A 115,343-nucleotide genomic window follows, 5' to 3' on the forward strand; every position below is an offset into this window, starting at 1 on the left:
TAGGCTGATTTTTTAGGGTATACGGATTTAATGGTTGATGGGGCACCTTCACCCCATCAATCTGATACCACCCTCAGATGGTTGATAGATCGACTCCGTAGTTGAGTTCCTCTGCGAAGTCCGGCAGTCCGTAACCGATGGTTTTCTTGTAGAAAGGAGAGACCTTCGCAGTCGGTGCCTTCTTCTTGTGCTTCGTGGTGTAGAGCATTCGTGCCCGCATCACCTCGAAGGAGTAACCGCGCCCTTCACGGTTCTTGTCCTTGGCCAGTCGATTGATGGACTCCGTGTAAGCGTTGGTGACGGGCATGTCCGTCTCGAAGTAGGTCATGGTCTCTTCGCGCCAGTTTCCCACTGCCCTGACCAGATCGCTCCAGACTTCCTTTTGGCCCTTCGGGATGGTGGCTATCCACTCGTCCAGGGCGGCTTCTGCCTGGAGCCGTGTGGTGGCGTCCCAGATGCCGTAGAAGCGCTCCTTGTGCTCGTAGGCGGCCAGCAGTTGCGGGAACGCGCCTGTCCAGGTCTCCATGATGAGGCGCTCCCGGTCTGAGACTTCGTGAGCGCGTTTCAGCAGGATTTTCCGGTCTCCCTTGAGAGTCCGGCTCTGGGACGGTTTCAGCTCCTTTCTGAGGCCCTTGCGCACTCTCTCTAGGGCATCGTTGGCCATGCGCACCACATGGAACTTATCGACCACGATACGGGCCTGGGGCAGCACAGCCTTGACCGCTGCCCGGTAGGGGTTCCACATGTCCATGCTGACGATCTCGACCTTCTGCCGGTCTTTCAGCTTCATCAGGGGGTCGTCTCAGAAAACGGAAAATAAAGCACGCTAAGCCGTTGCAAGGCCGCATCGTCGAACACGCCGTAGCCGCCCGTGGTGCAGGCCACCGGCCGTAACAAGCCGCGCACCAGGTAGTCGCGCACGATATGTACGCTCACCCCAGCGTTATGGGCCAGTTGCGATACCGTGTAGGCGCTCATCGCACACCTCCTTGTCCTCACCCGGCGCAGCAGGAAAGCTGCTTCACATCCTTGTTGAAGGTCTGCGCCGCGAGCTTCAACCCTTCGACCATCGTCAGGTAGGGGAACAACTGGTCGGCCAGTTCCTGCACCGTCATCCGGTTGCGAATCGCCAGTGCGGCCGTCTGGATCAGTTCGCCCGCTTCCGGGGCCACTGCCTGCACGCCGATCAGTCGTCCGCTGCCTTCTTCAACCACCAGTTTGATGAAGCCGCGCGTGTCGAAGTTGGCGAGCGCGCGCGGCACGTTGTCCAGCGTTAGCGTGCGACTATCAGTTTTGATGCCGTCATGGTGCGCTTCCGCCTCGCTGTAGCCTACGGTCGCCACTTGCGGGTCGGTGAACACCACGGCCGGCATCGCGGTCAGGTTCAGGGCCGCGTCACCGCCGGTCATGTTGATCGCGGCGCGAGTGCCGGCCGCTGCCGCCACATAGACGAACTGCGGCTGGTCGGTGCAGTCGCCTGCGGCGTAGATGTGTTCCACGCTTGTACGCATGCCGGGGTCGATGACGATAGCGCCTTGCGGGGTGAGCGTGACGCCCGTCGCATCCAGTGCCAGCTTGCGTGTGTTGGGCGCGCGGCCGGTGGCGACCAGCAGCTTGTCGGCGCGCAGTTCGCCGTGCGCCGTGGTGAGCACGAATTCGCCGTCCCCTTCACCATTGATATACGCGACCTGGCTGGCCTGGGTGTGTTCCCTCACCTCGATGCCCTCCATGCGGAATGCGGCCGTGACGGCTTCGCCTATAGCTGGGTCTTCGCGGAAGAACAGCGTGCTGCGAGCCAGGATCGTCACCTTCGCTCCGAGTCGGGCGAACGCCTGCGCCAGCTCCAGCGCCACCACTGATGAGCCAATCACGGCCAGGCGCTTAGGAATCGTCTCGCTGACCAGCGCTTCAGTGGAAGTCCAGTACGGAGTGTCTTTCAGGCCGGGAATCGGCGGCACGGCCGGGCTCGCGCCGGTGGCGATCAGGCAGCGGTCGAATGCCACCACGCGCTCGCCGCCGTCGTTGAGTTGCACGATCAGGTTGCGATTGTCCTTAAAGCGGGCGGAGCCGTGCAGCACAGTGATCGCCGGATTGCCCTCCAAGATGCCTTCGTACTTGGCGTGGCGCAGTTCATCGACGCGGGCCTGCTGCTGGGCCAGCAGCGCCGTGCGCTGGATGGTCGGCGTGGTAGCGGCGATGCCGCCATCGAACGGGCTTTCCCGGCGCAGATGGGCGATATGGGCGGCGCGGATCATGATCTTGGACGGCACACAACCGACATTGACGCAGGTGCCGCCGATGGTGCCGCGCTCGATCAGCGTGACACGTGCGCCTTGCTCGACGGCCTTCAGCGCCGCTGCCATCGCGGCCCCGCCGCTGCCGATGACGGCGATATGCAATGCGCCGCTGCTACCCGTCTTGTCGTTTCTGCCCAGCAGATCGCGCATCTTGTCGAGCAATCCGCCCGGCGTCGAAACTGAGGGGGCATCGGCCAGCGTGGCCCGATAACCGAGTCCAGCTACAGCGGCCGTCAGCGCGTCGGGTGACGTGCCGACCTCAATGGCGAGCTTGGCGCTGCCCTTGGCGTAGGAGACATCCGCTGATTGCACGCCGGGCACTTTCTCCAGGGCGTCCTTGACATGCACTGCGCACGAGTCGCAAGTCATGCCGGTGATTTTGAGAGTGCTCATACCATCGTTCCTTATTCGTGTGGGCCGCCGTGTCGCACGGTCAGCCGTCTTTCACAAGCGCTTGGCGGGGAGTTCGCAGCCGTCCGGTCCGCAACGGCGATGCGCCGGCGACACGAAGTCCCAGATCGACACCCCAATCATCAAGGCCAGGCCGACGTACATCAGGTTCGCCGTCCACCAGTTGCCGAGCAGCCAGACCGTGGCCGCAAACACGATGGCCGGGCCGATCATGCCGAGCAGACTGCGCAGCCATTGCCGATGACTGAACCAACCCAGCGCGTTCGCCAGGAAGGCCAGCGCGGCAAACAGCGGCAGCAGGCGGCTGATGAACAGTCCCTCTTACTGGCTCAAGAAGCCCAGCCCGATGGCCGCGCCGAAGCTGGCGAGGGCTGGAAAGCAGGCGGCGCAGCCCATCGCGGAAACGACGCTGCCGAGCGCGCCGGTTTTATCGGCAATGCGTGTCATCAGTCCCATGAAGCGGCTCTCGCTGTTGTCGTTGGCTTGCTGGCTCACTGCTTGACGCTGGACGGATAGCCGGCGTCTGCGGTGGCCTTGGTCAGCTTCTGTACGCTGGCCTTGGTGTCGTCAAAAGTGACGACGGCCTCGCGCTTCTCGAAGCCCACATCGACCTTGCTCACGCCTTCGACCTTGGAGAGCGCTTTCTTGACTGTGATCGGGCAGGCGGCGCAAGTCATGCCGGGAACCGCTAGCGTGACGGTCTGGGTAGCGGCCCACACCGGGGCAACAGCGGCGGCGAGGGCAAGGGAGGCAAACAGTTTCTTCATGATGAACTCCTGGTTAATAGAAAAATGGAACGACATAGGGAAATCCAAGCGCGACCAGGACCAGCACGGCCACGATCCAGAAAATCAGCTTGTAGGTGGCGCGCACCTGCGGAATCGCGCAGACCTCACCTGGCTTGCATGCCTGCACGGGCCGGTAAATCCGCTTCCAGGCGAAGAACAGCGCCACTAGCGCCGCGCCGATGAACAACGGTCGATAGGGTTCCAGCACCGTCAGGTTGCCGATCCAAGCACCGGAGAAGCCCAGGGCGACCAGTACTAGCGGCCCCAGGCAGCAGGTCGATGCAAGAATGGCGGCCAGCCCGCCGGCGAAGAGCGCACCGCGCCCGTTTTGTGGTTCAGACATACGTTGGCCCTTTTGAATTTGGATTGGATAGCGTAACCTTACTTCCGTACTCATGTACGGAGTCAAGCGATATGGAAAATAATTTGGAAAACCTGACCATTGGCGTTTTTGCCAAGGCGGCCGGGGTCAACGTGGAGACAATCCGCTTCTATCAGCGCAAGGGCCTGTTGCCGGAACCGGACAAGCCTTACGGCAGCATCCGCCGCTATGGGGAGGCGGACGTGGTTCGGGTGAAATTCGTGAAATCGGCACAGCGGCTGGGGTTCAGTCTGGACGAGATTGCCGAGCTGTTGCGGCTCGACGTTGGCACCCACTGCGAGGAGGCCAGCAGCCTGGCCGAACACAAGCTCAAGGACGTGCGCGAGAAGATGGCCGACTTGGCGCGCATGGAAACCGTGCTGTCTGAACTCGTGTGCGCCTGCCATGCACGAAAGGGGAATGTTTCCTGCCCGTTGATCGCGTCACTACAGGGCGAAGCAGGCCTGGCAAGGTCAGCTATGCCTTAGCGTGCTTTATTTTCCGTTTTCTGAGGTGCCCCCATCAGGTAGTTGGTCACCACGTCCTGGCGGCGGGTGGCCAGCAGGTCGAGCAGGGTTCGCTCCTCAATGTTGGTCAGAATGCAGCGGTAGCGCTTGTTCAGGTATAGCTCGTCAATGCCCAGGATGCGGGGCGTCTCGAAGCGGCGCCAGCGCCCCAGGAACTCGGCGCGGGCGTTGAAGATGTCGCGCACCGTCTTCTCGTCCAGGCCGGTCTGTGCCGCCACAAAGGTGTAGGGGTGGTTGAAGGATTCCTTCTCCACGTACTCATGCAGCCGCAGTGTCATACGGAATCCGTCCACCATCTCCGGTAGCTGGGGCCTGAATGTTGTCTTGCAGGCCCGGCAGGTGTATCGGCGGCGGACCACCCAGAGAGTGACCCGCTTGCCGTGGATGGGCAGATCACGATAGGGAACGTCACGCTTGCCGAACCGTACGAACTCACCCTGCACGCCGCATTCCTCGCAGGCGATGGGATCGGGCACGTCCACCTGGAAGTGCATTTCGTCGTCGGTTGATTTGCAGCCCAGTACTTGGTATTGCGGCAGGTGAAGGATGTTGTCGGGAAGTTCGGTCATGGTGTTGTATAGGCGTAGGTGTCAGTCAGATCCATCCGACTCGGCATTGGTGTTTGCTTTTTTACCCAACAAGCTGCTGGAAACGAAAAGTAAGGCACCGAGGACAATTGCAATATCAGCCAGGTTGAAGGCCGGCCAATGCCAGTCTCGCCAATAGAAATCAAAGGAATCCACAACATAGCCGCGAAAGACCCGGTCAATCAGGTTGCCCATGGCGCCACCGAGGATAAGACTGTAAGCGATGGCTTCTCCTTTATGACGATTTTCAAGGATCAGCTTGATCAGAAGAATCGAGACCACTACCGCGATTCCGATAAAAAAGTAGCGCTGCCAGCCTCCACCATTCGCAAAAAGACTGAATGCGGCACCGGTGTTCCATAGGTGCACCCAGTTAAAGAACGGGGTCACCGAAACATACTCGCCATAGGCCATTGATTGCTGCACCAGCCACTTTACAGCCTGATCAGACGCTGCCAGCAGGCCCGATATGGACAATAGGGCATACGGCGAGAGCTTATTGCCAATAATGAGCATTATTTAACCCTTCAACGCCAAAATGCGTCTGGCACCGTTAAGTACAATGCCCCCCGCGATGGTGCCGATAATCAGATCCGGATAATTGGAACCGGTCCACGCGACCAGGGCGCCGGCGGTGATGACCCCCAGGTTGATCACCACGTCGTTGGCCGAGAATATCCAGCTTGCCTTCATGTGCGCCCCGCCTTCCCGATGTTTGGATATGAGCAGCAGACAACTGGTATTGGCAATCAATGCGACGAATGCGATAGCCATCATCACCAGCGATTCAGGCTCACTACCGAATACAAAGCGTCTCACCACCTCTACGAGCACGCCCACAGCCAAGATCAGTTGCAGTACACCAGCAAGATGCGCGGCACGTACCTGCATTTTCACGCTATGTCCAACCGCATAAAGGGCAAGCCCGTACACCGCCGCATCGGCAAAATTGTCCAGGGATTCTCCAATCAGGCCGGTGGACTGGGCGATCAGACCGGCAGTCATTTCCACCACGAACAGAAGTGCATTGATGCCGAGCAACCAGCGCAGGGTCCCGGATTCTTGCTTAGCAGAAGCTGCCGAAAACTCGGCGGCCTTGATGGTCTCCGGATTTGCAGCGACGGTTTCCTGAAGCGAGGCGCCTAGCCCCAAGGTCTTCAGTTTCGAGGTGACGGGCTCGACCTCGCCGTCATGCACGACCTTCAGCCGGCGGTTCGACAAGTCGAAGGACAGCGCCCGAATCTCCTCAAAGCCGTTCAGGGCTAGGCGAATCATTCGTTCTTCTGATGGACAGTCCATCTTCGGCACGGCATAAACACTGACCCATCTCCCTGGCGCCTCGGAGGAGGCCTGTATATCGGTATCCGCTGCGGACGTTGCATCACCGCCACAGGCGCCACTACAGGATTTGCTCATGATACGACTCCACTTGAACAATGTTGTGGTACCATTTTAAACTATAAAGCTACTATAAGGTCAATAGAGTAAAGAATCCGTTGGGGAGGAGGCTGATGCGCATTGGTCAGTTGGCGCAGTTGGTAGGGGTCGAAACACAGACGATCCGCTTCTATGAACAGCAGGGCTTGTTGCCGCCGCCTGATCGGCAGGACAACGGTTACCGTGTCTATACCGAGAAGCATGGTGAGGGGCTGGCCTTCATCCGTCGCTGCAGAATCCTGGGCCTGTCACTGGCTGAGATTCACGAACTACAGAGCTATCAGGACGACCCTCATCAGCCTTGTACCGCCGTCAACGCCTTGCTCGATGATCACATCTCTCATGTGCGGTCGCAGATAACCGCTCTGCAAGCGCTTGAGAAACAACTCGTTTCACTGAGAGCGAGTTGCAACGATGACCGGGAAGTTGAGGCGTGTGGGGTTCTTGCTGGAATTAGCGAAGGAAACATGCACCAGCAGTAGGTGAAGCATCAACCAGATAATCCGATGAGATGCCGGTCTGTCTCACTCTCATGCAAAGGTAAGATCAACCATTTAATCCGCTTACCCTTTTTTTCATGGTTCTGCGCATAGCTAACATTGGCGAAAGCCAACGAAAAACAAAGCAGTAATAGACTTACTATGCGCATTTTTTTCAATAATACTTTTATATGTTTATGTTCAAACTAGACCTTAAGCACTTAATTTAAGTTTCGAGCAATCGCTGGTCATAAAACTAATCTGAACTATTCCTTATAATTTAACAAGCCGCAACCTAAGTGCATTCATGATTACGCTCACAGATGAAAGTGACATGGCTGCGGCTGCAAAGATTGGGGAAAGCAGTATGCCGAAAAATGGATACAGAACACCAGCGGCAATCGGCACCCCGGCAATGTTGTAAATGAAAGCAAAAAACAGGTTTTGTCTAATATTTCTCATGGTCGCTAATGACAACCGGCGTGCTTCGACAATACCCATCAGGTCACCTCGCAACAACGTAATACCGGCACTTTCAATAGCTACGTCTGTGCCGGTTCCCATGGCAATACCTACATCTGCCGTTGCCAGGGCAGGTGCATCATTGACCCCGTCGCCTGCCATTACCACAATCCGGCCTTCATCTTTAAGGCGCTGAATAATCTTGCCCTTGTCTTCCGGCAGGACTTCCGCTTCTACTTCATCAATATTCAGCTTGTGGGCAACTGCTTCAGCCGAGGTACGATTATCACCGGTCAGCATGACCACGCGGATACCCTCTTTTTGAAGTGCCAAAATAGCCGCTTTGGAAGTTTCTTTAACCGGATCAGCAATAGCAAGTAAGCCAGCAACGGTGCCATCCACAGCAGCAAAAATCACTGTAGCCCCATCCCTGCGAAGCGCCTCAGCTTCATTTTCAAAGTCTGTAATATCAACTGCTTCTGCTTCCATAAGCAGACGATTACCTAATAACACCCGCTTGCCATCAATCGAACCTGTGACCCCTTTACCGTTAGGAGAATCGAAGTCTTCAGCATCGGGCAACTTGAGGTCCATTGTCTTGGCTTTTTCTAAAATAGCGTGGGCTAACGGATGTTCACTGCCTTTTTCAATACCACCCGCAAAACGCATCAGGTCTTCTTCGCTTAGTCCATTCGCTGTAACAAGCTTGGTGACCTGAGGCTTTCCTTCAGTCAGTGTGCCGGTTTTATCTACCACCACCGTATCCACTTTTTCCATGCGCTCCAAAGCTTCTGCATCCCGAATGAGAACACCGCTTTGAGCACCCCGACCGACACCAACCATGATGGACATAGGGGTTGCCAGACCTAACGCACAGGGACAGGCAATAATTAACACGCTAACAGCTGCAATCAGCCCAAAAGCCATAGGTGGTACTGGACCCAAAAATGACCAAGCGATAAAAGCGATAACTGCTATGACGATGACGACCGGGACAAACCATCCCGCCACCTTGTCTGCTAATCCCTGGATTGGTGCACGGCTGCGCTGGGCGTTAGCCACCATCTGTACTATTTGGGAGAGCATCGTATCTCGGCCGACCTTGTCGGCTCGCATTACAAAGCTGCCTTGCTGATTAATACTGCCACCGATCACTTGATCGCCAGTTGTCTTCGTGACCGCCAACGGCTCACCGGTCACCATGGATTCATCTACATTAGATTTGCCCTCAAGCACCTCGCCATCCAGCGGCACCTTGTCTCCCGGGCGAACCCGAAGCCGGTCACCTACTTTAACCTTATCCAACGACACATCAGAATCAGTCCCGTCATCGTTCAGCTTTCTAGCGGTCGCTGGCGCGAGATCAAGTAAAGCCTTAATAGCACCTGAAGTCTTCTCTCGCGCTCTCAATTCCAGTACCTGTCCCAACAGTACCAAAACAACGATGACTGCAGCTGCCTCGAAATATACAGCAACAGAACCATCTGCCTGACGAAAGGCATCTGGAAAAATCTGCGGCATCAGGGTTGCCACCAGACTGTAGATCAGCGCTACGCCCGTACCAATGGCAATCAAAGTAAACATATTCAGATTGCGACTAATGACGGATTTCCAGCCTCTGACAAAAAATGGCCAGCCACACCAGAGAACTACAGGCGTTGCCAGTATCAGCTGAATCCAGTTAGATAACTGCGGCGCTACAATATGATCTAGTCCGGTCAGATGTCCGCCCATTTCAAGCACCAGCACTGGTAACGCCAGAACTAGGCCGATCCAGAACCGGCGAGTCATATCCGTGAGCTCTTCAGATGGTCCATCATTCAAATTGACTTGCTCAGGTTCAAGGGCCATACCACAAATAGGGCAATCCCCCGGCCCCTGCTGCCGGATTTCTGGATGCATGGGACAGGTGTACATCGTGCCCGGTGTTGCCGGCTGTTCTGGCTGTTGCTGGTCATTGAGATATTGCTGCGGATTTTGGTCAAACTTGGACTTGCAGTGTGACGAGCAGAAAAACCAGCTTTGAGAGTCATACTGGCTTTGGTGCTTTGCCGTGTCAGGCACCACGGTCATGCCACAAACCGGATCTTTTACAGTATGAACGTCATGTACCGGATGGTCTTGATGATGAGCATGCTGGTATTCAGACATAGTCATTGTATCCTTTTCGAGAATTTCAGATTTCAGTCACTGTGCTCATGCGATTTATTCTGGCTAAATGATCCAGACTTAACTGTATGTTTAAGAAAAACCTGCTCAACAACTGCGATAACAATCATCGTAGCAACTGCCACCCCAATCACAAACGGATCTGTATTCAGTTTTACCCAGACAAAGCCCCCTAACGCGAGCAAATCTAAAATAATCGCTGTCGTTGGCACCCATCTATTGGATTTTATATCATCACGCAAATAACGTAGCACGCCCCAATGAATGGCAATGTCCATAATGAGGTAAAACACAATACCCAGTGCAGCAATTCGTGACAGATCAAAAAATGCCGTCAGGATAAGTCCCAAAGCGACAGTGTAGACCAACGTATGCTTTTGAATACTACCCGGCATACCGAAATGTCGATGCGGAACCAGTTTCATTTCCGTCAACATTGCCAGCATTCTTGAAACGGCAAAAATGCTGGCCAGAATACCGCCAGCAGTCGCCATCATGGCAATAGCAACCGTAAACCACACACCATATTCACCCAATGCCGGGCGCGCAGCCGCAGCAAGGGAATAGTCTTGTGTTTTGATGATTTCTGCCAACGATAAATTACTCGCCACAGCAAAACCGACCAAGCCATAAATGACCACACAGGCCGCGATAGAAATAACAATTGCGCGACCTACGTTACGTTTAGGATCTTTTACCTCAGAACCGCTGTTGGTAATGGTGGTGAACCCCTTAAAGGCCAGTATTCCCAGTGCCGTTGCACCAAGAAAGTTACCCATGGTTCCCGCTTCTCCCGGACTTGAAAAGTCAACTGAGATACTGTCTGCGATCCACACACCCACCAGCCCGAAAATAAGGATGCCGACAATTTTTAAAACACCAATGAAAGAGGCCGCACTTTGAATCAGGCGATTGCCTGAAAGATTAATGACAAAGGCAGCTAATATCAGTGAAACGCCGAGAATAGGCACCATGATACCGCTATCATCACCACCAAAAAGTTGCATGGTATAGGAACCAAAAGTACGTGCTAAAAAGCTCTGTGCGATCACCATTGAGAAGTACATCAGTAATGCATTGAAAGCTGTTGGCAACCTGTCGCCATAAGCTTTGTACAGATACATACCAATGCCACCTGCAGAGGGATAAGCGTTGGAGATCTTGATGTAGGAATAAGCGCTAAAGCTGACAATGACTGCAGCAGCAAGAAATGCCAGCGGGAACAACGTACCGGTCATCTCAGCCATTTGCCCAGTCAATGCAAATATACCAGCACCAATCATAACACCTGTTCCCAGCATAACCGTTCCAGCCAAAGTTAAACTACCTTCCTTATACTGGGGTGTTCTGTCTTCCTGATTATCCATGAATCCTCCGTTTTTATTGCCAACTAAAGGTCTGCGAATAAACTTAAAACTCAATTTGGAGCTATTATTTTAGGCAGCATTAATAATTTATTACTTTGATTCAGGCCAACCTTACATCTTAGCTTAACAAAAGACTCATTCTCATTATGAGCCTAAATATCCTGCAGGTTATCGAACAAAAAACATGATTCATATTTAAAGCTATCGATCCGCGAATTTTAAGGAGAGCATTACTAATTGACGATATGCGTAATTACTCAGTAAGGTTTGCTGTCAATATTTGATATTGTGCAGGTGTCAGTTCAGGTAATCGTTTTAGGAAAGCAACCAGATTCCATATTTGTTCATCAGTATGCCCTGGGCCCCAGGCAGGCATACCCGACCCTTTAATACCGTGTTTAATGATCCAAAAATATTGCCTGTCTTGGCCTTTTGATTCACCATGCCCTGAATGTTTCATTGTTAAGTTAGGAGGCTTCGGATAAAGGCCTTTGGTAAAATCTGTCTCGTTTTTGTCTGGCGCAAGATGGCAACTCGCACACATTGCGGCATAATCTGAACCGCCTCGCAGTAAACGTGCTGGCGTATCCAGATCTAAGGGTACTTCAATGTCTTGAGCCGCCCGACTAATTGAACGCTCGCGTAAAGTTTCCAGCACCCAAAAAGTAAGCTTGGTATGCTGATTATCTGCACCCATCGGGTAGAGACCTGAGTAGATAAACGCTATCCCTGTCAGCACCATCAACCCAGCTGCAACAGAAAGACACTTGATACATCGCACAAAACCAAAAGACACCATGTTTATTCCTTAATTTTAGTCATCCATTACTACTTGTGTTTGTGTTTAGCTGGCTCTTTTACCTCTGCCTCATCATGTCCGTCTGATGACATTTTCGTATCTTTACCCATACATTTTTGCATCATGGCCTGCATAACGGGATCATTCATATTCATTTTTGAATGATCCATCTCTTTCATCGCAGCACAGTCCGGTGTCTGCTTCTCATTCATATGCTCTTTTGGATCATGTGCCTGCGCAGTCAAAGTCAGCACCAGAGCTGGTAAAGCAATTAAATATAACAATAAATGACGTTTCATACGGCGACTCCTTAGTCGAGGTAAAACTATATAGAGAGATTAAAACCAGAACCTAATACCAGCAACATAGATAGTGTCGCTGTCATCATTACCATTTAGTTGGGCCAAATCTGCAGTTTCTCCAAACTTCTCGGTCCACTCAATACCGATGTAGGGTGCGAATTGACGTGAGAATTCGTAACGAAGTCTCATACCGATCGCAACATCAGACAGGCCACTGCCTATACCATTAACTTCATCTTTTTTACCATAGGCAGTCAGCTCTGCACGGGGCTGTAAAATCAGGCGTTGCGTAAGCAGCAGTTCATATTCAGCTTCTACTGATATTGCAGATCGACCACTCTCTCCAAGATAGGCAGTCATATCTAATTCAAACCAGTAGGGGGCGAGTCCTTGAACACCAAAAGCCAGCCATTGACGATTGTCGCCTTCATCGTACTGATCAAATCTCACGCCCAACTGAGTATCAAAAAAAGCACTGATAGCATGCGTCCACAATAAATCCGATTGGCTTTCATCTAACTTGCCATCGACCACGTCACCTTCAAGCTTGGCCGTAAATCGATTGTAGGTGCTGCCATACCAGCCCTGAAGGTCAAATATGACAGCATCATTATCTGCATCATATTCCAGTCGATCAGCTAAAAAAGATCCGAAATAATGTTCATCCATTAATTTCAGAACGCGTTTCTCTGAGAATGCATAAGGACCCTTAGTCAGTGTAAAACCATCTGAATAGGCATGTGGATCCCTTGCGTCTGATGGTAGTTGATTACTCCCCATATTCATCTCTGAATGATCCATGCCTTCCATATCATCTTTCTGCATTTGAGAGTGATCCATGCCTTCCATGTCATCTTTCTGCGTTAATGTTCTCTGTTCTGTCATAACCTCATGCTTTTTGATGACATCATCAGTCTGCGCCCACAGGGGGAAATGATTAGAGACATTGAACAAGCAATAATGATCTGCCCAATTGCAGGAGCGATAGAATAATTTTTCATGACACCACCACTTCACGAAACATGCCTGCATCCATATGGAAAAGTAAGTGACAATGCCATGCCCATCGCCCCAGGTCATGAGGTGTTGTCAAAAAACTGATTCGTTGGGCAGGTTGTACAGGTATCGTGTGGCGACGAACTAGCACATTGCCCTGATCATCTTCTAAATCACTCCACATGCCATGTAAATGCATAGGATGGGTCATCATAGTGTCGTTTTGCAAAATGACACGTATACGTTGATTGTGCGGCAGATTCACTGGTGTACTTTTACCAAATTCAAGTCCATCGAAAGACCAACTGTACCGTTCCATATTTCCGGTAAGATGTAGTTCGATTTCCTGATCTGGTGGTCGTTTATCGTTTAATACCCCATCTACAGATCGAAGATCTGATAAGGTCAGCACTCTTCGTCCATTATCTCTTAAGCCAATACCAGGATCGTCTAAGTTTGTGCGAGGCATATCGACACGAGCGTCGACTGAAGGTCCGTACTCTGTACTGGCATGTCTAACCTGCTGAGATGGTATGGCAAGTGAATCATTTTGCTTGCCATGTTGGCTGTGATCCATCGCCATTTCACCATGATTCATTTCTGAATAGTTCATATTGCCGTTTGCCGAACCATGCTCCATTTCGCCCATCATATCGGTCATAGTGAGCCATTGAACCGGATCAAGTTCAGGTATGTCGCCGGTAAGGCCTTCCTTAATAGCGAGCGTTCCCAGCGCATAACCAGTGCGTTCCATACTCTGAGCAAAAACGGTATGTACATCATGTTGTGGTTCAACAATGACATCATAGGTTTCACCGGGACCAAAGCGAAACTCATCCACGCTTACGGGTTGTACATTCTGACCATCAACCTGAATTACTGTCATTTTCAGTTCGGGAATACGAATATCATAGAATGTATTACCAGCGCCGTTAATGAACCTTAACCTTATCGTCTCCCCCGGCTGAAAAAGCCCTGTCCAGTTACCAACAGGTGTTGTCCCATTCATAAGATAAGTTAATGTTGCCGAGGATAAATCGGCCAGATCAGTCGGGTTCATCCGCATCTGGTTCCACATTTGTCGTTTTTCAAATGCGCCTTTGAATCCCAGTTTTGAGACATCATTGAAAAATGATGATACGGTCGGCTGATTATAGTTGTATACATCCCCCTGAACTTTCAGCTTAGAGAACACGGACATAGGATCTTCATCAGTCCAATCAGAAAGCAACATTACGTAGTCACGATCTGCTGATATATGGTCCTTTGCCGAATCAGATTGCATTTCACGGGGCTCAATAATCAGTGCACCGTACATACCGGTCATTTCCTGAAAACCACTGTGAGAGTGATACCAGTACGTGCCGCTTTGCTTAAGTTTGAATTGGTAGACGAAAGTCTCGCCGGGTTCTATGCCACCAAAGCTGATGCCGGGTACTCCATCCATCTGGTATGGCAAGATAATGCCATGCCAGTGAATGGATGTTGGCACTTTCAGCCTGTTGGTTACCCGAATAGTAACGTCATCTCCCTCTCGTAAACGAAGTGTTGGCGCAGGAATGGAGCCATTTATGGTTGTCGCTACTCGTGTCACACCTGTGAAATTAACAAGTGATTCAGCAACAGTTAAATCAATAACCTGCCCTGTCAAAACGGGAGCCGTGCCTCGGGTCGCTTGTTTGTTGGGATAACTTTCGGCGTTTAGCAGCATTGGAAAGGAAGCCAGCACACCGCCAGCTGCGATACCCTGCACAAATCGACGACGATTGGGATTAAAATTAAGGACAGGTTGAATTGGTAACTTCAATGTGGGTGCTCCAATTAAAACTTTCTATAAATGTTAATCCGCTGACTCTGTCATCTGGATGACCCGAACATTACAAAAATGTAATCCTTATGTAATTCTATGGTGCTTGTTGGTCTTTTAACCTTAGAAATGAATTAATTAACGGAGAACCTGCATGCGATTACTGCTGGTTGAGGATGAGATCAAAACAGGCAACTACTTACAGAAGGGGTTAACTGAAGCAGGATTTCAGGTCAATCTTGTTCGAAATGGCCTAGATGGTCATCATTTGGCAATGACAGAAGCATTTGATTTAATCGTTCTGGATGTTATGTTGCCGGATGTTGACGGTTGGCGCATTTTGCAGTCGTTACGTGAGGCCGAGCGCCACACACCAGTGTTGTTCCTAACGGCACGTGATTCTGTGGATGATCGTGTAAAAGGACTGGAATTAGGCGCCGATGATTATTTGGTTAAACCTTTTGCTTTTGCCGAACTGCTAGCCCGGATCCGAACATTATTGCGTCGTGGCGCTGTTCCAACCTTTTCTGAGCTACTCAAAGTTGCAGATCTCACGCTGGATTTGCCAAAACATCGTGTTGCGCGATCAGGTAAAAAAATCACCCTGAGTCACAAAGAGTTCTGCCTATTGGAGTTGCTGATTCGCCGCCAAGGAGAAGTACTCCCGCGCTCTTTTATCGCCTCTCAAGTATGGGACATGAATTTTGATTCTGATACCAACGTTATAGATGTGGCTATACGTCGTCTACGTGCCAAAATTGATGACGATTTTGAACCAAAACTTATCCACACGATTCGTGGCATGGGTTACAAACTTGACGTTGAGCCCATTGATGAACCCTTTTAATCATAAATCTCTTTCGCTTGCTGCAAGGGTAATGCTTTTCGTTGGCGCATCAATAGGTTTGAGCCTATTTATAATCGGCAACCTTGTGCTTGACGCTGTGGAACATCACTTTGTGGAACAAGATGCAGGTGAGCTTGCTGAAGTGAACAAGGCAGTGGTGAACGTGTTGCGAGCGCATTACAACAATCCATCACAGCTACGTAAAGCCCTATCCAGTGCTGTTTCTGGACATCATGGCGTCTATTATCAAGTACACGATCAGCAAGGTAGTATGGTTTTTGAAAGTGCTGGCGCAAACCTATCAGTACTAAAAAATAGCCTTCATCAGGTTTCAGAAATCAATGCCAGTGACCTTCGAGTCTGGCATGAGGACAACAAGAACTTTCGGGGTGTTCTCACGCACAATTCGATAGCGGGTCAAAACTACTTGGTTCTTACCGCCATTGATATTGATTTTCACCTTCAATTTTTGCATGAATTTCGTCTAGACTTATGGTCAATGATGATCCTTGCTTGGCTTATGACCCTATTGGCTGCTTGGTATGGCGTCCATAAAGCACATGAGCCAATAAGAAGGCTTTCGAACAAAATGGGTGATATACAAGCAGATCGTCTAGATATGCGAATTGCCCCCTCCGTTGTCCCTTCGGAATTAAAAGACTTGGTGTCTTCATTCAACCACATGATAAGTCGACTTGAAGAAAGCTTTAATCAGCTTTCACATTTTTCAGCTGATATTGCGCATGAGCTACGGACACCACTCACAAACCTCATCACCCAGACGCAAGTTGGCTTAGGCAAATCCAGAACGCTCGAAGAATACCGTGAATTACTTTACTCAAACTTAGAAGAACAAGAACGTTTAGCAAAGATGATTAATGACATGTTGTGGTTAGCAAAAAGGGACCATGGTTTAATCAAACTTGAACAAACACCGCTGGATTTATCCGATGAAGTCAGTAAATTATTTGGCTTTTTTGAAGCTTTAGCAGAGGACAAAAATATAGTACTAAGCTTGGAAGGCCAGGTTCAGCAAATTCAAGGCGATAAAGCCATGTTACGCAGAGCAATTTCTAATCTACTTTCCAACGCCATTCGTTATACGAAATCTGGGGGATCAGTACTAGTTCGACTGAAAAATTTCTCAGACAACGAGGTTTCCCTGACAGTTGAGAATCCTGGGCCTGAAATTCCAGTTGAACATTTGCCATATCTCTTTGACCGTTTTTATCGAGCAAATCCTTCTAGGTCAAGACAAGGTGAAGGTGCCGGTCTTGGTCTCGCCATTGCTCGTTCGATTATTGATGCCCATGGTGGGCGGGTAGAAGTCACATCTAAAAGTGATAAGACTGCATTCATCATCTATTTACCCACGACGATTAAAGCTATTCAATGATGGTTGGGATATGTCGGTGGTTATTCCTATCAGCGACATTAAATATAATGTGATTAACAATTTCAGATACTAGATAAAGCTTCACGCAGCTTCAACACTTTTACTTATTGGAGTGGCATTTTTTTACCGTTTGTAGAGCATACGAACTATATTCTGCCCTACCTGCCTTTGTTAATTATTCTTTTGTGTTCACGATTTCCTTTGCTTATTACAAGGATTATGGAAGCCTCAGGCAGAATGTTCATCCTGTTTAACTATAGAGGACGTCCAACAAAGGGGCTTTAAGCAGGCTGGTAAAGATTGCAATAACGGTCACTAATCAAACTAAACACCTATGATTTAAAGTTAACCGTTGGACATTAATATAACGTTTTCCGACAGAGGAGAATCAATGAAAAAAATCGATAGTTCTCAAGAGCAGACAAGATCACAACGGCTAAACCATCACTGTACCTGCGTTACTCTAGATTGGTCAGCGATTATTCGCGATCTCAACAACCAATTGGGTGATAACGCTGAAGGCATCCTGTCTACTTCGGGCATGCGCCAATTCTTCTCAAATGCCGCGATTTTTGTTCCAAGTTCTGATCTTGAACAAATGCAGGCGATTGTTAAGGCAATCGAATCCGCTGCTTCACTTGCAGAATATCAGCAACAGATCATGTCTTGGGCACCTGAGAGTGCACGGCATAATCCCGGTCCAGTAGGCGCTTTTATGGGCTATGATTTCCACCTCAGTGAGGATGGTCCTCGTCTTATCGAAATCAATACCAATGCCGGTGGCGCTTTTCTTAATGCCATCCTGACTCGCGGCCAACTAAAATGTTGTAGCGGCAATACACAGGCGTCTTGGGCAAAAGATTTCGATGAAGCAGTCATTGCGCAATTTATAAGTGAATGGCGGGCCCAGAGAGGTAGCGGACAACCTGAGCGAATTGCAATCATCGACGATGCACCGGAAGAACAACATCTCTATCCGGAGTTCAAACTCGCGCAACAGCTATTCATCCAACATGGCATTGATGCCGTCATACTTTCACCAACGGATCTCAAATACGAATCAGGAGTCTTGTATGGTGATAACCAGAAAATCGATTTGGTTTACAACCGTCTGGTCGACTTTGGACTAGATGCACCTGAACATGCTGCTTTGCGTTTTGCTTGGTTAGAATGTGGAGCAGTTATCACCCCGAATCCTTATACACACGCCCTATTTGCTGATAAGCGAAACTTGGCCTTAATGTCAGATCAGCAGACTCTACTAGATTGGGGGTTAAGTACTGAAAATGCTGAACTTTTAAAAAAGGGTATTCCCCACACCATTCAGGTTACCGCCCATGATGAGCAATCACTCTGGCAACAACGGCGGCAGTGGTTTTTAAACCGGTGGCAGGTCATGGCAGCAAGGGTGTCTATCGCGGCAGCAAGCTGACCAAAAGCACATTTGCACGTATTCTTGAAAGTGATTATGTTGCACAGGCCTATGTGCCACCCTCAGAACGTGTTGTGATGGTTGATAACGAACGTGAAATGCTTAAGGTTGATGTGCGATTGTATACTTACCGAGGGGAATTATTACTTGCTGCAGCAAGACTTTATCGAGGTCAAGCTACCAACTTACGTACACCGGGTGGTGGATTTGCACCTCTACTTTTGCAGCAAAGTTAGAAGAATGTGAATCAACATCTCGGCGTAATTGTTTATCGAGCCGCATCACCAGCCGGAAGAGTTTATCGCCCTCATAAATCAGCCCCAGATCCTGACCGCCAATGACCATTTGCTAGGCATTTTGTAAGGTTGCAATGTCCAGTCCCAGCAGGGTCAGATGTTCTCGCTGCGGATTAATTGATAACATCGGCAAACTGGTCACTTGTTCCATGCGCACATCTTTAGCGCCACTAATCTGCGCAACTGCTGCGGATGAAACGTACTCAGAGTCAGAACTATCTAGGAGGCAGACTCCGCCAGACAAAATATTTACGTTAATAGTCGTTTTTATATGTGGTTTTTTTATTAGGATATACAGGCGGTATTTGTGTATTCCCCAACACAGAAGTACTAGTCCTCACACATTAAATTTTTATTAAATTTATGACTGTGTCTGTTGAGCTAAGCGACGGAGCTTTCATGCAAGATATAATTTATTTCTCGGGACTGTGTTAATTCAGATATTGCTATGCTTGTGGAGAAACAACAATCAATTTGAGATTAATCTCACCAAGGAAGAACATCTGAATTAATGCATCATAATAAATTTTTTTAAGTGAAGGAGTTGTGCATGTCAACAATTTATTCCAATAAGACGAATAAAGATAAGTCATTGGATGTAATTTCAAAATATCTTTAACTTTAATATGAATGGGGCCATCCTCAAAATCGAGTATAAATGTAGCTAACAGGGGGGCTGAAGTATCCATATAAAGCTTAAGACTGGTTAAATTTGTATTTTCGTTCGCCAAAATTTCAATCACTGGTAAAGGGGCAGCTGACAAAAATTGGTCTAAAAATTGAAATTCTTTCTCACCGGCCTCATTAATACATTGTTCCTTCAGTTTTTCTAGCTCAACTAACTCTGTAAGGCAAGAGTTATTTAAGAACTGAGAGAGTAGCCTTGTTTTATCCTTACCTAAATAGTCATCAAGTATTTCTTCAGTAAGAATATCTCTAATCTTTTTGGTATCCGTATGTAGTTGGTCTTCTAGAGAAAGATCGTAGCGTATGAATTTATAATGACATAACTCATGGCTTTTTAAGGTATGTGATAACGCTACTTCAGAATTCATAGAGGGAGTTATTTTGTAAACAGCATTCGGATCTTTGGTATGTTTAACTAATAAGTAGAATGAAGTCAGATTAGAATGCTCTTCATCGTTCGTTGCCATATCAGTAAAATAGTCGAACAACAGTAAAGAAAATGAAGAATTTTTATTCTCAACGCCTTCTTTAAACCTACTTAGCACCTCCTCCCAGATTAAACTCAAATCTTCATGAGTAAATCCTGTGAAACCACTTACTGAAATATCTTGCCGATGAGTTTTCAAGGTTTCAGATTCATAATATATTTCTAAAATCTGATCATTGATTTCAGGTATGTTTTGAGCATTATGCATGTACCTGAAAATATCTTTTATAATATTGTTAATAGTGTTTTTATCATCATCATTCATATATTCAACCGTATTATTTGGCAATTAATCCACCATAAACTGGTCATGGTATAAGTAGTATGTTCAATCTCATACAGCGCTTATCATAGTTATATTGTTAAATATTCAATCCGCTCTTATGTCATATATACCTTTTTATGACTTAACTTGTATCTACTTGGTCCAGTTTTAACATGAAATCATAATCTTCATTTTAGTCTTGACGAATGGACAAGCCTGGTATATGATACACAAATGGATATTAATGAGAAAACCCTACCTCAAATAACTGCAAAAGCCGTCAGTCAGTTAGATGATAGACTGTGGGGGCCATTTGCTGCTGTAATTGATAAAGTTCAACGCGATCAACTCTGGCGTTATGGATTTGCAAATTTTTCTGAATGGATGTCCTTTATATCAACTACTTACAATATCTCTAGAGCAAGATGTTGGCGTTACAAAAAAGCTGGAAGCTATTACAATAAACTCAGATCACATAATCAAACTTTATGTGAATTAGAAGAACTTCCGGATTTTATCTCAGCTGAGGCATTAGAGATTCTTGAACGTTTGGAACGTGTGGCTCCTACTGACATTACAACTAAATTATCGGAACAAATTCTTACAGGTAAAGCATCCATACGTTCAGTCAAGCAAACTTGGGAAGCTTATCGTCCGGCCCTTCAAGGAGCAACTAACCGGGGACGAGGTGATGATCTACTCGTAGCTAGCTTAAATGAAGCTGATCGCTTTGAGGCTGAAAGCATTCTCGTGCTATCGCAAAATCATTCTTGGACTAAGGTCAATAGCCCTGCTCGTTGTTATGTCTATCCTAAAATTTATGATAAACAAAAAAATCGAACTTATGACGTAATAGCACTAGTTCAATTGAAGCTGGACTCACCAGTCCAGATACATACTTTTGAAATACATTACGAATTTGATGCTGCAACTAACATTGAAACTAGTTTACCTGAAGCATATGTGGACTATTGCTGGATTATACTTCAAGAAAAAGACGCTGTATCTTCAGAATTATTAGTTGATCCCAAGTTCGGTATTATAGGTGTTAGAGCAGGTGAGCTTTATATTCATCGTAGCGCATCAGCAATTAATCCCTCACCAGGAGCGGAACCTTTTATGAAAGAACTATTGAAATTGGCTTTGAGGAAATAACTTTTTATTTGTCTATATTTGTCCATACGTATAGACATATGGTTGATTAAAAATGAATGAAACGAAAAAGAAAATCTTAGGTTATTCAGAAATCCCTCCAGATGTGCCACGTCTCGAAACGTTTGATGCGCTATTTGTGGATGATCCGTCGTGTGAGTTCCTCATTCCAACTAAGCTAACCAAGCAGGCTGTATCAAGGGAAGTATTTCGTTCGGGTTTCAGAACACATTTTATTGGCTATTTCGCAAGTAGAGTTAATCAAGCGTTGGTGACTTTTGAAAGTGCACTTGAAAAACACGCCTGCAGATATTTTGAGTCTTACTCTGAAATTCTTTCCTATAAGACTCAGCCTTATCCTGTGAACGTGTATTTTTTTGATAAGTTCAGAACTGTTTATCCGGATTTTGAGTTGACTTTAAAAAGTGGGCACGCACTGATCGATATTCGCTATATCGATAACACTAAATCTCCAAAATTTAAGGCACGTTGCGCGGCATTGAAGCAATACGCAGCGCAGCGTGGATATAGCTATACACTTTTGACAGAGCAGGAGCTCATCACGACCAGAACTGATAATTCAAAACTGTTACTCAGCTTTTGTAAGGGTTCTCCCCATACAAGACTGATTGATGATGTAAAGACTTGGTTAAACAGCTCATTGCCGATGGATTTCAATGAACTAGTGAGATTAACCTCAGCCTACCCTTCAGTGCGAGCAGTGCTGGCGGGCATGATTTTAGATGGCGCCTTGTTGATTGATTGGGATCTGCCAATTCAAAGCCAATCCGTCCATTTCGGAAATGACTCATGGCTGGCTTAAGTCTTTCAAAAGGTGAAAGTCTCTCAATAAACGGCAAAACTTATTCATGTGCTGGGAAAGGTCCCGGCGGCAGATATAAGTTGATTCCGCATAAAGGTCGAGTAGACAAATATCTATCAGCAGATGAGTTGTATGACTTATCTCTTCGAAACAAAATTGAACTGCATGAAACCTCAGATTATTACCGGGAAATGCCAAATTTTCAGGTGAATCTCTCTACTATTCCAGAAAATCAACTTGATGAAGTATTGATGCGTCATTTTTATATGACAGAAATGGATGCCTATCGGCGAAATGGAGGCAAACTCTCTGAAAAACCTGTAACTAATTTTGTAATTCAAACTCACAAAAAATATCTAAAAAACTGCCACGAGCTTGATAGAACAGCTATCAAAAACAGCCCCAGCGAAGCTACAGTGAGACGCTGGTATCGCTATTGGCAAAAGTCTGGTGGGAATGTCCTGAGCCTTATTAGATCGCCATCAGGCAACACTCATTCCAAATTGAGTCCAGAGCAATTAGAGCTTCTTGAAGAAATTATTAAGTCAGTTTATTTGAATAAACATCGCCGTTCGGCCAGAAATGTTCATGAGCTCATGGCTGCGAAAATTGATTTAGAAAATAGGCAGCGTAGTGCCAACGGGCAGAAGTTAATCGACACACCGAGTTATAACACGCTATGTCGCCACATTCAAAAACTTGATAAATACGAAGTTTTAACTTCGCGTTTCAGCCATGAATACGCCTACAAAATGACTCGTCACCAGAGAATGTCACCGATCGTCAGTAAACACCTTGAACTTGTCCAGGCAGATCACACACAAGCAGATGTTTATGTCGATCTCGGTTTAGGTGTGCTGGTAAGGCCATGGGTAACACTGTTAGTTGATCGTTACAGTGAGGCGATTCTGGGGTTTTGGATTTCTCCATACGCACCAAATGCTGACACGGTCATGAATGCGTTGAAGATGGCTATTAGTCCAAAGATCATGAGTGAAATGGGCGGCAATAGAACTTGGCAGTGGCCTATGTTTGGGATCCCTGATGAATTAATCCTAGACAATGGTAAGGACTTTCTTGGTCGAGATCTTGAACAAGCTGCTATCGAATTAGGTATTACTCTTAGCTATTCGCCTCCCCGACAGGCCTTTTATAAAGCTGAAGTTGAGCGAGAGTTTGGTAAAACAAACAAACGTTTATTTTCCAAGTACAACGGTCAGGTATACAAATACGAACCAGAGAAACACGGCTTAGATTATCCTCACTTATCGTTTGATGAATTTAAAGAACTTTTTTTACAGTGGATTGTAACTCTACGGCATATAACGCCTAACAAGGATGGTTATACCCCTAATCAATTATGGGCTAATTCAATACAAAAGAATGGTTTTGCAGGTTCTGGACTTGAAGAGGACTACGTAAAACTATGTTTATCAAAGTCCAGCAGAAAGCGTTTTAGTATTCAACCGGACGGGGTCCACTTCAACTCTCTCACATTCAACAATGAGTGGCTGTCTCGATACAGAAACCAAATCGTGTCTCATTATGATGGTAAAAACCCTACCGTCGAATTCAAGTGGTCTGAATCTGATGTGGGCGTGATTTGGGTTTTTGATGAGCTCAATCACACATTTTTTGAGGTTAAATCTAAACAAAAGATCGCCCATGGCCGAAGCTTTTTCAATCACAAAGTTGTGCTAAGAGAAAAGAATAACCGCAAGAAAGCCAACCTATCTCGCCATGAATACCATGATGCGGTATTGGCACTTGAAAACAAAATTGATGAATTCACCCAAGCTAAAGGAACAAAGAAACTACCGGCAAAAGCTGCCAGATATATCAAAGGAGGACCAAATAAATCTAAACGAAAAATAAACAAACCAAGTCAACCTGAACTTCCCAGAATGCTCTCTAACCAATCTCATTCGGAAGAAGGTGCAGATGAGTTTCGGACAATGAAAGACGAACTAACAGATGAAATTGAAAATATCCCTGATGAAATTGAATTTTAAGGAAAAACTATGACTGTAAACAATAATGAAAAAATCAAAACGTTAAATGAAGCGATCCTCTCAAGATGTATCCCGCATGGTAATTTTCAGAAAGCTTTTGATCGCGGCATGAGCTTGATGACACTGAAAGATGAAGGGATGCCTGGAAGTGGCATGATTGTTCATGGTAACAGCGGTGTGGGTAAAACAACTTTAACCAAAGCTTTATTGAAGCATGGCACAAAACTTTATGGCGAGGACGCTGTGATAAGAACCCAGTTAACCTCTGGTTCTACTGTGAAAGGCATGTTTTCTGAATTACTGGTAGGGTTTGGAGACCCACTTGCGAGGCGTTCTACAACAAAAGATTTAGAACGAAGGTTAATTGCGACAATTTCAGAGAGAAAGTGTCGTTTGATAATCATTGATGAAATTCAACATTTAATCCCTGGTGGTAACCCCTCCCAAAAAGTCATCGATAACATTCTGAATGCCTTTAAAATACTGGACGAGACGGGCGTTTCATTTGTTTTGTCTGGAATGAGTTCGGTGATGGTTTTGTGGAATGCCGATGAACAAATTCGAAGCCGATTCCAAACTCATTATTATCTTAGTCATTTTCTCTATCCGAAGGACAGATCGTCATGGCGAGCAGTTACCCTCAAATATGTCCAAACAATAGGCCAACATGGGATCCAAGTTGAATGTCCTGATTTTGAAGACAGATGTTATGCGGCCACATCAGGTGCGATGCGCCCTTTGGTTCTCATTCTCACAACGGCGATCAATAATGCGCTTAAGTCAGGAAGTGAGACGATAACTGCTGAGCATCTTCATAGTGCCACAATTAAACAAATTGATAGCCAAGATGGGCTGACTGATGCTTTTGATGTGAGCTTAGAGAAGGTGTTGAACTTCTCTGTAAATTTAGAGACGAAACGAACACTGGCCCCAACAGCCAGAGGCATGGGAGAGATTTTTGGAAAATAAATATCACTTGCCAGTGCAGTGTTTGCTGTTGGAGGGTGAATCACTGCCTAGCCTATTATCACGTGCAACGCATGTAAATTCATACGCCAGCATGTTTTCAATTGCTAATTATTTCGGTATGGAAACAAGCGAAAATGGTTTAACAAAAAATCATATGCGTATGCTGGCAAAAGGTAATGTCAACATAGAGGCACTGGCAAGTTTTACTGGTGAAGAACCTCTTCGAGTAAAACAAGCTGCTCTAACACTTCGAAGTCCGATGCCTGGTACAGTCTCGGACGACTATATCTCATTTAACAGCTGGCGATTTTGCCCATCATGTGTCAGAGAAGGTCGTCCCCATCAAAGAGCTTGGTTGATTTCGTTTGTAACTGCGTGTCCAGAACATCAATGTCAATTAGTGGATAGCTGCCATGCTTGTGGGACGACATACTCAACCGCTCATATGCTATCCCGGTTCTGTTTAGTATGTCATAAGCCAGCAAATAAAATTATTGCTTCAGAACAAGAGTTAGAATGCACAGAAGCACTTATGGACAAAATTGATAATGTGAATGCAATTGAAAAGTTACTTGATCGATTGATGCTTGGATGGCTTTTAACGAGTCCAGATTGTCTTCGTCCACATCATAGACTAAGTCCACAACTCAAATCTGTTTCAGAAATGAGAGACCTAATCGATAGGTTATGGCCATATTGTTCTGATGAACCTACGTTCACTCAGTCTCTTGCAAACTTCCAGAATCAGGTTGTTGCAAAATGGAAATACTTACCAAATTTGCCGAGTGCAATCAAAGAAAGAGCGCTATCTGCTGGGGGAAATTCAACAATACAGTTCCTGATAATGAAAACCGCACATTCGAACTACCAGTTTCTGTCTGGTGGGCACCTATCAATGAGACAGCGAGGAGTGCTGGCATTTCTGCCTTTGTACTCAAAAAGCTAATCGAGGAAAAATATATAGCATCCAAAGTATTCAACGATACAGGTGATGACAAAAAGCAGCATAAATTTCTAATGGTCAACCTTGATTCGGTTAATGAGCTGATTGGCAAACTTACTCAAAAAGCACAGCCATATAATGGGAAAAGTAGCCTAACAAGCATTAAGCACTACCCTATTGAAGAAATTGTTCGTGGCGTTCTTTCAGACAAGCTACCCATCTACTACAAAGGAAAAAAATAATCAATCAACTATATGTTCTTAACGTAGATACTGAAAAGGCTAAAAGGAAAGAGCTCAGACCTGATGACGCATTAACGGTAAAAGAGGCTGGCGAGGTATTGCACACTTACCATTCTGTAGTAGTTGATTTGATAAATCATGGTTTTTTAATGGAACATGACTCATCAGGGAGCAGAAGACTTTTGATTAAAAGGGATTCACTAGACCGATTTAAAGATAAATTTATTGTGATAGGGAGTATCGCTGAAGAATTGGGAGAGAATGCGACAAACCTTGCCGAAAAACTTGCTGCTGTCGGTATTACGCCTCAGCCGGATAATACTTTGGTTAAGATTTATCTGAAAAAGAAATTAAAGGATCTCGATATACAAAGGATTAAGTCAATGGCTTCTTATGACACTAAAACAGGAAGAAAACCATCATACAACCAAGAAAATGTTTCCTCCTTAAGGGTTAAAAATTTAATTTTGCTTATTGATAAACATGGAGGAATCACTGATTTCACCAGAAAATTTGGTGGTTCAGAGGGTACCCTGTCAATGATGCTGAGGGAAAGAAAAAGCTTTGGTAATCTTGCAGTAAGGCGTATGGAGAAAAAAGTTGGCCTCCCAGAAGGCTGGTTTGACTCCAGAAATAATGACAGTAGTAAATTCAAATAATAATTTCAAATCGGATTATTCCACTAAAAACCGATTCTGAGGTTTACACATTTGAGTCTCTCTCAATAACAAAAATAGTTCCAGAGCCCAAAAAAATGGGGTATCTGCTTTTAGCTTCATCTCAAAGCGGAAAATTCTAACCTGATCTTATAATCAAGTTATTCCATTAAAACGATTATCTGTCTGTAAAAATTCATACTTAGTAAACAATCTAGACCCTCCTCTACCATTATCCACGGTCACCGGATCCGTTATTTGGGGCCATTCACGGTCAGTTGATCAGTTATTTTTATCGGTACACGGTCACCTGTTGCTGTTAAATCAATGGTTAGCAGATGCTATAGTAAAAATGTAACCCATTGATATACATAGATTCCAAGGGTCATTACATCAGTTGCACGACACTAATTATTTAATAAAAAAGCCGACTTTTATGTCGGCTTTTTTATATTTAAGGAATCTCTCTATGACAAGTTTAGTAATTACAACATACGCTGAAATAGTAGAACGAGAAAGATTTAATCTTAATCAGGAAGTAACCCACGATAACTTCAAATCACTAGTCTGTTCAATACAACTTCAGAAAAATGAAGAAAAACTAGCGAGTTGCCAAATTCAAAAAAAGAAAAGTACATGCAATCATCATTTTATGAATGGATATCTAGTCGAGACCAAAAACGGCATAGAAGCAATGATTGGAGGAAACTGCGGTGATATCTATTTTAAGCTCAATGAAACATTTACGATTCAACGGAATAGATTGAGAAATGAGCTTGAACTCGAGGCCTTAATATCCAGTATTACAAAACAGTTACTTACGATTGATGAGACAAGAGTTAATAACTTATATAAACACTCAAAAACTATTAGCAAAAAAATTCGGTTGCTCAGAGGTTCATATCCTGAATTAGCAAAAAAATCATTAGAGAATATGGCTAAGGTAAAAAATGCTACGGTATCAATTGAAGTTGACTACGATGAAACCGACAGTAACGGTAAAAAAATACATAACTGGACAAATGAAAACATAGGGAATATTAAAGGTATATATATCTGGAATTATCAAGATAATATTGGACACATAATTAGCTTAATTAATGAACTTAAAATAACTTTACCAATTATTAATGCGGATAAAAAACACGGCATCAAACAACTCAAAAAATGGTCGCAGATCTTGTCCAGTATTACTGAAATTGATAGGGAAATCGAAAGAGCCCATACTGAGTATCTAAGCTTTATGGAACCTAGAAATATTCTGATGACAACCTTATTGATAACAAATAGAGAGAAAAGGTTGAATATAATTGAGGATCATTTAGAAAATAAAGATAATCTGAATCCTGAAACAATTTTATCTAATTTTGAGAATGATATTAGAAAAGAATTCAAAAACAAAAATTTTAAACTTGTAGCCTAATTATAAAGCGTCACAATCTAGATCAGCCTGCTTGATTTGTTCGAAACAAATTATTTATCTTTTCTAATTACCCCGTAGGTTGGGTTGAAGAATGAAACCCAACAAACACGCCTTAAATCTCTAAACATCTCTCATATCATCAAAATGTTGGGTTTCGTTATCACTCAACCCAACCTACAATAATGGTTACTTTTTGTTTCACATGGATGGTGAGCAATGCAATATCGACGAACCTTTGTGCCTGGTGGCACATTTTTCTTTACGATCAATTTATTGGAACGACGTAAAACGTTATTGACGGATAATATCGATCTGTTAAAACAATCTTTCCAACACATTAAACAAGCTCATCCATTTAACATTGATGCCATTGTTATCTTGCCCGATCATTTACATACCATTTGGACTTTGCCTGAAACTGATACTGACTTTTCGATGCGGTGGCGATTAATTAAATCGACATTTTCGAGAGGCTTGCCCAAGGATGAACATATCAACAAAACTCGGCACTCGAAAAATGAACGCGGTATCTGGCAACGTCGATATTGGGAACACTTAATTCGCGATGAAAAAGATTATATGAACCATGTGGATTATATTCACTACAATCCCGTCAAACATGGCTATGTCGATAAAGCCATTGATTGGCCTCACTCCAGCATTCATAAATTTTTTCGTAACGGCGTGATTGATAAACACTGGGGATATGATGAGAAGGTTGATATGAAAACATTTGGTGAGAGGAATTGAGTTTTATCCCCTCCTAGACATATTGGGTTTCGTTATCACTCTCGCCAACCTACTAATAAACATTCATATGCTTCGTAGGTTGGGTTGAAACATGAAACCCAACAAACATCAAATTACAAAACACCTATCAAATCATCAAAATGTTGGGTTTCGCTATCGCTCTACCCAACCTACGGAATGCGTTATTTACCTTTTTGAATCAGATAGCTATCTACTAACGACCAGACTTCTACCTTGTTGTTGTACAGAGCAACTTTCTTATCATTGGCTGAGATAAGAATGCCTTTTGCAATCATTTGATTATTCTTGTTGGTATCGATCAAATACATGCATCGGCCAACTTTTTCTTTACTCTGGCAACTCGATTCTGCGTATATTTTTATTTGTTTTTCAGCATCACGCTGCCCCCTTTCATATGGAAAGACTGTTAATAATCCAATAAAACAAATTATGACCAGTGGATAATAAAACCAAGATGAAAGATCAACATGCATTTCAGCTAACTGACACCAATGCCATTGAGTAATACCTAATATTTTTCTACCTTAATTTTCTTTGCTCAGTTCTTCGAAAAACCAATCTTTACCATTTTCTTTTGCATATCTTGCAGTAAAAAAAGCAGCTAAAACAATAACAATGAGTAAAATGAAAAAACCAAGAAAATAAGGCCATTTAGAGAGTAACCACCCTGCACCTAAAACACCGATGTACCAACTTTCTACCAAGACATCAGACATGTCTTTATCTATGAGTTCGTGACTTAATCCAAATGCAAAAATATGCCCAATATGGTAACTAAAGTCAGACAACAAAATACATGGCACAACTAGCGCTACCGCTGTTGCAGCTAACTTTAATAATCCATCAATCTTTTCCATACATATCCCTGTTAAGCTCCACACACTTTTGTAGTGGTCAACTAATTCCGGACACAGGATTAGACAGATATTCCGCCTTTGCAGGTGGTAATCCATCATTAAATTGATGTGGTCGCTGCCAGTTGTAATAGTCCATCAAGTAGTAACTCACATCACGCATTGCTTCGTTCAGTCCTCTATAACCGAGCCTTGGCAACCATTCAGACTTCAAGCTACGAAATAACCGTTCCATTGGAGCGTTATCCCAACAATTACCACGACGACTCATGCTTTGCGTCATTCGATAGCGCCATAAACGCTGCCGATATTTCCGTGAGCCGTATTGGCTGCCCTGGTCACTATGGAACAAAACATTTTGTGGCCTCCCTCGTGACTCAAAGGCCATGTCCAAGGCTTTAACGGCCAAGTCTGCATCAGGCCTTGCCGACGTTGCCCAACCGATAACACGGCGACTATATAAGTCCAATATCGCAGCAAGGTAATGCCAGCGACTGCCAGTCCAGATATAGGTGATGTCACCACACCACACTTGATTGACTTTCTCTGGTTCAAACGCTCTATTCAATACATTCGGTATATCAGGTCTCTCAACGGTGGCTTGCTTATAGGCATGCGGTCCCGGTTGTTTACATATCAATCCCAACTCGTTCATCAGGCGAGTGACTTTAAAGCGGCCAATCTTGATGGACTCATCCCGTAACATGTCGACTAGTGTCCGGCTGCCCGCACTGCTGCGACTTTTGGTGAACAGCTCATTCACCTTAGCCCGCAATTGTAGCCGTGCTATATCAGGCTGTTTGAGGCGTTGCTGCCGGTCATAAAAGCTACTCAGGCCCACATCAAACAACGCGCAAATCAACGTCACGGTGCCATGCTCTCTTAACTGGTCTATCAGCGTGTAGAGCCGAGTTCGTCCGACATCAAGAGAGCGGTAGCCTTTTTTAATATGAACTTCTCTTGCTCCAGCCGTTTGATCCGAGCTTCAAGTTCTTTAATCCGTTGTTGCTCGGGCGTGAGCGCTTTAGATGCCGGTGTGACGCCGCCACGCTCGGCTTCCAACTGCTTCACCCAGCGACGCATCGCTGACGCACCCACGTCCAATGCTCGGCAGGCTTCTGGGATACTGTAATTTTGATCAACAACCAAGCTGGCTGCTTCAAGCTTGAATTCTGGGGTAAAACTTCTTCTTTGTTTTGTCATTGAACACCTCTGTGGAGGTCATAGTACCTCCTAAAATGGTGTCCGGGATCAGTAAACCACTACACTTTTATATATTTGCTAGAAAGCCAAGCATAATAAATACAAGATAGGTTTGTATATTTAAAAGTGCACAAATCAAAGAGCGTGGCTTGGGTAGAAGCATGAACCCCAAAGAGCCTATCGAGGTAACGTCACTTGATCGAAGGTATGAGTTTTTCCCTGATTACTGCACGCATCTCAAAATAGATGAATTAGATAGTATGCTAAACGCTTTTTAATAGCGGACTCCACATATGAAATGGCTACCTTCCCTTCTGGTAAGCATCCTATCTTCATTTCTCATCACCCAACAAGCACAGGCAGATACCGCGTTACGTTTGAACAATCCTTGTGAAGTGGCAATTGGTTATCTACTCGAACCTGAAGCGGTTAATGAGGCTGAGCTTCGCACGGTTGTGGCATCAGCTTTTCAGTCTTTACCTGTGACATTAGCTGAGCGTGATGATGCGCGATTAATTGTGCGGGTTGAGGAGCATGCTGGCCGTTACCTGCTCTACACAGACTTTCATCGGCGTGTATTTTTCCCTGTTGATGACGCCATTCAGAGTACATGGGGCTATGTGTGGGGGCGTTATGCCAAGAATATTATCAACACCAGTGACATCAATGATGATTTAGCCTTTTTTATGCAAGAGTTTGTGCAACATTACCAAAGAGCAAATAATCTCGATCACTGCTCATGAGTTCAATGAGCAAAAATCAGGTATTGAAATAGCGAACCAAAGCGAGCTTGGTCTTCTTGATGAGAAGATCAATGTGAAAAGACACTAATGAAACTCTAGGATGACGTAAATTTCGCTAAGCTTACTCTCCAAACATTCACTTAAACTTAAAACCCTTCTTCTCTAGGAATGACCTCATGTGTGGACGCATTGGCTTGGTCATCATAGAGGCTATCTGATGTGTCCATGTTTCATTACGAGAGCCACTGGATCGGTTTTGATAGTAGGCTTTGCACGTTTCATTGTAATGTTCGAGTTCTGATTCATCTTCTTGATAAGACTCTTCTTTCAAAACGACATCGACAGGTAGCCTTGGCTTTTGCTCAGGCGATGCTGCCGGATAACCAAGACACATCCCAAAAACGGGATAAACCTGATCAGGAAGCTTTAGTAGCTCAGACACTTTTTCTGGGTTATTACGAATGCCGCCAATAAAAACACCACCAAGTCCGAGCGATTCAGCCGCAATCATCGCATTCTGTGCAGCTAGACTGACATCGACCGTCGCGATTATGAACTGCTCGGTATAACCGGAGACCATTTCAACATTCTCATAAGCACAGGCTGCCTGGTTGCGATTGAGATCAGCACAAAACACTATAAATACCGGGCTGGTTTCCACCCAACTTTGTGAACCAGCTAACTCTGCCATCTGCTGACGTGTTTGCGGATTTCTGACTCTTATAACCGTGTATGCCTGAACAAAGTTAGACGTGGCTGACCAGCCTGCTGCATCGATAATCTCACGTACCACTTCATCACTGACAGGGTCCGATGTGAACTGCCGAATTGAGCGATGATTTTTTAGCAATTTGATTGTGTCATTCATATAGCTAGTATTAGTAAAAATAAATTAAGGGAGAAAATAAATTAAATATCTATAGGATAAAGAGCCATCGTCAGATTACTACCATAACTTGTCTGATGCACTTTGAATAATTGAGTCAGTAAGTAAGATGTAATATAGTCAATCATGCAAAGATAGTCTCTTATTCAAAACGCTAACGCGCCCCCCAACTCAATAATCTGAAAAGTTCTATATGTCAGATCATAATTTCATCGACAAATCGAGGAAACAATGGAGTTCTGAGTCGGCCTTTATTGTTTCCATGGCTGCCGCTGCAGTTGGACTTGGAAACTTATGGCGATTTCCCTATATCGTTGGCGAAAATGGTGGTGGGGTATTTGTCGTCGCTTACTTGTTGGCATTATTTATAGTCGTACTGCCTATTATGATGCTGGAAGTAGCATCTGGACGTCTAACACAAGGCAACACCGTCGCAACCTTCAAACAAGTCAATCACTGGGGCCGATATTACGGTTGGTTTGTTGTGATTTTGACAAGTGCCATTACCAGCTATTATTTGGTGATTACTGGTTGGACACTTGGCTATTCTGTTGACGCCAGCCTTGGCGAATTAAAAGTTTTCGATGAGTTTACCAAAGGATTTAATAGCTTTTGGTATTTTCTAGCTGTTATCGGATTAACCTCTATCGTCCTGATTAGAGGCTTAAACATGATTGAAAGTTTGTCAAAAATCTTGATGCCAATACTACTGGTAGTCATGATTTTTCTGGTCATTGCTGCCAGCAAAACTTCTGGCTGGCAGCAAACTATAGACTTTTTCTTTGAGTTTGACTGGGCAGAATTAAAGAACGGTCAATTATGGTTATTTGCTTTCGGCCAGGCTTTTTATACCTTGGCGATAGGACAAGGTTATTTAATTACCTATGGTAGTTACATTCCACGAAAAACGCACCTTCCAAGAGCTTGTATTATCGTCGCTATATTTCAGACATCAATCGCCTTACTGGCTGCTTGGATGATTTTTCCTTTTGTATTTAGTCAAGGCTTATCACCCGATAAAGGTACACAACTTGCGTTTGCGACCATGCCCAAGGTGTTTGCAGAGCTATCAGGCGGCTCCATCATTGGTATTGTTTTTTTTACCTTATTTTTTGCCGTTGCGTTTACTTCGACACTGGCTGGTTTAAAAGTTGTCGTCTCGACTTTTTCTGAAGAGTTCAAATTGACTAACTGTAAAGCCGTTATATTAGTAGCGTTAGTAATGTTGGTGTTAGGTTCAGCATCCGCTTTGAGTTTTACCCCAGTCAACTTACAGATAGCTGGTGACCCAGTGCTCAACGTAATTGATCGAATTGCCGGAGGTAATATCATTATTATCTCTGGAGTCATTGGCGCTACACTGTTTTGTTGGTTTATTTCACCAACACGAATACATTCCGTTCTTGGCACATCTTCACATTGGTGGGAGTGGCGAATTTATTTGGTCGGTCGTTTTCTTCTTATCTTTGTGCTTATCAGTTTTATGATGAAATACTTCTGAAAATTTTCTAAACATACAAATTTAAATTTAAGCCAACATTTTGGCTTGCATGTATCACGTCAAAGTCATGTCATAGAGAAAAGCATCTCATTATCTGAACGTGTACTTATGCGATAATCACCTATCTATTTATATATCAATCAAACAATTAACTCTATTTATGAGCACCGATTACAGTCACCTTACCCATATCAAAAGAGTAGATGATCTTCATCTTTACGAACTGATTCCTACTGTGGTTTGGATTTTTGATCTCGATAGACATGGTTGGTGGTGGGGTAATGATGCCGCGCTGACGTTTTGGGGACTCAACTCAGTTGATGAACTGATAAATAAAGATCTATCAGGTGATACCCAGGGCGCACGAGATAGAATGCAGCAAACCTTTGAGTTAGCGGCAAAAAATGGTCTGAGTATTGACCCATGGACGACCTATCCTGATGGTAAGGCCAAAACACTCTATATGTTACACAGAGCTGTTTTAATCGGCCCTGAACGACATCGCGCCATTATTGCCTATGTGAATGAACAGGTTGAGCTCGGTGAAACACCTGAAAACTTGCTGCTCGTTGAGGCAATGCGATATACCACGGTATTGGTAAGCACGTTTACTTTTGCTGGTGACATTGTTATCGAAAATCCAGCAGCCACAGAAGCCTATAAACACATCATTCCACAACAACTTGATCCTGATAAAAACGCCTTCACTGCCCGCTTTGAACATCTAGAAGAAGGCATTGAGCGACTAAAAGATGCCACTGAAAAGCGGGTTGGACGCTGGACTCATATGATGAAAACCAGTGCTGGCTTGCGTCAGCATACGCTGGATATACGCATCACACGCCACCCATTAACGGCAGAGTTTTTAATCTTGGTCACGGAATATGATGTGAGTGAGCTGCATCAAGCCTTGGACGCTGCAAATCAAGCTCAAATCGAATTAAAAAAACAGGCGCATTTCGATGCCATTACAGGGCTGCCTTCACTGCATTATTTACAACAACATGCCACGGACTATTTAGCTAAAGCTAAGCGTCACCAGCAACAAATTGCCGTAATGTTCTTAGACTTGGATGGCTTTAAATCAGTCAATGATACTTGGGGTCACAATGCAGGTGACCAGGTACTGAGGAATGTGGCACAACGCTTTAGTGGTTTATTACGCCAGGCGGATCAATTAGCACGTATTGGTGGTGATGAGTTCGTTATTATGATTGATGATCTCAAGGATCGTACTGATGTGGAAACCGTGGCTCAAAAACTGATTGATGGGTTAAAGCTTCCCATCGACTTCAATTCCTCAGACAATGAAACCAGACAAGTCAGCATAGGTGTCAGTATCGGCATTGCTTTTTTCCTGAGCATGGCACCACTCTGGATAATCTCCTCAAAGTCGCTGACAGTGCAATGTATGACGTCAAACGTCAGGGTAAAAATAATTTCTCTCTAGCGAAACCAACCTAAGGCAAGTTTGTTTTGATAACTCCCCTGTCCGTCTGACAACTGGCTCACCATAACAAAGCTCTCCTTATTTCTTTTTGTGTTTCTTTGCTGACTGGATGGCCGTGTAAATCTGATACAGCACATAAGGAAGCAACCCTAATATCAACGCTTCTATGCCGCTTAGTTTTTCACCTGCCAGAATCAGCACGATGATGAGTAATAGTCCGACAACACCAAGCTTGAGAAACTTGATGGATTCTTTCGCAAACACCTTCCGCATTTTGCTTCCTTTTTCCAATAGAAATGAAGTAGCTGACGACACAATTATTTAGTAAAACACGATGTTCCTTTATGACTTTTCAGCATGCAATAGTCAAGGAATAAGACATAACAGTCTGGCATTATTTGGGTGACAGTCCCTCACTTCATTCGCATTTGTTTTACAATTCACTTCACCTCATCAATCAATTCAAACAAATCGCATCATTATGTCGGCCCTAAAATATTTATCAGGCTACCCTGCGCCTGTTCTAGATCAAGTCAGCGCCGCCATTTCGGCGAAAACACTCGGTCAATATCTGCTTGGCAAATACCCTGATACACACAACATCAAAACCAATAAGTCTTTGTATGACTATGTTATAGATATGAAGAATCGACACCTGCGTCAGTCTAGTCCGCTCAGCAAAGTGCTTTACGATGACAAGTTGGATGTACTTCATAATGCTCTGGGTTTACATAGTTATGTATCACGTGTTCAGGGCAGTAAATTAAAAGCGAAAAATGAGATGCGTATCGGCTCGGTATTTAAGACGGCACCCGAGGCATTTTTAAATATGATTGTGGTGCACGAGCTGGCTCATTTAAAAGAGAAAGACCACAACAAATCCTTTTATAAACTTTGCACCCACATACAACCTGACTACCATCAACTTGAGTTTGATGTGCGGGTCTACCTTACCTATTTAGAGATATTTGGCGATCTATATTAGCGTTTTAAAATTCGCTAATAGAGTGGTTTAAGACTTGGATATGACTCAACAACTCCACCCATCTGAGTAAGTAAAAGACTAAGAAACATTTAGATTCTTCACTTTTAGTAAAGGTTGTAAAGAGAACAAAATGCTCATGACATTTTTAGTTGACAACCTTAATAAACATATGGTTATTTAACCATATATTTAATATGTGTATTAATAACATACTCGTATTTTCTAATACGATTTTTTGAGGTTTAAAAACCGTGCCAGCGAATGTTCAAACCGGACAAGATAAAAAGAAGTTATCAATAAAAGTCCACGTATACCTCTTATCAGAAAACACGTCCTATTTCGTTCTCCCAGTGAAAGCATCGAGGTCATTTTCTAGCAGCCTGAACGAGTTTTAGTCAATGACCTCAACGATATCAACCGCCTCTTCAAAGGTAGATTTGAGTGTGCTTTATCTGGGCAAAGATAAGCCTTTGGAGCATAAAATTCGTCGTTATCTTGGTTCTCGTATCAACCTTTATCTGGCTGCAGAGGATTATGAAACTGCCATAGCGTTATATAAACAGCATGCCATCGACACTATCGTTGCCGATACCGCTTTTCTCAGAGGTATGCCGAACTGCGCAATACATCAGTTTCGACACCTCAATGACAACGTCAATATCGTTTTACTGAATGAGAATCATGACATCATATCTTCGCCATTCGAGTTACCTTGTTTAGCCCAGCAACAATGTCCACTGAAACCCGTCAGTTTTGACAAGCTCTCAGACTTAGTCATGGCTGGTCATAATCAGTCTGATGAAAATAATATCGTTAATATTACTTCATCCGCTTTTTTCATAGCTCAGTGGCTATGACAATCAGTAGTCATGACAATAAAATTATTGCTGTGAATCATGCCTTCACACAAATTACAGGCTTTCAGGAACATGAAATTTTGGGTAAAAACCCACGAATTCTCAGTTCAGGTAAACACGATAAACAATTCTATGAAGACATGTGGGCTGCACTTTCACACGACAAGAAATGGAATGGTGAGATTTGGAATAAACGCAAAAATGGTGAGTTGTTTCTGGAATGGATAACTATCAATGCCATTACTAACAGCGCTGGTGATATCACACATTACTGCTCAATCTTCGCCGATATTACCGAACGCAAAGCGGCAGAAGAAGCCATTTGTAGATTGACATATAACGACCCGCTAACAGAGCTGCCCAATCGTCGTGCGTTTATGGAACGCCTTGAAGAACACCTATCACACTCCAAAGCTGACCAGTCATTATTCGCTATTTTGTTTCTGGATCTTGATAACTTTAAAGATATCAACGATACCTTAGGACATGATATTGGTGATGCCGTCATCAAAGAAACAGCATTACGTTTGAAAACCTGTATTCGTGAGGATGATCTAATCGCTCGCTTAGGTGGTGATGAGTTTACGGTTTGTCTGACAAACCTGAATACCGTTGATGACGCCAGCACTGTTGCTCAAAAACTACTAGATGCCATGACATCCCCTTTCATCTTAGAAGAAGAAAGACTCTATTTCTCGTTTAGTATTGGCATTGCCTTATTTCCTGTGCACGGTGAATCAACTCAAGAGTTACTCAAGCATGCTGACCAGGCTATGTATCATGCAAAATTTTCTGGTCGTAATAAATTCTCCTTTTTTGATCTTTCCATGGAGCAACACGCGCTCACAAAAACAGAGATAGTTAAACATCTTCGAAACTCAATAGGATCTGAGCAATTCTCTATACATTATCAACCGATTGTTAACCTTAAGACCGGCTTTATAGATAAAGCTGAGTCTTTATTACGCTGGACACACCCAGAACTGGGTAATGTCACGCCTGATGAATTTATCCCGATAGCCGAAGACATTGGGCTGATATGCGAATTAGGTAGTTGGGTATTTCGACAAAGTGCCTCTCAAGTAAAAGCTTGGCAGGAAAAATATATCGATAGCTTTCAAGTCAGCATCAATATTTCGCCAAAACAATTTCAAAATGAATCTTGTGATCTAGAAGAGTGGACAGATTTCTTATCACAACAAGCACTTAGCAATACAGCCATTTCCCTGGAAATTACGGAAGGCGTGATGATGAATGAAGGACCGATGACTGAGCAGCGCCTCAACATGCTAAAACATGCAGGCATTGAAATTTCTCTGGATGATTTTGGGACCGGATATTCTTCACTAGCCTATTTAAAAAAGCTGAATGTAGATTACCTAAAAATTGATCGGACGTTTATTCAGAATATCCACCTCAACCTTGATGATCAGGCTATGTGTGAGGCCATTGTCGTGATGGCACACAAACTCAATATCAGAGTCATTGCTGAAGGTGTTGAAAACGAAGCACAGTTAAATTTCCTAAAATCGATTGGCTGCGATTACGCGCAAGGCTATTGGTTTTCTAAACCCTTACCGAGCAAAGATTTCGAGCTGTTACTAGAAAAAAAGGCGCTTTTATTCACTAAGGTTATCAAAGTAATAGGCTCAATTACTGCTAGAGTAATTAGTTTGTGCGTGTTTCCACATGTAGAGCCAGTTTAAATACAGCAAGCCCTGACAAACTTAAAAACAGTCCAACCCAAACAGGTGCGACCCAGCCCATTTGTTGACTAATCACAAATCCACCTAAAAAAGCGCCTAAGGCATTGGCGACATTAAATGCTGAATGATTCAATGACGCAGCTAATGCTTGAGACTCTCCTGCTACGTCAATTAAACGAATCTGTAATACCCCTGCTAAGCCTGTCACCGTGAAACCAATCAAAAACAAGGCGACAATCGCTGAATAGAGTTGCGTCATACTTAGGCCAGCAATAATAAACGCAATAGAAGAACTGACCAGCACGGCGACAATCGTTTTATTCAAATGTTTATCCGCTAGCCAGCCAGCGACTAACCCACCAATGACCATACCTGTACCAAACACAGCCAGCGCTATAGGCACGACTTTGATACTAACCCCCGTATATTCGGTCAGTATGGGTGATGCATAGCTGTAGACAGAAAACATTCCCCCAAAACCAATTGCACCTATCGCTAAGGTCAGCCACATATTGATGTTCTTAAACCCAGCGAGCTCACCACGAAAACTCGCTGTGGGGTGTGCATCAATACGTGGTACAAAAAAGCTGATAGCTAATATGGTTGCCAACGCAATCATCGCCGAAAACTCAAAACCCGCGCGCCAGCCAAAGGATTGGCCAAGCCAGGTGGCGAAAGGTACACCAATGACATTGGCAATGGTTAACCCCATCATCACTTGTGCAATAGCTGTCGCCCGGCGATGCTGACCCGCTAAATCGGCAGCCACCAGTGATGCAATACCAAAATAAGCGCCATGCGGTAAGCCTGCTATGAAACGACTAAGCAGCATTGATGTTGGAGTATCAGCTAATGCCGTTAATCCATTAGCCAAACCATAAAACACCATCAAGCCTAGCAACAATGTTTTTCGCGGTAACTTCGCCCCTAAAATAGCTAATGCTGGTGCGCCAATCGTCACGCCTAATGCGTATGCTGTGATGAAATGTCCGGCAGAAGGAATAGATACCTTCAGATCAGCAGCGATTTCCTGAATAAGACCCATCGCCACAAATTCAGTGGTACCGATACAAAAGCCACCGATAGCCAGGGCGAAAATAACCCATGGTAGTGAATAAGATCGTGCTGAAGTGTCTGAAGAAGTCATCTGCTCAATTAGCTTGTCCGGAAAGGCGCGCAATGTAACACAAACCGGGTTAAACCAATATTAAGATGACTGAGCACTTAAGCTCTGATAAGCGCATGATGTCGCGAGTATAAATGGATGACATCTATTTTGTAAGTGCGTATGACACCAACTTGGCTTTATTTATAGCGGAAGTTCGCCTTGTTGCCAGGATGGTGTCTTCTGTTTCTTTTTATGAGAGGTACGTTTACGACTGGCGTGTTTTTTTACAATGATCTCAGCCTGTTGCCTGTGCTGGGACTGTTTCCTTAAGGCATAAATCTTTGCAGCAGCAGATTGCCTGGCAGCTTTTTCCTCCACGATAGGCTCTGGATACCCATTCATTAGTGACGGACGCGTCCACGGTTGATGAATAAAAGGGGCAGGCATATCAACCAACTCAGGTATCCATTGCCTGATAAAGTCCCCTTCTGGATCTTGTTCGATACCTTGTTTAATGGGGTTATATATACGGATACTGTTAATACCTGTTGTGCCTGACTGCATCTGTACCTGAGGGTAATGAATGCCTGGTTCGTAATCCGTAAATAATCTCGCCAGATATAACGCAGGTTGTCGCCAATCTAACCAAAGATGATAACTGGCAAAACTCATTAACATGGCTCGCATGCGAAAATTTATCCAGCCTGTAGCAATTAATGCGCGCATACAGGCATCAATCATAGGAAAGCCAGTCCGCCCATTTCGCCATGCCTCAAAATAAGTCTGGTTGAGATCAGGTGTACGCAAGCCATCATATATCGTATGCATATTCTTAAACTCTATACGCGGTTCATCTTCCAGTTTTTGCATAAAATGACAATGCCAACGAAGACGCGCTGAGAATGAACGCATTGCTTGTCGCCACTGAACTTTTGCCGGAATATGACTCTGTTTAATACCGGCAATACGATTCTCTGTAGCTTGGTAAACCTCTCGCATCGATAAGCAGCCAAATGCCAGGTAAGGTGAGAGTCGAGAGCAACTATCTACTGCTGTCAGCGGTGAGGACATTTCCTTTGTATACCCCTGCCCACGCTGATGTAAAAACGTATCTAAAAGACGAAGTCCTTGTTCCCTACCACCTTTCTGTCTTTGGCTACATCCATCATCACTCAAGCCAAGCTTATCCGGACTAGGTAGGTAGTCATTTTTTTCACTTGGTCCGCTGAGTTTATCCGGGCATACATAACATGCTTGATTCATATGCTGATACCAGCGTCTGGCCCATCCATCGCGATCTTTAAGTCGTCTAATCACACCATGCTGGCGAGGTTGATGCCAATTAACATGGTGATGGTCAGCCCAGGTTTGAACTGCAATGTCTCGTTGATAAGTCCAACCATTCCAGGTTTCCTGGTGTGACCATACATCAGTGATGGCATATTGCTGACGTAATGATTCAAAAACGTTTACCGCTTCGCCGACCCGAACGATGAGTGGGCATCCTCTTGCTGTTAATACCTGATTGAGTTCGTACAAACATTCTTTTAGAAACAGGTATTGTCTGCGAGACATATCACCTTGCTGCCAAAGCTCTGCTTCAAACACATAAACAGGCAGAATAGGACCTTGCTCAGCTGCCAGGGTCAATGCTCCATGATCTTGAATACGTAAATCGCGTTTAAACCAAACAATATTCATCGAATAGTGACTTATTAATAAATAGTTTAAGGTTGAATACTTTCACTAAATATGTGAAAAATAAGTTAAGTCATGCTGTTTCTCGTTTTTTGAGCACGACATACGTCATCCACTTGTCACCTCATAAAGGTCAATTATGGAAAACAAAATCCTCTCCCCCGGCGCCAAAGCACTTGAAGTCAATCTTGATAATATTCGCTACGGTTCCTTTGCAGAAATTGGTGCGGGTCAGGAAGTCGTGCGTTGGTTCTTTCGAGTCGGTGGTGCAGCCGGCACCATCGCAAAAAGTATCTCAGCCTATGATATGAAAGTGAGTGATGATATCTACGGCAGAGCGCCACGCTATGTTTGCCGTGAACGCCTTGAAGATATGCTCAAACTGGAATATGACCTCAATATCGAACGATTAAACGAACAGCGAGGCGAGACAACGGCCTTTTTTGCGTTTGCAGATACGGTCTCTGCACGTAACTATCATGGCACTAACGAATGTCATGGTTGGTTAGGTATTCGTTTTCAAACAGAGCCTCACGCAGCTCCAAGTGAAATCATTATTCATGTACGAATGCTTGATAATGAAAACTCGCTTCAACAAGAAGCGTTGGGCATTATCGGCGTGAACCTTGTTTATGGTGCTTTTCACTACAGCCACAATCCAGATCTATTAGTTAAATCACTCCTCGACAACCTAACAACAGACCGTATTGAAGTGGATATGGTGGATCTGCATGGCGATGCTTTTTTACATGTCGACAACCGTGTCATCAGCTTACGATTGGTGCAGTTGGGTTTGAGTGATGCAGCTATGTTTTCTGCCGATGGAAAAGTATTACAGCCTTCAGAGCACCTTCGTAAGAAAAATGTATTGGTTGAACGCGGCCGTTTCAGACCAGTGACTCATGTCAACATTGATATGCTCAATGCTGCCAGAAAGCAATTTGATGCAGACAATCAAGCCTCACCGGCAGACACCATCTCCATTATGGAGATTACTATGCATAATTTGCGTAGTGGCAATGACAGTATTGATCTGGAAGATTTTATTAGTCGTGCCGATGTGCTTGAGGCAACAGGTCATACCGTGATGATTTCTGATTATCCAGAGTATTATCGCCTTGTTTCATATCTTTCACGCTATACCGATCGCCGTATCGGCTTGACCATGGGCGCATCTAGCTTGGTAGATTTATTTAATGATGAGTACTATAGCAGTCTGCAAGGCGGTATCTTGGAAGCCTTTGGCCGTTTGCTTAAACATAACGTCAAGCTCTACATCTATCCATACAAAGACACACAGTCCGACACCCTGTATAAAGTCGATAATCTCAACATCGATCCCAAACAATCTTATCTCTATGAGTATTTGAAACAAGGTGAACACGTTCAACAACTCGAAGAATTTAATGAGGCGTATTTGCCCATCTTTTCACCAGATGTGTTGAAAATGATTACAGACAATCAAGATGGTTGGGAAAGCCTAGTACCCGATGTGGTCGCTGAGAAAATAAAAAAACAACATCTTTTTGGTTACAAAAATTGATAGAAGCATTACAACGACTGAATCACGCTCATCATGATTAAGTCGTTTTATTAACTGATATGGGATGTTCTCTTGAATTATTCCTTAGCAGATCAAGATGAACTCATGAGACTGGCAGCGTTGTTTCTTACTACCAAACCTTTGTTGTCCTAACACATTAAGTGGCTTAAGCCTGCTATCGAACAAGTCAATTTGCCGCGTATCCCTGTTCTGTTTTTTGTTTTTAGCGCATTCATAACACTGTGGTGAATTAACAACAATTTTCCTATCTTTACATAAATTAACACTATGGTTGAAATTAACCACACGTCTGGATGTTAATAACCATCCTCAAGTATTCGTCAATTTCGCACTATCAGCTATATTACCCGCTTTATCATTGCCTCCAAAACAGACAGTGGTTAATTTTAACCACTCCCTCATTTGTTTCAGTAAATCCCATTAATCTAATGATTTCGCATCCCAGTGTTGAAGGGAAAGACTCCTATACAAACAACACCAAACCCATCGCTATAGTCCTCTTTCCACATGTAGGAGAGAGAGATGGAATTAAGAAGAAAACTGAGTAAAAGTGCGATGTTATCATCGCTCATCATGGCCTCATTGAGTGCTCATGCTGAGGAAGAAAGAGACGCTGTTGAAGTAGACAAAATGACCGTCACCGGAATTCTTCCGGATAAATTGGAAGCCGTTCCCGGTTCATTCGATATTATCGATGAGGATTACTTAGATACGCGTCGTCCAATTTCTAACATAGAAAGGTTACGTACAGTGCCCGGTATCAATATCGTACCCGATGGCAGCATGGGCTTTGATACCAATATTGGTATCAGGGGACAGAACCCACGTCGAAGTGCCAAAGCCATGATTATGGAAGACGGTATTCACCTACAACTGGCTCCTTATGGCGATCCTGTTGTCCATTACACACCACCATCAACGGCATTAAGTCGTATCGAAGTCATCAAAGGCGCCGGTCAGATTTTATATGGCCCACAAACATTAGGCGGCGCGGTAAACTTCGTGACTAAACCTGTTCCTCGAAGTGGCAAGGTCGAGGGTACCATCACATCCGCTTTCGGTAATCAGAATTATCGTTTACTGGATGGTGCGATAGGCTATGGTAACGAGTTAGGCGGATTCACTTTTGGCTTTACCCAGAACAAAGGTGATGGTGTCTATGATCACAGTGAATTTGATGTCAAAGATTACCGATTCAAAGGTGAGCTCGACATTACCGAACGTCAGACATTAGGCTTGAAATTAGTTCACACGCGTGACAGACGTAATTCTACAGAGGCCTATTTAACACCTTATGAATATGATCGTGATCCTTACTCGCATCCCTCTATTCAAAATGATGAATGGGAACAAGATCGTGACGTCGTACAGTTACAACATATTTTCCGTGTTAACGATAAATTCAAATTAACCTCACAGGCTTACTACACCGACACATTCCGTAATGGTCTACGCAGTACAGAAGAGAATGAAGGCGATCTGGATAGTAACGGTAATATCGTGTCGTTATTCAGAAACTGCCCAGGACAAGGTGACGAAGGAGTCTCAGCTACTGATGTCAATGCCAGCTTATGTGCGGGTCGACATGCACCTCGTCAATATTACACGCGTGGTGTAGAAACACGTGGTGACATTTCTTATAGTTTATTTGACTTAGAACACGACACCATATTTGGTGTTCGCTATCATGAAGAGAACATACACCGTCAAGAGATCCTGTCGCAGAGTGTTGCTGAGCGTGAGAGTTATAAATTAGCACTGGCAAACAATCCAGGTGATGTGGAAGAAGCAAAAATTAAAACGCACGCTTTATCCTATTATTTGCAAAATACGACGTATGTAGGGAACTGGTCATTCACACCAGGTTTTCGCGTAGAAGATGTTCGTACCAGCGAAGAATTCTATGAAGGCGGTGTCCAGAATAACCGTGAAGCGTTGTCATACACTGAGTTTTTACCGAGTTTTGGCGTTGCATGGAATGGGATTACAGGTACCACAGTCTTTGCTGGAGTACATAAAGGCATCGCACCAGCTCGGGCTGATAGGGAGTTTACTGAAGACGGCGGTCGTGCTGAACCTGAAGAAAGCACCTTATATGAAGTTGGTTTCAGAAGCCGTTACTTCAAAGGTATCAATGTTGAAGCTACATTGTTCCACAATGATATTCAAAATACCTTAGTGGACTTTGGTGATACATTCGATAATAGTGGTGATAGTGAACAAACCGGTATCGAACTCTCAGGCCGTATCAACTTTGGTGATATTTTCGACTGGACAAATAATATCTATCTATCAGGTGCTTATACTAACTTATGGACAGCTGAATACAAAGATGGACCTGATCCGTCAATCAACGGTAACAGAATGCAGTATGCACCTGAACATATGTTAAATATGGATCTGGGATATGAACATCAAAGTGGTGTGAATGCCAGAATTGGTGTCCAGCATGTGAGTAAACAATTTGTTGATGATGGTAATACTCGTAACGAAGATGTCAGTGGACTGCAAGGCACTATCCCAGGATTCACTATCTGGAATGCGGGTGTGAATTACGCCGTGCCAAACTCAGGTATTACCGTCTTTGCTATTGTTGAAAACTTATTCGACAAAGAGTATCTGGTCAGTCGGAATGAAGGTAAATTGGTTGGTCGTGAACGCTTGTTCTTTGGTGGTATTACCTACGACTTCTAATAAAATGGGAAGAAAACAATGGACTGTTTTTTCATTTAGTAAAAGCCCGTTTTTTAAAGCGGGCTTTTTTTGACTGAATATCAGCCTTCATACATCTAGTGGTTTCACCTGGTTAACAATTTATATCGAACAAAAATGATGGATATCCGTGATAAATTTGTATCTGTCAGCATGAATGTTAACGTAATCGATATACAACACTTTTTGGGTGACACAGGCTATGACCATGCAGCAAAAACACTCGACTTATTCCCCTGAACACATAAAAGACAGTGAAAGTGATCAACTTCACCAACAACGCGACTTGATATTAACGCATGAGGAAGCGCTGGCAGGCAGTCCTGATGATAGTGCAGCCTGTGGCGAGGAAGATATTGGTGCTGGCCTTGAATTTTTAGTGACAAAACACGACCATCCTGACTCTGGTAAATAACCGAGCAGAAACTATCGTTTACCCCCACTGTCACCTCTTGTGAACATGTTTCTATTTTTAATGGAGTGAAATCATGGCGCAAGGTAGTAAAGAAAAATATACAGATAAACAAAAACGTAAAGCTCAGCACATAGAAGAAAGTTATAAAGAACAAGGTGTCTCAGAAGAGGAAGCTGAAAGTATAGCCTGGGCAACCGTCAATAAAGAATCCGGTGGTGGTAACAAGTCTGGCTCGGGACGTGGCAAAAAAGATAACCACAGTGCCAGTCGAAATGGTGGTAAGAAAAGTCACTGACTCTCAAAAAAGTCAGTGACTTTTCTTGCTTAACTACTAGCTCATTGTGACTCTGTTTTTTCAGTAAGCGTGGATTTCAGAATAATCACAGCCCCTTTACCAAAACCGTAGCTGGTCATCAGCAGACTGGAATACAAATAAAAGGTAAATACCCTGCTCCAGTCACATCAGGATTGAAGGTATCATGTAAAGGGTCGAGTACCGGAAACAGTGCATACATTAAAAATAGGCTGGAGTTGGTAAACGCACCCACCACCATTGACCAGCGAACATGCCATGGTAGAGCTACCTTGGCCGCATAAAAGCCTAAAATCAAGGCACTCATAATCAGAAAATCGAGATGTGCTTGTAACACCCGCTTAGGTGATCCGGGAATCAAGGTTTGTAAAAAACCCAGCTGGTTATATAACCCCACCAGACACCAGGCTAATAACAAAGCCATCAATATCCATAAACATGCCCCCCGAAGCATAACGATATTTGTGGATGACGCTGACGTATTTTGCATATCTCTCTCCTGCATTTATTGTATTTTTTCTATGTTATTATCCATTTATATAAAAAGACGTCTTGCTTGAAACGGCGCAATAACTTGACCGAGAAGGTGATGGTCAATAAAAGAGAGATAAAGATGAATAGCCAGCTTTCCACATTGCAAGGTCAGCGTTTCTGTACTGATGATTTACCGAGCTCACAGAGGCTGAACTGGTTGAAAGAAATCATTGGACGCGAATATGCCAATGTGGATGTGAGTCAAATTGCTGATGAGCCTGTGTTCAATGATATGGTCATCTATCCGTGGTTATATGGCACACGATTTTCTCCTATCAAAACTCAGCCGTTGCAAATAGAACGTTTATCCAGAGAGCCAACAGAAGTCAGTCAAGATAACTATTTTGCCGTTATGCTGATCGATGGGCGATATAAACTTGAACAAGATGGACGCGAAGTGTTTCTGGAAAAAGGCGAAATAACCTTATACGATGCGACGCAATGGCATCGTATTACCATGCCTGAACCAGCATCAAAAGTGATAATTTCTATTCCCCGTGACTACCTCAAACAAAGGCTTAGTCATGTAAGTGAGCTAACAGCAAAGAAAATATCAGTCACATCAGGTATTGGCGCGGTAACCTCGCACACGCTGCAAACATTCGCTTCACAATTAACTACATTAGACACGCTATCCTTCCAGTCTATGTTTGATCCCTTGATTGATATGCTTACTCTATCGCTTAACCAACTCTCACCCCAGTCAGTTGAGTTATCTCGATCTCAAAACACGACTCTGTTTCATATTAAGCGCTATATAGATAATCATTGTCATCACCCCGATTTATCTCCAGCCATCATTGCCAATGCTGTCGGTTTTTCAGTGCGATATATCAATCATCTCTTTCAAACTGAACACACCTCCTTAATGCGTTATGTCACCCAACAACGCTTAAACAGAGTGTATCGGCGATTACACCATCAGCAATCTATGCATCAGACGATTACTGAACTTGCCCTGGAAGCAGGGTTTAATGACATGGCCCACTTCAGTCGTGTCTTTAAATCCCAGTTTGGTCTATCGCCTCGACAATTACGAGAACATGTAAAAAAAGAGGTGTATGCGTGCGCTAACACAAATTAATTCACCTACATATAATGACTAACGCTTGACGAATGTCCAATTAGAGAGAGAAATAACAATGAAAAGAAGACAAGCTGGCAGTACAGCAACACAATTCTTACTATGGTTGCTTCTATTAGTGAACACCGCAGGTATTGCTTATTACTACTACACTACTGAAGTGAAAACCAAACACATTCCAAACCTGGTCGGTACATGGAGTGGGGTCAATCTAACCGTCTCAGATGAAAAAGGCTATAAAACCTGGAACGATAAAACTGTCACCATTACAGAACAACAGGATCGCCGTTTTCGTGGCACTTTTACCTATGCTGACGGCACCAAAAACTTTTTTGGTGTGATTTATCCTGATAATACAGCCTTTACCTGGGTATCAACACCAAGCCATGGTTATGTTCATGGCCGAATTCTCGGTGATAACACAATCGGTACTTGCTATGTTGAAACTTGGGAACATGCCACAGCGGGTTGTGCAACATTAGAAAGACAATAATAACGATATTCCAAACATAAAAAAGCCACCCATTCAGGTGGCTTTTTTCTATCGCTGAAAGTGTGACTTAAGCAGCGGCTTTTACAGTATTCGCTTTGCGACGTAGGCCTAAGAAGCCCAGTAAAGCGGGAGCGAATAAAAAGGCAGCCGCAGGAACGGGTACAGCTGAAGGCGGCACAAAACCAGAAGGTTGTGAGTGAATTTCAGCGTTCTGGTTTAAGGTTTTTGCAGCTAAGGTACCTTCAATATTCCCGTGAGTAACAACATCTGTACCCAATGCTAAAATGCTACCGCCGAATTGTGAGGTAATGTGAAGACTGTCTGCATCGGTAAAATTCCATAACAATATGTCAGCTAAATCCACTGCTGAATTCGCCAGGAAATTCACGCTGATATCGTACTCAGAAAGTGCGTCATCAAAGACATTAAACAAAATGCTGGTTGCACTACCGATGTTGAAGGCAAACTCATTCACACTATTAAAAAAGCTTTCACCATCGTTAATATTAAACACCGCTAATCCATCGGTATTCGGTGTCGCATTAAACGTGACTTTGCCACCGGTAATTGTGTAGTTACTATTAAAATCAGTACCTGCTAACTGGTTAGAGAACTGACCTAATGTGTTCACCGCATTTGCTGCTGCAGCAGCTGGATCAAAAGGGACTGATACCGGTTGATTGATAACCGTACCACTACCGTTTGCTTTGACTGTTCCTGTGTTAGTACCACCGAAGATAGTATTACCACCATTAGTCTCTACAGTGCCTGAAACATTACCAACCACAGAGGTTGAACCATTACCATTAGCGAGGTTTCGAACAGTTCCTGAGACTGAGTTTATATACGCATCACCACCATCATTAATGGTGAGTGAGCCAGACACATCACCACCGATATTAAGGCCTTTGCCTTTAGTTTGTACATTACCCTTGAGGTCACCACCGACAGTTAAAGATGGAACAGCGGCATTTGACGTGGAATGCATGTTGTACATACCACCGTTAACATTGCCACCGATTAATGCGTTACCATCTATTTCAGAGGTACTAATGACATTGCCACTAGTAATAAGGTTGTATTGATTAAGAAGAGACATGGCGTCTATTTCAACAGCATCAGCGTAAGCTAACTGATTAACACTAAGAGTCACTACTCCAACCATGGCAAGTTTTGACAAACGCATTTGAATCTTCCTTTATGTGATTACTTAAATTATATAACCACCACAACTAAAAAAGTATAGTACTAAAGTACTATTTTTTCTCTTTCTTTAATTAAAGAAAAAAATATTTATGACAAAAACAAAAATTGGCGGCTGGGTTCAGACATCCCAGCAAATACCTTATGACAACCCATGGATTCAAATTCGCCATGAAGAAGTGATCAGACCGAATGGCAGTGAAGGAATTTATGGTGTCGTCCACTTCAAGTCTCATGCCATTGGCGTCATCGCCATTGATGACAATAATCATACTTGGTTAGTCAAACAAAGTCGTTATCCAAATAATGAAACCACCATCGAAATTCCGGAAGGTGGTGGCCCACTGGATGAACACCCTCTGGAAGCGGCAAAAAGAGAACTTAAAGAAGAAACGGGGTTTACGGCAACAGACTGGCAGCCACTGATGGAGTTACGCACCTCCAACTCAGTGACCGACGAAAAAGCCTATATTTTCCTGGCGACAGGGCTGACAGCCGGTGATCAAGAACTCGAAGAGACTGAAGATATCGAATTAATAAAAGTCTCAGTAGACACAGCCATTGAAATGGCTATGAACGGCGACATCATAGATGCCATGTCAGTAGCAGCTTTAATGAAACTTGCTGTGATGAGGCAAGCTCGATAAATAAGGTTGTTTTATTGATAAGACTCGTTGATTTCAAGCACGGCACTATCAATCGCTCTTTGCCAGGCTTTCTCCGTATTGCCTCTATAGTCACGCACAACACGCAGAACGGTGTTTTGCGTTTTTACATCACGGACTTCTATATAAAGTGTCTGAATCAACACACTCATACGAAATACCCATGGCACCACCACGTATCTGGCATCGACTTTTTCAGCAAGATCAAACTCGCAACCATTACACCTTTCAAGGTTAAACTTCTGCCTTGCTTCAGCCAGTAATGCTTGTGATTCTGGCGTATCAATAACCTGAAACGAAGTGCCATTATTCAATGTTTGTTGTAAATATTGATCAGATGCCTCTATTACCTCGGCATCATGTTCTTGTAATGACTGAACCGTATCATCACCACGTAACTCGAAACCAAGCAGCAGCACATCCGATTTTTCATCTTTCTGTGCATGAGCCGTGTTGAAGCCAAAAAGCAGACATAAACACGCGGCAAACAATAACTTTTCAATTCTCATACTCTCTCCTCTTTTAACTTTAGCCAACGCTGACTGGAGAAAGTTTCAACTCAGAAAAGATCAACTCATCGCGAATAAACTGACTGATTCAGAATGAAACAGTCGATAGCCTAACTGTCTCATTTTGTTATCCATGTCAGCTAGTTAGTGAAGGTGTTTCCAAGCTGATTGTTGATAGTGCTCGAAGGTATTGTCATCAGACCAATGCACAATAAACAACCAGCCATTGTCGACAAGGTCACGTACTGTTTGATGTTTAGCGATCACATTTTCAATCGCTTGTTTTGGCGCAGCAATATACACACTAATTCTTAATGGATGATGACGCCAGTGCTCACCGTCATGGATGGATTGCATCGCAAGACCAATTCGCAGGTCTCCCCATTCCCTTCAAACACACCGACATGCTGGCCGACAGCATTATGTAGCAGCTTATTGCCACTACCAAAAAACGTATTATCTGTGACCGATAAGTTGTACTGCATATTGATCCACTGAGTCACAATCATCGGTGCCGTCATGATTTGCTCCAGTAATGCAAACTCGGCATCGGTGTGCCAGTCATAGTCATGCAAAAAGGAACGGCCCTGTAAATCCAGTCCACGAGTACGCTGACGTGGTGCCACAATAAATGAGGCATTATTCGCTAAGCCCCATTCAGGCCGCACTTCTGACCAATCTTTACCTCTGTCTTTTAGCGACTTTTCTAATGCATCATCATCCAGATCTTTTAAGCCTGCATCCATTAACTGAATACGTTCGCGACGGGTTTGTTTAGAAGCCTGTTCTAACCAAGTTTCAATGTCAGCATTATTTAATGCATCAAAGCAGACGATTTCATCCGTTGTGGTGTTATGTAATCCAGATATAAAGCGTGTGTTTTCAGGAATATGGATGTCCGCTTTTTGCAGCTCCGTTCTGACAGAAGGATCATTTAACAGGCTGGTTAAAACACGGACATTCACTTCCCCACTTTGACCACAGCATGCACCACAATCCAGACCTGATGCATGCAAATTATTGCGGTTTTCACTACCATGACCTAGCAGTAAAATGGTCGATGCAAAGGTCTTGGTCAGGCCCATGCCTTTGAGTACACCCGTAACCATATTGACCTTCTCAGACAAACTTAATTCAGCATGGTTATGGCTTATGTGCCAGTGATGATGGTGAGTAAACTCATCAATTAGTTTTTCTTTTTTCTTGCTGAAGAAATTATCTTTTATCAGTTTATAAGCGTAGGTCCAACCCATGGTCTCTACCATGGTGAATGAAGATACCGGTGAACTGGCCCAGTTTTTCCAGGTACTTGCATTACTGACTTTGGTCAACTTTTTATGGTTGGGTGTTTGCTCACTCACTTTCACTGACGGCGCAATCAGTCCTGGCAGTTGTGGACGCTTAACCTGCGTGTTGGCGGGTTGATAGGTGATGGGTAAACCGAAGAAACCTGCAAAGCCAATGGTTTGAATAGCATCATTCTGTAATTCAAGATTGCGTCTAATACGTTCAGAGCGTACATCAATACAAAATGCGGCTTGTAAGACCGGTCTTGAATCAAGCGGCTTGGGTGTTGTTTGGGTTAGCGTTTTCTGTAGCTGTTGCTGGTAAGTCAACTCAGCAGCATAAGCCCAAACCCAATAATGACAGGCATATTCATGATGGGCGGCTATACGCGCCATCAGAGATTCTTTTTGATGCTCCCACTGTTGTTTTAATGCCTTAAATTCAACCTGCCCAGGCTTACTTTTCAACTGACGCCAGATAATTAAATCCCAAGCGATTCTGATGGCAAGCAGCGCTTCTACACAAGCGGTCTGTTGATTATTGAGACGGTTTTCCCAACGTTGCCAGGCAAAATAACTAGCCCAGCCATTAATACACATCAATAACTTATGTGCATATAACTCGAGCTGCTGCGGCGTCAATTCCAACTCAGCAACCGCTTGGGCAAACAAACTTTCCAGGTCATCAGGCAGCTGAGTGAAAGCGTGGCGCAGTTTTTTCTCACCCATCAGTAGTGACATGCCGTAATCATGGCGAGTGAAATCTAACCAGGCAGAATAAAGATGATCGAAAGTCTCTGGCTCCTGATTCACAAACTCACCACAAAACTGACTGATCTGGTGAACAATTTCATCCTGCCAACGCATTTTGTGATGATCACGGCTTAAATCCGCAATTTCGGCGATGCTCAATGCTGCATCGGGCTGTGGATGTTCAAGTGAGGCCTTCAACTCATCAACTGTCGCCGTGTTGACACCATATGTCTTAGCAGATTCGAGTAATGTCGACTCACTGATTTGGCCTTGTTGAAACAAGCCGAGGTAATAGTCAGCTGACATCGTTGTGTTCAGACCTTGTAATGCCCCTATTCTGGCTGAAGCCGACTCGATCGTTTGCTCACGAAATTCCCATAAAGCATTGACCGCAATGAACCGATCCAATGGCCAGTTTGGAGCAATATATGAACTCGCTTGATGGATGGCAGCGGTATGTTCGACGCTGAGTCCAGACAATGACTGATTCACAGTATTCATGAAGTCTCCTTGCTAAGTGGCTGATTGTTAGATTCCACTCTGGTTTCTGGTCTTAATGTGATTGGCCACAGAAATAGAGTCAGTCGGGTCATCAATTCATCTAAGTACAAACCTGAAAACAGCCAACGATATAAGGTTCTGGTGGCTTTAGCCTGAGGAAACACACGCATCTGCACAGCCAGTAAAAATAATGCGATAAACAGTGCAGACAACCAGATGTCCATGGCATCAAACATCGTACTTGCATACACAGGCGGCATGACCCAAGTAAACATCGCTTTGCCACCCATGTAAAAGCCAACCAGTAACGCCACAGTCAGACAAGAAGTGAGGAACTGCAATAGAGTGCCGTTTCTTACTGCAGACACCAGATATAAAGCTAATGCAGTATTCACTAATAACCAGACACTCAACGGCCCTGAATAGGAAGTGAAATAGACAATCCCATAAGTGCTGATGATGACCAGTAATAGACTCGACATGGCAGAGAGAAAAGTGACGTTTTTCTGCGGTGCTAATTGCTTAAGACTGTATTCCTGCAACACATCACCTGCACTGAGGAACATATAAGCTTTATAGAGTGAATGAGAGATTAAGTGAAGTAAGGCTAGCTCATATAACCCTAAAGCACATTCAATCAACATTAATCCCATTTGGGCACAGGTTGACCAGGCAAGTTTTACCTTAATACTGATACGCGTCATCATGACTAAGGCACTGATGAGCGTACTCAAACCAGCAATAATCAGCAGCACCCATTGTGCATCAACACTGAACGCAATCAATGGTGCAAAGCTCAGTAATAAAAAACCACCCAGATTGATAATACCGGCATGCAACAAAGCACTAATCGGCGTGGGAGCCTCAACCACTTGAATTAACCAGCCATGTAGCGGTAACTGAGCACATTTAATTAAGGCGGTGATGGCCAGTAAGATAGCCGCTACAGTCTCTGCGACTCCCAACTCAGCAGCCGATGCCGATGTCAGGTAGTACTGGCTTATTTCACTGAGGTAAAACGTACCGTGTTGTGTATATAAAAGAACAAATGCTGAGAGTAAGCTGAGCTCAGATACTCTCGCTAAGATGAATTTTTTATGGGCGGCTAGTACAGCGCGAGGTCTGTCTGGATAAAATAATAATAAACGATGGAAACATAAACTGATGGATACCCAGCCTAGCCAGAAAATCAACAGATGATTACTGACAATCACTATGGATACAGAGGTAAGGCTTAAAAATAACCAACGCCAGTAACGATGTGTTTTTGTCTCACCGGATAAATAACGCTGAGAAAACTTCACCAGCACAATAGTCATAAAGCACACGAGCAACAGCACAATCAGATTGACATTGTTCATGGCCAGTAAGGCGTGTGAGTCTTCTGGTTTTTCTATATGACAAACAGTGATTAATATGGCGGAGATGACAACAGCCACCGAAATAGATTTAAGAATGCTTTGACGGGTGTTGTCACTGAGTCGACTTGCCCCGGATAAAAGACTAGCAATGGCTAAGGTTAATGGAATAAGCGCTGGGAAAACGGCTGTCAGTTCAAAATTCACACACATACCTCCTTAAGATGGTGAAAGTATGGCAAATGCTTTAACATAAATAAAATAGATATTTATTAACAAATAAATAAGTTTTAATTAAGTATGGCAAAAATAAACTACCATCATCTTTATTATTTCTGGCGCGTTGCCCTGTCTGGCAGTATCACCAAGACAGCTGAAGAATGTCATGTTTCACAATCGGCATTATCACAGCAAATCAAACAACTCGAAACCACGATGAACGTCAAATTATTCGAGCGTGCAGGCAGACAACTTTTATTAACGGATATGGGCAAAAAGATTCTGACCTATGCGGATGAAATTTTTACGACAGGTGAAGAGTTACAATCCTTTATCAGCAAAGGCGGTACAGCGACACAAAAGCACATCAAAATCGGTGTTCTGACCACCCTTTCCAGAAACTTTACAGAGAGCTTTATTAGCCCCTTACTTCAAGAGCCCAATGTCAGCTTTACACTCACCACGCGAGGCATGACCAATCTACTCAATGGCCTCAGTAGTCATGAACTGGATCTGGTGCTGACCAATCGCTCTGTCAGCCAACAAAATGATGATGCTATCTGGCAAAGTCAGTTGGTCTCCAGGCAATCGGTATCTATTATTGGTCCGGCAAAACACAACCCCAAAAAGACCTTTCCACACGGTTATGAAAAACTGAAATGGGTACTGCCAACCAAAATCACTGAAATTCGTTCGGCTTTTGATGCCTACTGTGCCACGCTCGGGTATGAGCCGGATATTATTGCCGAAGCCGATGACATGGCGATGTTACGACTATTAGTACGTGATACCGGCGCCATTACTGCCCTGCCTCCGGTTGTCGTCAAAGATGAAATATCCAGTGGCAATTTGTCTGAGTACCAAGTGTTACCCAATGTCTACGAACACTTTTACGCCATCACCATTAAACGGACATTCGTACCTGAAATTGTGACCGACCTGCTACAAAAGAATATTGTGGATTAAGGTTTCGCTCACTTAACCAAGACTTAACCTCCTGATTGTTACAACTCATCATGACATCACGGTCTTCTATGCTGTTAATAGATAGCCGCGGTGCCTAGCTTCTTTTTTCACTTTTTACTTAAGTGAATACCAAACATCAGGAGGTAGATATGAAGCGATTAATACCTTTACTACTGTCATCAACACTGATTTCTGGTGCAGCCATGGCAGATAACAATACGATTAACGCCGCTTTGGGCGGAGGTATTGGTGGTGCAGTCGGTGCTGCAGTAGGACACGAAATGGGAGGTCAAAACGGCGCTATCTTGGGTGCTGCCATTGGTGGCGCTGTCGGGTCAGTTGTCACCAGCAAGGTCTCAACAAACCGGTATCGTGATGATCATCACCACCGTTATCACAATGATCACTATGACAAAAAAGACTGGAAACACAAACAAAAAATGGCACGTTTAGAGGCCAAATACCGTCAAGACAGAGCCCGAGAATATCGCAAGTATCGAAAAGCTGTTGAACATCAACATAGAAAATACCAACATGATCGGTACTATCATCACGGTCGTTACTGAGAATGCGATAAAAACAAAAAAGCCCCGACATTCGGGGCTTTTCTTATTAAATGATGACGCTTAAACAAGCTGAGACAGAATGGTATTCAATGTGGCACTTGGACGCATAATCGAATTCATCATCTCATCATCAGGCAGGTAGTAACCGCCCATATCAACCGCTCTACCCTGCACCTCATTCAATTCGTTCACAATGGCAGCTTCATTTTCAGCCATGGCTTGAGCGATAGGTGTGAACACCGCTTTTAACTCGGCATTGTCTGTTTGCTCTGCCAGTGCTTCAGCCCAGTACATGGCTAAATAGAAATGACTACCCCGGTTATCTAACTCACCCGTTTTTTCTTTGGGCGATTTGTTTTCTTGCAGTAATTTGCCCGTTGCGGCATCCAAGGTGTCAGCTAACACTTTTGCTTTTGGATTATCCTGGGTATTAGATAGATGCTCCAACGAAGCCGCCAAAGCCATCAATTCGCCCAAAGAGTCCCAGCTCAAATGATTTTCATCAATCAGTTGATCCAGTAATTTTGGCGCGGTGCCACCTGCACCGGTTTCAAATAAACCACCACCTTGCATGAGTGGCACTACAGATAACATCTTCGCCGATGTTCCTAACTCCAGAATAGGGAATAAATCGGTGTTGTAGTCACGTAATACGTTACCAGTCACCGAAATCGTGTCTTTACCGGCTCGAATTCTATCTAAAGAGAGTTGTGTGGCCACGACCGGATTTAGAATGCGAATATCCAATCCAGCTGTATCATGCTCAGGTAAATAGTCATTTACCTTTTTAATCAATTCAGCATCATGTGCCCGGTTTTCATCCAGCCAGAAAATCGCCGGTGTATCGGATAAACGTGCTCGGCTGACGGCTAATTTCACCCAGTCACGGATTGGTTCATCTTTGGTCTGACACATACGGAAGATATCCCCTGCTTCCACATCAAACTCAAATACCGTTTCAGACTGTTGGTTAGTGACAATAATTTTGCCATCCGCTTTCGCCTGGAAGGTTTTATCATGCGAGCCATATTCTTCGGCTTTTTGAGCCATCAAGCCCACATTCGGTACGGTACCCATGGTGACCGGATCCAAAGCGCCTTTTTGTTTACAATCATCCACCACTGTTTTATAGACACCGGCATAACAGCGATCAGGAATCATCGCCAGCGTGTCTTGTTGCTCGCCTTTTTTATTCCACATTTTGCCACCGGCACGAATCATCGCCGGGATAGAGGCATCCACAATCACATCTGAAGGGACATGGAAATTGGTAATGCCTTTATTCGAGTCCACCATCGCCACATCAGGCTGGCTGGCATAGACTGCTTCAATATCCGCTTCCACCGCTTTTCTGGTTTCGTCATCAACATTGGCCAGGCGGCTGTATAAATCACCTAAACCGTTATTGAAGTCCACACCCAGCTCATCAAATAGATTGCCGTGTTTTTCAATTAAATCTTTGAAAAACACTCTGACAGCAAAACCAAACATTAAAGGATCGGACACCTTCATCATGGTGGCTTTTAAATGCAGAGATAACAGCACATTGTCTTGTTTTGCTCTCGCAATGGCATCGGCATAAAACGCCTGCAGGCTGCTTGCACGCATACGCGTCGCATCCACGACTTCACCCGCTAATACCGGAATCGACTTTTTCAGTACCGTTTCATTGCCTGCTGTATCGACAAACGTCACTTTAAAGTCATCGGCCTGAGCAGAGGTAATGGATAATTCGCTGCCATAGAAGTCATTCGCATCCATATGCGCGATGTCAGTGGCTGAATCGGCTTTCCATTCGCCCATACTATGCGGATTTTTACGTGCATAGTTTTTCACCGCAGCGGGGGCTCGGCGATCAGAGTTACCCTCACGTAACACCGGGTTCACAGCAGAACCTAATACTTTGGCATAACGATCTTTAATCGCTTGTTCAGCAGGATTTTTAGGTGATTCAGGATAATCAGGCAGGTCATAACCTTTTGATTTTAATTCTGCAATCGCGTTTTTTAACTGTGGGATGGATGCAGAAATATTCGGTAGCTTGATAATGTTGGTAGCCGGGTCCTGAGTTAACGCACCGAGTTGTGACAGGTGATCAGGAATTTTTTGTTCGTCGCTTAGATTATCGGGAAAGTTAGCAATGATACGTCCTGCAAGTGAAATGTCCCGGCTTTCGATATCAATATTCGCATTGGCTGTAAAAGCACGAATAACGGGCAACAAAGAGTACGTTGCTGATGCAGGTGATTCATCTACTTTGGTATAAATAATTTTCGACATTCTAAACCCTTAAAAATACGTGATTTTGAATCGCAAGTTCATGCACTGATGACCTCGCATACCCGCGTAAGGCTGGCGACAATAGCTCGTTTGAAATATGAGAGACATTTCGACTACTGCCTTAATCAACCACCCTCAATGGCAAGGTTGATTAAGAGACTGTGTAACGCTGGGTTTCCATAATTTTGGCTGACACACTTTATCATATCTTGATTGGCGCTATACATCACTATAGCCATGATAAAAGCTGACGAATGAGTTTAGTCTGTTAAACGAAAGTTAACAGGTACCACCACACTAAAGGATTTTCTCGATAAATCACCGCGAACGGGTAAGGCTTTCACCGCTTTCTCGACCATCTCATGCGCAGCTCTATCTAAAACACTATGTCCACTACCCTGACCGACGACGGACATGCTCACCATCCTGCCTTGCTCAAAACGAACACTCACCATCACTGTGCCTTCAAGGTGACGGCGAATCGCTAATTGTGGATAGGTTTTATTCTTAGACACCATGGCATAAAGCAACTGTCCATAACCTTTCCAGGCGGTATTTCGATCCACTTCCCCAGTACCACCTTGGTTGCTACCATTACCATTATCTGCTGTACCCGTGCCTGTAGCGTCAGCTTGAGATGAGGTCGAGCTACCGGATGCCGTCGTTGAGGATGCTGCTGGTGTATCAGTCACCACGCCCTTAACCACTTCGCTTGGCGTCTCGACTTGCTCAATCTTTTCTACAACCTCAGGTTCAGCCGTCGGTTTTTGCTGCACCTGTTTCACCGTTTCAATCGGTTTCTCAGGTTTGGGCTGAGGCTTTTCAATTATTTTCGGCTCAGGTTTTGGTTTAGGCTTTTCAACCTTTTTGGGTTTGGGCTTTGGCTTAGGTTTCTCTGCCTTTTTAGGTTCTGGCTTAGGTTCAACTTTTTTAGGTTCAGGCTTGGGTGGTTCGGGTTTTATCTCTTCAACAGGTTCACTTTCAGGTGGCTGCTCTATCACCACCATTTCCTCTGGCTCAGGAGGGGTATCATCTTTAGCAACGAGCAGTTTTTTGTTTGTTTCTGGTTTTTTTATAGGAGCGACAGGTTCTGGGATTGGTTCAGGTTCAACCACCTCTTCAACGATGGGTTCAAGCTGGCTTACCTGCACCGTGATTCTTGTTGGTGCTGCCGGTGCTGCTGGCTCCAGTGTGGGCATAAATAATAAAATCAATAACAGATGAATCAGCACTGCCCATAAAAAACCAGGCAGAAAGCGTTCTGATCCAACCGAACGATTTGAAGAAAAATCAGCGACCAAAGCCGTCATATTAACGCGTCACACAGCCAATCAATAAGCAGCATTACTGACCAGACTCCGGTTGTATCACAAAGGTAAACTTACTGATGCCAGCACGTTGAATGGCCGCCATAACTTTAGCCACTGTGCCGTACTCCGCTTTTTCATCAGCAAAAATCTCAACACTGGTATCCACGTTTTGTGCCGCCTCCATCAGCGCCATATCCAGTTGTTCAGCATTCACCGTTTCATCACTGAAGTACATGGTGCCGTCAGCTGTCACACTGATGTTGATAGACTCGGGTTGAGTGAGTGTTAAGTCTGAGCTGGCTTTAGGTAAATTGACTGGTACCGAATTCATCAATAACGGGGCTGTCACGATAAAAACGGTCAGCAGCACCAACATCACATCCACTAAGGGCGTCACATTGATTTCACTCATCATATTGTTGTCACCGCCAGTATTCATCGCCATAACAAATTTCCTTTATGCATTATCGAGCAACAGGTTGATGCCTTCAGCAGGCATTATTCCTGTTGAGCCGCCTAATCGTGTTTGATACGAGATTTGAGAACTAACAGATGAAATGCCGACGAAAAATTATCCATGGTGGCCGCAGACAACCTGACTTTACGTAAAAAGTAGTTGTACGCCAGAACGGCAGGTACAGCGGTAGCAATACCAATGGCTGTGGCAATCAACGCTTCCCCTATCGGTCCCGCCACCACATCCAGACTCGCTGAACCCGATGCCGTAATGCTTTTGAGTGCATTCATAATCCCCCAGACCGTACCGAATAAACCAATAAAGGGGGCAGTTGACCCCACACTGGCCAGTATAGACAAGCCATTTTCCATGCGGGTTTGCTCAGCATGCGCTTGTTGTTTCAGCGAGTGCATCAACATTTCACGTTTATCATCTGGCGCAACAGAGTTAGCCAGATATTGCCATGAAACCAGCTCATCCAATCCTGCCTGACAAACACGAGCAAGACGGCCTTTTGTTGAAGACATCACCGCCAACAAATCCTGAATATCACGCGCTTTGGAAAAAACCGCCAGAAATTCTCTATCAAAACGGCTATTACGATAAAAGGCCAGGTATTTACTAATCCCTACTGACCAGATAAGTACCGATAAAATAACAAGAAAGATAAGTACCGCATCAACAATATCTGGAACTGCATCCATAAAAAACCACTTTCCCTAGAATCAAGATAACAAGCAATGACGAACTAAAAAGTTAAACCAACCATTGACCAAGGAGCACTGTTTCTTGTGCTCTTACTCTATATGCCAATCGAAAATGAAAAAGTGACATTTTTTTTACATTTTTTTACAAGGCATATATTTCTAAGTCTTTTTTCTCAGCGCTAAGCTTATGTTCTTACCGTCCTTGGAAACGTGATGAGACATCCTCAAGATCATCAAACACCAATGTCCCTGCTGTTTTTTTGAAATTCAGGTAGCTTTGTAAATAGTTATAACGGGCTAGCAATAAATCGGCTTTGGCTTCAAATAACTGACTCTCGGCATTAAGCACATCGACATTGGTACGGGTGCCGCCTTTGATGCTTTTTTTGGTAGCATGAACCAGTAACTCTGCCGAGTTAACGGCGGTTCTGTAGGCTTTTAGTTTTCGTTTGGCATTAGAAACCAGATTAAACTGCTGCTGTAATTCTAGTGTGACTTTGTTTGCGGTCTCATCAAACTGCTCTTTAGCCCTGTATAAATTGGCTTGTGATTGACGCACACGAGCAGAGGTCGCGCCACCTGAGAAAATCGGCACCGTCACTTGTAAACCAACAGAACGAATAGTGGCTTCTTGATTGTAGGTATTGGTGGTATCCGAGGTATTGTTATTCCAACTGGCAACAGCATCAAGCGTGGGTAAATGTCCCGCCTGGCTGCGTTTTAGCTCTTGCTGGGCCACCTCAACGGCATAGCGTTGAATGTTGAGTTCGACATTATTCTGTAACGCCACCGCTTCCCATTCGGATAAATCCTCGGTATTCAACGGCAGCAACGTAAAGTTATCGATCAAGGGATCAATATCCCGTGTAGTTCTGCCCAAAATTTGATCCAAGGCTGCCTGAGCATCGCTGACATTATCTCTGGCTTCTACAATATCCGCGTCAGCCAAATCATATCTCGCTTGTGATTCCAGGATATCGGTTTTGGTGCCTTCGCCATGTTTATACATCACCAAATTGGCCTGCATCTGTTCTTCATAAGCGGCTTTTTTACGTTCAGCCAGTGACAACATATCTTTCGCATACAAAACGGCTGCATAGCGATTAAATACCCGTAAGATCAGTTCCTGATCACGTATGGCAAACTCTTGTTCACTCATTGAGGTCTGTGCCAGTCCTTGTTTGTAACGTGCATACGCATCAAAGTTAATCAATGGCTGCCGTAACTGAACGGAGGCGGTTTCACTGTTATATTCACGTTCTTCAGTTCGGCTGAATAGACTGTTTTGATACTCGATATCCGCATCATTTCGAAACCGGGAATAACTGGCAGTTACCATCGGTAATAAATTGGCTCGTCCCAAGGTTTTGTATTCTTTACCAGCCTGATAGGCGTGATACGCCGCCTTAAAGGTGGGGTCATTCGCTCGCGCCAGCGTATAGGCTTCGACTAAATCTAGCGCCTGAGCCTGACACGTCGATAACAATCCGAGTGCAACACCACATAGCGATTTCATCCATAACTTCATACTCAGTTACTCTTCAGTCATGGATAGTTTCAGGCGGTCAATAAACGGTTTGAGCAAATAATTCATCATGGTACGCTCACCTGTTTTGACAAACATCTCGACCGGCATACCAGGCTTCACGGTCAAATCAGGCATCATCTCAATACCTTCAGGCGAGACCTTGGCGATCAACTGGTAATATGGCTCACCGGTTATCTCATCAATCAAACGATCTGCCGATATCTGAGTGACCTCTCCCGGTACATGTGGCGTCAGGTTTCGATTAAACGCGGTAAACATCAGCTCTACGGGTAAACCAGCACGCACTTTATCAATCAAATGCACCGGTAATTGCCCTTCAACCACCAGCGAATCTTCGCTAGGCACAATGTCCATCATATTAAAACCAGGCGCGACCACCGCACCTTCAGTAAAGACTTTTAAGCCTACGACAATGCCGGATGCCGGTGCCCTGACCAGTACTTTTTCAAGGTCATAATCCAGACCAGTTAACTGGCTTGCCAAGGCATCCACTTGTTTTTGTACCTCAGAAAGCTGCTCTCTGACTTGCTCTTTATATTCCTGTTGGCGTCGTAAGCGACTTAGCTTTAGTTCACTCACTTGACTTTGAGCACGGGCGATATTGCCAATATCTTCTGAAATGGTGGCATTGATTTGTGCCGCCGTTTGCTCCAGTTCCAGTAGACGGTTACGGGCCACATACCCTTCTTTTTCTAACTCACGAATCCCTTCCAGTTGTTCATTGATATAGGTCAGTTGTTCTTCTTTATTTTTACGCGAGGCTTGTAAACCCTTCGTTTGTGAGATCAAACCATTAATATTTTCACTAATGGCAGATAACTCACTATGTAAGGTATTTCGGCGTGATAAAAACACCTCTTTCTGTGTTTCCAGATAACTCATCACCCGCGGGTTATCTGACATATCCGATAACATGGCTGGAAACACAATCTGATCTTGATCGTCTCGTTCTGCAATCAGTCGTGCTTCAGTGGCTTTAGCAATGTAATACTGCACCCGGTTGGTTTCTGCATCAGCTTTAGCCTGAACATTGTTCATTCTGACCAAGACATCACCTGCTTTAACTTTCGAGCCTTCTTTTACCAGGATGGCATCGACTGTGCCCCCATTTTGATATTGCACCGCCTTTTTATTGGTGGCGACAGAGACTTTGCCATTTAACGGCACCCCTTTATCCAAAGGGGCCAATAAAGCCCAGATGAGAAATCCACCAAACCCGGCCAGTACGATTAACCACCCCATGCGGGTATATTTTTTAATGTCCGTACTGATGGTTTTGCTAACAGCATCAGGTTGCTCATATTGGGGTTCAGACTGTGTTGTGCTCATGGTTTCACTCATTGTTAGGCCGCCGATGTTGCTTTGACAGTGGGGGTTTTGCCATTCTGTTTATTGGCCAGTGCCGTCATGACCTCCTTGGTGGGGCCAAATAGCTGTGCTGTGCCCTCAACTAACAGTAATAATTTATTCGTCGCGGCTAAAGCATTAGAACGATGGGTGATCATCACGATGGTTTTGCCACGTTGTTGCAGTCGTTTTACTGCGGCAACCAGTGCCTTCTCACCCGTTTCATCAAGATTAGAATTCGGCTCATCCAATACCAACAAGGCAGGGTCGTCATAAATCGCTCGTGCTAAACCCAAACGTTGTTTCTGACCGCCTGAAAGTCCAGCGCCATCATCACCTAGGCGAGTGTCATAACCTTCAGGTAATCGTAAAATCATGTCATGCACGCCAGCCTGCTGTGCGGCTGCAATGACCTTATTTGGGTTCACTTCACCAAAGCGGGCAATGTTCTCGCTGACAGTGCCAGCAAACAGTTCAATGGTTTGCGGTAAATAACCAATATGAGGACCAAGCTCATGTTTATTCCATTGGAAAATATCAGCCGAGTCCAGACGCACATGACCAGCAGCTGTCGGTGCAATGCCGACAAGCGCGCGAGCCAGCGTGGATTTACCTGCACCGCTGGGCCCAATAATGCCAAGTACGTCACCTGGTGCAATCGAAAAACTGACATTTCTGATGGTAGGCACTGTGCCACCTGCCGGTATCACGGTAATGGCTTCTACTGTCACCAGCCCCTGAGGTTTGGGTAAAGGCATATTCACATCACGTGCCGGATTCGCTGTCAGTAGTTCATTAATGCGGCCATAGGCACTTTTTGCCCCACTCCATGTTTTCCAGACACTCATTAATTGTTCTACTGGGCTGAGTGCACGGCCCATTAAAATAGAGGCAACAATCATCATGCCGGGAGTGATTTTATCTTCAAGCACTAATAAACCGCCCAATCCTAGAATTAATGACTGTAATGACAAGCGAACAAAACGACTGATAGCCGATACCACGCCTGACTTTTCACTGGCATCACCTTGTAATAACAGGAATCGACACTGCAATTTGTACCAGCGTGACATCAGATTCGGCAGCATGCCCATCGCTTCAATCACTTCAGCATTACGTAGATTATTGGTAGCCAGATTATTTGCGGCGATAGAGGCTTCGTTCGCTTCTGCTAATGGCTTTTTAGATAACCGTTCATTGGCAATCGCCAACGCAATCAGCGTCAATGAACCAAATAAAGCAAACAAGCCCAAGGAGGTATCAAACAAAAAGATGATGAAGATGTATATCGGAAACCACGGTGCATCAAAAAAGGCGAATAAGGCATTACCACTCATAAATTGCCGAATACTGGTCAGGTCTTGCAGAAACTGACCGGCATTCACACCGGCTCTTTTTAGACTTTGCTCAAACGCCGCGGTGTAGACGCGTTTATTGAGCATCATATCCAGCTTGGCTGAGACGCGAATTAACACAAAACTACGAACAAACTCCAGGCCGCCTAACACCAGGTAGGCGCCAACCACCATCACCGTTAACATTAATAAAGTCGATTCATTACGACTGGTCAACACCCGGTCATAGACCTGCAGCATATACAATGACGGCGTCAGCATCAGAATATTCAAAATAGCACTGAACACACCGACCGTAATAAAGACAGATTTAAAGGCGAGCAATGACTCGGCGATTTCATTCCTGGTAGTTTTTAACGGCTTTTTCACCTTATTCACCTTCATTTTTCTTGCGTATAACTAGAGAAGTTCTCTCTTATGAGCGATAGTCTTCTACGTAAACAAAAAACCACTCTGCGTAATAATCCTTATCCTCAAACTCCTGATAGATAGGCCTGAAATTCTTCTGTTTGAATGGTTTTTCACCTGACAGACTATTAATCCCCATCACTCCGCCACTGGGGGCGACGACAATGCCCCAGCCTTCACGTTGCGTCATAGGATCGATATACAGTTTTCTGAGATAACGTTGTGGCGTTGGAAACCGGTCGTCATACAACAGAGCTTCCAGATTGGGCGGGTACTGTTTCACGACACCGGGTGTGGCGTTGTAATAACGGCCAATGGCTTTGCGAATAGCGTCACCCACTTTTAATAACTCCTGTTCTCGCTGCCGCTGAACCACATCACTCCAGCGCGTACTTGCCTGTGTTAATGCATAACCTGCTATCACCAGCAAACACAGCATGCCAAGCAAGATAAATCCTTGTTGCTTACCATTCGGCATACGGAGTGCCTTCTGATGACATCAATTCCGAACCGCTATAGACATTGGCAATCTCGCCTTCGTAATAACTGTCTTTAGGTGGGGTAAATACCCAGGTATCACGACGATCCGTGATGGGGTCCACCGGGACTTCTCGTAAATAGCGTCCTTCAACTAATTGTTCTAACGTATCTGGATAGGCATTTCTGTCAGCGACATACTGATCAATGGCACTACGCATGACGATCAAGTCATGACGCAGCACTTTTTCTTTTGAGCGGTCGATGGAAGCAAAATATCGGGGTGCCACCAGACTCAATAAAATCGCGATAATAGTGAGCACCACTAATATTTCAATTAAGGTAAAGCCTTTGTTCGTTTTCATTACCATTCCCTGTATGGCTGTTGATTAATACCCATTCCATTGGATAGTGAATACACGTCGTACACATCCTCGCCGGCAGACTTGTCATCAAACGAACTTTCATAACTGCGTAATCCCCAGGTTTCGGAATTGCTTAAGTCAGGGTCACTGGCAAACGGATCACGTGGAATACGTCTGAGGAAATAGATTTTTTTGTGTTCCGGATCTTGGGCATCTTCGACACCGTCAACCAAGATTTGCAGGCTTTCCGGATAACCCGATGCGTCATCCGAAAGCTTGATGCGGCCATCATCAACAGCCTGTTTGTAGTCATCAATCGCATCGCGGATTTGCCATAATGCCCGCTTCAATTCCTGCTCTTTATTTCGCTGTGCACTGAGTTGCACTAATGGGGCTGCCGAGCTGACTATCAGCGCCAATAAGGTGAGCGCTACCAAAAGTTCAATCAGTGTAAAACCATGCTGTGTACTACGCTGAGACATGGTGCTTACATGCCTCCGTAACTATCTGTTTGCAGGATTTGATCAGCAAATTCCTGTGCCGTCTTGGCATTGTCACGTTGTTTTTCGTCATCCGTTGGTACCACAGGTGGTGGTGCTGATGAATACGATGGTTGATAGGCTGGCTGAGGCTGAGCTTGTGGCATTGCGTACTGACCCTGCCTGTTTTTCGCAGAATGGTTAATACCAGATGGAAATGCGGTATAGACTGAATTGGCCGGTACGATGTTGTGCAGAATGCGTGGCGTAATCAGTAAGACAATCTCATTTTTCTGTCTGTCTTTATTCTTGTCAGTAAAGAAACGACCAATGAATGGTAAGCCCGACAAGCCCGGTACTTTGTAGTCGGTATTGGTCTCATCATCTTTGAATAGCCCTGCCAGAATCTGCGTTTCCCCATCCTTTAATGACAAGGTGGTATCAGCATTACGGCTGCCAATGGAATACGCCACTACCCCACTGCTGGAGGTGATTTGGTCGATAATATTACTGACTTCCAGTTTGACCTTAATGGAGACCTGATTCTGAATCTGAATAATCGGTTCCACTTCCAGTTTGATACCCACTTCGATGTAACTGACTGACTGAGAAACAAAGCCAGTTGAGTTCGACACACTGGTTAAGACCGGCACTTTGTCGCCAACATGGATCTTGGCTTTATCCCGGTTTTTCACTCGTATTTTCGGGTTAGCTAACAAGTTTGTATCTGTGTCTTTTTGCATCAGATTCAACGCCAACACCGGATCCGTTACCGTGAACACCCCCATTCCAGAATTGAATTCTTTCAGCTCGGCTAAGGTCAGGCGACCATCAACATCATCTTCACCACGCACACCGAGCGCGACATTGGTTGGATAACGAATGCCAATCTCTTCCAGGTTTCGCCGATTAACTTCCATCACCTCCACTTCCAGCATCACTTCCGGTTCAACCAAATCCTGTGATGCAATCAGTTTTTCAGCGGTTTTTATTGACGCCAGACTGTCTCGCATCACCAGCGTATTCAGCTTTTCATCAACGTAGACATCTTCCACTTTCAGTACAGTTTGCAGCAGTGCCAAGGCTTGTTTGGCATCCATATTGTTCAGATAAAAGCTGCGTACATATAACTCCTCATATTCCTGACTCCGGCTTAAGGGATAAATCAGAATGGTGTTTTCATTAAGGATTTTTTTACCTAATTGATTGGTGGTCAGGATGGTATCAATCGCTTCTTTAATGGGTGTATCACGCAACATAATGCTGGTTTGCATGGCATCACTGAGTTCACGATCGAAGGTGAAATTTAAATCCCCTGCCTTGCCGATATACTCAAACACCGACTTGATAGGTGCATTGTTAAATTCCAGACTGACCGACTTTTTAAATGCCGATTTGATGTGTGGCACCGTAGTGACTTTCTCAATGGCCTGTTCATCAAGTTTTTCAAATAATTGCCTGGCGGCTTCATTGGTCGAGTCTTCAGCCAGCACCAGACGAACCAGGTTACGCGCTGTATCAAAGTCGTCTTTTTTAAAAGCCTGTTCAGCACTTTGCATAATGCTTTCGTGCTTTTGTGCAATCGCCACTTTTTTCAGGCCGTTTAAAGCCCGTTGATTTTCCGGTGCCAAGGCCAGTACTTGGTTAAATATGGCTTCAGCCTCTAAAGGTTGCTGATTATCCAGCGCCGCATGAGCGGATTGAAGTAGCCCGGCTATTTTCATCTCCTGCTGGAGTTTTAAGGTATTACGATATTCGGGATTGAGTGGATATTGCGTGGTTAACTGCTTTAATTTGTTGATGCCTTCATCTACCTGACCATAGGCAATCAGACGTTTTGCATCTATAAAATCAGCATTCGTTTGTTGCTGTTGTTGCGTTGCCTGCATGCTGCTGCAGCTTTGTAAACATGCCAAAGCCACTAACAAGACCGAACGTCTAATGACTCTTGAACCCCGTTTATCCTTAACTACTCTCAAAGTACTGCTCCAATTGCCACAAGAATCTGTGTCTGTGTTGGTAAGTTGAGTAAAATCATTTCTGTTGAATGAATTGCTTTTACCTGCCACACCTCTTCCAATGTATCGCCTGCCCGCACAACGTAGTTGTCACGTCCATTGGTCAGAAATACACGCATTTCTCCATCTTCAATCAGCTTGCCGACATAGGTATATGGGTTAACAGGCGTTACCGGTGCTCTGGGAGCTACGGCGACAGGCTGGCTTTCCTGTTTTGGTTTAGGTAATGCAAATACATTGACGGGGACATCAATGATTTTTTTCTTAACACAAATTCGCTGTTATTAGCAGGCTCAGTAATAGCTAAGGTTTGTGGTTGAATAGCTTGTGACTTAATGATTTGTGTTTGCCTATCCTGAGTTTGAACAGAATGTGTTTGCACATGATCCGGGGCCACCACAACAACATCTGTCACGCTGTTATCCGGCTCATCCTGCATTTCTACAAACACCACCAAAAGCAATGTCAGTGCTAAGCCGACCCACACAAGATTATCTTTTAGCTTCAGCATCAGCGGTGACCTTCCGCTTTTGTGTAGAGCACCAATTCGATATTGGCTTTCACCTGCTCGCTACGCATATTGTCGCGCTTAAAATTAATATGGTTTAAGGCCATGCTTTGCTGACGGTTCATGATTTCCGTCACTACATTACGAATGGCAGGATACGAGCCTTCCAACGGAAATTTGATGTGATAAAGCACCATGCTTGATTCGGGTACTTCGCGTGTTGAATAATCTGAACGGTCGAGTCTTAAGCCATGTTGTTCAATCACGTTTAATACATCAGCAATTTTCTGATTAGCGTCTTTTTGAACTGGCAATGCCTGATAAAAGCGCTGTGTTATATGTGTAGAACGTGGTTCGGGTTGAATATCAACGGGGGTATGTTGCGCCAGATCGTCAATCGTTAAGCGCAGTTGCTCAGCCTGCTGATCATTAGCCTGAGTCATCCATACCATCATCAGGCTCGCTAGTAGTAAGGCGACCGCCAGATGGCCTTGCCAGCCCCACTGCCGAAGCTGATAGAGCAGCCATTGTCCGTAATGTTGCATCATGACTTTTTGCATCAGCGTCCTACCATGTCACTAATAATTCAAACTGTGTGGCTTCTTTGCCATTCAGCCTTACCGATTCGGTGGATACCAAACTCACCGAGCTCACAATGGCCTGCTGTTTAAGGTTGCTGATATAGGCCAGAATCTCATCCACCGGTGAGGTGATAGCAATAATCTGCACAGTTTTATTTTTTACATTTGGCTCAATAGCCACCAATTGAATGCTGTCGAGCCGGGATTCTTCCAATGCATAAAACAACTGTGGCCATGGGCGGATAATCTCGTTAATGGCGACATTCACGGCATCCAGTTCAGCTTGTTCACGTTCAGTTAGTGGCTCTGTTGCAACCGTCAATTGTGTGGTTTTGGTGTAAGCCGCTTTTTCTTGATGTAATTCAGACAGCCGTGCATTACTCTGCTGTAAAAAGAACAAACTCAGCATTACCAGCAAAACAGCGACAAATAATAAAAATGACGCTACCGGCTTTTGTACGGATGGCTGCAAACTGTGATTTAGCTGTATCGTTTTCATGAGGCAATTAACCTCGTGACCTGAGTGTCAGGCTGTTCATTGGCAAACAGTTTTGACGATGGCAGACGGATAACGCGATATGTCGCTATTTTTATTGCACTGGATGATGAGATATCGGGCCAGTGTAATAACATGGGTTGCTCATAACGCTGTTGTAGCGCTTTATCGAACTCGCTATTCACCAAACGCTCACGCTCTATCAGCAGTTCAATCTGGCCAATCACATCACTTTCCTGCTGCACATTTTTAAGCCACATCCACTGACCTTCTGCCATCAAGCCCAGACATAAACGGCCATCACTGACCACGGTCAGCCAGCACAAAGTTTGTAACTGCTGATCTTTAATGACGCTGATAGCCTCATTCATCACCGACATCAGATACGGCTGAACAGAAACAAGTTTGATGGCCAATGTGGAAAACACTGCATCAATGGTTTGAATAAGTGGTGTGGGTATTGCGCTGGCAACAGCAGACTGTCCAAACCCAGCCGGGCTCGATGTTTTATTCCAGCTTTTCACCACATCGCCATACATGCTGACAAACAAATGCTGTAAATACCCCTGCTTTTCTTCCTTGGTCTTAATCGCCGGATTCCAGGGCAGCACGGCATAACGCACAAAACTATTGGCTAGGACAATACGCGCTGTTTTTGCCTGCCAGCGGTCCTGACTAAGTGTTGTCTGTAAAACCTTGGCAAGATAAGCCACGTCCACATCCATGTGGTCGATAGCCTTTTTGAACATGATTTTCTGTTGATCAACACAACGTGTTTTACCAGCCACACCTTGAAAGCTTCTGATAACAAGACTATTAGGCCGAATACACACATTCAGCTCGTCGGTCATGATGCTAAGCCAGTGTGGTAACACGATTAATCTCCTCCAGCGTCGTTTCACCATTTTTCACCAGTAATAATGCCGCTTCACGCATCGTTCTGGTGCCATTGGCATAAGCTGCTTCTTTGATTTTGCGTACCGGCTCTCGGGTCACAATCATTTCGCGAATTTCATCGTTAAAGCACAATAATTCGGCAATCGCTTTACGGCCTTTGAAACCCAAACCGTGGCACTGGCCACAGCCCTGACCTTTTTTAAACTGAAAGTCTTTTATTTGTTCAGGCGTTAGACCAGACTTTTCAACCAGTGCCGCATCGGGTTTATCCTCAGTCAGGCAATGTGGGCAATTCACCCGCACCAGTCGCTGAGCCAGAATGCCATTCATCGCTGACACAAAGTTATAAGGGTCAACGCCCATATTGGTAAAACGGCCAATCACATCAAACACATTGTTGGCATGCACGGTGGTGAGTACCAAGTGACCGGTCAATGCTGATTGCACGGCAATTTGTGCAGTTTCACCATCACGAATCTCACCGACCATGATTTTGTCGGGGTCGTGACGCAGAATAGAACGTAACCCTTTAGCAAAGGTCAGTCCTTTTTTCTCATTCACAGGGATTTGTAAGACACCGGGTAATTGGTATTCAACCGGGTCTTCAATGGTGATAATTTTGTCTGTGCCGTGGTTAATCTCAGAAATAATGCCGTACAGCGTGGTGGTTTTACCGCTACCGGTTGGGCCTGTTACCAGCAACATGCCATAAGGCTCTTCAGCTAATAAACGAAACCGGGCCATGATATCTGGGGCAAACCCCAAAATATCCAGACTCAAGCCTTGTGCTTCTTCACTTAATGCCTGTCTATCTAAAACCCGTAAAACCGCATCTTCACCCAACACACTGGGCATAATCGACACACGTAAATCAATTTCTCGCCCCAGTGCCATGACTTTAAAGCGGCCATCCTGAGGGATACGACGCTCGGCAATATCCAGATCAGACATGACTTTAACCCGGGAAATCACTTGCTCTGCCTGAGCCATTCCCTGAATGCCACCGACATGACTTAATACCCCATCAATACGGTATTTCACTTTCAGCCCGTTTTGGTCAGTTTCCAGATGCACATCACTGGCGCCGGCTTTCAGGGCATCGTATAGCGTTGAACGCACAAACTTCACTATCGGGCTGGTATCTTCGCTGATTGAGCGTAAGGAGATATCTTCTATACTCTGCTCATCATCTTGTCGTTCATGGTGGTGTGTGGAGACTTCATCTCCCAAAGCACGCATATTTGCTTCATGATGAGAGAGATACACATTTAAATCTTCGGTGTGAGCCAGTGTCCATGTCGCAGGTTCTCTCACCAGCAAATCCAGTTTGGAATACAAATTGGCTTCAAACGGATTCGCATGAACCAGATATAAGACATCTTGACTATCACGCACTGCCACGCAGCCAATTTTCTCTGCCTGAGTAAACGACACCACATCAAAATCAGGCTGTAACTGATAAAGCTGAGAAATGCTAAACACCGGATAATGCACTAATAAACCGAGTGCTTGCACAAACACATCCGGGCTTAACTCACTGACTTCTTCCAATACCTTAAGCAAAGGTTGTTTGCTTTGCTGTGCCAGTTGTTTCGCCTGATTCAGCTGTTCAACGGTCAGTGCTTCTACAACAGGCTCTGTTTGTTCTGGGGTGATATCATGATAGGCCGTATTCATTGAATACTCCCTGCCAATTCAAAAATTGGCATATACATCAACACCACCACCAAACCGACCACCAGACCAATAATGATCATCAATGCCGGTTCAAGTAATTTGGTTAACCACTCCACAGCGCGGGCAATTTCATCATCGTAGAAAACACCAATGCGTTCCATCATGTCGCCCATCTGGCCTGTGCGTTCGCCGACCCGTAACATACGAACAGAAATAGATGTGGTCATACCATGTTGTTCCATGGCGCTGGATAAGGTTTTACCCTCTTTCACATCGTTCGCTACTAAAGCTAATTTGCTGCGTAATAAAGGCTGCAATAAGGATGACACCATCTGCATAGCCGTGGTCAGCGGAATACCACCGCGAAGCAACATACTTAATGTTCGGTAAAAACGGGCAAGCTGGTAAATTCTCAGCGTTTCGCCCAGTTTAGGAATTTGCCAGACTTTCGCCATAATAAAACGGCGTACAAATGCCCGGCTAAAGACATAGCTCAACAAGGCAACACTGGCGATAAACACCATAAACGCCTCACGTCCATGACTGTGTAATAACTGTCCCCAGCTCAGTAATAGCTGAGATAACCAGGGAAGATCGGCGTTGGTGCTTTCATAAATCACGCTGAATTTCGGTACGACATAGCCCAATAAAAACAACACGACCAGGCCGCCCACGACCAGCAGTAACACGGGATAAATAGCGGCAGAGACGATTTTCTTTTTCATCGCATCAATCTGTGACTGATAGGTCACATGACGGCCTAAAGCTGTCGCCATATCACCCGTGCGTTCACTGGAACGAATCAAGGCTATATATAAAGGTGTAAATACCTCTGGCAAACTTTCCAGCGCAGAAGATAAAGGTTGGCCATCAAATAAAGCAGCCTTAATTTGATTTAATACTGCTTTAGATTCAGCCTGAGTTTCTTTTTCGGCCAGGGCTTCTATCGCCTCAACCAGACTGAGTCCTGACTCAATCAAGGCGAGTAATTCCTGGCTGAACAGCATCACATTGAATTTGGCTTTTTTAACTGTGGTAAGCCAAGATTGAATGATCCACTTTTATGTTGGTTAATTGAAAGTACGTGGTGGCCTTGCATCTCTGCCAGAGAACGCGCCTGATTTTCGTTACCGGCTTCTATCTCTATCAGTCTGACAGCCCCATCATGGATAACTTTCATGGTAAAAATCATACAGACAGCAACCTAACGCCAGCTCACAATATCAGCTGCCGTATCATTGCCACCGCTTGCACCATCACTGCCTAAAGACCATATGTCATACTCAGAATATTGACTTTGTGTGCCAGGCATCTGGTAAAAATACGGGTTATCCCACGGATCTCTTGGGACTTCTTTTTTAAGGTAAGGCCCCTGCCACTTACGTTCATTGTTCGGCGGGGTATTTAATGCCGCTAAGCCTTGCTCTGTGGTTGGATAATGGCCTACATCCAAACGATACTGATCTAAGGCTTTACCCAGTGCTTCAATCTGAGCACGAGCTGTTTTGACTTCTGATTTACCAATTTGGGCAAAATATTTCGGCCCGACATAACCGGCTAACAAACCGACAATAACCATCACCACCAATAATTCAAGCAAGGTGAACCCTGCTTGGTGGTGTTTTTCTTTTAAACGAATAAGCACTTCTGACATAACATTAATCTCAACGACTGACCGGTAAGAAAAAAGGGTGTACCCAATGGGCACACCCTCCATTCGTTTTATGCAAACACGTCAATGTCAGATGCACTTAATGAAGTGACACCTGTCAGAGTCGCAAATTGCACAGCAGCGCCAGCGCCACTACCATCAGCGTCATAGCTCAATGCACCGGTTGATGTGTCGAATAACAAGAAGTCATTCGCATCACCAGCAGCTGCACCTACACTACAAACAAGATTATCAGCAGTAAAACTACCTGCTGTCAGAGAAGTAAACTGATCAATGTTCAGGGCAATCGTATCCAGCCCACTCACAAAGTCAGTAATGGTATCGATACCAGTTAAATCAAATGCAGTGTCTACATACGTTTGCACTTCATCATCATCGCCTGTGACCACTTGCTCATGGACCTGACCAAACACGAACGTATCCGCGCCGTTACCGCCAGTCAGAGTATCGTTACCGCCGTTACCTACAAACACATCATCCTGCGTGGTACCGATAAAGGTATTGTCATTACCATTACCTTCAAAACGCAGACCATTTGCAGTGACACCAGAAGCATCCACAACGACATTATCGATGGTACCGCCATTGTTACCCAGGCTATTGCTTAGGTCATCGACAGTACCATTGGCAGCGAAATAGTAGTGGTCATTCAACATTTGCAATGCATCATTTTCCACATTCAGTTGGTCAACCGTACCACCCACCTGAACCACTTCCATGCCTTGGAAATTAGCGTCGTTTAATACAACAGTACCATTAGTTTTTGTATCTGCACCCACACCGCTGGTAATGCGTAATGTATCGACACCGTCACCACCCACGATCAGATCGTGATTAGCACCAGTAGCAATCCATTCCTGAGTACCATCATCAGCCGCAGAGGTTGTACCTGAGGTACCTGAACCAAAGCCACCAATTTCAAAGATGTCATCGCCGTCTTCACCGTACAGGCTATCTGCACCGCTTCCGCCAACTAAAACATCATTACCATCACCACCGTAGTAAGTATCATTACCACCGTTCATGACACCGTAATCGACACCAGCACTGCCATAAACGGTTTCAGTCGCTCCAGCCGATTCATTGCCGCCATAAACATGAGTAAAGCTACCTTCTTCACCTTCACTGGCATCGTAGATCATGTCAACGTTGTGGAATAAATTCGCTACTGCAAATTCCTCAACAGAGAACTCAGCGTAGTCATATTCCTCTTCCTCAGCACCGACGATATCTTCATCAGGTTCAAACTCAGCTTCTTCAAACTCCATTTCAACCGTGACTGACTCGCTCGGTCCACCGGCCGTACCATGGATTTGCAGACCAGGATTTAAGAAGCCAGTGCTTAATGACTCAGCATTGTCTTCTAACTGCTCAGAAGATAAGGTGATATTAACGCCACTATCCAGTTCAAGACGCTCAATTCCAGAGAATGATAAAGACTCATCAAAGTCACCGCTTTCTGTAAACTGCAAAGTATCAACAGCGTTATAACCTGCAAAGGTAGAGGCAGCGGTATTGATTTCAGTCGAACCAGGACGAGTAACCAGATTCAAGCGAACATCCGTTTCAGCTTGTTCTGACATTTCCTGATCTTCAATTTCAACAAACTCATTGTTAACAGTGTCGAAACCGAATAAAGGCCCTTCTTCTTCCTCGCCTTCTTCTTCCTCTTCTTCGCCTTCTTCACCTTCAGCTTCGTTCAAATCAACGTATCTTGCTGCATCGCCTGAAAGGTCTTGAGCTGAAACACCACCTTGGATGATCGTTTCTTCTTCAAACTCATCACCGACAACAAAGGTATCGTTTCCATCTCCCCCTAGCAATATATCCTGTGATGTTACGTGATAAACATTACCATCGACGCTCTCGTCTCCAGCACTACTTCCCTGACCTTCAATATAATCAGCGCCAGCACCACCTGATAAGATATCATTTCCGTCACCGGCATAAATGTCATCATCACCAGTGCCACCATCAATGATGTCATCACCATTGCCAGTTGAAATATTATCGCTGCCACTGCCACCCGAAATAATATTATTTCCGCCTTCAGCATAGATTAAGTCATTTTCACTACCACCCGATATAATGTCATCACCTGTACCAGTGTAAATAGTGTCATCACCACTGCCACCACTAACGATATTATTTCCATTATTGCTGCTGCCATCACTAGAACCTGTAACAAGAATGTCATTACCATCAGCACCAATCAGAACATCACTGCCTGTTCCACCGATAATAAAATCATCCCCGGCACCGCCGTAAATGACATCATCACCAGCAGCACCATCTATAGTATTTCCAAGATCATTACCTACAATTAAATCATCACCAGAGGTACCTGTATAACTCGTTTCCGTAGAGTTAAAAATTTTAGTAGCCATGTATAATTCCTTATTATTAAAGTCTTTTTTGATGCAGCAGGCGACAACATTAAGTTGTCACCTGTGCCCTACTTAGCCAGATTAATTTGGCAAAGTACCTTCAACTTCTATTTCAATGAAAGGATTGTCACTTGAACCATCCCCATTGAGTTCTTGGAATGTCTGACGTAGACGAATAGCATCTGTTGATGTAGTGAATGAACCACTCGAGCATGAGGTTCTCACATACTGCATACCTGAGGCTGGATTAGTACTACCATCATCATCTTTGTAATTAGCATCAGTGGTAAAATCTATCCAGTCAGTATCAATATCAGCTTGTTGCTGTGTAGCTGAAGCAGATCCCGGCCATGAATTGAGACCATTGATTGCAGGGCTAGAGCCTAGACCGGTCAGAGGTTGATCAACATCCCCTGGTCTATGCTGGACTGCAGTAAATGTCCTTCCAACACGATAGGTTGGTGATGCATTAGCAGGTACAGTTGAATACGCCACATCAACCGTTTTACCAGACCAGCCTTTTCTTGCCATATCATTAATTTCAAAATTTTGAGTGCCAGACTCATTCACGTTGTAATCGGCCTCTTTCAGTGTCACTTTCATTGCATAAATACATTCATAGCTGCCACCAACAGCTCTTCTCCATACATATTCGCGTAACGTGCCGATATCAACATCATTATTGTTGGTATAGCTGTTATTCATAATAATGGATGATGTTCTATTCACCACGGGGATTCTGCTAATTCCAGTAAAATTGGAATCGGGCACAGTTGGATCGCTTGCAGGTAGAACCGCACAAGTGTCTGAAATAGAGCTTGGCTGCACTGGTGCATTCGCCCCTGAGCCCGAACCAAAATCACCAGTGGTATTACACAAAATATACGGGCTTGTCCCACCACTCACACTTACACCTGTAGCAGGTAAATTTTCCCAATCAGCCATTGCTTGACCTGAAGCTAAGCAACTTAATGTACTTAACACTACGAGTTTTAATTTGAAGTTTTTCATCATTTTTCTCCGTCCGTGTACAATAGACGGGCATTTGTGGCTGCCCGAAGCACCTATTCACTTCAATCTTGGTGAGCGTCTTAAACTTCCGTTGATTGAAGATGAATTCCTTATATAGGGCGGTCACATTTGCCCTAATCAAATCCGTTATCGTTTGTCTAATTTGGTAAAAACCCTTCCACTTCTATTTCAATTGGTGGTTGACCATCTCTCGAAGTTTGGCGTAATCGGATAGCATCCGATGCTGTCGTCAAATCATTTGCTGAACACTCTGTTCGCACATATTGCATACCGGAGACCACATCGGCACGCGTTGTAAAAACGATCCAATCGCTATTTAGATCCGCTTTTTGAGTAGAAGTGATGGCTGGACTACTGTCTAAGCCAACAGGAGGTTGAGCGATGTAACTTACTCCGGCACTATGCTGTATAGAAGTAAAAGTTCGACCTATTCGATAGGTTGGGTCCGCAGAGGTCGGAACTGTCGAGTATGCAACATTTACCGTCTTCCCACTCCAGCCTTTTCTAGCTAAATCATTGATTTCAAAAAATTGTGAGTAGGGTTGATTGAGATCGTAATCATTAAAATTCATAGTTACTTTCATGCCATAGATACATTCATAACCATCATTAGTTGGTCTTCGCCATACATACTCTCGCATCACGCCAATATTGATATCAGTGTAATTGGTATAACTATTATTCATATATATAGAACGAGTCTTACTGCCAATTGGTATTCTATTCAAGCCAGTAAAATTAGAATCTGGAACTGCTGCATCGGTAGCTGGTAACAGAGCGCATGCTTCAGTAACTGAAGTTGGTTGCACTGGAGCACCAGACGCAGAACCAGAACCAAAATTACCCGTTGGATTACATAAAATATAAGCACTGGTATCACTGCCAACACTCACCCCCGTTGCTGGCAAGTTTTCCCAATCGGCCATTGCTTGACCTGAAGCTAAAAAAATCAATGTACTTAACACTACGAGTTTTAATTTAAGATTTTTTCATCTTTTTTCTCCTTCCATGTATATGACTTGACTATCTTTTATTTTTTAATCAAATAGCCACCTAACACTGACCCAAGCTGCTCTCGGTGCACCAGGCGCCACGAAGTTTGTGCTGTTCCATTCAAGTGAGTTGTGGTTGTAGCCATCAGGCCCTCTAGCACCATAGGTGCCAGGTGTAAATGGATTGCGTCCCAGCGTGCCAGCTGAAAAGTATTCTTTATCAAAGATATTGTTTACGAGTAAATTGACACTGAAGTTTTTGGTGAGCTGATAATTACTTTGGAAATTAAACACCATATACCCCGGCACCTTGCCTGGATTATTCGTCGCTTTTCTAGCAACGCGTGTTTGCGTTCCGGAAATTTCAGCAGTCTCGTATATCACCTGCCCTGCTCGGTGTTTATTATTTTCATTACCTCTGACATAACTTGATGAATGAGCTACAGCCGTGAGGCCAACGGTCCATTTAGGGGTAACTTGGTAGTTGACAGATGCGTTAAGGTTATGAAGTGATACGCCCGGCATGCGAGCACCGGCTTCAACATCAATTAAACGGCTATAGTTATAATTACCGGCAAAGTCCTCATAAGAACTGCTATTGTCATTGCCTGCAATAGTAAAGTTATCTTCAAATGTGGCATCAGTAAGTGAGTAGTTAACACTAAACGCCCATTTACCTTTTTGACCAGAGAATCCCGCCTCGATACCTTGACGACGTGTTGAACCAATATTGTCAAAGAAGTTACGATTATCAGGATAGGAAACCAGATAAAGATCATCTTTAATATTGGTTTGATAGGCGGATAAATTCCATTGCAAATAATCATCTATTACCCCTCTAACACCGACTTCAAATGTCTGTGCTTTTATTTGAGGCAAATATGGGTCACCGGAGAGAGTCGAAGGTAGTGAGCATGTCCTGTTTTCTATAAGACTTCTATAAATTCCTTTCGAACCAACAGGTGTTTTATCCAATGCACACCCTAGCTCAATAACGGAAGGAACGCGCACACCTTGTGAGAAATTAGCGTAGAGATTTAAATCATCTCTTGCCTGCCAAGCGACACCAAAAGAGGGGTTTAACGAATAATAGCTAAATGATTCTTTTTCTTCTTCGTTTAGTAGGCTGCTTGTGTCTGGTGTTTCATAGCCTGTTGGACAATCCTCACCCGGCGCACAGACGTCAAAATAATCTGGAAAGGCTTCTAATTGAGCAAGGCTGGGAATAAAAGCGATACCATACTCTCTAGACCTCATTCTGTTTTCTCCTTGAGTATCGTTGTAGCGCGCAGAAACATTAAAATGCCACGTTTCAACGGGACTCCAGGTTTCACTGAAATAAAGACTCTTCGTTAATTGCTCCCCTTCAAAATTATTGTTACTAATTGGTACATCAGCCGCTACATACTGATCACGAATTTCATCAGGAGCATAGTAGAACTCCCGGTTTGCAGTTAAAAGGCCTAACTGTTGTGTACTGGTATATTCCGCTGTGGGTCTATCGACTGACGCCCCAATCATGAATTTGTGTTTATCTGTATTCCAGTTGAGTTGAATGGATACACCATCAGTAACTTGATCAATTGTGTTATCAGTTAATACTGCGGTAGGTGTTCCATCTACAACACCAGGATTGGTTTGGCTATATGCAGCACCATCAACGGTCTGTACACCACCTTCAGGTCCTGCTACTTCCAATGTATCATTTGAGCCGGCATCGCCCTTACACGTATCAGCGTTAGTTGGGAGTTTGGGTAGGATCACATGTTTAACACCATCAGTGGTGTAATAATAGAAGCTCCCCTCAGCTCCTGCTGCAAATGCAAAAGGATCACTATCTTTTAGCGCTGTTAAATCAACTTTAGCGTTGTATATGTAGGAATGTTCATTATTTGAATATGATGTTTCATCCCCTTCATCAAGTAGCTGTGGCCCTGCTCCAGTATCGTTAGCAGCTTGAAAAATTTCAGTTGCTTGAAAGTTTTTCCAGAAGTTTATTGAGCTCTGCGCCAATGCCACCACTTCATCTGGGAGTGCTGTATTGAACTGACTCGCATCAAGCGTCGCAAAAGCATCTTCAATAGTAGGGCTTAACACGAAATCAATATAATCTGGTGAGCTGAAAGGGTCGCCACCGGGTAAATCTATAACGTAGTAATCTGGTAAGTTATATTCATTTGTCGTTTCATAAAGACAGGTATATTCTTCGCCAGGGGCAAGGTTTCTTTTTACTGTCTGGTTATCAAAATCTGTGTATACATCTGCACCTTGAGAATCTCTTCTACTTGTTCTACGGTAAACCTGCCCCGTAATACTAAACGTATCGTTTACCTGATAAGCACCAGCTAACTGAAACTGCTGTAATCTATTTTCTGTAGTATCTGGTGCGGTAAAGACTCCTTCCCTGTCTTGTCGATATTCTTCACTTGGAATAAGCCCATTACCGACCAAATTAGTATCAACAATCAGTGTGCTGAAATGTAAATCAAGTTTGTCACCTCGATAACTAGCTTTACCGAATAACTGATTCACTTCACTCGGAGAATTATCACGCCAACCATTTTCGTCAAATAAACTGGCCGCGCCGAAAAAGGCGATGGTGCCGTTGTTCCAGCCATTTTCCATTTGTAATTGTTTACGACCAAATGAGCCAGCAAGCACCTCAGCATCTGCAGCGGTATTGTTAAAGCCATCTTTGGTTTTTAAGGCAAATGAACCGCCTAAGGTATTCAAACCAAAGATAGGATTGGACCCAGGAAATAGCTCCACACCAGCTATGGCATTCATGGGGATCATGTCCCAGTTCACCACATCGCCAAACGGTTCATTCACCCGAATACCGTCGATAAAGACACTCAAGCCCTGTGGTGTACCTATTTGTGGTCCCGCCGTAAAACCACGATATTGGATATCCATCTGGAATGGATTACCTTGGTAATCATTAACCGTGACGCCTTGTAGTTTTGTATTAAACAAATCCGTCATGCTTAATGAATGTGCTTCTTTTATCTCTTTGGCCGAGATACTTTGCACATTGGCCGGAATTTCTTCTTTGGTAAGGCCTAGACCTGGCAATGGCCCTACTTCATAAAAACGTTGTGCTCTGACTTGGACGGTGTCCAGAATTAAGCGGTCATCACCCAAAGCAGGTAACTCTTCTTGACCAGGCACCAGAAAATAGCCGCCATCTGTATCATCAATGGCTTCGAGGCCACTGTCGTTTAATAATTTTTGAAAGCCTTCTTCAACGGAATATTCACCATGAAGACCTTTGGTTTCTTTTCCTTCTGCCAAGGCTGGGTCAAAGGTTAATCTCACACCATTTTCGGCTGCGTAATTTGAGATGGCTTTGCCCAAAGGGCCAGCAGGAATGTCATAACGTTTCACTTGTTCAGCTGCGTTATCTTCTGCCAGGGCAAGATGATTGATTGACATGGCACCGACCATGCTCATCGTGGCGATAGATAAACAGCGACAGAGTTTATTCTTAAGGCAAACTCGGCCCTTTGCTTGCAGTTCCAATATTTCTCTCCGACTAATAGTTATTATTTTTTTGTTGTTCTATTAGGTATGCCAATCGAGAATTGGAAAGTGACAATTATTTTTTAGACTTTTTTTAAAATTTTTTTATAAACGTTGATATATCTGGGTTTTCGAGGAGATATTTTTACGAAGTTTGCTCATTGATAAAGAAACAAGTATCAGTTTCAACAGTTAGTAGCAGAGATTTAGTAATGCTTTTTAAGGACGATACTTTCTTAGTGTTTTTTATAAACTGTGTGGCTGATCTTGAGTTAACTCTTAGGCAGGTTTTAGCATGGTGACATAACGTGTGTAACTTTCAACACGTACTGGCAGGGTTTTGGTGATACTTCTTAATGCACCATCAATATCTTTTACTGGAAAAGCCCCAGAGATTTCTAAATCAGCAATCGCGGGATCACAGCGCATCATGCCGGTTCGATAACGTGAGAGTTCTTCAACAAAGGTTTTGAGTGGCATGTTATCGACAACTAAGAAACCTTTTGTCCAACCCAGGATGGAGGCATCAAATAACATTTTTTGCTGAAATAAGTCGGCGGTGAATTTCACTGCTTCACCTCTATTCACGACAACTTTATCGCCATAACCATTAATGGGGCTCACTTCAACGGCATGTTCGTAGACATTGACACAGCTTCTCTCATGAATGAGGCGAGTACTAAATTTTGTGCCCAAGGCTTTGATCGTGCCGTGTTCTGTGGTCAGGATAAAGGGGCGATAAGTTGGGTTGGGGTCTTCTGCCGTTTCTACATATACTTCGCCATGTAATAACCTAACGTTACGAACTTGTTCATCATAATGAACAGATAGTTTGGTATCTGTGTTGAGGACCAGTTGCGTGCCGTCATCCAGGACGAGCTGTTTAATTTCCCCCACGGCAGTGGAATAGTCTGCTAATAAAACCTGCCATGGTTTTTGTTGATAGCCATACCAGCCTGCTGTACCGGCAGCGATAAGCAAACTCAGTGTTTTAATGACCTGGCGACGTTCTTGTGATTGGATATATCGGGTATCAATCGGACGGTTTAATACGGCAATACTGGTTTTTGAATCCAGCCCCATAAAACAGTTGGTGACGGTTTCAACTTGTTCCCATGCCTGTCTGTTTTCTGGTGAAGCATTTAACCATCTTTGCCATTCTTTACGATCTGTATCTGTCGCCTCACCGGATGTCAGTTCAACAAACCAGTTTGTCGCTTCATAGAGCGCGTCTTTCTTAGAATGAGCCATAAAAGAACATTTTAGTTATCCAGGTTTAAACAATGCAGTAGTGCTTTAGCGATGTACTGGCGAACAGAGCTGACTGAAACTGAGAGTCGTGAAGCAATTTCGGCGTGTGACAACCCTTCCAGCTGACACCATAAAAAAGCACTGCGAACTCGTTCAGGTAAGCCATCCAGCATTTCATCTATTTTAGCTAAGGTCTCTACCATGATATTGAGAGACTCAGGTGAAGGTACGTCAACTTCGGGCATATTTTCCAACGCCTCGAGATAAGCTCTTTCAATATCCTTGCGTCGAACATGGTTGACCATGAGGCCATGTGCAACTGTGGTCAGGTAGGCTCGTGGTTCTTTGATGCTGCCCAGATCCTCTTTTTGCAAAATTTTGGAAAAGGTATCTTGCATTAAGTCGGCAGCATCAAAACTACAGCCGATTTTCTTGCAGAGCCAGCCCATTAACCAGCTGTTGTGTGTACGATAAAGATCGGTGACGATAGAGTCACGTGTTGCTTCAAGATCACCCAGAATACTCACGTCTGATTCATGGTGTAAGGCTATGTCACTCAATTGCCTGCTCCCCTTGTTAGATAAGCTGCCGGATTAACTACACCTTATGTTTTGTGATGGTTTGCAGTAAGATTGCTTGTCACAAGTTCTGGGTAAACTCTGCGAGCATGTTCACAAAAATTCACACAAGGTTACGCAAATTTACTACGCATCGCACAGAGTAAATATAGGAAATATTCCTAAAATTACAGAGATTAAACCAGTTATAAAAAATGAATCGGTGCTTAGGCGCTTCGGGAGGTTTTTACCCTGACTTTTTAAATATTAACTATTTTTCACTTTTTCAATCTGAAGATATGCACTCTAATAGAAACAATAAATGATGCTAATAAATTTGCGGCTGAAGTCAGCCATGATGAAGCAGACAAGTTCTTGTACAATAGCGTGCTTTCGTTCTTCAGACATTCAAGCAATCTAGCGAGCCTACTATGAAAATTCAAAGCCACTTTGTCGATCTTGATACCCCTACTGGCGTGATGCGTACTTATATTCACCGCCCCGTGGGTGAAGGTAGTTACCCAGTCATTTTGTTCTATTCTGAAATTTTTCAACAAACCGGCCCCATCGAACGTGCTGCAAGGCTGATGGCCAGCCACGGTTATGCCGTGTTAGTGCCAGAAGTCTTTCATGAGCTGAACCCTATTGGCACGGTATTGGGCTACGACGATGCTGGTCGTGACAAAGGCAATGCCGATAAAGAAGCGAAAGATGTTCAAGGTTATGACTCTGATAATGTGGCCATGATTGAGTTCGTCAAAACGCAACCTTGGTGTAACGGTCATATTGGTGCCATGGGTTATTGCATTGGTGGTCACCTAGCTTTCCGTGCTGCTTTACAACCTGAAGTTAAAGGCACCGCGTGTTTCTACGCGACGGATTTACATATTCAGAAAATCCCCAACAAACCTGGCCAGCACAGCATGGAACGCTTGGATGACATCAAAGGTGAGTTATTAATGATTTGGGGTAAACAGGATAACCATGTGCCTGCTGATGGTTTGTTAAAAATCTACCAGGAATTAAAAGCAACGGATATCACCTTTACCTGGCATGAGTTTAATGCCGAACATGCGTTTATGCGTGATGAAGGTGATGGTGGTCGTTATGATGCACAAACGGCACAAATCGGTTATCAACTGGCGTTAAATCTGTTCAGTAGAACACTTCGCTAAATAGCCGTAGTTATTTAGTTTTAAAGGGAGTCAATGGCATCATTGGCTCCCTTTTTTATTGTCTCAAGAGATAAAACTTTTTGAGCTCTAGTCTGGCTCTACCACTCCCCTGTTATGCTAAGCTCACTTTTTCAATTGCTTGGGAATATCCGTGTTATGTCCAATTCATCAGGTTTAGCTTTTGCACATTTACTAGATGGTCAAGGTGGAAGCAGCGAACTGAATGAGACGGATCTGCCGGCATGGCAAGCTGATCATGGTGTGCTCTGGTTACATTTTGACTATACCCATCCTGATGCCGAACGCTGGTTACTTGAGCAGTCTGGGCTGGACAGCGTTATTGCCAATGCTTTATTGGAAGATGAAACACGCCCTCGCACGACGTCAATAAACAATGGTTTGCTGATGTCCTTACGTGGCATCAATCACAATCAGCACGCTCATTGTGACGATATGATTTCTATTCGTGTCTGGATTGACCCACATATTATTGTGACAACACGTCGTGAAATGTCATCTTCTGCGGCTGAGCTGGATAAATTACTTAATCAAGGTATCGGCCCAAAAGACAGTGCTGAATTTTTAATTAAGCTAATTGATCTGACCGTAGATGGCATGTCAGATACGATTGCCAGTTTCGAAGATATGATTGCAGATTATGAAGACGCTGTCTTAGCAGGCAATACAGAAAACTTACACGATAATATTGCTCAGTTGCGTCGACAAGTGATTAGCATGCACCGATATCTGGCACCAGAACGGGATGCCCTGGCTCGCCTGACATTGGAGAAGATATCCTGGTTATCTGATTATGATCGGATTCAGATTCATGAAATCAGTGACACGTTGATTCGTTACATCGAAAACCTGGACGCTGTGCGTGAACGGGCTGTATTGGTTCAGGAAGAACTGCATAGTAAAACTGCTGAACAACTCAATGCACGTATGTATGTGCTGTCTGTGATTGCGGCTGTGTTTTTACCTTTAAGCTTTGTGACTGGGTTATTGGGGATTAATGTGGGTGGTATTCCAGGCGCGAATGATAGTCATGCTTTTACTGATGTCATCATCATGCTGACTGTTGTAGCCCTGATATTATTAATTTTATTCCGTTGGAAGAAATGGTTTTAAACAGGCTTTAAACGGCTAATCAATCACTTAGTGAATCTGCTTAAAAATAATCCCTAACAAAGATAAAAATTTCTTCATTTTTTTCGAGCAAACTTCAAAAAGATGTTGTAGAATGCCTCGCTTTCTTGGGGTGCTTAGCTCAGCTGGGAGAGCATCGCCCTTACAAGGCGAGGGTCGGGGGTTCGATCCCCTCAGCACCCACCAAGAAAATCTCCTCTTCTATTCCAGCCCGCTTGTTTATCCCACCTTTTTTGTGCATTGTATGTTCTTGGAACATTAAACCCAAGGTGCTGAAATGGACTTCACTCCGATATTCGCTTCTTTATTGTCTCTCTGGTATTTCATTCCGTTATTTATCTGTCTGGTCGTTCTTCGCTCAGCCTGGTTCAAAGGCATTTTGGGTGAGTTTATGGTCAACGTGATTGCCCGATGGCAATTGGATAAACAGCATTATCATTTAATCAAAAACGTGACTCTGCCAACAGAAGATGGCACGACCCAGATTGACCACATAATCGTCTCTGTTTATGGCGTGTTTGTCGTAGAAACCAAAAATATTCGAGGCTGGATATTTGGCAGTGCTTCTCAGAAAAATTGGACTCAGCAACTATATAAGCACAAATACCGTTTTCAAAATCCACTTCATCAAAATCATAAACACCTCAAAACACTTCAAACCTTGCTCGACTTAAGCGACGAACACGTCTTTTCCGTCATTGTTTTTATTGGTGACAGCCACTTTAAAACACCGATGCCAGATAATGTGACTTATGGCTTGGGCTATGCTCGCTATATCAAATCAAAAACAAATCCTGTGCTGACACTGGCAGAAAAGGACGCCATCATTTCTCAAATTGAATCTGGTCGCCTTTCACGCAGTTTGAAAACAAACAGAGAACATGTGGCTCATGTAAAGCAATTAGTTGAGCGTCATCAAACGGACGAACCACTATGTTCTCGCTGTGGCCATAAAATGGTTAAACGCCAAAGCAAGAAAGGTGACAATGCAGGTCAGTTTTTCTGGGGCTGTAGTCAGTACCCGAAATGCCGTAATATCAGACCTGTTTAGTATCTCCCATTTACTAAAGGACACACAATGAAATGGCGTGGTAGAGAAAAAAGCAGCAATATTGAAGATCGTCGTAATCAACGCGTTTCAGGTGTTCGTGGTGGCTCTGGCGATATTATCCGTTTGCTACCAGCTATCTTTCGATTACTGGGTTTTAAAGGCACAGCCATTCTACTGATAGGTGTTGTGTTGTTGGCGACATTCACAGGTAACTTACCGGTATTATTATCTTTGTTCGGCATCCCCTCTTCCGCCCCTACCGTCACATCCTCTGAGCCCCTGCAGGAAACTGCCGAAGAAAAAAACGTGTCGATTTTGTCTCCGTCATTCTTGCTGATACTGAAGAAACCTGGTCAACCATCTTTAGGGAAAATGGCCAACGTTATAGTCCGCCTAAACTAGTTTTATTTCGTGGTGTGGTGAATTCAGCGTGTGGGACGGCTCAATCGGCCATGGGCCCCTTTTATTGTCCAGGTGATCAGCGTGTTTATATCGATCTCAGTTTTTATGATCAGTTACAGAATCAGTTAAATGCCCCGGGTGATTTTGCTCAGGCTTATGTCATCGCTCACGAAGTGGGTCATCATATTCAGACTTTATTAGGCATATCACAACAAGTGAATGCGGCCCGAAATAGCATAAGCCAGGTTGAATGGAATAAGTTATCAGTTAAGCAAGAATTACAGGCTGATTGTTTTGCTGGTGTCTGGGCTCATCACGCAAATAAAACAAGACAGTTATTAGAATTAGGCGATCTGGAAGAAGGATTAACAGCAGCCAGTGCCATTGGTGATGATACATTACAAAAACAAGCCACCGGCGTGGTGCGACCTGACTCATTCACCCATGGCAGTTCGGCTCAACGTGTGACATGGTTTAAAACCGGTTATAAGAACGGTGATGTTGAGACATGTGATACATTTAAGTAAAGATAAAGCAGATTAAGTTTTCTTGCTTAAGTGATGATTTTTATAAATTTATGAGAAATTAAACAGCTTTTTTATCGTGTTTATGTTTCAATTGAAAAAAACTTTTATAAAAGCTTTAGGGAGAAAGAGATTGAAACAACGAATGCTGTTATGGATAGTAGCAACACGTAATAGTTTTGTTTCATTACTTCCCCTGACATTTCTACGTGTCACATTGGATCTATTGGTTTATTTCCCAAACACGTTTTATCAAAACTTCATGACTGACTGGCTGGGTGATAACTGGAAAGTACCTCTAGCCCAGATAAGTGAAGCCACTTTCAGTTTTTTTGCGTTGGCGTTAACTGCGATTATTTCTGTGCAGTTGGTCTATCGACTAAATAGCAGTAACGCTACTGAGGGTGATATGCCGACCCCATTGATGGTGGCCATCAGTGCAGCTATCAACTTTATTATATTCATCTCATTACTTGGTTATTCGCCCATTGACTTCAGCATAGAAGCGATGGCACTGGCTATTATTTTAGGTGTAGCAACGGCAGAGTTAGTCTCCTGGTTAACGCACAAACGATTGCTGGACTTATTACATCTCTCTGTTGAGTCGGATACGGCATTTTATAATGCCATGCGTTTAACCCCCACTATTGTTTTGGTCGGGGTTTTCTTTTTTCTGCTGGCCGCATTTATTGCTGTGCTGCCTGATTTTCCGGATGTGTACAACACCATTACACATGGGGCACAGGAAACTGGGTTCGGTGCATGGATACTTAGCACTCTCACCGTACTGGTTAACCAGGGCTTATGGTTTGTCGGTATTCATGGTGGAATTGCTATTGAGTCATACCAGCAAGGGGCATTTTTTATTAATGATGTTGTTGCCATCAGTACTGATTGGGTAACACGGTCTGTTTACGAAAGCTTCGTTTTAATAGGTGGCTCAGGCGCAACCATGGGATTGGTTATCGCCATATTAGTTGCCACACGCACAGGTGTTCAAAATAAGGTCGCCAAAATTTCAATTATCCCGAGTCTGTTTAATATTAACGATATCTTGATCTATGGCCTCCCTCTTGTTCTCAACCCTCGCTATTTAATCCCCTTTTTCGCTGTGCCATTGTTATTGATGGCGATGTCATTGCTGGCCTTTCAATCCGGTTGGGTTGATGTGGTAAATCAATCCAAAGTGACATGGACAACACCGCCTGTGTTATCGGCCTGGCTACTGACTGAATCGTGGCGCGGCGTCGCGTTACAATTAATGAGCATTATTATCAGCACGCTGCTCTATCTACCGTTCGTTCGTAAAGCTGAAGTTTACAGGCATCAACAAGAGCAACTCGCTTTTGAGGAGGCGACCAATACGATTATTCATAACGGTCAGACCAAGCTGCAAATTATTAGCAGACAAGATAAAGTCGGCATGATTGCCAGAGATCTAGTGTATGACCTACGTCAAGCCATTTACCGTGATGAGTTGACTGTTGTTTACCAACCTAAGCATCATCGTTCTGGTCACATTGTGGGCGTTGAAGCACTGGTGCGTTGGACACATCCACGCTACGGCTTTGTATCCCCTGCCATGCTCGTCATGCTGGCTGAAGACAGTGGCGATATTAATAAATTAGGTAACTGGGTATTTGAGCAATGCTGCATCACTAAAGCCAAGTGGAATAAAGAAGGCCATCATGCTCTGACGATGGCAATAAATATTTCACCACTCCAGCTCAATGATAATGCCTTGCCTGCATTTCTCACACGTTGTATTCAACAATACGGACTCAGTACGGATGAAATTGAATTAGAAATTACTGAGTCATCTGAAATTTCTGACTCGAAGCAAGTAGAGAAAATATTACAGGAAATCAGTGATCTCGGTATTCATCTGGCCATGGATGATTTTGGTATGGGCTACTCATCGCTTTTACATATGCGTCGCTTTACTGTGAATGCGATTAAAATTGATGGGTCGATTACCCGTGATGTGCTAACGAACTCTACCAATGCCGATATTATCCGCACTATCAGTGCATTGGGTAAATCTCAGAAAGTCTCGGTTGTGGCTGAATATGTAGAAACGCTAGAACAAAGAGAGGCCCTAGTGGAAATGGGCTGTGATATATTCCAAGGCTACTATCATAGTCCCCCGTTAAAACCTGAAGATTGCTCTATGTATTTTTTATCTCACCGTATCGAAGGTGCTCACTAAATGACAAGCGCAGCCAATACGGTCATGACTTTATATAACTGGAATATACTTATTCTTCCCAGTGGTGAGGAAATTTTTGTGGGTTTGCGTCAACGGCCAGAAACCGTACCACCATTCAAGCCAGCGGATGAGGAAGATGAGTTACTGCCTTTTACATTACGCAATAGCAGTCCTATTAGAGAGTTTAATCAAGCCCAAGGCGTAGGCTATACCGATTCAGGTAAGCGTTATGTAGTATTAGGCCAAGCCAGCGATCCCACCGGGATGATTCGATTGAGTGTGGATCAGATGATGCCTGCTGAACAGATTAAATGGAAATTTCCATTTAACGACTGACTTCCCTGTCAGTCACTTCATCATTAAATGTGTTTTTCTATCGTATAAACCTGTTTTTTATTATCTGTTACTTCCGCTTTCAGCACTCCATGCCCTTCTTCGCCTGCAGGTAAAACAAAGCGCATGCTGGGATCTTCGCTGATGGAAATGCCTGTATCGATGGTCATTAACACTTTATCATCCAGTGTTATCAACATTTTCTCGACATAATGAGCGGGTATATAACCACGGGTTTTTAAATCCATCTGTAAACCACTATTGTTGGGGTGGCTAATCACGACCTGGACCGGTTTGGCTTGCTCAGTATCACCGTCACGATAACGAATTTGCATTTTGCCAAGTCTGGCCATCGCCGCTACCTGGTCTTTTGCTGCAGGTGCACTGCATCCACCAGAAGCCTTAACAAAACGTTTCACCATATGCAGGCTACCGTCATTCATCTCAGCGATAGCACGTATATAGGTATATTGGTCAACCCGCATGCGTGTGGAAATATCCACCGTTTCTAATACCGGTGATAAATGGAAGTTAGCCGAATATGGCATGGGGTTATTATCAATAAAAACGTGGAGATTTTTGATATACGAATTGGTCGTTTGTGGTTTCTTTGAAATAAGATGTATCGGCACAATCGCCGCATCTTCTGCTCTTTTCGGTGCCTCGATAATTAACCAGTCATCCGCATCTTCAAGAATAGTTTTATCTTCAAAGTAGATTTCTTTCAGGGTTTGCCATTGTTCTTCAGGTTCATCATCAGCCATGCTCATCCATGGCAATAAGACTAAGCTCAATAAAGCAGCAAAGCCGAAATGTTTTAATAATACTTTCATCGTTCTATTCCCATTCCAGTTCGGTAAAAGCAGCGGTGATATTGCGTTTATGATAATCATCAAATAACAACCACTTGCCCTTCTCACTCAGACCGACAGATTCGGTTGCTTCATTGATAGTGCCCATATCATAAATAATGGCTCTGATTTGCTCTCGAATCGTACTGAAATAATGCGCTTCGTCATCAAAGGCTTGTTGCCACTCATCATGTTGAGCAGGTCCATGCCCGGGAATCACTGCATTCAACTTCATAGATTTAAGAGCATCGATCGTGGTTAGCCAACCATTAATACTGCCATCCAGGGCTGGAATCCGTTTTACAAAGAGTAAGTCGCCGGTCCATAAGGTCTTGGTTTTTTTATCCAGCACCGTCAGATCATTATCTGTGTGTGAGGTGGGATAGCTGGTCAGAACCAGTTCACGTTCCCCCAAATCAATGGTGATGGGGTCATCCACACTCACTAATTGGGTGGGCTCAATAAACTCTGTGCCTTTAAAGTGAGGCCCCAGAATGTCACTGAAACGGGTTTCATAAAACGATTTTCGGGCTTCGATTGCAGCTGGCATTTTATCATTGCCAATAAAGGTTGCTTCAGTCTCTTTGAATGCTGCATTGCCTAAAAAATGATCCGGATGAGCATGGGTATTGATAACATAACAAATCGGTAAATCACTTTTATCGCGTATCACTTCCAAAAGCGATTTACCTTCAAGATAACTCCCACCGGTATCAACTACGGCGATACACTTTTCTCCGATGATAAAACCGGTATTGGCTATTTCACCTTTATTGTCCCGATTGGCATCTTCCTGAACACCCTGGTGATAATAAATACCCTCACTCACTTGTTTTACTGGGTATTCTTCCGCATTGGCTTTCAGCATCAACAAGGTGCTGATGACTATAGTCACGGTGCTTAACGTGACTTTTGTTTTATTTTTCATTTCTCTCCCCTTTTCTATGTAGGGTGTGTTTTCTCTCAGTATTTATTTTGGTTTAATCATATTTTTGACTTCTGAGATAACGTTGGCAGGAAAACCACCTTGCTCTGCATGACGCAAGATTAAATCCTTACTTTCAGCTTTGTATACACAATAGATTTTATTATCTGTCACATAACTTTCTACCCACTCAATTTCCGGCCCCATCTCTCTTAAAATCGAACAGGATTTGTCCGTTATCTGGTCCAGATCATTATTGGTCAAATCACCTGCACCTGCAATTTCTCGCTCGATAATATATTTATTCATCTTGTATCCTCACTAAAAATGACCGGTCGTCTTTATAACCGGCTAAAAAAATCAACGTCATTTAACGTTGAAGAAAATAGTCGTCCAGTAATTGCGATAAACACCGTGATAACGGGGCTGTCGATTTTTCCACTTTCATATGCAGTAACGCACCCTGCCATTGATCGAACAGCAGCGTGGCCATGTCATCTGCAGGCAGATCATCACGAATAATACCTAATGCCTGACCATCACTGAGCCCCTGACTTATGAGCTGACAATAATTCGTGATCGCCGCGAGTAATGTCTGTCGACATAACTCACTGGAGGTACTGATTTCCCCCATCATATCGCCCAGTAAACAACCACCGCTAAAATCTGAGTGTTCAAGATCAGTTATCAAAGAGTCGAAATACGCTTTTATAGCCTGATGACCATTTAATTCCGGATTATCCAAAAAGCCTTGTAATCTGGAAATGAAAGGCGCGATGTAATGCGTAATTGCCTCGGATGTGAAATTTTCTTTACTATCAAAATAACTATAGAACGAACCTTTTGGCACCTTGACTGTGTCGAGTATCAGTTTGATACCTGTGCCGTGATAACCATGTTTCATTAGTAACTGAATGCCATGGTTAAGAATTTGTTCTTTTTTGATGTGTTTTTGTAATGTCATGAAGCCATAATATGACCGGTCGTCTTTAAGTGTCAAACTTTATATTGTTATCCCTATGCTTTATCACGACATTCCCTTGCTTGCAGGCGTGCGTAGGCTTCAGCTTCATGATGAATATCACTGATCAGGCCTCGATGAAGAGCCACTGAGATGGCATCCTGATTATGAAATCGCGCCCCTTGTTTGAAGAGTAAATCTAACAATTCACGCGCGGGCATATCGAGATATTTAGATAATTCCTGAGCTTCTTTTGATAGTTTGTCCAATACTTCAGGATGTTGCTGTTGCACATTAAGGGTGGCGAGATTATCGATGATGGCCAGCTCTCGAATGGTTTCTTCACTTAAGCCATTGTCTTGAACAAACCTGAGACTGGTTAGGCCTGTTAGTTGATGAAATGTGTTTTGAACAAGATTTAAATCTGCATTCCTGCCCGCTAAGGCGACTTTCAACCATTTCAGACGATGCCGTGCGAGAACAATCATACTTTTTTCAGTTTCTCTGCTCATGCTATTCGCTCCGCGTTAAAACACAGTACTGTGTTATCACAAAACAGTCATTTATGACAAATTGCTTACACATTTGCCATAAGCCATATTGTTCATTTTGAGATGCAATCAAGAACAGATTTACAAAGAGCACACTAGATGAATATTGTGGCTAAAAAAAACAGAGATAAGGAGATTGCTTCTACCCTATTCTTTCACCAGCACTGGCGATCAAAACGATTTTATGAGGGCAGCAGCCCTATCTATAAATTTAGCGAGGGTGTGTACGCGTTGACCAATACACCATTTTTTCCAGCAACAAGTCGAGTTTAATAGGCTTAGCCATATAGTCACTCATTCCCGCTAATAAGCATTTTTCTTCATCACCTTTCATGGCATTCGCTGTTAAGGCGATGATGGGAATATCCTGATATTGTTCACCCAACTTACCATCTCGGATATGTTGAGTGGTGGTGTAGCCATCCATGACGGGCATCTGGCAATCCATCAGAATCATTTTTATTGGCTCATAACTATCGAGCTCCGTTAACAGTTGATTGGCCTGCACGCCATTCTCAGCAGTCGTGAAATGGACATTTAAACGTGTCAGGAAAAACTCTAAAACCGAGCGGTTAGTTAGGTCATCATCCACAATTAAGACATGTATGTCAGACAGACTGGGTTGGTAGGTTGGTTGTTTATTTGCATCGGTGTGAGTTTGTTTAGACTCTGATTTGCTGATGCGTTTAAGCTTTATAGTGAAACTAAAGCAAGAACCTTTACCGACCTCACTTTCAACGGTAATACTTCCACCCATTAATTCGCATAGTTTTTTTGAAATCACTAAACCTAAACCGGTGCCACCGAAGCTTTTTGATGAGCTGTTATCTAACTGCTCAAAAGGTTCAAATAAACGGGACTGTTGTGTAGAACTGATGCCGATACCACTATCGATAACATGACATGACAAGGTGATATCGTCATCAGACTGCTCAATGAGACTGGCTTTTAGCTGAATATGGCCATGCTGAGTGAACTTATCAGCATTGCTAAGCAAGTTTAATAAGATTTGTTCTAGTCGTGTGGCATCACCATCGACGAATAAATCATCATTCCAGTCGACAGATAGATGGTAACTTTTATCGGTTTTCTTGCCCCGTAGACGAAAACTTTCAAATACGTCTTCGAATAGTTTGGTCAGGTTAAAGGCATCATGACGGATATGAACTTTATTGGCTTCCAGTTTAGAAAAGTCGAGAATGTCATTGATAATATTGAGTAGCAGTCTGGCACTTTTGCTGGCCAAATCCATATGTCGCTGTTGTTCGGTCGTTAATTCACTCCCTTGCAGAATATCCAGCATACCGATCACGCCCGCGATTGGACTACGCAGTTCATGTGTCATATTTGCCATAAATGCTGATTTTGCCTGGTTCGCCTGCTGCAGACGTTGGCCTGTTAAACGCATCTCAATTAATGATTCCACCTGATGAGCGAATAGCTGAAGTTGTTGTTTTTGCTGTTCGCTCAGTGTTCGTGGCTGACGGTCAATAATGCACAGCGTGCCTAATAGATGATGATGTTGATTATGTTTGTATCGGAGCGGAATACCTGCATAAAAGACAATATGCGGTGGTCCTGTCACTAGAGGGTTATCCTTAAAGCGGTCATCCTCATGTGCATTTTCTACAATAAACGCTTGTTGATGAAAGATAGCATGACCACAAAAAGAAATATCTCTGCCGGTTTCGCAAACGTCTAAGCCCTGGATTGACTTGAACCACTGTCGTGATTCGTCAATCAAGGAAATGGCCACAATAGGCACAGAAAAAATATCCGCGACCAGTTCTGTCAAATTATCAAAAACAGCCTCGGGCTCCGAGTCTAGAATTTCCAGATTGTACAAAGCATTGAGGCGTTCTTGCTCATCGCTTGGTATTGCAGGTGCTTCCACTATGACCACCCTTCCATGTCTATGTATCTGAAATTTACTATAACAAAATCAAATAAGTAGAAAAAATCTCTTTGCATCCTTACACATTCCATCCTGATAAAACATAGGATATGGCTGCTCCATGATGATGTGAGAGGTATATCAAGCTTACATCGTTTTATCGCCAAGAGTTCGTTACTATGGGCGCTTGTCAATCAGGTTGTGAATATGGATATCGTCTATATATTTTTGTTAATTTTGCTACACGCTGGACCCGCCGCCTATAGTGTTTTTCACATCTTACTTTACAAACGTGACAGCCGTGCAGCACTGGGCTGGATTATGTCCTGTCTGTTTATTCCTTATGGTGGCCCCATCGCTTACTTTTTCTTCGGTGTGAATCGGGTAAGAAGCCGCGCTACCAGTATTAAACGACGTTTATTCAAAATTCCTTTTGAGTCTGGTTATGCCAAACGCTCAATACAGCACATTAATAGTTATGGTCTGGACAGTATTGGAGAGCGTATTACAGGAACCAAACTCACTCCCGGTAATGACGTCAGTATTTTTCATAATGGTGATGAAGCTTACCCTGCCATGCTTGAGGCGATAAAATCAGCAAAAAAACGTATTCTATTAATCACTTATATTCTTAAAACAGACCATACTGGTAATGAATTTATTGATGCCCTGAGTGAAGCCGTCAATCGTGGCATTGAAGTCAAAGTTATCATTGATGGCATTGGTGAGTGGTACTCCTGGAAAAAACCGTCTAAACGTCTGAAAGCACTCGGTATAGAAGTGGCTAAATTTACGCCGCCCAGGATTCTGCCACCTAATATCTATATCAATATGCGTAATCACCGCAAATTGTTGATTGTAGATAACACCACAGCCTTTGCCGGAGGCATGAATATCAGTGATGACCATCGACAAATGCCTATGCAGCCGCGCCGTATTACAGATATTCACTTCAGCTTCAACGGTCCGATAGTAAAAGATTTAATCGGTATTTTTTATGATGACTGGCTCATCGCCAGTCAAAGCAAAATGGACTGCCCATTTCCAGCTGCCGAACCTCAACCGGACGGCTACCACTGCCGGGTTATTCCAGAAGATCCAGATGAAGCAATGGACGCATTATCGTTAACACTGCAAAGCGTGATTTCTGCAGCGAAAAACACCGTAGATATCATGACGCCCTACTTTATCCCGAGTCGGGAAATGATTGCCTCACTGCAGTCAGCATCTATGCGTGGAGTGCGCGTGCGGATTGTTTTACCCGCTAAAAATAATCTTATCTATATCCATTGGGCCAACCGAAACATGTTGACCGAGCTACTGTTATGGAATGTGGAAATATTTTATCAACCAGCCCCTTTTTGCCATAGCAAATTACTGTGTATTGATGATCATTACGCATTGGTAGGCTCTGCCAATATTGACCCACGAAGCCTCAGGTTGAATTATGAGTTAGGGGTTGAGATATTCTCGCATACAGTTAATAAAGAACTCACACAGCACTTTGATGAGATTATTGCTAAAAGTGAAGCCATCAGTGATAAGGATCTGGCAAACCGCAGTGTGCCTGTTAGACTACGTGACTCATTTATGAGCTTGTTATCCCCTTATTTATAAAAGATAGCCTCGTGCAACTGTCCGGAGAACCAAATGATTACCTCATTTATTTTGATTCAAACTGAACGTACAAAAATCACTGACGTGGCTGAAACCTTAGCCGATGTTGACGGTATCAGTGAAGTGTATTCTGTGAGCGGCAATTATGATCTCGTTGCGATTGCCCGCGTCAAAGACAATGATGAACTGGCTAGCCTGGTAACCAGTAAAATTGTGGATATCGAAGCGATTACAAAAACAGAAACCATGCTGGCATTTCGTGTTTATAGCAAACATGATCTCGACTCGATGTTTTCTATCGGTCTCTGAGTCAACACGCCGACATAGAGCCTGTAGCAGCAGGCTCTTTTTTAGCTTTATTATTTTTCACAATCACCGTACAAGTCATGCCGGCATCCAGCAGTGTCTGCTCGGGAACCTCATCTAAAGCAATACGCACGGGTATTCGCTGCTCCAGGCGACCCCAGTTGAACGTGGGGTTCACATTAGCCACTAAATCACGGCTTCCCGGGTTATCGCTGTCATAGATGCCTCTTGCAATACTCTCAACATGACCCGTCAGTATTTGGCATTCATCAACTCAATATCGACAGGATCGTTTACTTTTGGCAAAGCCAGCTTTGTCTCTTCAAAGTAGCCATATACCCAGAAAGAATGTTTATCGATCAAGGTCATCATCATCATTACACACCTTAAATAACCCTATAATCATAATTAACTTTAACTTTTAAATTATTGTATTAAATGGTTTATCTATTTTAGGATTAGACTTCATCTACCAATCATGAACTCAGAATCAGACCCAATCTACTTTGCCTCGGCATAATCGATTAAGCTATCACTAGACGGTGCTTCTGTACCGTATCCCCTCTTTTTACTAGGTACTATGTTGTGGATGAGCCCCATTTCTGGCTGGATTTTTTGTATCGACATTTGCCCTTCAGACTGGCTTACGATGATAAGAATTTCGGTATGTAAAAAAATAGGCCCCAAACCTGGGGCCTACTGGAAAACGATTAGGCAGCTTTTAACAAACTCGATTTGAGTTGCTCGCACCATTGTTCAAGTCTACCTTCGGTCAACTCGGGTTGGCAGTCTTCATCCAGAGCCAAACCGACAAAAAACTGCTTATCTGCGGTTAAGGCTTTTGAGGCATCAAACTCATACCCCTCAACAGGCCAATGCCCGATAACTTTGGCGCCTTTGGCCACCACTTTGTCATGCAACATGCCCATGGCATCCTGAAACCATTCGGCATAGGCAAATTGATCGCCCATCCCCAAAAACGCCACTGTTTTACTGGAAAAGTCAGTATCATCAATTTCATCCCAGACATCCTGCCAATCTGCCTGAACCTCGCCGTAATCCCAGGTTGGAATGGCAAAAATGATATGGTCAAAAAACTCCAGCGCCGCCAGCCCGACGTCTTTCACATCAAATAGCTCAACCTGATCTTCACCAAGAATTTTCGCTATTTTCACGGCTGCATCTGAGGTATTACCAGTGGTTGAACCATAAATAACTGCAATCATTACTCACCTACTTGCATTGAATTAACATATGCAAATGATATTCATTATTATTTAATAATTCAATAGGCAATCGTCCTGGGAATAAACCAGCGAGTATTGTCCTACTACAATTGCGGGCTTCTTGTACCAGCTTGTCGAGCTTCAATGGCTTCTTGTTTTAGCTCACCGACCCATTCCATAGCCGCTTCATAAGCATTGACCCAAGTGGGTACATCCACCATGGTGGCCGTGATATGGCTAGCGGGCTGTTCATCCATGCTGCCAAACTGAAAGCTCATCCAATTCGCACACTCATCCAGACTTTTCACTTCCGGGTTACGGAAATCATTGACTTGATAACGACTCCCTTCTTTGTTGAATACCAGCCCCATGATCGTATCTGCATTTAATGTGCGGGGTGGCGTAATTTGTGTACTGGACGCCCCTAAACAATTGATTTTGCCTTGTGGGAAAATCCAGTCCAGAGGTCCGGCATTATCAAAGGGTTGACCATATTGGTTTATCAAAGACTGGCGATAGACAGCCACGCTAAGCGGATCAACATCGTTTTGTCTGACGCGATGAATGGCGACTAAGCGACCCGCTTTAGGTAAGGGGGTGAATACCAGTTTAAAACTATCTGCCTTGCTCTGACCTTGCTCGGTTTCTTCAATATGGGCTGAAAGGCTATGAATAAAACTGGGGGTTTTATGGTTTTTTGCGCCATCACTGTAAGTGTAATATTGCTTTTCTTCTTCTATCGCACTGGCATTCACACCGTAATCCAGTAAAGCACCTTTAGCCTCGTCAATGCTCATGCCAAGCTGCAGGCCGGCCATATCCACATCATCTGCCAATGCAGAACAGCTAAACAATATAGCTGCAAAATAGGGGATAAACGTTTTCATATTCTGTTCCTCAATGGGATGGATAAATCTGGGCTGACGATATAAAACAATTTATCGACAATGACAATATCCCTTTTATCATAATCCTCATTGAGGCATAAAACGTTACGCGGATAAGGCAGATTGTTGTGCCTGATAGAGTCCTTCAAATTCATTCACCGTAAAAACAGCCAGGATATTTAGCTCATCATCGAGGATTTCATACATCGGTCCTTCTGTACCGCGAATACTAAATAAAACTACCGTATCTTCATCGCCACCACATTCTCTATGTGGCTCATTATCAGCTTGGCTTATGGTATATGAGCCGGTTGGACGTTTTTCTTTTAAGGTACCATCAGCATGATACAGACAGTGCTCCCCCTGAAAAACAAAGGTGTGATTAACCGCACAGTGGCGATGTAACACGATAGGATCATTGGCTGCGAATTTAAATAGCACTTCTACCACTTTATTGTCCCCGTCAACATCCAACACCGAATATTGAAAATTGTCGAACACCTCAAGTCGTTGCCAGTGGATGTGTTGATCATTAAATTGGTGTAGTTGCATTTCTCTCTCCTTTTTATTTATATGTCAGTGACATACATCAACTCTAACGATGAGAACACATGCTACGCCAGCGATATTTGCCTGCGTAAAAGCAGGACTTTTACCCATAATACAATCAGGGCTAACCATTCAGCCCTGATTGTATTTTTATCTAACGGTTACGATGATGTACTAAGTGGTATAAAGCCGGTAGTACAATAAGGGTAAGTAAGGTGGATGACACAATACCGCCGATAACCACCGTCGCTAAGGGCCGTTGTATTTCTGCACCGGTGCCTGTATTCAACGCCATTGGCACAAAACCAAGGCTGGCTACTAACGCGGTCATCATGACTGGACGCAAACGGCACATTGCCCCATCCACAATCGCTTGATAGAGATCGCCGTGTTGTTGCCAATGATCACGAATAAATGACAACATCACCAGACCATTCAATACAGCAATACCAGACAGTGCAATAAAACCAACAGCCGCTGAAATCGACAGCGGCATATCCCTGATTTGTAAAACCATCATGCCTCCCGTTAATGCCAATGGAACACCGGTAAAGATAATCGCGGCATCCTTTATTGACCCCAACATAGTCACCAGTAATAACAAAATACCGAATAACGTTACCGGGACTACAATCGCTAAGCGCTGACTGGCCGAGGCTAACTGTTCAAAGGTCCCCCCGAACTCCAGCCAGTAACCGTCAGGTAATGTCAGCTGTTGATCGAGCTTCTGCTGAGCTTCCTGCACAAAGGATCCCAGATCACGCTCTCTGACATTGGCTGTGACGACAACACGGCGTTTCGCGTTTTCACGCGAGATCTGGCTCGGCACATCGACAAGTTTAACTGTCGCTACCTCAGATAAAGGCACATAACTACTGGATGGTAATGCAATCGGTAGCTCACCTAATGACGCGATATTCTGACGCTGTTCATCATCTAGTCTGATTACTAGTTTAAAACGTCGATCACCTTCATAGATTAACCCTGCCTCCTGGCCGCCAATAGCTGTAGCTAACATTGTCTGTAAGCTATCCACACTGAGTCCATAACGAGACAGCGCTAAACGTTTGGGTTCCACTGATACCATCGGTAAACCACTGACTTGTTCCAGTCTGGCATCCGCTTGGCCGGGTATATCTCTGATAATAGTTAAAATGGATTGAGCTGATGTTTTGAGTTTATCCAGATCATCACCAAACACTTTAATGGCCACATCCGCCCTGACTCCTGAGATAAGCTCATTAAAGCGCATCTCGATCGGTTGGGTGAATTCATAGTTATTGCCAGGTAAGGCCTTTGCAGCTGCCTCGATTTGTTTGATGAGTTCAGACTTTGGCAATGCCGGGTTGGGCCAGTCTTTTCTTGGCTTTAATATCAGAAATGTATCAGCCACATTCGGCGGCATCGGATCGGTCGCCACTTCTGGCGTGCCGATTTTGGCAAAGACGCTGTCTACCTGTGGAAACTGTTTCAGCCGTTGTTCGAGCACTTCCTGCATATCTATCGATTGCTGCAGACTGGTCCCCGTAGTGCGTAAGGCATGTAAGGCAATATCCCCTTCATTGAGCTGAGGAATAAACTCTGTGCCCATTTTCGATGCTAGTGTCAGTGAAAAGAGCACCAAAACGAGCGCAGCAAACATCACCAGCCAACGTAACTTCAGACTCCATATCAATACTGGTCTATAAATCGACTTAGTGGCAGTAATAATCAGACTTTCGCTCTCCTTGACTTTGCCTTTCATGAACACAGCCACGGCTGCAGGTACGATAGTCAGTGACATTACCATTGCTGCCAGTAAGGCCAGCACCACTGTCGCCGCCATCGGTTCAAACATCCTGCCCTCCACCCCAGTCAAGGTGAATAAAGGGATGTACACCAAGGTAATAATCAATACCCCAAACAAGCTAGGTCGAATCACCTCATTGGTAGCATCAAATACCACAGCCAGCCGTTCATTCAATGGTAATGCTGTAGCGCGGCCAGACTGAGCCAGTGATAAACGCCGTACGCTGTTTTCCACAATAATCACGGCACCATCGACAATCAGGCCAAAATCCAGTGCGCCAAGACTCATTAGGTTCGCTGAGATTCCGGCCTGAACCATGCCGGTGATGGTTGCCAACATGGCAAGTGGTATCACAGCTGCAGTGATTAAGGCAGCGCGGATATTACCCAGTAATAAAAACAACACCACAACAACTAATAAAGCACCTTCCATCAAGTTTTTCTGCACTGTAGCAATGGCTTTATCAACCAGGGTGGTTCTGTCATATACCGCTTCAGCAATAACGCCGTCGGGTAGCGTCGCTTGAATCTTGCTTAACTCCGCAGCAACCCGTTTGGCGACCTCACGTGAGTTCTCCCCTATCAGCATCATTGCCGTTCCCATCACCGTTTCCTGACCATTCTGGGTGGCGGCACCAGTTCTCAGGGTTTTACCAATGGCAACATCAGCGATATCCATGATCTTGATGGGCGTGCCCGACATCTGCTTCACCACGACCTGTTGAATATCGTCGATGGTTTTTAACTGGCCCGGAGAACGCACCAGTAATTGTTGGCCATAACGTTCAATATAACCAGCACCACGATTACTATTATTTGCCTTTAATGCCTGCTGGATGTCGCCAAAGCTAATGCCGAACTCCAGCATTTTTTGTGGTTCAGGCTGGATGTGATACTGCTTGGCATAACCGCCTACTGTATTCACCTCCGTAATCCCAGGCACTCGCATTAAACGGGGCTGAATTATCCAGTCCTGTATTTCACGTAATGCAGTCATATCATAAGCTTGACCATTCGCTTGTCGGGCTTTTGGCTGAGCAGAAACGGTATAAACAAAAATCTCACCGAGTCCGGAAGCAATCGGCCCCATTTCTGGCTCCAGCCCATCAGGCAGTTCATTTTTGATACTGGCCAGGCGGTTATTCAGCAGATTTCGGGCAAAATATAAATCTGTACCCTCTTTGAATACCACGGTGACCTGCGATAAACCATAACGAGAAATCGATCGTGTATACGACAGTTGAGGAATACCTGCCAACGCACGTTCGACGGGATAAGTAATACGTTGTTCGGTTTCTAGCGGTGAATATCCCTCTGCTTTGGTATTAATCTGTACCTGTACATTGGTGATATCCGGTACCGCATCAATGGGCAAGTGTTGATAACTCCAGACACCCGCCGCCATCAGCACGATGATTAGTGACAATATAAAACCACGTCGCTCAATGGAGAAACGTAATAGTGATGTAATCATAACGTCTCCTTGAGTTTAGTGGCTGTGCTCAGCGCCGTCTTTTTCAAGATCTGCTTTTATGAGATAACTGTTTTCAGTCACTATTTGCTGACCGGCATTGAGGCCTGACAGCACTTCTGCGTACTGTGCGTCCTGAATACCCAGCGCAACTGGCTGTGGTGTATAAGCGTCACTCTCCTTGATGAAAACGACTGTTTTGTTTTCATATTGCTGCAAGGCAGATAATGGGACACGGACTTTAACTTCGCGTTTATCAATAAGGACCTGCCCCCCACCAGCAAGCCAGGAAACCAGTCATCATCAGGATTTTTGAATTTCACTCTGGCGATTCTAAATGGCTCACCATCAGTATTTGGCAGAAGCTGGGAAATAACAGAATGGGTTTGCATATCATCACTCTGTAAAACCACTATTTGCTTTGCTTTAACCTGACTCGCCTGGGAAGGAAACACCTTGAGCTCGGCCCATAAGGTCAAGGTAGCTATACAGGCCCCGTTGGTAAGCTGTTTTGGTTTGAGTTAAGGCGTCGGCCAACTGTGGGATGATGGATTGCCGCAAGGTCGTGGCCGAGGTAATGGCCTGCTCCCGTGCTGTGTATGCCTGATACAGTTGCGTATGTATGCGCAGCAGAAAGTCTTGTTGACGAAACGTTATTTCATTCCTTGCTGCCAATGCTGATTTCACCGCTGACTCAGCACGTTTTTCTGCAAATAATGGCACAGAAAACCCTGCTACCAAGGCAGATTCATCAATATCAGCATTTCGCCGAATACCCACAGACCAATCGATATCGGCCTGCTGTTGGGTTTTTGCCAGACGAATTTCAGATTCTTTTAAACGTGTTTCAGCAGCAAAAAATGCCAGCGACGGATTATTTTTGACCCGTTCGAATAGTGACTCAAACGATCTACTGCTGCCGTAATCAAACAGTGATCCAGCTACGTTATTGAATTGTGGCAGCATCTCACCCCATAAATTAGCCAAAGCCATTTTATGGGCATGCATTCACTGCTCGACGCGTGAGACATTTAATCTGGCCTGCTCAACGGCGGCCACTGCACGGGCATAATCAGCCTTAGGCGCAATCGCAGCCCTGACACGTTTATTGACTTCATCAGCCGTGGCTTGAGCAAGAGAGACTTCTTCTTCAGCAAGCTGTATTCGCTGCTTATCAATCAATAACTGAATATAGTTTTTGGTGACCGTACTGAGTAAATCAAGCGAAGCAATCTGTTTTTTTATTTGCGTCAATGCCAGCTTTTGATCAACCACATCAACCCTGGCTTGTTTTTTCCCACCTAGCTCCAGCACAGAAGATAAAGACACCGTGAGTTCAGCTGATTTCGTGCCACTTAGCTGACCTGTACCAGCCACGTTCTCCAGTTCAGCACCTACGCGATAAGACGGTGATAGCTGGGCTGTTTCACGCTCAGCTTGCAGGCCTTGTTCACGGACCGGAAAGACATTGAGTGAGGGATTCTGATTTAAGGTTTTTTTATTGCTTCAGCTAATGTCAATGTAGTGTTTGTTGCAGCATGGACCTGAAACGACACAATAAACAGACTGAAAGCAACATACAGGCACAGACGCAAAAATGGCGTTTGCCCATCTAAATAAATGAGTTTCATGATAGGAATCCTGAAATAAATACTCTTTCATCACGAATTCGTGACGAGCGAAAGTGTTAAATCAGAATCAGGCTTTCGGAGGGCGGTACATCGAGCTGACGGAACCCGATACAGGTGTGTATTGGTACGGACTGAAAAAAGTGTCTTTAAATAAAGACAGCGGTATGTTCACCACATGCGGTACAGCCACAAAATGCACACAATGACTGTGACCACACTGATGTTGGTCGGCATCCATATGGACTGAATCCGGACTATCATCGGCGATAGGATCGATGAGACTGTGATTATCCTGCTCATCAAAAATAATATGATGTACATCAGCCGCGACAATGCCTGTTTGCAGCACCATCATCAGAATCAAGCTGTATAGAAAGGATTTGATGTTCATCATGTCTGATAGCATAACGTAAACTTACGTTCAGATGAAATAGCTTAGCTGACACCTAATCATAGGATGAAAAGATGACATTCAAGATAGTACTGACTGTTTTCCTGTTTTCGTTAATAAAGCCGGTGCTGGCTGCTGAAGACGATATCAAAATGATACGTGATCTGGCCTATGGTAATTCGCCCTTACAGACCATGGATGTCTATCTACCCGCAAACGCAAAAGATACCCCTATTCTATTATTAATCCACGGTGGTGCCTGGCAATTTGGTGATAAACGCAGCACAGGATTAATCAAAAACAAAGTGAATCGCTGGGTAAAGAAAGGCTTTATTCTCGTTTCGACTAATTACCGTTTGGTCCCAGAAGTCGATCCCATCACTCAGGCTAAAGATATTGCCGCTGCCATTCACACCATACAAACCCAGGCCGAGCAGTGGCACGGTGATGCTGACAAAATGATGGTTTTAGGTCACTCAGCAGGTGCGCATTTGCTCGCTTTATTGACCAGCCATGAAACACTGATGCAAGAGGCCAATATACGGCCTTGGTTAGCCAGTTTTGTTATTGATAGCCAAGTATTGGATTTAGTCGCTTTAATGCAGCAAAAACATGTGGAATTCTATGATAAGGCCTTTGGTAAACAAGAACATTACTGGCAGCAGGCATCCCCGATTAATCATGTGGACGGTGATGAAATCCCGATGTTTGTTGTCTGTTCTCTTCAACGTGAATACGCCTGTGACAGTTCCGCCCGTTTTGTAAACACACTTCATCAGGTCGGTAGTCAAGCTGAACTGCTGCAATTAGATCTGACACATGATGAGACACTTGAAGACATTGGTTTAAATAATACCTACACTCAAACGATAGAAAACTATATGTCTGCTCTCCACCCTCAGATCAAAAATAGATTGATGCACTCAGATAAGAAAAATCCACCAACACCTTAGCCCTACTCACTGCGGTGTTGGTGGAGAAAGCTTATTTGCCTTTAATTTCCAGCTTGAGTTGCTCTTCAAGCTCATCGCTATCTTTAGCAAACGCAGCAAGTTTCTGGATATCAATTAAAGTCATAGGCTGTTTAGGCGTTATGTCTACCTTGAACTTATGAAGATCCTCCACAAAGTCTTCCATAGCCTCATAAAACATTTGCTCTGCAGGTTGACGAGAGGTCTCAGCTCTTTTCTTAAGCTGCTCGGTCAGCTGGGCTTGATACGCCTTTTCAGTGACATTCATCTGCTTGGCGGTGTTTTTCATCATCAGATCAAAGGCATTGTCTTCTTCTTTAATCTCAAGCTGGAAATGATGAATAAGTGCTCGTTGCATACCACCCAACATCAATACCACGGGATCCAGTGGCATATTCTCTATTTCGGCTTTGACTTCCAGCTTTGCCACTTTATTCAGTTCTGATTTTAACGTGATATCGATAAATGAACGCGTATTCTCTTTGGCTGGTTCATAATCATATTCCAGGTAAAAATCCGTGGTGGGTTTACCTTCAGTAACCTGGTCCACCACTTGATAAAATGCTTTTTCAACGGGTTTGTAACTTTGCTGAGCTAGCTGTTTAAAATCAACTTCTGTGGCTATGCGGTGTAAGGTAACTTCAAGATGAGGAGGTAACTGAGAATTGTTCAGCGAGCTTAACCCTGCTTTGCTATCCACCGTCACCGACTCAATACTGATCATTTTAGGTGTGGGTGTTTGAGTCATACCTGAAAGACCCGATGTATCGATACTCACATTCTTTAATGTCACCGCATTAGAGAAAAGTGATGTGTCCAGCGTGCCGTATTTAATGGTGCTTGTGCCATCAAACTGCATCAGTTCCATATCAATGCGTTCTTTGATTACTTCATGTTTTTTATAATCCGCATAAAAATAACCTGACACAACAGCCAGCCCGACCAGGCTGCCAAGGATAAGATGTTTTTGTTTCATTAAAGTCCTTAAGATGAAATGTGAATGGTGATAGCGCTAGACAGCATGACAGAGACATTGCGCCTTTTTATAGTCTATAGACACATATAGACTCATGACGAAAATCTGCGCTTAAGCACGCATAAAGTCTGCGTTTAATTTAATGGTCAATCAATGCTTTTGCAGAAGCATCGTCTTCATAGTAACAATACTGGTTCCTTCCAGCCGCTTTAGCTGCGTACATGGCCTGATCTGCTTTTTTGAGTAAGTCTGATGCAGTCAAAGCATCAGAAGGATACTGCACAATGCCAATGCTGGCAGACAACCGGCAATCAATACCATTAATAGGATAAGGCACATTGAGTTTACTGATTAACCTATCAACAAAGCGTTTTAATTCTTTTTTGGGAAACTCACCAGACAGCAGAATAATAAACTCATCGCCTGCGTAGCGAGCAATAAGATCCGCATTACGGCATGTTTTTGTCAGTACATCCGCAGCATGGCGCAACACTTCGTCACCAAAATCATGGCCATAATTATCATTGAAGTCTTTGAAATTATCCAAGTCGAGAAACAACAACACCAGGTTGTCACGTGAGATGGAGTCTTGAACCATTTCCATTTCATGTGTGAGTGATTTTAAAAATAAATCTCTGTTAGCCAGCCCCGTGAGGTTATCGTAATTAGCTTGTTTCCATATAAGCTGCTGTTCTGCAATATCATGTGTGATATTTCTGGCAATAATGGAACCGCCGATGACCTTTCCATTCTGATCTTGTAAGGGGGAAACGGTTTCCGACATATTCATGACTAAGCCATCTTTATTTTTTCTGGTCGTTATATAGTGCTCTAGGCTCTCACCGTTATTGATAGCTTTGAGAATATCATCAGATTGTGGGTTCTCTTCATCATAGAGTGCTGAGACAGACTGCCCAAGAATTTCGTCTGTACTAAAACCGAAAATATGCTCAGCGCCGGCATTCCAGCTTGTTACCGTACCATCCAGTGACAAACTGTAAATGGCATCTTCAGATGACTCAACAATCGCCTGGTATTCGTGACTTATGCGAATAGCTTTAACTTGCTCTGTAATATCGCGGGCAATTTTTGATGCTGCAACGATACGACCATCGGCATCATAAACAGGTGAGATAGTCACTGATACATCGATCAGTCGACCAGACTTATGTGTACGAACCGTCTGAAAATGGTTAACCACTTCGCCTCGACGTATTTTTTCCAGAATATCCGCCTCTTCCTGTTTTTTATTGTCTGGAAAAATTTTGAGCATACTTTCACCGACCATTTCATCAGCGCTATAACCGAAAATCTTTTCCGCTGCCGGATTCCAATTCAACACAATGCCATCTAAGGTTTTACAAACAATGGCATCAAAACTTGAATTAACAATGGATTGATAAATATTTTCTTTAAATAAACTGATATTGATATCTTGACGTTTCTGTGTCACAGGCGTAAATCCATGGTTGTCTGTGGTCTATTCTATGACTTATACGTACGCGATATCTACGCTTATTCGAATTTTTCTTGAATACGCCAATCAAGGAATGTTCACTTTATCTATTTTTTCACTTATCAAATTCAGGGGATCACGTCATGACATTATCATCAAACGTTATAAAACAGTGTGCCTTGTTATCCAGTTTGGCTTTGTTTTCTTTGTCCTCAGCGATGGCTGACGACCACACTAATAAACCTGTCGTTGAACAATTGGTCGATACCTTAAGCACCATTGCGGGACCACATCCAGGTATTCGAAAAAATCATGCGAAAGGCATTGTTGTCTCAGGTGAATTCATTCCCAGCCCCGATGCCGCAACAGTGACTAACGCAGTCCATTTTGAGTCTCCTGCCACGCCTGTGACAGTCCGTTTTTCTAATACCACTGGCATTCCCGATATTGCTGATAATAATCCCAGTTCCTTTCCAAAAGGGATCGCCATACGCTTTCATCTTCAGGAGGATACGTATACCGACATCGTCAGTATCTCTGTCAGTCGCTTCCCGGTTGCCACCCCCGAAGATTTTTTAGGTCTATTAAATGCGGTAGCCACTTCTGGGCCTGATGCCGCCACACCTAAACCCATCACACAATTTCTTGCCAGCCACCCTGCCGCTAAAACATTTGTAGAAACACCAAAACCCGCTCCAGTGAGTTTTGCTACGCAACCGTTTTATGGCGTAAACGCATTTAAATTTACCAATAAAGACGGTGAGGTTAGATATGGTCGTTATCAAATAATTCCTGTGAATGGCCAAGAGTATTTAACTGATGAACAACGCGCTGCGGCTGGCAAAGATTACCTGTTTGAAGAACTCCCCAGACGCCTACAACAAAGTCAGGTTGAATTCGCGCTGGGACTACAGATAGCGGATAAAGACGACGCATTGAATGATCCGACTGTCGTTTGGCCGGAAACTCGCCAAATTATTAAGTTAGGGACCATAAGCCTGGACACGGTTGATGACAATGGTAAGCAATTTGCTAAACAAACCATGTTTAATCCGCTCGCTCTGACTGATGGTATTGAAGCCAGCGATGACCCTATTTTGCTTGCCCGACCGTCGGCCTATGCGATTAGCTTTGGTCGTCGAATTTCTGGTCAATAAAAAGGAACGGTTTTAAAAACAAAAAAGCCAGACATAAGTCTGGCTTTCTTATTTTGCGCTCGGGTTCTTACCACTGAGACTCACCTGTTTCTGGGTCATACATCTCATGATGAATGCTGTTGCGGTTAGCAATCAATTCATCAATTGTCGGTGAACCTGACATCGCACGTTTAATCGCTAACTTCATCGCTTCATAATTGGTGCGGTATAAATCTTTACGATCCACATCTGGATTAGCTGCAGCATCGGGGGCAATCCAGATCATGGCGACAATACATAACTCGTCTGCATGCTCTTTAGGAATCACACCTTCAATCACGCTATCTAACACCGCATCGGCTACCGCTGATTGAACCGGGCCACCAAACAACTCAACATATGCACTGGATTTAATGGTGACTTTAGGCACAATCATGGTGGCTGGTTTGACTTGTTGATTGGTTGCACGAATCGCAAACATGCGCGTGTGCCCTTCTGTTTGTCCCATTAAATTTGCAAAGGCATGACCTGCTGGTCCTTTAACGCTACCAATCAAAATTTCAGGCATCGCATCGGTGCCTTGGTCTTCACTGGCAAAAACGGTGGCTTCTGCGGTTTTAAACCATACTGGTTCTGACATGTTGTTAACTCCGTTGATGATAATTTGTGCGCCATTTTAGGCTGATGCCAGAACAAGCCACAAGCGTTTTTTAAGGCTTGAGTCACATAATAGAATAAGCCTGTTCAAAAACATGCTGAACAGGCTTGTTGCAACGACGGTGAATGATTCGACTGAGTTAATATTCCAATACAATCCGATAACGCACATCGCCTTTCCGAAGCTTGTCGATGGCTTCATTAATTTGTTCAAACGGATAACGTTCAATGACCGGTTTCACACCATGACGTTGAGCAAATTCCAGCATCATATTGCTGGTTTGCATACTGCCAGTATCCGAGCCAGACACACTACGCTGCGCTTCAGTAAGATTAAACACCCTCAAATCCAATGGTTCGAGTGTGGCCCCCACAAAATGCAGTCGGCCTTTGGGTTTTAATTTACTGAGATATAAATTCCAGTCTAATTTCACATTCACTGTCGATAAAATCATATCGAATTTTCTGGGTAGTAAAGCCATTGCTGTCTCATCACGTGAATCCACACTGAAATGCGCCCCCATAGCCAGTGCTTCCTGCAATTTATTCTCGCTGGTAAATGCGGTAACTTCACAGCCCCAGGCATTGAGAAACTGCAAGGCAATATGACCCAGCCCACCGATGCCAATCACAGCGACTTTATCTGTGGGTTTAATACCAAATTGAACCAGTGGGTTAAATACAGTAACACCACCACACAATAATGGTCCGACTGATTCCAGAACCATGTTTTCAGGTAATGCAATGACACTATTCGCATTGGCTCTGACCTTATCTGCAAAGCCACCATGATGGCTGACAACCGTTCCAGTGAGGTCAGCACACAAGTTTTCATCGCCGTTATGACATTGTTCACAAGACTCACAGTAATCAGCATACCAACCTAAGCCCACGATTTGACCAACGTGAAACTGGGTAACAGCTTTACCGATTTGATTGATAACGCCCACAACTTCATGTCCCGCCACTAATGGATAAGAAGACATACCCCAATCATTATCAATCATGCTGATATCACTGTGACAAATACCACAATATTTCACTGTAATTTCGACTTCGTTCTTGCCTAATTCACCTGGATCAAATGTATATGGAGTGAGCTTCTCACCGGGGTTCATTGCAGCATAAGCATTAATCATTACTGGATCCTTTACTAAAACGTCATAATACAGCGTTATATTTTAAAAAATTATGGGGAAAAACTTATCCCAGAATGGCAATATTTAGTGGACTATTCAATTTTCGTTAACTTAGATTAAACCTACAGAAAATTGAGCCGATAGCATTGATAGCTCGGACGTAAACTTAGGTAAAAAAACAATGAATCTAAACCTGCAAAGCATCAGAACAAAAAGCTCTATACCCGTCGTGGTTATGGGGCTCACAATTATTGTCGTGATTGCCCTATTTTTATGGATGATGGCGAAACAAAACCACGCCATTGAACTACAAACTGAATTATTCATGCCTGCCAATGAAAAGATATTAAATGCAGATAGAGACTTACATCAGGCTAAAATCGCTGCGATAAATGTGATGGCCAATCGTGGTAATCGTGATGAAGAAGTCGCGGTATGGCAGGAAAATGCCAAACAGGCGTATGAACGCTATGAACAGTTTCTAGACTATGTACAGATTTATCCCGATGTGGCGGCAGGTAGAGACGCATTTGAAGCAGCCTACAATCAATGGATGATAGCCGCTGAGAAAATGGTGAATGACACCAATTCATCTAACGAGCGTCAGCTCGCTCAGCAAGAAGAAGAAACATTCCAAAGCCTACGCTCTATTTTAGATAAAAAGGGTGAGGTCTTACTCAATAAATTTGACGCTTTAGATGCTCAGCTGAAAAGCGAGTTAAAACGCAGTATGAGCATAACCATCATCGTTGTGTTAGCGATTATTATTGTCGCGCTCTACTTCAGTTACACCGTGCCGAAAAGACTCACTTCGGATATCAACGATCTTATCAAACGCATTGATATGATTGCCTCAGGTGATGGTGACCTCACAGCCAGACTTGATGTCAGTTCCAAAGATGAGTTTGGTGAGCTCGCCAAGTCATTCAACCGATTTGTTGAGAAGTTACAGGACTTAATTAAATCGACCTTAGATAATGTTCAAGGGCTCAGCTCTCTGACAGTACAATTAGCTGATTCGTCAAATAAAACAAAAAGTATCAATGAAACCTTAAATTTATCAACTGAGTCGATTGTCAGTGCCGTACATGAAATGACATTGGCGAATAAAGAAATGTCGAATGTGGCCACCAACTCAGCCTCAGAAGCCGATCAAACGTCACAACTCGCCGCAAAAGGCATACATGTTGTTGAAGAATCCAATAAATGTATCTCAGAACTGATTAAAGATATGGATACCGTTCTCAACTGTTCAGAGCAGTTGGAGCAAAACTCCACTAGTATTCTCTCGGTGCTGGAAGTCATCAGTTCAGTGGCAGAACAAACCAATCTATTGGCACTGAATGCCGCTATTGAAGCTGCTCGTGCCGGAGATCATGGTCGCGGGTTTGCCGTCGTTGCTGATGAAGTTCGTTCACTAGCTACCAGAACGCAGCAGAGCACAGACGATATCAGCCAGATTATCAGTCAA

112 protein-coding genes, 1 tRNA gene and 5 pseudogenes (1 of these 118 only partly in view) are annotated in these 115,343 nt (G+C 44.1%); 42 read left to right on the forward strand and 76 right to left on the reverse strand.

Annotated features, from left to right (window positions below; translation table 11 throughout):
• Positions 1–73 precede the first annotated feature (73 nt).
• The 7 genes and pseudogenes from QUE24_RS00290 to QUE24_RS00315 form a co-directional block, all read right to left on the reverse strand.
• Positions 74–793: pseudogene (locus QUE24_RS00290) on the reverse strand (ISL3-like element ISPpu12 family transposase); the annotation flags it as partial.
• Positions 790–978, reverse strand: coding sequence for a MerR family transcriptional regulator (locus QUE24_RS00295; protein ID WP_008489769.1), 189 nt, complete (start codon positions 976–978; stop codon positions 790–792). The gene QUE24_RS00295 and the pseudogene QUE24_RS00290, both read right to left, overlap by 4 nt.
• A 17-nt stretch (positions 979–995) precedes the next feature.
• On the reverse strand, positions 996–2,690 hold the full coding sequence (merA, locus tag QUE24_RS00300; RefSeq protein ID WP_000105636.1) for a mercury(II) reductase: 1,695 nt from the start codon (positions 2,688–2,690) through the stop codon (positions 996–998).
• A gap of 51 nt (positions 2,691–2,741) precedes the next feature.
• Positions 2,742–3,023 carry a MerC family mercury resistance protein gene (locus tag QUE24_RS00305; RefSeq protein WP_425541724.1) on the reverse strand — a complete coding sequence of 94 codons (282 nt, stop codon included), beginning with the start codon at positions 3,021–3,023 and terminating at the stop codon, positions 2,742–2,744.
• Positions 3,024–3,029: 6 nt separating this feature from the next.
• The gene (locus tag QUE24_RS15910) at positions 3,030–3,203 is read right to left on the reverse strand and encodes a MerC family mercury resistance protein (RefSeq protein WP_425541723.1); all 174 of its coding nucleotides are present in this window, start codon (positions 3,201–3,203) and stop codon (positions 3,030–3,032) included.
• Positions 3,200–3,475 (reverse strand): mercury resistance system periplasmic binding protein MerP, encoded by a 276-nt coding sequence (gene merP / locus QUE24_RS00310; RefSeq protein WP_000732292.1) that lies wholly within the window; start codon positions 3,473–3,475, stop codon positions 3,200–3,202. The genes QUE24_RS15910 and merP overlap by 4 nt, the downstream gene beginning before the upstream one ends.
• Positions 3,476–3,488: 13 nt before the next feature.
• Positions 3,489–3,839, reverse strand: a complete 351-nt coding sequence (locus tag QUE24_RS00315) for a mercuric transport protein MerT (protein WP_001294663.1) — start codon at positions 3,837–3,839, stop codon at positions 3,489–3,491.
• A gap of 71 nt (positions 3,840–3,910) precedes the next feature.
• Between QUE24_RS00315 and merR the strand changes: the two genes are divergently transcribed.
• Positions 3,911–4,345 (forward strand): mercury resistance transcriptional regulator MerR, encoded by a 435-nt coding sequence (gene merR, locus QUE24_RS00320; protein WP_105307091.1) that lies wholly within the window; start codon positions 3,911–3,913, stop codon positions 4,343–4,345.
• Positions 4,346–4,377: 32 nt separating this feature from the next.
• Here merR and QUE24_RS00325 read toward each other — a convergent pair.
• The 3 genes and pseudogenes from QUE24_RS00325 to QUE24_RS00335 form a co-directional block, all read right to left on the reverse strand.
• A pseudogene (locus QUE24_RS00325) lies at positions 4,378–4,953 on the reverse strand (ISL3-like element ISPpu12 family transposase); the annotation flags it as partial.
• 21 nt (positions 4,954–4,974) lie between these two features.
• Positions 4,975–5,487, reverse strand: coding sequence for a signal peptidase II (gene lspA, locus QUE24_RS00330; RefSeq protein ID WP_286304726.1), 513 nt, complete (start codon positions 5,485–5,487; stop codon positions 4,975–4,977).
• 3 nt (positions 5,488–5,490) lie between these two features.
• Positions 5,491–6,387 carry a cation efflux transmembrane domain-containing protein gene (locus tag QUE24_RS00335; RefSeq protein ID WP_286304727.1) on the reverse strand — a complete coding sequence of 299 codons (897 nt, stop codon included), beginning with the start codon at positions 6,385–6,387 and terminating at the stop codon, positions 5,491–5,493.
• A gap of 95 nt (positions 6,388–6,482) precedes the next feature.
• Between QUE24_RS00335 and cadR the strand changes: the two genes are divergently transcribed.
• On the forward strand, positions 6,483–6,890 hold the full coding sequence (gene cadR / locus QUE24_RS00340; RefSeq protein WP_004364961.1) for a Cd(II)/Pb(II)-responsive transcriptional regulator: 408 nt from the start codon (positions 6,483–6,485) through the stop codon (positions 6,888–6,890).
• Between the two features lie 270 nt (positions 6,891–7,160).
• Here the strand turns inward: cadR and QUE24_RS00345 are convergent, their stop codons facing one another.
• The 6 genes from QUE24_RS00345 to QUE24_RS00370 all read right to left on the reverse strand — a co-directional run bounded on the left by QUE24_RS00345 (position 7,161) and on the right by QUE24_RS00370 (position 14,789).
• Entirely contained in the window at positions 7,161–9,500 is a 2,340-nt protein-coding gene (locus QUE24_RS00345) for a heavy metal translocating P-type ATPase (RefSeq protein WP_286304728.1), read from the reverse strand.
• Positions 9,501–9,532: 32 nt separating this feature from the next.
• A complete protein-coding gene (locus QUE24_RS00350) occupies positions 9,533–10,885 on the reverse strand; it encodes an APC family permease (RefSeq protein ID WP_284722615.1) in 1,353 nt (450 codons plus the stop codon).
• A gap of 253 nt (positions 10,886–11,138) precedes the next feature.
• Positions 11,139–11,684: a c-type cytochrome gene (locus QUE24_RS00355; protein ID WP_284722614.1), complete on the reverse strand. Its 546-nt coding sequence runs from the start codon at positions 11,682–11,684 to the stop codon at positions 11,139–11,141.
• Positions 11,685–11,713: 29 nt separating this feature from the next.
• Positions 11,714–11,983, reverse strand: coding sequence for a hypothetical protein (locus QUE24_RS00360; protein WP_226069897.1), 270 nt, complete (start codon positions 11,981–11,983; stop codon positions 11,714–11,716).
• A gap of 39 nt (positions 11,984–12,022) precedes the next feature.
• On the reverse strand, positions 12,023–12,871 hold the full coding sequence (locus QUE24_RS00365; RefSeq protein ID WP_286304729.1) for a copper resistance protein B: 849 nt from the start codon (positions 12,869–12,871) through the stop codon (positions 12,023–12,025).
• Positions 12,872–12,983: 112 nt separating this feature from the next.
• On the reverse strand, positions 12,984–14,789 hold the full coding sequence (locus QUE24_RS00370; protein ID WP_286304730.1) for a copper resistance system multicopper oxidase: 1,806 nt from the start codon (positions 14,787–14,789) through the stop codon (positions 12,984–12,986).
• A 154-nt stretch (positions 14,790–14,943) separates the two neighbouring features.
• Between QUE24_RS00370 and QUE24_RS00375 the strand changes: the two genes are divergently transcribed.
• From QUE24_RS00375 to QUE24_RS00390, 4 genes are all read left to right on the forward strand, one after another.
• Positions 14,944–15,636, forward strand: a complete 693-nt coding sequence (locus QUE24_RS00375) for a heavy metal response regulator transcription factor (RefSeq protein ID WP_284722611.1) — start codon at positions 14,944–14,946, stop codon at positions 15,634–15,636.
• Entirely contained in the window at positions 15,623–17,032 is a 1,410-nt protein-coding gene (locus QUE24_RS00380) for a heavy metal sensor histidine kinase (protein ID WP_284722610.1), read from the forward strand. The genes QUE24_RS00375 and QUE24_RS00380 overlap by 14 nt, the downstream gene beginning before the upstream one ends.
• A gap of 391 nt (positions 17,033–17,423) precedes the next feature.
• The gene (locus QUE24_RS00385) at positions 17,424–18,464 is read left to right on the forward strand and encodes a hypothetical protein (RefSeq protein WP_286304731.1); all 1,041 of its coding nucleotides are present in this window, start codon (positions 17,424–17,426) and stop codon (positions 18,462–18,464) included.
• Positions 18,419–18,700, forward strand: a complete 282-nt coding sequence (locus QUE24_RS00390) for a hypothetical protein (RefSeq protein WP_286304732.1) — start codon at positions 18,419–18,421, stop codon at positions 18,698–18,700. Before QUE24_RS00385 ends, QUE24_RS00390 begins: the two co-directional genes overlap by 46 nt.
• 506 nt (positions 18,701–19,206) lie before the next feature.
• Here QUE24_RS00390 and QUE24_RS00395 read toward each other — a convergent pair.
• Positions 19,207–20,223, reverse strand: coding sequence for a hypothetical protein (locus tag QUE24_RS00395; protein ID WP_286304733.1), 1,017 nt, complete (start codon positions 20,221–20,223; stop codon positions 19,207–19,209).
• A 210-nt stretch (positions 20,224–20,433) separates the two neighbouring features.
• Here QUE24_RS00395 and QUE24_RS00400 point away from each other — a divergent pair, with 210 nt between their 5' ends.
• From QUE24_RS00400 to QUE24_RS00435, 9 genes and pseudogenes are all read left to right on the forward strand, one after another.
• Positions 20,434–21,354, forward strand: a complete 921-nt coding sequence (locus QUE24_RS00400; protein ID WP_286304734.1) for a hypothetical protein — start codon at positions 20,434–20,436, stop codon at positions 21,352–21,354.
• Between the two features lie 52 nt (positions 21,355–21,406).
• Positions 21,407–22,174, forward strand: coding sequence for a hypothetical protein (locus QUE24_RS00405; RefSeq protein ID WP_286304735.1), 768 nt, complete (start codon positions 21,407–21,409; stop codon positions 22,172–22,174).
• A complete protein-coding gene (locus QUE24_RS00410; RefSeq protein ID WP_286304736.1) occupies positions 22,162–24,186 on the forward strand; it encodes a TnsB C-terminal domain-containing protein in 2,025 nt (674 codons plus the stop codon). The genes QUE24_RS00405 and QUE24_RS00410 overlap by 13 nt, the downstream gene beginning before the upstream one ends.
• 9 nt (positions 24,187–24,195) lie before the next feature.
• On the forward strand, positions 24,196–25,155 hold the full coding sequence (locus tag QUE24_RS00415; RefSeq protein ID WP_014706994.1) for a TniB family NTP-binding protein: 960 nt from the start codon (positions 24,196–24,198) through the stop codon (positions 25,153–25,155).
• Positions 25,156–25,168: 13 nt separating this feature from the next.
• Positions 25,169–25,543: pseudogene (locus QUE24_RS15735) on the forward strand (TniQ family protein); the annotation flags it as partial.
• Positions 25,544–25,914: 371 nt separating this feature from the next.
• Positions 25,915–26,340 carry a hypothetical protein gene (locus QUE24_RS00420; protein ID WP_286304737.1) on the forward strand — a complete coding sequence of 142 codons (426 nt, stop codon included), beginning with the start codon at positions 25,915–25,917 and terminating at the stop codon, positions 26,338–26,340.
• A gap of 149 nt (positions 26,341–26,489) precedes the next feature.
• Positions 26,490–26,999: a hypothetical protein gene (locus QUE24_RS00425; RefSeq protein WP_286304738.1), complete on the forward strand. Its 510-nt coding sequence runs from the start codon at positions 26,490–26,492 to the stop codon at positions 26,997–26,999.
• A 466-nt stretch (positions 27,000–27,465) separates the two neighbouring features.
• Positions 27,466–28,419 (forward strand): hypothetical protein, encoded by a 954-nt coding sequence (locus QUE24_RS00430; RefSeq protein ID WP_286304739.1) that lies wholly within the window; start codon positions 27,466–27,468, stop codon positions 28,417–28,419.
• Positions 28,420–28,635: 216 nt separating this feature from the next.
• Positions 28,636–29,169 carry an REP-associated tyrosine transposase gene (locus QUE24_RS00435; protein ID WP_286304740.1) on the forward strand — a complete coding sequence of 178 codons (534 nt, stop codon included), beginning with the start codon at positions 28,636–28,638 and terminating at the stop codon, positions 29,167–29,169.
• 182 nt (positions 29,170–29,351) lie between these two features.
• On the opposite strand, the gene QUE24_RS00440 is transcribed toward QUE24_RS00435, so the two are convergent.
• The 3 genes from QUE24_RS00440 to QUE24_RS00450 form a co-directional block, all read right to left on the reverse strand.
• Entirely contained in the window at positions 29,352–29,663 is a 312-nt protein-coding gene (locus QUE24_RS00440) for a hypothetical protein (RefSeq protein ID WP_286304741.1), read from the reverse strand.
• Positions 29,664–29,714: 51 nt separating this feature from the next.
• Positions 29,715–30,047: a hypothetical protein gene (locus QUE24_RS00445; RefSeq protein WP_286304742.1), complete on the reverse strand. Its 333-nt coding sequence runs from the start codon at positions 30,045–30,047 to the stop codon at positions 29,715–29,717.
• Positions 30,048–30,084: 37 nt separating this feature from the next.
• A protein-coding gene (locus QUE24_RS00450; protein WP_286304156.1) for an IS3 family transposase occupies positions 30,085–31,247 on the reverse strand; the annotation gives its coding sequence in 2 pieces (ribosomal slippage) (positions 30,085–30,992 and positions 30,992–31,247; 1,164 coding nt in all).
• A gap of 293 nt (positions 31,248–31,540) precedes the next feature.
• On the opposite strand from QUE24_RS00450, the gene QUE24_RS00455 reads away from it, so the two are divergent.
• On the forward strand, positions 31,541–31,990 hold the full coding sequence (locus tag QUE24_RS00455) for a hypothetical protein (protein WP_286304743.1): 450 nt from the start codon (positions 31,541–31,543) through the stop codon (positions 31,988–31,990).
• A 136-nt stretch (positions 31,991–32,126) separates the two neighbouring features.
• Here QUE24_RS00455 and nfsA read toward each other — a convergent pair whose 3' ends face one another.
• Positions 32,127–32,858 carry an oxygen-insensitive NADPH nitroreductase gene (nfsA, locus tag QUE24_RS00460; RefSeq protein ID WP_286304744.1) on the reverse strand — a complete coding sequence of 244 codons (732 nt, stop codon included), beginning with the start codon at positions 32,856–32,858 and terminating at the stop codon, positions 32,127–32,129.
• Between the two features lie 211 nt (positions 32,859–33,069).
• On the opposite strand from nfsA, the gene QUE24_RS00465 reads away from it, so the two are divergent.
• Positions 33,070–34,377, forward strand: coding sequence for a sodium-dependent transporter (locus tag QUE24_RS00465; protein WP_286304745.1), 1,308 nt, complete (start codon positions 33,070–33,072; stop codon positions 34,375–34,377).
• A 160-nt stretch (positions 34,378–34,537) separates the two neighbouring features.
• Positions 34,538–35,827, forward strand: coding sequence for a GGDEF domain-containing protein (locus QUE24_RS00470; RefSeq protein ID WP_286304746.1), 1,290 nt, complete (start codon positions 34,538–34,540; stop codon positions 35,825–35,827).
• Between the two features lie 78 nt (positions 35,828–35,905).
• Here QUE24_RS00470 and QUE24_RS00475 read toward each other — a convergent pair whose 3' ends face one another.
• A complete protein-coding gene (locus QUE24_RS00475; protein ID WP_286304747.1) occupies positions 35,906–36,100 on the reverse strand; it encodes a hypothetical protein in 195 nt (64 codons plus the stop codon).
• Between the two features lie 208 nt (positions 36,101–36,308).
• On the opposite strand from QUE24_RS00475, the gene QUE24_RS00480 reads away from it, so the two are divergent.
• The 3 genes from QUE24_RS00480 (at position 36,309) to QUE24_RS00490 (ending at position 39,375) form a co-directional block, all read left to right on the forward strand.
• Positions 36,309–36,812 (forward strand): YgjP-like metallopeptidase domain-containing protein, encoded by a 504-nt coding sequence (locus QUE24_RS00480; RefSeq protein ID WP_286304748.1) that lies wholly within the window; start codon positions 36,309–36,311, stop codon positions 36,810–36,812.
• Positions 36,813–37,210: 398 nt separating this feature from the next.
• Positions 37,211–37,669 carry a hypothetical protein gene (locus QUE24_RS00485; RefSeq protein WP_286304749.1) on the forward strand — a complete coding sequence of 153 codons (459 nt, stop codon included), beginning with the start codon at positions 37,211–37,213 and terminating at the stop codon, positions 37,667–37,669.
• Positions 37,666–39,375 (forward strand): putative bifunctional diguanylate cyclase/phosphodiesterase, encoded by a 1,710-nt coding sequence (locus tag QUE24_RS00490; protein ID WP_286304750.1) that lies wholly within the window; start codon positions 37,666–37,668, stop codon positions 39,373–39,375. The genes QUE24_RS00485 and QUE24_RS00490 overlap by 4 nt, the downstream gene beginning before the upstream one ends.
• Here the strand turns inward: QUE24_RS00490 and QUE24_RS00495 are convergent.
• Both QUE24_RS00495 and QUE24_RS00500 read right to left on the reverse strand, forming a co-directional pair.
• Positions 39,338–40,522 (reverse strand): MFS transporter, encoded by a 1,185-nt coding sequence (locus QUE24_RS00495; protein WP_286304751.1) that lies wholly within the window; start codon positions 40,520–40,522, stop codon positions 39,338–39,340. The genes QUE24_RS00490 and QUE24_RS00495 overlap by 38 nt on opposite strands.
• 162 nt (positions 40,523–40,684) lie before the next feature.
• Complete coding sequence (locus tag QUE24_RS00500) at positions 40,685–42,184, reverse strand: FAD-binding domain-containing protein (protein WP_286304752.1); 1,500 nt, start codon at positions 42,182–42,184, stop codon at positions 40,685–40,687.
• Positions 42,185–42,320: 136 nt separating this feature from the next.
• Between QUE24_RS00500 and QUE24_RS00505 the strand changes: the two genes are divergently transcribed.
• The 4 genes from QUE24_RS00505 to QUE24_RS00520 all read left to right on the forward strand — a co-directional run bounded on the left by QUE24_RS00505 (position 42,321) and on the right by QUE24_RS00520 (position 47,167).
• Positions 42,321–43,724, forward strand: a complete 1,404-nt coding sequence (locus QUE24_RS00505; protein ID WP_286304753.1) for a TonB-dependent receptor — start codon at positions 42,321–42,323, stop codon at positions 43,722–43,724.
• A gap of 543 nt (positions 43,725–44,267) precedes the next feature.
• A complete protein-coding gene (locus QUE24_RS00510; RefSeq protein WP_286304754.1) occupies positions 44,268–46,439 on the forward strand; it encodes a TonB-dependent receptor family protein in 2,172 nt (723 codons plus the stop codon).
• A gap of 226 nt (positions 46,440–46,665) precedes the next feature.
• Positions 46,666–46,872 carry a hypothetical protein gene (locus QUE24_RS00515; protein ID WP_286304755.1) on the forward strand — a complete coding sequence of 69 codons (207 nt, stop codon included), beginning with the start codon at positions 46,666–46,668 and terminating at the stop codon, positions 46,870–46,872.
• Positions 46,873–46,945: 73 nt separating this feature from the next.
• Positions 46,946–47,167: a plasmid stabilization protein gene (locus tag QUE24_RS00520; RefSeq protein WP_286304756.1), complete on the forward strand. Its 222-nt coding sequence runs from the start codon at positions 46,946–46,948 to the stop codon at positions 47,165–47,167.
• Positions 47,168–47,285: 118 nt separating this feature from the next.
• Here the strand turns inward: QUE24_RS00520 and QUE24_RS00525 are convergent, their stop codons facing one another.
• Positions 47,286–47,675 carry a hypothetical protein gene (locus tag QUE24_RS00525; RefSeq protein WP_286304757.1) on the reverse strand — a complete coding sequence of 130 codons (390 nt, stop codon included), beginning with the start codon at positions 47,673–47,675 and terminating at the stop codon, positions 47,286–47,288.
• 123 nt (positions 47,676–47,798) lie between these two features.
• On the opposite strand from QUE24_RS00525, the gene QUE24_RS00530 reads away from it, so the two are divergent.
• Both QUE24_RS00530 and QUE24_RS00535 read left to right on the forward strand, forming a co-directional pair.
• Entirely contained in the window at positions 47,799–48,803 is a 1,005-nt protein-coding gene (locus QUE24_RS00530) for a helix-turn-helix domain-containing protein (RefSeq protein ID WP_286304758.1), read from the forward strand.
• 58 nt (positions 48,804–48,861) lie between these two features.
• On the forward strand, positions 48,862–49,296 hold the full coding sequence (locus tag QUE24_RS00535) for a hypothetical protein (protein ID WP_286304759.1): 435 nt from the start codon (positions 48,862–48,864) through the stop codon (positions 49,294–49,296).
• A gap of 67 nt (positions 49,297–49,363) precedes the next feature.
• Here the strand turns inward: QUE24_RS00535 and QUE24_RS00540 are convergent, their stop codons facing one another.
• Positions 49,364–50,482: a choice-of-anchor A family protein gene (locus QUE24_RS00540; RefSeq protein WP_286304760.1), complete on the reverse strand. Its 1,119-nt coding sequence runs from the start codon at positions 50,480–50,482 to the stop codon at positions 49,364–49,366.
• Positions 50,483–50,591: 109 nt separating this feature from the next.
• Here QUE24_RS00540 and QUE24_RS00545 point away from each other — a divergent pair, with 109 nt between their 5' ends.
• Positions 50,592–51,146: an NUDIX domain-containing protein gene (locus QUE24_RS00545; RefSeq protein ID WP_286304761.1), complete on the forward strand. Its 555-nt coding sequence runs from the start codon at positions 50,592–50,594 to the stop codon at positions 51,144–51,146.
• Between the two features lie 11 nt (positions 51,147–51,157).
• Here QUE24_RS00545 and QUE24_RS00550 read toward each other — a convergent pair whose 3' ends face one another.
• The 3 genes and pseudogenes from QUE24_RS00550 to QUE24_RS00565 form a co-directional block, all read right to left on the reverse strand.
• Positions 51,158–51,673, reverse strand: a complete 516-nt coding sequence (locus QUE24_RS00550) for a DUF2380 domain-containing protein (RefSeq protein WP_286304762.1) — start codon at positions 51,671–51,673, stop codon at positions 51,158–51,160.
• 144 nt (positions 51,674–51,817) lie between these two features.
• A pseudogene (locus tag QUE24_RS00560) lies at positions 51,818–54,213 on the reverse strand (YbcC family protein).
• The gene (locus QUE24_RS00565) at positions 54,210–55,778 is read right to left on the reverse strand and encodes an NADH-quinone oxidoreductase subunit L (RefSeq protein WP_286304765.1); all 1,569 of its coding nucleotides are present in this window, start codon (positions 55,776–55,778) and stop codon (positions 54,210–54,212) included. Before QUE24_RS00565 ends, QUE24_RS00560 begins: the two are co-directional and overlap by 4 nt.
• Positions 55,779–55,871: 93 nt before the next feature.
• On the opposite strand from QUE24_RS00565, the gene QUE24_RS00570 reads away from it, so the two are divergent.
• Together QUE24_RS00570 and QUE24_RS00575 are read left to right on the forward strand one after the other, a co-directional pair.
• A complete protein-coding gene (locus QUE24_RS00570) occupies positions 55,872–56,756 on the forward strand; it encodes a LysR family transcriptional regulator (protein WP_286304766.1) in 885 nt (294 codons plus the stop codon).
• Between the two features lie 149 nt (positions 56,757–56,905).
• The gene (locus QUE24_RS00575; RefSeq protein ID WP_286304767.1) at positions 56,906–57,322 is read left to right on the forward strand and encodes a YMGG-like glycine zipper-containing protein; all 417 of its coding nucleotides are present in this window, start codon (positions 56,906–56,908) and stop codon (positions 57,320–57,322) included.
• Positions 57,323–57,382: 60 nt separating this feature from the next.
• Here QUE24_RS00575 and QUE24_RS00580 read toward each other — a convergent pair whose 3' ends face one another.
• The 26 genes from QUE24_RS00580 to QUE24_RS00705 form a co-directional block, all read right to left on the reverse strand.
• The gene (locus tag QUE24_RS00580) at positions 57,383–59,602 is read right to left on the reverse strand and encodes an NADP-dependent isocitrate dehydrogenase (protein ID WP_286304768.1); all 2,220 of its coding nucleotides are present in this window, start codon (positions 59,600–59,602) and stop codon (positions 57,383–57,385) included.
• A 260-nt stretch (positions 59,603–59,862) separates the two neighbouring features.
• Positions 59,863–60,912, reverse strand: coding sequence for an energy transducer TonB (locus QUE24_RS00585; protein WP_286304769.1), 1,050 nt, complete (start codon positions 60,910–60,912; stop codon positions 59,863–59,865).
• Between the two features lie 34 nt (positions 60,913–60,946).
• Positions 60,947–61,357, reverse strand: coding sequence for an ExbD/TolR family protein (locus tag QUE24_RS00590; RefSeq protein WP_286304770.1), 411 nt, complete (start codon positions 61,355–61,357; stop codon positions 60,947–60,949).
• A gap of 71 nt (positions 61,358–61,428) precedes the next feature.
• Positions 61,429–62,073 (reverse strand): MotA/TolQ/ExbB proton channel family protein, encoded by a 645-nt coding sequence (locus QUE24_RS00595; protein WP_286304771.1) that lies wholly within the window; start codon positions 62,071–62,073, stop codon positions 61,429–61,431.
• A 196-nt stretch (positions 62,074–62,269) separates the two neighbouring features.
• Positions 62,270–63,604: a TolC family outer membrane protein gene (locus tag QUE24_RS00600; RefSeq protein WP_286304772.1), complete on the reverse strand. Its 1,335-nt coding sequence runs from the start codon at positions 63,602–63,604 to the stop codon at positions 62,270–62,272.
• A gap of 6 nt (positions 63,605–63,610) precedes the next feature.
• Positions 63,611–64,954: an HlyD family type I secretion periplasmic adaptor subunit gene (locus tag QUE24_RS00605; protein WP_286304773.1), complete on the reverse strand. Its 1,344-nt coding sequence runs from the start codon at positions 64,952–64,954 to the stop codon at positions 63,611–63,613.
• A 14-nt stretch (positions 64,955–64,968) separates the two neighbouring features.
• Positions 64,969–66,696 (reverse strand): type I secretion system permease/ATPase, encoded by a 1,728-nt coding sequence (locus QUE24_RS00610; protein ID WP_286304774.1) that lies wholly within the window; start codon positions 66,694–66,696, stop codon positions 64,969–64,971.
• 46 nt (positions 66,697–66,742) lie between these two features.
• Complete coding sequence (locus tag QUE24_RS00615) at positions 66,743–67,213, reverse strand: type II secretion system protein (RefSeq protein ID WP_286304775.1); 471 nt, start codon at positions 67,211–67,213, stop codon at positions 66,743–66,745.
• Positions 67,200–67,577, reverse strand: a complete 378-nt coding sequence (locus QUE24_RS00620) for a type II secretion system protein (protein WP_286304776.1) — start codon at positions 67,575–67,577, stop codon at positions 67,200–67,202. Before QUE24_RS00620 ends, QUE24_RS00615 begins: the two co-directional genes overlap by 14 nt.
• Positions 67,577–68,059, reverse strand: coding sequence for a type II secretion system protein (locus QUE24_RS00625; protein ID WP_286304777.1), 483 nt, complete (start codon positions 68,057–68,059; stop codon positions 67,577–67,579). Before QUE24_RS00625 ends, QUE24_RS00620 begins: the two co-directional genes overlap by 1 nt.
• A gap of 5 nt (positions 68,060–68,064) precedes the next feature.
• Entirely contained in the window at positions 68,065–69,945 is a 1,881-nt protein-coding gene (locus QUE24_RS00630; protein ID WP_286304778.1) for a secretin GspD/PilQ domain-containing protein, read from the reverse strand.
• 86 nt (positions 69,946–70,031) lie between these two features.
• The gene (locus QUE24_RS00635; protein WP_286304779.1) at positions 70,032–70,193 is read right to left on the reverse strand and encodes a hypothetical protein; all 162 of its coding nucleotides are present in this window, start codon (positions 70,191–70,193) and stop codon (positions 70,032–70,034) included.
• 68 nt (positions 70,194–70,261) lie between these two features.
• Positions 70,262–70,585 (reverse strand): hypothetical protein, encoded by a 324-nt coding sequence (locus QUE24_RS00640; protein ID WP_286304780.1) that lies wholly within the window; start codon positions 70,583–70,585, stop codon positions 70,262–70,264.
• Positions 70,585–71,142 (reverse strand): hypothetical protein, encoded by a 558-nt coding sequence (locus QUE24_RS00645; protein WP_286304781.1) that lies wholly within the window; start codon positions 71,140–71,142, stop codon positions 70,585–70,587. Before QUE24_RS00645 ends, QUE24_RS00640 begins: the two co-directional genes overlap by 1 nt.
• Before the next feature lie 7 nt (positions 71,143–71,149).
• Positions 71,150–71,662, reverse strand: coding sequence for a hypothetical protein (locus QUE24_RS00650; protein WP_286304782.1), 513 nt, complete (start codon positions 71,660–71,662; stop codon positions 71,150–71,152).
• Positions 71,659–72,534 carry a hypothetical protein gene (locus QUE24_RS00655; protein ID WP_286304783.1) on the reverse strand — a complete coding sequence of 292 codons (876 nt, stop codon included), beginning with the start codon at positions 72,532–72,534 and terminating at the stop codon, positions 71,659–71,661. Before QUE24_RS00655 ends, QUE24_RS00650 begins: the two co-directional genes overlap by 4 nt.
• Positions 72,515–74,233, reverse strand: a complete 1,719-nt coding sequence (locus QUE24_RS00660) for a GspE/PulE family protein (protein WP_286304784.1) — start codon at positions 74,231–74,233, stop codon at positions 72,515–72,517. Before QUE24_RS00660 ends, QUE24_RS00655 begins: the two co-directional genes overlap by 20 nt.
• Positions 74,230–75,240, reverse strand: coding sequence for a type II secretion system F family protein (locus tag QUE24_RS00665; RefSeq protein WP_286306145.1), 1,011 nt, complete (start codon positions 75,238–75,240; stop codon positions 74,230–74,232). The genes QUE24_RS00660 and QUE24_RS00665 overlap by 4 nt, the downstream gene beginning before the upstream one ends.
• Complete coding sequence (locus QUE24_RS00670) at positions 75,240–75,413, reverse strand: hypothetical protein (protein ID WP_286304785.1); 174 nt, start codon at positions 75,411–75,413, stop codon at positions 75,240–75,242. The genes QUE24_RS00665 and QUE24_RS00670 overlap by 1 nt, the downstream gene beginning before the upstream one ends.
• A gap of 24 nt (positions 75,414–75,437) precedes the next feature.
• On the reverse strand, positions 75,438–75,887 hold the full coding sequence (gspG, locus tag QUE24_RS00675; RefSeq protein WP_286304786.1) for a type II secretion system major pseudopilin GspG: 450 nt from the start codon (positions 75,885–75,887) through the stop codon (positions 75,438–75,440).
• A gap of 68 nt (positions 75,888–75,955) precedes the next feature.
• Entirely contained in the window at positions 75,956–78,292 is a 2,337-nt protein-coding gene (locus QUE24_RS00680) for a calcium-binding protein (protein WP_286304787.1), read from the reverse strand.
• Between the two features lie 81 nt (positions 78,293–78,373).
• Positions 78,374–79,306, reverse strand: coding sequence for a hypothetical protein (locus QUE24_RS00685; protein ID WP_286304788.1), 933 nt, complete (start codon positions 79,304–79,306; stop codon positions 78,374–78,376).
• 155 nt (positions 79,307–79,461) lie between these two features.
• Positions 79,462–80,250, reverse strand: coding sequence for a hypothetical protein (locus QUE24_RS00690; RefSeq protein ID WP_286304789.1), 789 nt, complete (start codon positions 80,248–80,250; stop codon positions 79,462–79,464).
• 111 nt (positions 80,251–80,361) lie between these two features.
• Entirely contained in the window at positions 80,362–83,838 is a 3,477-nt protein-coding gene (locus QUE24_RS00695; RefSeq protein WP_286304790.1) for a TonB-dependent receptor, read from the reverse strand.
• 279 nt (positions 83,839–84,117) lie between these two features.
• The gene (locus tag QUE24_RS00700; protein ID WP_286304791.1) at positions 84,118–85,089 is read right to left on the reverse strand and encodes a FecR domain-containing protein; all 972 of its coding nucleotides are present in this window, start codon (positions 85,087–85,089) and stop codon (positions 84,118–84,120) included.
• A gap of 11 nt (positions 85,090–85,100) precedes the next feature.
• Positions 85,101–85,649, reverse strand: a complete 549-nt coding sequence (locus tag QUE24_RS00705; RefSeq protein WP_286304792.1) for a sigma-70 family RNA polymerase sigma factor — start codon at positions 85,647–85,649, stop codon at positions 85,101–85,103.
• Between the two features lie 428 nt (positions 85,650–86,077).
• On the opposite strand from QUE24_RS00705, the gene QUE24_RS00710 reads away from it, so the two are divergent.
• From QUE24_RS00710 to QUE24_RS00740, 7 genes and pseudogenes are all read left to right on the forward strand, one after another.
• On the forward strand, positions 86,078–86,821 hold the full coding sequence (locus tag QUE24_RS00710) for a dienelactone hydrolase family protein (protein WP_007145253.1): 744 nt from the start codon (positions 86,078–86,080) through the stop codon (positions 86,819–86,821).
• Between the two features lie 156 nt (positions 86,822–86,977).
• The gene (locus tag QUE24_RS00715) at positions 86,978–87,952 is read left to right on the forward strand and encodes a zinc transporter ZntB (protein ID WP_286304793.1); all 975 of its coding nucleotides are present in this window, start codon (positions 86,978–86,980) and stop codon (positions 87,950–87,952) included.
• A 128-nt stretch (positions 87,953–88,080) separates the two neighbouring features.
• A tRNA-Val gene (locus QUE24_RS00720) sits at positions 88,081–88,156 on the forward strand.
• Positions 88,157–88,247: 91 nt separating this feature from the next.
• The gene (locus QUE24_RS00725; protein ID WP_286304794.1) at positions 88,248–89,021 is read left to right on the forward strand and encodes a nuclease-related domain-containing protein; all 774 of its coding nucleotides are present in this window, start codon (positions 88,248–88,250) and stop codon (positions 89,019–89,021) included.
• A gap of 27 nt (positions 89,022–89,048) precedes the next feature.
• Positions 89,049–89,950 (forward strand): annotated as a pseudogene (gene ypfJ, locus QUE24_RS00730) (KPN_02809 family neutral zinc metallopeptidase).
• Positions 89,951–90,080: 130 nt separating this feature from the next.
• Positions 90,081–92,156, forward strand: coding sequence for an EAL domain-containing protein (locus QUE24_RS00735; RefSeq protein ID WP_286304795.1), 2,076 nt, complete (start codon positions 90,081–90,083; stop codon positions 92,154–92,156).
• The gene (locus QUE24_RS00740; protein WP_286304796.1) at positions 92,157–92,492 is read left to right on the forward strand and encodes a hypothetical protein; all 336 of its coding nucleotides are present in this window, start codon (positions 92,157–92,159) and stop codon (positions 92,490–92,492) included.
• Positions 92,493–92,515: 23 nt separating this feature from the next.
• Here the strand turns inward: QUE24_RS00740 and QUE24_RS00745 are convergent, their stop codons facing one another.
• From QUE24_RS00745 to QUE24_RS00770, 6 genes are all read right to left on the reverse strand, one after another.
• Complete coding sequence (locus QUE24_RS00745; RefSeq protein WP_286304797.1) at positions 92,516–93,322, reverse strand: quinoprotein dehydrogenase-associated SoxYZ-like carrier; 807 nt, start codon at positions 93,320–93,322, stop codon at positions 92,516–92,518.
• A gap of 4 nt (positions 93,323–93,326) precedes the next feature.
• Positions 93,327–94,268, reverse strand: a complete 942-nt coding sequence (locus QUE24_RS00750; RefSeq protein WP_286304798.1) for a quinoprotein relay system zinc metallohydrolase 2 — start codon at positions 94,266–94,268, stop codon at positions 93,327–93,329.
• A 42-nt stretch (positions 94,269–94,310) separates the two neighbouring features.
• On the reverse strand, positions 94,311–94,574 hold the full coding sequence (locus QUE24_RS00755; RefSeq protein WP_286304799.1) for a DUF4242 domain-containing protein: 264 nt from the start codon (positions 94,572–94,574) through the stop codon (positions 94,311–94,313).
• 61 nt (positions 94,575–94,635) lie between these two features.
• Positions 94,636–95,229, reverse strand: coding sequence for a TetR/AcrR family transcriptional regulator (locus tag QUE24_RS00760; protein ID WP_286304800.1), 594 nt, complete (start codon positions 95,227–95,229; stop codon positions 94,636–94,638).
• 53 nt (positions 95,230–95,282) lie between these two features.
• Positions 95,283–95,738, reverse strand: a complete 456-nt coding sequence (locus QUE24_RS00765) for a hypothetical protein (protein ID WP_286304801.1) — start codon at positions 95,736–95,738, stop codon at positions 95,283–95,285.
• Positions 95,739–95,988: 250 nt separating this feature from the next.
• Complete coding sequence (locus tag QUE24_RS00770) at positions 95,989–97,671, reverse strand: GAF domain-containing hybrid sensor histidine kinase/response regulator (RefSeq protein WP_286304802.1); 1,683 nt, start codon at positions 97,669–97,671, stop codon at positions 95,989–95,991.
• A gap of 207 nt (positions 97,672–97,878) precedes the next feature.
• Here QUE24_RS00770 and QUE24_RS00775 point away from each other — a divergent pair, with 207 nt between their 5' ends.
• Both QUE24_RS00775 and QUE24_RS00780 read left to right on the forward strand, forming a co-directional pair.
• Positions 97,879–99,288 (forward strand): phospholipase D-like domain-containing protein, encoded by a 1,410-nt coding sequence (locus QUE24_RS00775; protein WP_286304803.1) that lies wholly within the window; start codon positions 97,879–97,881, stop codon positions 99,286–99,288.
• Positions 99,289–99,321: 33 nt separating this feature from the next.
• Positions 99,322–99,597 carry an Lrp/AsnC family transcriptional regulator gene (locus tag QUE24_RS00780; protein ID WP_286304804.1) on the forward strand — a complete coding sequence of 92 codons (276 nt, stop codon included), beginning with the start codon at positions 99,322–99,324 and terminating at the stop codon, positions 99,595–99,597.
• Position 99,598: 1 nt separating this feature from the next.
• On the opposite strand, the gene QUE24_RS00785 is transcribed toward QUE24_RS00780, so the two are convergent.
• From QUE24_RS00785 to QUE24_RS00835, 11 genes are all read right to left on the reverse strand, one after another.
• Positions 99,599–99,853 (reverse strand): hypothetical protein, encoded by a 255-nt coding sequence (locus tag QUE24_RS00785; protein ID WP_486196029.1) that lies wholly within the window; start codon positions 99,851–99,853, stop codon positions 99,599–99,601.
• A complete protein-coding gene (locus tag QUE24_RS00790; protein ID WP_286304806.1) occupies positions 99,847–99,972 on the reverse strand; it encodes a hypothetical protein in 126 nt (41 codons plus the stop codon). The genes QUE24_RS00785 and QUE24_RS00790 overlap by 7 nt, the downstream gene beginning before the upstream one ends.
• A gap of 332 nt (positions 99,973–100,304) precedes the next feature.
• Positions 100,305–100,820, reverse strand: coding sequence for a flavodoxin FldB (fldB, locus tag QUE24_RS00795; protein ID WP_286304807.1), 516 nt, complete (start codon positions 100,818–100,820; stop codon positions 100,305–100,307).
• A gap of 104 nt (positions 100,821–100,924) precedes the next feature.
• The gene (locus tag QUE24_RS00800) at positions 100,925–101,707 is read right to left on the reverse strand and encodes a hypothetical protein (protein WP_286304808.1); all 783 of its coding nucleotides are present in this window, start codon (positions 101,705–101,707) and stop codon (positions 100,925–100,927) included.
• Between the two features lie 105 nt (positions 101,708–101,812).
• Positions 101,813–102,259, reverse strand: a complete 447-nt coding sequence (locus QUE24_RS00805) for a cupin domain-containing protein (protein WP_286304809.1) — start codon at positions 102,257–102,259, stop codon at positions 101,813–101,815.
• A gap of 151 nt (positions 102,260–102,410) precedes the next feature.
• Positions 102,411–105,518: an efflux RND transporter permease subunit gene (locus QUE24_RS00810; RefSeq protein WP_286304810.1), complete on the reverse strand. Its 3,108-nt coding sequence runs from the start codon at positions 105,516–105,518 to the stop codon at positions 102,411–102,413.
• Between the two features lie 15 nt (positions 105,519–105,533).
• Complete coding sequence (locus tag QUE24_RS00815) at positions 105,534–105,734, reverse strand: permuted SH3 domain-containing protein (RefSeq protein ID WP_286304811.1); 201 nt, start codon at positions 105,732–105,734, stop codon at positions 105,534–105,536.
• 207 nt (positions 105,735–105,941) lie between these two features.
• The gene (locus QUE24_RS00820; RefSeq protein WP_286304812.1) at positions 105,942–106,523 is read right to left on the reverse strand and encodes a TolC family protein; all 582 of its coding nucleotides are present in this window, start codon (positions 106,521–106,523) and stop codon (positions 105,942–105,944) included.
• Positions 106,524–106,958 carry a TolC family protein gene (locus QUE24_RS00825; protein WP_350226620.1) on the reverse strand — a complete coding sequence of 145 codons (435 nt, stop codon included), beginning with the start codon at positions 106,956–106,958 and terminating at the stop codon, positions 106,524–106,526.
• Positions 106,959–107,002: 44 nt separating this feature from the next.
• Positions 107,003–107,146, reverse strand: coding sequence for a hypothetical protein (locus QUE24_RS00830; RefSeq protein WP_286304814.1), 144 nt, complete (start codon positions 107,144–107,146; stop codon positions 107,003–107,005).
• A 67-nt stretch (positions 107,147–107,213) separates the two neighbouring features.
• A complete protein-coding gene (locus QUE24_RS00835; protein WP_286304815.1) occupies positions 107,214–107,540 on the reverse strand; it encodes a hypothetical protein in 327 nt (108 codons plus the stop codon).
• Between the two features lie 71 nt (positions 107,541–107,611).
• Here QUE24_RS00835 and QUE24_RS00840 point away from each other — a divergent pair, with 71 nt between their 5' ends.
• Entirely contained in the window at positions 107,612–108,490 is an 879-nt protein-coding gene (locus QUE24_RS00840; protein ID WP_286304816.1) for an alpha/beta hydrolase, read from the forward strand.
• Positions 108,491–108,521: 31 nt separating this feature from the next.
• Here the strand turns inward: QUE24_RS00840 and QUE24_RS00845 are convergent, their stop codons facing one another.
• The gene (locus QUE24_RS00845; protein ID WP_286304817.1) at positions 108,522–109,484 is read right to left on the reverse strand and encodes an aq_1923 C-terminal domain; all 963 of its coding nucleotides are present in this window, start codon (positions 109,482–109,484) and stop codon (positions 108,522–108,524) included.
• A 139-nt stretch (positions 109,485–109,623) separates the two neighbouring features.
• A complete protein-coding gene (locus QUE24_RS00850) occupies positions 109,624–110,937 on the reverse strand; it encodes a PAS domain S-box protein (RefSeq protein WP_286304818.1) in 1,314 nt (437 codons plus the stop codon).
• A gap of 146 nt (positions 110,938–111,083) precedes the next feature.
• On the opposite strand from QUE24_RS00850, the gene QUE24_RS00855 reads away from it, so the two are divergent.
• Positions 111,084–112,097, forward strand: coding sequence for a catalase family peroxidase (locus tag QUE24_RS00855; RefSeq protein ID WP_286304819.1), 1,014 nt, complete (start codon positions 111,084–111,086; stop codon positions 112,095–112,097).
• A 67-nt stretch (positions 112,098–112,164) separates the two neighbouring features.
• On the opposite strand, the gene fae is transcribed toward QUE24_RS00855, so the two are convergent.
• Both fae and ahr read right to left on the reverse strand, forming a co-directional pair.
• On the reverse strand, positions 112,165–112,716 hold the full coding sequence (fae, locus tag QUE24_RS00860; protein WP_286304820.1) for a formaldehyde-activating enzyme: 552 nt from the start codon (positions 112,714–112,716) through the stop codon (positions 112,165–112,167).
• Between the two features lie 157 nt (positions 112,717–112,873).
• Positions 112,874–113,872, reverse strand: a complete 999-nt coding sequence (ahr, locus tag QUE24_RS00865; protein WP_286304821.1) for an NADPH-dependent aldehyde reductase Ahr — start codon at positions 113,870–113,872, stop codon at positions 112,874–112,876.
• A 181-nt stretch (positions 113,873–114,053) separates the two neighbouring features.
• Here ahr and QUE24_RS00870 point away from each other — a divergent pair, with 181 nt between their 5' ends.
• On the forward strand, positions 114,054–115,343 hold the 5' portion of the coding sequence (locus QUE24_RS00870; RefSeq protein ID WP_286304822.1) for a methyl-accepting chemotaxis protein. The gene runs 327 nt beyond the window's last position; only the first 1,290 of its 1,617 coding nucleotides appear in the window; its start codon is at positions 114,054–114,056; its stop codon lies beyond the right edge, outside the window.

The organism is Methylophaga marina (assembly GCF_030296755.1).
Lineage (GTDB): Bacteria > Pseudomonadota > Gammaproteobacteria > Nitrosococcales > Methylophagaceae > Methylophaga > Methylophaga marina.

Coding starts and splice junctions, on each gene's coding strand:
- QUE24_RS00295 (WP_008489769.1), bottom strand. CDS start 978: ATGAGCGCCTACACGGTATCGCAACTGGCCCATAACGCTGGGGTGAGC.
- merA (WP_000105636.1), bottom strand. CDS start 2,690: ATGAGCACTCTCAAAATCACCGGCATGACTTGCGACTCGTGCGCAGTG.
- merP (WP_000732292.1), bottom strand. CDS start 3,475: ATGAAGAAACTGTTTGCCTCCCTTGCCCTCGCCGCCGCTGTTGCCCCG.
- QUE24_RS00315 (WP_001294663.1), bottom strand. CDS start 3,839: ATGTCTGAACCACAAAACGGGCGCGGTGCGCTCTTCGCCGGCGGGCTG.
- merR (WP_105307091.1), top strand. CDS start 3,911: ATGGAAAATAATTTGGAAAACCTGACCATTGGCGTTTTTGCCAAGGCG.
- lspA (WP_286304726.1), bottom strand. CDS start 5,487: ATGCTCATTATTGGCAATAAGCTCTCGCCGTATGCCCTATTGTCCATA.
- QUE24_RS00335 (WP_286304727.1), bottom strand. CDS start 6,387: ATGAGCAAATCCTGTAGTGGCGCCTGTGGCGGTGATGCAACGTCCGCA.
- cadR (WP_004364961.1), top strand. CDS start 6,483: ATGCGCATTGGTCAGTTGGCGCAGTTGGTAGGGGTCGAAACACAGACG.
- QUE24_RS00345 (WP_286304728.1), bottom strand. CDS start 9,500: ATGTCTGAATACCAGCATGCTCATCATCAAGACCATCCGGTACATGAC.
- QUE24_RS00350 (WP_284722615.1), bottom strand. CDS start 10,885: ATGGATAATCAGGAAGACAGAACACCCCAGTATAAGGAAGGTAGTTTA.
- QUE24_RS00355 (WP_284722614.1), bottom strand. CDS start 11,684: ATGGTGTCTTTTGGTTTTGTGCGATGTATCAAGTGTCTTTCTGTTGCA.
- QUE24_RS00360 (WP_226069897.1), bottom strand. CDS start 11,983: ATGAAACGTCATTTATTGTTATATTTAATTGCTTTACCAGCTCTGGTG.
- QUE24_RS00365 (WP_286304729.1), bottom strand. CDS start 12,871: ATGACAGAACAGAGAACATTAACGCAGAAAGATGACATGGAAGGCATG.
- QUE24_RS00375 (WP_284722611.1), top strand. CDS start 14,944: ATGCGATTACTGCTGGTTGAGGATGAGATCAAAACAGGCAACTACTTA.
- QUE24_RS00380 (WP_284722610.1), top strand. CDS start 15,623: ATGAACCCTTTTAATCATAAATCTCTTTCGCTTGCTGCAAGGGTAATG.
- QUE24_RS00385 (WP_286304731.1), top strand. CDS start 17,424: ATGAAAAAAATCGATAGTTCTCAAGAGCAGACAAGATCACAACGGCTA.
- QUE24_RS00400 (WP_286304734.1), top strand. CDS start 20,434: ATGGATATTAATGAGAAAACCCTACCTCAAATAACTGCAAAAGCCGTC.
- QUE24_RS00405 (WP_286304735.1), top strand. CDS start 21,407: ATGAATGAAACGAAAAAGAAAATCTTAGGTTATTCAGAAATCCCTCCA.
- QUE24_RS00410 (WP_286304736.1), top strand. CDS start 22,162: ATGGCTGGCTTAAGTCTTTCAAAAGGTGAAAGTCTCTCAATAAACGGC.
- QUE24_RS00415 (WP_014706994.1), top strand. CDS start 24,196: ATGACTGTAAACAATAATGAAAAAATCAAAACGTTAAATGAAGCGATC.
- QUE24_RS00420 (WP_286304737.1), top strand. CDS start 25,915: ATGGAAATACTTACCAAATTTGCCGAGTGCAATCAAAGAAAGAGCGCT.
- QUE24_RS00425 (WP_286304738.1), top strand. CDS start 26,490: ATGGAACATGACTCATCAGGGAGCAGAAGACTTTTGATTAAAAGGGAT.
- QUE24_RS00430 (WP_286304739.1), top strand. CDS start 27,466: ATGACAAGTTTAGTAATTACAACATACGCTGAAATAGTAGAACGAGAA.
- QUE24_RS00435 (WP_286304740.1), top strand. CDS start 28,636: ATGCAATATCGACGAACCTTTGTGCCTGGTGGCACATTTTTCTTTACG.
- QUE24_RS00440 (WP_286304741.1), bottom strand. CDS start 29,663: ATGCATGTTGATCTTTCATCTTGGTTTTATTATCCACTGGTCATAATT.
- QUE24_RS00445 (WP_286304742.1), bottom strand. CDS start 30,047: ATGGAAAAGATTGATGGATTATTAAAGTTAGCTGCAACAGCGGTAGCG.
- QUE24_RS00455 (WP_286304743.1), top strand. CDS start 31,541: ATGAAATGGCTACCTTCCCTTCTGGTAAGCATCCTATCTTCATTTCTC.
- nfsA (WP_286304744.1), bottom strand. CDS start 32,858: ATGAATGACACAATCAAATTGCTAAAAAATCATCGCTCAATTCGGCAG.
- QUE24_RS00465 (WP_286304745.1), top strand. CDS start 33,070: ATGTCAGATCATAATTTCATCGACAAATCGAGGAAACAATGGAGTTCT.
- QUE24_RS00470 (WP_286304746.1), top strand. CDS start 34,538: ATGAGCACCGATTACAGTCACCTTACCCATATCAAAAGAGTAGATGAT.
- QUE24_RS00475 (WP_286304747.1), bottom strand. CDS start 36,100: ATGCGGAAGGTGTTTGCGAAAGAATCCATCAAGTTTCTCAAGCTTGGT.
- QUE24_RS00480 (WP_286304748.1), top strand. CDS start 36,309: ATGTCGGCCCTAAAATATTTATCAGGCTACCCTGCGCCTGTTCTAGAT.
- QUE24_RS00485 (WP_286304749.1), top strand. CDS start 37,211: ATGACCTCAACGATATCAACCGCCTCTTCAAAGGTAGATTTGAGTGTG.
- QUE24_RS00490 (WP_286304750.1), top strand. CDS start 37,666: ATGACAATCAGTAGTCATGACAATAAAATTATTGCTGTGAATCATGCC.
- QUE24_RS00495 (WP_286304751.1), bottom strand. CDS start 40,522: ATGACTTCTTCAGACACTTCAGCACGATCTTATTCACTACCATGGGTT.
- QUE24_RS00500 (WP_286304752.1), bottom strand. CDS start 42,184: ATGAATATTGTTTGGTTTAAACGCGATTTACGTATTCAAGATCATGGA.
- QUE24_RS00505 (WP_286304753.1), top strand. CDS start 42,321: ATGGAAAACAAAATCCTCTCCCCCGGCGCCAAAGCACTTGAAGTCAAT.
- QUE24_RS00510 (WP_286304754.1), top strand. CDS start 44,268: ATGGAATTAAGAAGAAAACTGAGTAAAAGTGCGATGTTATCATCGCTC.
- QUE24_RS00515 (WP_286304755.1), top strand. CDS start 46,666: ATGCAGCAAAAACACTCGACTTATTCCCCTGAACACATAAAAGACAGT.
- QUE24_RS00520 (WP_286304756.1), top strand. CDS start 46,946: ATGGCGCAAGGTAGTAAAGAAAAATATACAGATAAACAAAAACGTAAA.
- QUE24_RS00525 (WP_286304757.1), bottom strand. CDS start 47,675: ATGCAAAATACGTCAGCGTCATCCACAAATATCGTTATGCTTCGGGGG.
- QUE24_RS00530 (WP_286304758.1), top strand. CDS start 47,799: ATGAATAGCCAGCTTTCCACATTGCAAGGTCAGCGTTTCTGTACTGAT.
- QUE24_RS00535 (WP_286304759.1), top strand. CDS start 48,862: ATGAAAAGAAGACAAGCTGGCAGTACAGCAACACAATTCTTACTATGG.
- QUE24_RS00540 (WP_286304760.1), bottom strand. CDS start 50,482: ATGCGTTTGTCAAAACTTGCCATGGTTGGAGTAGTGACTCTTAGTGTT.
- QUE24_RS00545 (WP_286304761.1), top strand. CDS start 50,592: ATGACAAAAACAAAAATTGGCGGCTGGGTTCAGACATCCCAGCAAATA.
- QUE24_RS00550 (WP_286304762.1), bottom strand. CDS start 51,673: ATGAGAATTGAAAAGTTATTGTTTGCCGCGTGTTTATGTCTGCTTTTT.
- QUE24_RS00570 (WP_286304766.1), top strand. CDS start 55,872: ATGGCAAAAATAAACTACCATCATCTTTATTATTTCTGGCGCGTTGCC.
- QUE24_RS00575 (WP_286304767.1), top strand. CDS start 56,906: ATGAAGCGATTAATACCTTTACTACTGTCATCAACACTGATTTCTGGT.
- QUE24_RS00580 (WP_286304768.1), bottom strand. CDS start 59,602: ATGTCGAAAATTATTTATACCAAAGTAGATGAATCACCTGCATCAGCA.
- QUE24_RS00585 (WP_286304769.1), bottom strand. CDS start 60,912: ATGACGGCTTTGGTCGCTGATTTTTCTTCAAATCGTTCGGTTGGATCA.
- QUE24_RS00590 (WP_286304770.1), bottom strand. CDS start 61,357: ATGGCGATGAATACTGGCGGTGACAACAATATGATGAGTGAAATCAAT.
- QUE24_RS00595 (WP_286304771.1), bottom strand. CDS start 62,073: ATGGATGCAGTTCCAGATATTGTTGATGCGGTACTTATCTTTCTTGTT.
- QUE24_RS00600 (WP_286304772.1), bottom strand. CDS start 63,604: ATGAAGTTATGGATGAAATCGCTATGTGGTGTTGCACTCGGATTGTTA.
- QUE24_RS00605 (WP_286304773.1), bottom strand. CDS start 64,954: ATGAGCACAACACAGTCTGAACCCCAATATGAGCAACCTGATGCTGTT.
- QUE24_RS00615 (WP_286304775.1), bottom strand. CDS start 67,213: ATGCCGAATGGTAAGCAACAAGGATTTATCTTGCTTGGCATGCTGTGT.
- QUE24_RS00620 (WP_286304776.1), bottom strand. CDS start 67,577: ATGAAAACGAACAAAGGCTTTACCTTAATTGAAATATTAGTGGTGCTC.
- QUE24_RS00625 (WP_286304777.1), bottom strand. CDS start 68,059: ATGTCTCAGCGTAGTACACAGCATGGTTTTACACTGATTGAACTTTTG.
- QUE24_RS00630 (WP_286304778.1), bottom strand. CDS start 69,945: ATGCAGGCAACGCAACAACAGCAACAAACGAATGCTGATTTTATAGAT.
- QUE24_RS00635 (WP_286304779.1), bottom strand. CDS start 70,193: ATGCGTGTATTTCTGACCAATGGACGTGACAACTACGTTGTGCGGGCA.
- QUE24_RS00640 (WP_286304780.1), bottom strand. CDS start 70,585: ATGCTGAAGCTAAAAGATAATCTTGTGTGGGTCGGCTTAGCACTGACA.
- QUE24_RS00645 (WP_286304781.1), bottom strand. CDS start 71,142: ATGCAAAAAGTCATGATGCAACATTACGGACAATGGCTGCTCTATCAG.
- QUE24_RS00650 (WP_286304782.1), bottom strand. CDS start 71,662: ATGAAAACGATACAGCTAAATCACAGTTTGCAGCCATCCGTACAAAAG.
- QUE24_RS00660 (WP_286304784.1), bottom strand. CDS start 74,233: ATGAATACGGCCTATCATGATATCACCCCAGAACAAACAGAGCCTGTT.
- QUE24_RS00665 (WP_286306145.1), bottom strand. CDS start 75,240: ATGCTGTTCAGCCAGGAATTACTCGCCTTGATTGAGTCAGGACTCAGT.
- QUE24_RS00670 (WP_286304785.1), bottom strand. CDS start 75,413: ATGAAAGTTATCCATGATGGGGCTGTCAGACTGATAGAGATAGAAGCC.
- gspG (WP_286304786.1), bottom strand. CDS start 75,887: ATGTCAGAAGTGCTTATTCGTTTAAAAGAAAAACACCACCAAGCAGGG.
- QUE24_RS00680 (WP_286304787.1), bottom strand. CDS start 78,292: ATGGCTACTAAAATTTTTAACTCTACGGAAACGAGTTATACAGGTACC.
- QUE24_RS00685 (WP_286304788.1), bottom strand. CDS start 79,306: ATGATGAAAAACTTCAAATTAAAACTCGTAGTGTTAAGTACATTAAGT.
- QUE24_RS00690 (WP_286304789.1), bottom strand. CDS start 80,250: ATGGCCGATTGGGAAAACTTGCCAGCAACGGGGGTGAGTGTTGGCAGT.
- QUE24_RS00700 (WP_286304791.1), bottom strand. CDS start 85,089: ATGGCTCATTCTAAGAAAGACGCGCTCTATGAAGCGACAAACTGGTTT.
- QUE24_RS00710 (WP_007145253.1), top strand. CDS start 86,078: ATGAAAATTCAAAGCCACTTTGTCGATCTTGATACCCCTACTGGCGTG.
- QUE24_RS00715 (WP_286304793.1), top strand. CDS start 86,978: ATGTCCAATTCATCAGGTTTAGCTTTTGCACATTTACTAGATGGTCAA.
- QUE24_RS00725 (WP_286304794.1), top strand. CDS start 88,248: ATGGACTTCACTCCGATATTCGCTTCTTTATTGTCTCTCTGGTATTTC.
- QUE24_RS00740 (WP_286304796.1), top strand. CDS start 92,157: ATGACAAGCGCAGCCAATACGGTCATGACTTTATATAACTGGAATATA.
- QUE24_RS00745 (WP_286304797.1), bottom strand. CDS start 93,322: ATGAAAGTATTATTAAAACATTTCGGCTTTGCTGCTTTATTGAGCTTA.
- QUE24_RS00750 (WP_286304798.1), bottom strand. CDS start 94,268: ATGAAAAATAAAACAAAAGTCACGTTAAGCACCGTGACTATAGTCATC.
- QUE24_RS00755 (WP_286304799.1), bottom strand. CDS start 94,574: ATGAATAAATATATTATCGAGCGAGAAATTGCAGGTGCAGGTGATTTG.
- QUE24_RS00760 (WP_286304800.1), bottom strand. CDS start 95,229: ATGACATTACAAAAACACATCAAAAAAGAACAAATTCTTAACCATGGC.
- QUE24_RS00765 (WP_286304801.1), bottom strand. CDS start 95,738: ATGAGCAGAGAAACTGAAAAAAGTATGATTGTTCTCGCACGGCATCGT.
- QUE24_RS00775 (WP_286304803.1), top strand. CDS start 97,879: ATGGATATCGTCTATATATTTTTGTTAATTTTGCTACACGCTGGACCC.
- QUE24_RS00780 (WP_286304804.1), top strand. CDS start 99,322: ATGATTACCTCATTTATTTTGATTCAAACTGAACGTACAAAAATCACT.
- QUE24_RS00790 (WP_286304806.1), bottom strand. CDS start 99,972: ATGATGATGATGACCTTGATCGATAAACATTCTTTCTGGGTATATGGC.
- fldB (WP_286304807.1), bottom strand. CDS start 100,820: ATGATTGCAGTTATTTATGGTTCAACCACTGGTAATACCTCAGATGCA.
- QUE24_RS00800 (WP_286304808.1), bottom strand. CDS start 101,707: ATGAAAACGTTTATCCCCTATTTTGCAGCTATATTGTTTAGCTGTTCT.
- QUE24_RS00805 (WP_286304809.1), bottom strand. CDS start 102,259: ATGCAACTACACCAATTTAATGATCAACACATCCACTGGCAACGACTT.
- QUE24_RS00810 (WP_286304810.1), bottom strand. CDS start 105,518: ATGATTACATCACTATTACGTTTCTCCATTGAGCGACGTGGTTTTATA.
- QUE24_RS00820 (WP_286304812.1), bottom strand. CDS start 106,523: ATGCATGCCCATAAAATGGCTTTGGCTAATTTATGGGGTGAGATGCTG.
- QUE24_RS00830 (WP_286304814.1), bottom strand. CDS start 107,146: ATGAAACTCATTTATTTAGATGGGCAAACGCCATTTTTGCGTCTGTGC.
- QUE24_RS00835 (WP_286304815.1), bottom strand. CDS start 107,540: ATGATGAACATCAAATCCTTTCTATACAGCTTGATTCTGATGATGGTG.
- QUE24_RS00840 (WP_286304816.1), top strand. CDS start 107,612: ATGACATTCAAGATAGTACTGACTGTTTTCCTGTTTTCGTTAATAAAG.
- QUE24_RS00845 (WP_286304817.1), bottom strand. CDS start 109,484: ATGAAACAAAAACATCTTATCCTTGGCAGCCTGGTCGGGCTGGCTGTT.
- QUE24_RS00855 (WP_286304819.1), top strand. CDS start 111,084: ATGACATTATCATCAAACGTTATAAAACAGTGTGCCTTGTTATCCAGT.
- fae (WP_286304820.1), bottom strand. CDS start 112,716: ATGTCAGAACCAGTATGGTTTAAAACCGCAGAAGCCACCGTTTTTGCC.
- ahr (WP_286304821.1), bottom strand. CDS start 113,872: ATGATTAATGCTTATGCTGCAATGAACCCCGGTGAGAAGCTCACTCCA.